This is a genomic window from Bacillus sp. AG4(2022) (assembly GCF_031844465.1).
Lineage (GTDB): Bacteria > Bacillota > Bacilli > Bacillales > Cytobacillaceae > Bacillus_AB > Bacillus_AB infantis.
Map to the genome: position 1 here is coordinate 166,571 of NZ_JAUZVH010000007.1, position 114,809 is coordinate 281,379.

The 114,809-nt window shown below is 46.0% G+C and carries 118 protein-coding genes, 1 other RNA gene, 3 pseudogenes and 2 other annotated features (2 of these 124 running past the window's edge); of the genes and pseudogenes, 24 read left to right on the forward strand and 98 right to left on the reverse strand.

The window, feature by feature from the left end:
* Positions 1-107: the beginning of an RNA polymerase sigma factor gene (locus Q9R36_RS19160; RefSeq protein ID WP_311225732.1), read on the reverse strand. It extends 427 nt beyond the left edge of the window; only the first 107 of its 534 coding nucleotides appear in the window; the start codon lies at positions 105-107; the stop codon falls past the left edge of the window.
* 187 nt (positions 108-294) lie between these two features.
* Between Q9R36_RS19160 and Q9R36_RS19165 the strand changes: the two genes are divergently transcribed.
* A complete protein-coding gene (locus Q9R36_RS19165) occupies positions 295-669 on the forward strand; it encodes a nucleotide excision repair endonuclease (protein WP_009793222.1) in 375 nt (124 codons plus the stop codon).
* A gap of 41 nt (positions 670-710) precedes the next feature.
* Here the strand turns inward: Q9R36_RS19165 and Q9R36_RS19170 are convergent, their stop codons facing one another.
* The 7 genes from Q9R36_RS19170 to Q9R36_RS19200 all read right to left on the reverse strand — a co-directional run bounded on the left by Q9R36_RS19170 (position 711) and on the right by Q9R36_RS19200 (position 8,252).
* The gene (locus Q9R36_RS19170) at positions 711-1,328 is read right to left on the reverse strand and encodes a hypothetical protein (RefSeq protein ID WP_311225733.1); all 618 of its coding nucleotides are present in this window, start codon (positions 1,326-1,328) and stop codon (positions 711-713) included.
* Between the two features lie 218 nt (positions 1,329-1,546).
* Positions 1,547-3,727 (reverse strand): malate synthase G, encoded by a 2,181-nt coding sequence (locus Q9R36_RS19175; RefSeq protein WP_311225734.1) that lies wholly within the window; start codon positions 3,725-3,727, stop codon positions 1,547-1,549.
* A gap of 148 nt (positions 3,728-3,875) precedes the next feature.
* Entirely contained in the window at positions 3,876-4,283 is a 408-nt protein-coding gene (locus Q9R36_RS19180; RefSeq protein WP_009793219.1) for a hypothetical protein, read from the reverse strand.
* Positions 4,284-4,323: 40 nt separating this feature from the next.
* A complete protein-coding gene (locus Q9R36_RS19185; protein WP_306009250.1) occupies positions 4,324-5,133 on the reverse strand; it encodes a PP2C family serine/threonine-protein phosphatase in 810 nt (269 codons plus the stop codon).
* Positions 5,126-5,578, reverse strand: a complete 453-nt coding sequence (locus Q9R36_RS19190) for an HIT family protein (RefSeq protein WP_148949266.1) — start codon at positions 5,576-5,578, stop codon at positions 5,126-5,128. Before Q9R36_RS19190 ends, Q9R36_RS19185 begins: the two co-directional genes overlap by 8 nt.
* An 819-nt stretch (positions 5,579-6,397) precedes the next feature.
* Entirely contained in the window at positions 6,398-7,351 is a 954-nt protein-coding gene (locus Q9R36_RS19195; protein WP_311225735.1) for an ABC transporter permease, read from the reverse strand.
* Entirely contained in the window at positions 7,344-8,252 is a 909-nt protein-coding gene (locus Q9R36_RS19200) for an ABC transporter ATP-binding protein (RefSeq protein WP_311225736.1), read from the reverse strand. Before Q9R36_RS19200 ends, Q9R36_RS19195 begins: the two co-directional genes overlap by 8 nt.
* 433 nt (positions 8,253-8,685) lie before the next feature.
* Here Q9R36_RS19200 and Q9R36_RS19205 point away from each other — a divergent pair, with 433 nt between their 5' ends.
* Positions 8,686-9,819 (forward strand): sensor histidine kinase, encoded by a 1,134-nt coding sequence (locus Q9R36_RS19205; RefSeq protein ID WP_009793213.1) that lies wholly within the window; start codon positions 8,686-8,688, stop codon positions 9,817-9,819.
* A gap of 39 nt (positions 9,820-9,858) precedes the next feature.
* On the opposite strand, the gene Q9R36_RS19210 is transcribed toward Q9R36_RS19205, so the two are convergent.
* The 3 genes from Q9R36_RS19210 to Q9R36_RS19220 all read right to left on the reverse strand — a co-directional run bounded on the left by Q9R36_RS19210 (position 9,859) and on the right by Q9R36_RS19220 (position 12,131).
* Positions 9,859-10,734 carry a DUF2785 domain-containing protein gene (locus Q9R36_RS19210; RefSeq protein ID WP_311225737.1) on the reverse strand — a complete coding sequence of 292 codons (876 nt, stop codon included), beginning with the start codon at positions 10,732-10,734 and terminating at the stop codon, positions 9,859-9,861.
* A 109-nt stretch (positions 10,735-10,843) separates the two neighbouring features.
* Complete coding sequence (locus Q9R36_RS19215; RefSeq protein WP_022544023.1) at positions 10,844-11,005, reverse strand: hypothetical protein; 162 nt, start codon at positions 11,003-11,005, stop codon at positions 10,844-10,846.
* Positions 11,006-11,069: 64 nt separating this feature from the next.
* The gene (locus tag Q9R36_RS19220; RefSeq protein WP_311225780.1) at positions 11,070-12,131 is read right to left on the reverse strand and encodes an AI-2E family transporter; all 1,062 of its coding nucleotides are present in this window, start codon (positions 12,129-12,131) and stop codon (positions 11,070-11,072) included.
* Between the two features lie 253 nt (positions 12,132-12,384).
* On the opposite strand from Q9R36_RS19220, the gene Q9R36_RS19225 reads away from it, so the two are divergent.
* Complete coding sequence (locus tag Q9R36_RS19225; RefSeq protein ID WP_009793208.1) at positions 12,385-12,963, forward strand: helix-turn-helix domain-containing protein; 579 nt, start codon at positions 12,385-12,387, stop codon at positions 12,961-12,963.
* Between the two features lie 47 nt (positions 12,964-13,010).
* Here Q9R36_RS19225 and Q9R36_RS19230 read toward each other — a convergent pair whose 3' ends face one another.
* A complete protein-coding gene (locus tag Q9R36_RS19230) occupies positions 13,011-13,832 on the reverse strand; it encodes an STAS domain-containing protein (protein ID WP_094768899.1) in 822 nt (273 codons plus the stop codon).
* 232 nt (positions 13,833-14,064) lie between these two features.
* On the opposite strand from Q9R36_RS19230, the gene Q9R36_RS19235 reads away from it, so the two are divergent.
* Complete coding sequence (locus Q9R36_RS19235) at positions 14,065-14,520, forward strand: YflT domain-containing protein (RefSeq protein WP_170939538.1); 456 nt, start codon at positions 14,065-14,067, stop codon at positions 14,518-14,520.
* Between the two features lie 120 nt (positions 14,521-14,640).
* On the opposite strand, the gene sigH is transcribed toward Q9R36_RS19235, so the two are convergent.
* The 6 genes from sigH to Q9R36_RS19265 form a co-directional block, all read right to left on the reverse strand.
* Positions 14,641-15,291, reverse strand: coding sequence for an RNA polymerase sporulation sigma factor SigH (gene sigH / locus Q9R36_RS19240; RefSeq protein WP_009793205.1), 651 nt, complete (start codon positions 15,289-15,291; stop codon positions 14,641-14,643).
* Positions 15,292-15,541: 250 nt separating this feature from the next.
* Positions 15,542-16,408, reverse strand: coding sequence for a PhzF family phenazine biosynthesis protein (locus tag Q9R36_RS19245; RefSeq protein WP_094768901.1), 867 nt, complete (start codon positions 16,406-16,408; stop codon positions 15,542-15,544).
* Positions 16,409-16,472: 64 nt separating this feature from the next.
* Entirely contained in the window at positions 16,473-18,062 is a 1,590-nt protein-coding gene (locus Q9R36_RS19250) for a M2 family metallopeptidase (protein WP_311225738.1), read from the reverse strand.
* Positions 18,063-18,158: 96 nt separating this feature from the next.
* Entirely contained in the window at positions 18,159-18,815 is a 657-nt protein-coding gene (modB, locus tag Q9R36_RS19255; RefSeq protein ID WP_009793202.1) for a molybdate ABC transporter permease subunit, read from the reverse strand.
* A gap of 208 nt (positions 18,816-19,023) precedes the next feature.
* Positions 19,024-19,509 carry a nitroreductase family protein gene (locus Q9R36_RS19260; protein WP_311225739.1) on the reverse strand — a complete coding sequence of 162 codons (486 nt, stop codon included), beginning with the start codon at positions 19,507-19,509 and terminating at the stop codon, positions 19,024-19,026.
* Positions 19,510-19,704: 195 nt separating this feature from the next.
* A complete protein-coding gene (locus tag Q9R36_RS19265; protein WP_009793200.1) occupies positions 19,705-19,935 on the reverse strand; it encodes a hypothetical protein in 231 nt (76 codons plus the stop codon).
* Positions 19,936-20,023: 88 nt separating this feature from the next.
* On the opposite strand from Q9R36_RS19265, the gene Q9R36_RS19270 reads away from it, so the two are divergent.
* Both Q9R36_RS19270 and Q9R36_RS19275 read left to right on the forward strand, forming a co-directional pair.
* Complete coding sequence (locus Q9R36_RS19270; RefSeq protein WP_009793199.1) at positions 20,024-20,275, forward strand: hypothetical protein; 252 nt, start codon at positions 20,024-20,026, stop codon at positions 20,273-20,275.
* A gap of 12 nt (positions 20,276-20,287) precedes the next feature.
* Positions 20,288-20,521: a hypothetical protein gene (locus tag Q9R36_RS19275; RefSeq protein ID WP_022544026.1), complete on the forward strand. Its 234-nt coding sequence runs from the start codon at positions 20,288-20,290 to the stop codon at positions 20,519-20,521.
* A 27-nt stretch (positions 20,522-20,548) separates the two neighbouring features.
* Here the strand turns inward: Q9R36_RS19275 and Q9R36_RS19280 are convergent, their stop codons facing one another.
* Positions 20,549-21,616 carry a hypothetical protein gene (locus Q9R36_RS19280; RefSeq protein WP_311225740.1) on the reverse strand — a complete coding sequence of 356 codons (1,068 nt, stop codon included), beginning with the start codon at positions 21,614-21,616 and terminating at the stop codon, positions 20,549-20,551.
* A gap of 113 nt (positions 21,617-21,729) precedes the next feature.
* The gene (locus Q9R36_RS19285; RefSeq protein WP_311225741.1) at positions 21,730-22,230 is read right to left on the reverse strand and encodes a GNAT family N-acetyltransferase; all 501 of its coding nucleotides are present in this window, start codon (positions 22,228-22,230) and stop codon (positions 21,730-21,732) included.
* Positions 22,231-22,417: 187 nt separating this feature from the next.
* Between Q9R36_RS19285 and Q9R36_RS19290 the strand changes: the two genes are divergently transcribed.
* Positions 22,418-22,897, forward strand: coding sequence for an Hsp20/alpha crystallin family protein (locus tag Q9R36_RS19290; protein ID WP_009793195.1), 480 nt, complete (start codon positions 22,418-22,420; stop codon positions 22,895-22,897).
* Between the two features lie 29 nt (positions 22,898-22,926).
* The gene (locus Q9R36_RS19295) at positions 22,927-23,598 is read left to right on the forward strand and encodes a hypothetical protein (RefSeq protein WP_129612593.1); all 672 of its coding nucleotides are present in this window, start codon (positions 22,927-22,929) and stop codon (positions 23,596-23,598) included.
* Positions 23,599-23,607: 9 nt separating this feature from the next.
* Here the strand turns inward: Q9R36_RS19295 and Q9R36_RS19300 are convergent, their stop codons facing one another.
* From Q9R36_RS19300 to Q9R36_RS19335, 8 genes are all read right to left on the reverse strand, one after another.
* Positions 23,608-24,183, reverse strand: a complete 576-nt coding sequence (locus Q9R36_RS19300; protein WP_129612592.1) for a ribonuclease FAU-1 family protein — start codon at positions 24,181-24,183, stop codon at positions 23,608-23,610.
* 150 nt (positions 24,184-24,333) lie between these two features.
* Complete coding sequence (locus Q9R36_RS19305) at positions 24,334-25,557, reverse strand: MFS transporter (RefSeq protein WP_306009260.1); 1,224 nt, start codon at positions 25,555-25,557, stop codon at positions 24,334-24,336.
* Positions 25,554-26,603 carry an ArsR/SmtB family transcription factor gene (locus Q9R36_RS19310; RefSeq protein WP_311225742.1) on the reverse strand — a complete coding sequence of 350 codons (1,050 nt, stop codon included), beginning with the start codon at positions 26,601-26,603 and terminating at the stop codon, positions 25,554-25,556. Before Q9R36_RS19310 ends, Q9R36_RS19305 begins: the two co-directional genes overlap by 4 nt.
* Before the next feature lie 178 nt (positions 26,604-26,781).
* Complete coding sequence (locus Q9R36_RS19315) at positions 26,782-28,245, reverse strand: esterase/lipase family protein (protein ID WP_311225743.1); 1,464 nt, start codon at positions 28,243-28,245, stop codon at positions 26,782-26,784.
* 83 nt (positions 28,246-28,328) lie between these two features.
* Positions 28,329-28,688 carry a VOC family protein gene (locus tag Q9R36_RS19320; RefSeq protein WP_311225744.1) on the reverse strand — a complete coding sequence of 120 codons (360 nt, stop codon included), beginning with the start codon at positions 28,686-28,688 and terminating at the stop codon, positions 28,329-28,331.
* A gap of 16 nt (positions 28,689-28,704) precedes the next feature.
* Positions 28,705-29,166, reverse strand: a complete 462-nt coding sequence (locus Q9R36_RS19325; RefSeq protein WP_009793188.1) for an SRPBCC family protein — start codon at positions 29,164-29,166, stop codon at positions 28,705-28,707.
* Positions 29,167-29,220: 54 nt separating this feature from the next.
* Positions 29,221-30,003: a helix-turn-helix domain-containing protein gene (locus Q9R36_RS19330; protein WP_311225745.1), complete on the reverse strand. Its 783-nt coding sequence runs from the start codon at positions 30,001-30,003 to the stop codon at positions 29,221-29,223.
* A gap of 168 nt (positions 30,004-30,171) precedes the next feature.
* Positions 30,172-31,407, reverse strand: coding sequence for a hemolysin family protein (locus tag Q9R36_RS19335; RefSeq protein ID WP_311225746.1), 1,236 nt, complete (start codon positions 31,405-31,407; stop codon positions 30,172-30,174).
* Positions 31,408-31,567: 160 nt separating this feature from the next.
* Here Q9R36_RS19335 and Q9R36_RS19340 point away from each other — a divergent pair, with 160 nt between their 5' ends.
* Entirely contained in the window at positions 31,568-31,885 is a 318-nt protein-coding gene (locus Q9R36_RS19340) for a hypothetical protein (RefSeq protein ID WP_009793185.1), read from the forward strand.
* A 133-nt stretch (positions 31,886-32,018) separates the two neighbouring features.
* Here the strand turns inward: Q9R36_RS19340 and Q9R36_RS26175 are convergent, their stop codons facing one another.
* The 7 genes and pseudogenes from Q9R36_RS26175 to Q9R36_RS19370 form a co-directional block, all read right to left on the reverse strand.
* On the reverse strand, positions 32,019-32,975 hold the full coding sequence (locus tag Q9R36_RS26175) for a methyl-accepting chemotaxis protein (RefSeq protein ID WP_374703148.1): 957 nt from the start codon (positions 32,973-32,975) through the stop codon (positions 32,019-32,021).
* Positions 32,961-33,734: pseudogene (locus Q9R36_RS26180) on the reverse strand (HAMP domain-containing protein); the annotation flags it as partial. The pseudogene Q9R36_RS26180 and the gene Q9R36_RS26175, both read right to left, overlap by 15 nt.
* 558 nt (positions 33,735-34,292) lie before the next feature.
* On the reverse strand, positions 34,293-35,594 hold the full coding sequence (locus tag Q9R36_RS19350) for a coiled-coil domain-containing protein (protein ID WP_311225748.1): 1,302 nt from the start codon (positions 35,592-35,594) through the stop codon (positions 34,293-34,295).
* A gap of 1,153 nt (positions 35,595-36,747) precedes the next feature.
* Positions 36,748-37,641, reverse strand: coding sequence for an SAM hydrolase/SAM-dependent halogenase family protein (locus Q9R36_RS19355; RefSeq protein ID WP_087944248.1), 894 nt, complete (start codon positions 37,639-37,641; stop codon positions 36,748-36,750).
* 89 nt (positions 37,642-37,730) lie between these two features.
* Positions 37,731-38,258 (reverse strand): competence protein ComK, encoded by a 528-nt coding sequence (locus Q9R36_RS19360; protein ID WP_311225749.1) that lies wholly within the window; start codon positions 38,256-38,258, stop codon positions 37,731-37,733.
* Positions 38,259-38,540: 282 nt separating this feature from the next.
* The gene (locus Q9R36_RS19365; protein WP_094768915.1) at positions 38,541-38,912 is read right to left on the reverse strand and encodes a DMT family transporter; all 372 of its coding nucleotides are present in this window, start codon (positions 38,910-38,912) and stop codon (positions 38,541-38,543) included.
* Positions 38,913-38,975: 63 nt separating this feature from the next.
* Positions 38,976-40,504 (reverse strand): annotated as a pseudogene (locus Q9R36_RS19370) (carboxypeptidase M32).
* 340 nt (positions 40,505-40,844) lie between these two features.
* Between Q9R36_RS19370 and Q9R36_RS19380 the strand changes: the two are divergent.
* On the forward strand, positions 40,845-41,801 hold the full coding sequence (locus tag Q9R36_RS19380) for a D-2-hydroxyacid dehydrogenase (RefSeq protein ID WP_094768916.1): 957 nt from the start codon (positions 40,845-40,847) through the stop codon (positions 41,799-41,801).
* A 99-nt stretch (positions 41,802-41,900) separates the two neighbouring features.
* Positions 41,901-42,182 carry a hypothetical protein gene (locus Q9R36_RS19385; protein WP_022544034.1) on the forward strand — a complete coding sequence of 94 codons (282 nt, stop codon included), beginning with the start codon at positions 41,901-41,903 and terminating at the stop codon, positions 42,180-42,182.
* A gap of 214 nt (positions 42,183-42,396) precedes the next feature.
* Here Q9R36_RS19385 and arfA read toward each other — a convergent pair whose 3' ends face one another.
* The 3 genes from arfA to Q9R36_RS19400 form a co-directional block, all read right to left on the reverse strand.
* The gene (gene arfA, locus Q9R36_RS19390) at positions 42,397-43,884 is read right to left on the reverse strand and encodes an arabinosylfuranosidase ArfA (protein ID WP_311225751.1); all 1,488 of its coding nucleotides are present in this window, start codon (positions 43,882-43,884) and stop codon (positions 42,397-42,399) included.
* Between the two features lie 220 nt (positions 43,885-44,104).
* A non-coding RNA gene (gene ssrS / locus Q9R36_RS19395) (6S RNA) lies at positions 44,105-44,301 on the reverse strand.
* A gap of 84 nt (positions 44,302-44,385) precedes the next feature.
* Positions 44,386-44,943: a glycerol-3-phosphate acyltransferase gene (locus tag Q9R36_RS19400; RefSeq protein WP_253617288.1), complete on the reverse strand. Its 558-nt coding sequence runs from the start codon at positions 44,941-44,943 to the stop codon at positions 44,386-44,388.
* 87 nt (positions 44,944-45,030) lie between these two features.
* Between Q9R36_RS19400 and Q9R36_RS19405 the strand changes: the two are divergent.
* A pseudogene (locus Q9R36_RS19405) lies at positions 45,031-45,302 on the forward strand (hypothetical protein).
* Here the strand turns inward: Q9R36_RS19405 and Q9R36_RS19410 are convergent.
* From Q9R36_RS19410 to Q9R36_RS19535, 26 genes are all read right to left on the reverse strand, one after another.
* Positions 45,299-47,092, reverse strand: coding sequence for a S9 family peptidase (locus tag Q9R36_RS19410; RefSeq protein WP_129612582.1), 1,794 nt, complete (start codon positions 47,090-47,092; stop codon positions 45,299-45,301). The pseudogene Q9R36_RS19405 and the gene Q9R36_RS19410 overlap by 4 nt on opposite strands.
* Complete coding sequence (locus Q9R36_RS19415; protein ID WP_253617290.1) at positions 47,092-48,351, reverse strand: M20/M25/M40 family metallo-hydrolase; 1,260 nt, start codon at positions 48,349-48,351, stop codon at positions 47,092-47,094. Before Q9R36_RS19415 ends, Q9R36_RS19410 begins: the two co-directional genes overlap by 1 nt.
* 179 nt (positions 48,352-48,530) lie before the next feature.
* Entirely contained in the window at positions 48,531-48,653 is a 123-nt protein-coding gene (locus tag Q9R36_RS19420; RefSeq protein ID WP_022544035.1) for a hypothetical protein, read from the reverse strand.
* A gap of 12 nt (positions 48,654-48,665) precedes the next feature.
* The gene (locus Q9R36_RS19425; RefSeq protein WP_306009269.1) at positions 48,666-51,080 is read right to left on the reverse strand and encodes a heavy metal translocating P-type ATPase; all 2,415 of its coding nucleotides are present in this window, start codon (positions 51,078-51,080) and stop codon (positions 48,666-48,668) included.
* Positions 51,081-51,165: 85 nt separating this feature from the next.
* The gene (gene copZ / locus Q9R36_RS19430) at positions 51,166-51,372 is read right to left on the reverse strand and encodes a copper chaperone CopZ (RefSeq protein ID WP_009793167.1); all 207 of its coding nucleotides are present in this window, start codon (positions 51,370-51,372) and stop codon (positions 51,166-51,168) included.
* 14 nt (positions 51,373-51,386) lie between these two features.
* Complete coding sequence (locus Q9R36_RS19435) at positions 51,387-51,731, reverse strand: metal-sensitive transcriptional regulator (RefSeq protein ID WP_009793166.1); 345 nt, start codon at positions 51,729-51,731, stop codon at positions 51,387-51,389.
* 107 nt (positions 51,732-51,838) lie between these two features.
* Positions 51,839-52,864, reverse strand: coding sequence for an ATP-grasp domain-containing protein (locus Q9R36_RS19440; protein WP_240684078.1), 1,026 nt, complete (start codon positions 52,862-52,864; stop codon positions 51,839-51,841).
* Positions 52,865-53,000: 136 nt separating this feature from the next.
* A complete protein-coding gene (locus Q9R36_RS19445) occupies positions 53,001-53,912 on the reverse strand; it encodes an AEC family transporter (protein WP_101548331.1) in 912 nt (303 codons plus the stop codon).
* A gap of 169 nt (positions 53,913-54,081) precedes the next feature.
* Entirely contained in the window at positions 54,082-54,378 is a 297-nt protein-coding gene (locus Q9R36_RS19450; protein WP_094768924.1) for a heme biosynthesis protein HemY, read from the reverse strand.
* A gap of 22 nt (positions 54,379-54,400) precedes the next feature.
* Entirely contained in the window at positions 54,401-55,522 is a 1,122-nt protein-coding gene (locus tag Q9R36_RS19455; protein WP_009793161.1) for an NADH-dependent flavin oxidoreductase, read from the reverse strand.
* A gap of 27 nt (positions 55,523-55,549) precedes the next feature.
* Positions 55,550-55,840: a putative quinol monooxygenase gene (locus Q9R36_RS19460; protein WP_022544037.1), complete on the reverse strand. Its 291-nt coding sequence runs from the start codon at positions 55,838-55,840 to the stop codon at positions 55,550-55,552.
* A gap of 235 nt (positions 55,841-56,075) precedes the next feature.
* Positions 56,076-57,089, reverse strand: coding sequence for a MupG family TIM beta-alpha barrel fold protein (locus Q9R36_RS19465; RefSeq protein ID WP_253617297.1), 1,014 nt, complete (start codon positions 57,087-57,089; stop codon positions 56,076-56,078).
* Entirely contained in the window at positions 57,086-58,447 is a 1,362-nt protein-coding gene (locus Q9R36_RS19470) for a PTS transporter subunit EIIC (RefSeq protein WP_311225752.1), read from the reverse strand. Before Q9R36_RS19470 ends, Q9R36_RS19465 begins: the two co-directional genes overlap by 4 nt.
* Before the next feature lie 220 nt (positions 58,448-58,667).
* A complete protein-coding gene (gene murQ / locus Q9R36_RS19475) occupies positions 58,668-59,576 on the reverse strand; it encodes an N-acetylmuramic acid 6-phosphate etherase (protein ID WP_311225753.1) in 909 nt (302 codons plus the stop codon).
* Between the two features lie 569 nt (positions 59,577-60,145).
* Positions 60,146-60,307 (reverse strand): hypothetical protein, encoded by a 162-nt coding sequence (locus tag Q9R36_RS19480; protein WP_311225754.1) that lies wholly within the window; start codon positions 60,305-60,307, stop codon positions 60,146-60,148.
* Between the two features lie 769 nt (positions 60,308-61,076).
* Positions 61,077-62,033 carry a nuclease-related domain-containing protein gene (locus tag Q9R36_RS19485; RefSeq protein WP_311225755.1) on the reverse strand — a complete coding sequence of 319 codons (957 nt, stop codon included), beginning with the start codon at positions 62,031-62,033 and terminating at the stop codon, positions 61,077-61,079.
* Between the two features lie 72 nt (positions 62,034-62,105).
* The gene (locus tag Q9R36_RS19490) at positions 62,106-62,861 is read right to left on the reverse strand and encodes a sulfite exporter TauE/SafE family protein (RefSeq protein WP_165352579.1); all 756 of its coding nucleotides are present in this window, start codon (positions 62,859-62,861) and stop codon (positions 62,106-62,108) included.
* Between the two features lie 99 nt (positions 62,862-62,960).
* Positions 62,961-63,329, reverse strand: a complete 369-nt coding sequence (locus Q9R36_RS19495; protein WP_157638556.1) for a DUF3899 domain-containing protein — start codon at positions 63,327-63,329, stop codon at positions 62,961-62,963.
* 74 nt (positions 63,330-63,403) lie between these two features.
* Complete coding sequence (locus Q9R36_RS19500; RefSeq protein WP_148949240.1) at positions 63,404-65,023, reverse strand: peptide ABC transporter substrate-binding protein; 1,620 nt, start codon at positions 65,021-65,023, stop codon at positions 63,404-63,406.
* 65 nt (positions 65,024-65,088) lie between these two features.
* On the reverse strand, positions 65,089-66,045 hold the full coding sequence (locus Q9R36_RS19505) for an ABC transporter ATP-binding protein (RefSeq protein WP_009795621.1): 957 nt from the start codon (positions 66,043-66,045) through the stop codon (positions 65,089-65,091).
* Positions 66,046-66,047: 2 nt separating this feature from the next.
* Entirely contained in the window at positions 66,048-67,061 is a 1,014-nt protein-coding gene (locus Q9R36_RS19510; RefSeq protein ID WP_009795620.1) for an ABC transporter ATP-binding protein, read from the reverse strand.
* Between the two features lie 12 nt (positions 67,062-67,073).
* Positions 67,074-68,018 (reverse strand): ABC transporter permease, encoded by a 945-nt coding sequence (locus Q9R36_RS19515; protein ID WP_009795619.1) that lies wholly within the window; start codon positions 68,016-68,018, stop codon positions 67,074-67,076.
* A gap of 2 nt (positions 68,019-68,020) precedes the next feature.
* A complete protein-coding gene (locus tag Q9R36_RS19520) occupies positions 68,021-68,947 on the reverse strand; it encodes an ABC transporter permease (RefSeq protein WP_022544046.1) in 927 nt (308 codons plus the stop codon).
* 48 nt (positions 68,948-68,995) lie between these two features.
* Positions 68,996-69,844: a M55 family metallopeptidase gene (locus Q9R36_RS19525; protein ID WP_022544047.1), complete on the reverse strand. Its 849-nt coding sequence runs from the start codon at positions 69,842-69,844 to the stop codon at positions 68,996-68,998.
* Positions 69,845-69,930: 86 nt separating this feature from the next.
* The gene (locus Q9R36_RS19530; RefSeq protein WP_311225756.1) at positions 69,931-70,992 is read right to left on the reverse strand and encodes a M42 family metallopeptidase; all 1,062 of its coding nucleotides are present in this window, start codon (positions 70,990-70,992) and stop codon (positions 69,931-69,933) included.
* A gap of 26 nt (positions 70,993-71,018) precedes the next feature.
* Positions 71,019-71,465, reverse strand: a complete 447-nt coding sequence (locus Q9R36_RS19535; protein ID WP_009795615.1) for an Lrp/AsnC family transcriptional regulator — start codon at positions 71,463-71,465, stop codon at positions 71,019-71,021.
* Positions 71,466-71,648: 183 nt separating this feature from the next.
* Here Q9R36_RS19535 and Q9R36_RS19540 point away from each other — a divergent pair, with 183 nt between their 5' ends.
* Positions 71,649-72,779 carry an amidohydrolase gene (locus Q9R36_RS19540; protein WP_009795614.1) on the forward strand — a complete coding sequence of 377 codons (1,131 nt, stop codon included), beginning with the start codon at positions 71,649-71,651 and terminating at the stop codon, positions 72,777-72,779.
* Positions 72,780-73,120: 341 nt separating this feature from the next.
* Here the strand turns inward: Q9R36_RS19540 and Q9R36_RS19545 are convergent, their stop codons facing one another.
* A complete protein-coding gene (locus Q9R36_RS19545) occupies positions 73,121-74,380 on the reverse strand; it encodes an L-lactate MFS transporter (RefSeq protein ID WP_311225757.1) in 1,260 nt (419 codons plus the stop codon).
* A 237-nt stretch (positions 74,381-74,617) separates the two neighbouring features.
* On the opposite strand from Q9R36_RS19545, the gene fdhD reads away from it, so the two are divergent.
* Genes fdhD through Q9R36_RS19560 form a run of 3 tightly spaced genes read left to right on the forward strand, consistent with a single transcriptional unit; the run spans position 74,618 to position 76,918 of the window.
* A complete protein-coding gene (fdhD, locus tag Q9R36_RS19550; RefSeq protein ID WP_009795611.1) occupies positions 74,618-75,403 on the forward strand; it encodes a formate dehydrogenase accessory sulfurtransferase FdhD in 786 nt (261 codons plus the stop codon).
* Between the two features lie 19 nt (positions 75,404-75,422).
* The gene (moaA, locus tag Q9R36_RS19555) at positions 75,423-76,436 is read left to right on the forward strand and encodes a GTP 3',8-cyclase MoaA (protein WP_022544048.1); all 1,014 of its coding nucleotides are present in this window, start codon (positions 75,423-75,425) and stop codon (positions 76,434-76,436) included.
* A gap of 32 nt (positions 76,437-76,468) precedes the next feature.
* Positions 76,469-76,918, forward strand: a complete 450-nt coding sequence (locus Q9R36_RS19560; protein ID WP_009795609.1) for an OsmC family protein — start codon at positions 76,469-76,471, stop codon at positions 76,916-76,918.
* Between the two features lie 101 nt (positions 76,919-77,019).
* Here the strand turns inward: Q9R36_RS19560 and Q9R36_RS19565 are convergent, their stop codons facing one another.
* Positions 77,020-77,784: a Cof-type HAD-IIB family hydrolase gene (locus Q9R36_RS19565; protein ID WP_311225758.1), complete on the reverse strand. Its 765-nt coding sequence runs from the start codon at positions 77,782-77,784 to the stop codon at positions 77,020-77,022.
* Positions 77,785-77,931: 147 nt separating this feature from the next.
* A complete protein-coding gene (locus Q9R36_RS19570) occupies positions 77,932-78,867 on the reverse strand; it encodes an MBL fold metallo-hydrolase (protein WP_311225759.1) in 936 nt (311 codons plus the stop codon).
* Between the two features lie 200 nt (positions 78,868-79,067).
* On the opposite strand from Q9R36_RS19570, the gene Q9R36_RS19575 reads away from it, so the two are divergent.
* A complete protein-coding gene (locus Q9R36_RS19575; protein ID WP_311225760.1) occupies positions 79,068-80,498 on the forward strand; it encodes an SLC13 family permease in 1,431 nt (476 codons plus the stop codon).
* Between the two features lie 89 nt (positions 80,499-80,587).
* On the opposite strand, the gene Q9R36_RS19580 is transcribed toward Q9R36_RS19575, so the two are convergent.
* Positions 80,588-81,466: a MurR/RpiR family transcriptional regulator gene (locus Q9R36_RS19580; protein WP_094768940.1), complete on the reverse strand. Its 879-nt coding sequence runs from the start codon at positions 81,464-81,466 to the stop codon at positions 80,588-80,590.
* 160 nt (positions 81,467-81,626) lie between these two features.
* Between Q9R36_RS19580 and Q9R36_RS19585 the strand changes: the two genes are divergently transcribed.
* On the forward strand, positions 81,627-81,932 hold the full coding sequence (locus Q9R36_RS19585) for an antibiotic biosynthesis monooxygenase family protein (RefSeq protein WP_009795603.1): 306 nt from the start codon (positions 81,627-81,629) through the stop codon (positions 81,930-81,932).
* 294 nt (positions 81,933-82,226) lie between these two features.
* Here the strand turns inward: Q9R36_RS19585 and Q9R36_RS19590 are convergent, their stop codons facing one another.
* Positions 82,227-82,550 carry a MerR family transcriptional regulator gene (locus tag Q9R36_RS19590; protein ID WP_009795602.1) on the reverse strand — a complete coding sequence of 108 codons (324 nt, stop codon included), beginning with the start codon at positions 82,548-82,550 and terminating at the stop codon, positions 82,227-82,229.
* 190 nt (positions 82,551-82,740) lie between these two features.
* Between Q9R36_RS19590 and Q9R36_RS19595 the strand changes: the two genes are divergently transcribed.
* Both Q9R36_RS19595 and Q9R36_RS19600 read left to right on the forward strand, forming a co-directional pair.
* A complete protein-coding gene (locus tag Q9R36_RS19595; RefSeq protein WP_022544051.1) occupies positions 82,741-82,902 on the forward strand; it encodes a hypothetical protein in 162 nt (53 codons plus the stop codon).
* A 16-nt stretch (positions 82,903-82,918) separates the two neighbouring features.
* The gene (locus tag Q9R36_RS19600; protein WP_022544052.1) at positions 82,919-83,053 is read left to right on the forward strand and encodes a hypothetical protein; all 135 of its coding nucleotides are present in this window, start codon (positions 82,919-82,921) and stop codon (positions 83,051-83,053) included.
* A gap of 147 nt (positions 83,054-83,200) precedes the next feature.
* On the opposite strand, the gene Q9R36_RS19605 is transcribed toward Q9R36_RS19600, so the two are convergent.
* The 3 genes from Q9R36_RS19605 to Q9R36_RS19615 are packed head-to-tail and all read right to left on the reverse strand — an operon-like array spanning position 83,201 to position 85,451.
* A complete protein-coding gene (locus Q9R36_RS19605; protein ID WP_311225761.1) occupies positions 83,201-83,872 on the reverse strand; it encodes a GNAT family N-acetyltransferase in 672 nt (223 codons plus the stop codon).
* A gap of 24 nt (positions 83,873-83,896) precedes the next feature.
* Positions 83,897-84,571 carry a GNAT family N-acetyltransferase gene (locus Q9R36_RS19610; protein WP_311225762.1) on the reverse strand — a complete coding sequence of 225 codons (675 nt, stop codon included), beginning with the start codon at positions 84,569-84,571 and terminating at the stop codon, positions 83,897-83,899.
* Between the two features lie 4 nt (positions 84,572-84,575).
* The gene (locus tag Q9R36_RS19615) at positions 84,576-85,451 is read right to left on the reverse strand and encodes a carbon-nitrogen hydrolase family protein (RefSeq protein WP_224898084.1); all 876 of its coding nucleotides are present in this window, start codon (positions 85,449-85,451) and stop codon (positions 84,576-84,578) included.
* Between the two features lie 273 nt (positions 85,452-85,724).
* Here Q9R36_RS19615 and Q9R36_RS19620 point away from each other — a divergent pair, with 273 nt between their 5' ends.
* Complete coding sequence (locus Q9R36_RS19620; RefSeq protein ID WP_311225763.1) at positions 85,725-88,106, forward strand: putative bifunctional diguanylate cyclase/phosphodiesterase; 2,382 nt, start codon at positions 85,725-85,727, stop codon at positions 88,104-88,106.
* 59 nt (positions 88,107-88,165) lie between these two features.
* Here the strand turns inward: Q9R36_RS19620 and Q9R36_RS19625 are convergent, their stop codons facing one another.
* From Q9R36_RS19625 to Q9R36_RS19660, 8 genes are all read right to left on the reverse strand, one after another.
* Positions 88,166-89,881, reverse strand: a complete 1,716-nt coding sequence (locus Q9R36_RS19625; RefSeq protein WP_009795596.1) for an ABC transporter ATP-binding protein — start codon at positions 89,879-89,881, stop codon at positions 88,166-88,168.
* Between the two features lie 87 nt (positions 89,882-89,968).
* Complete coding sequence (locus Q9R36_RS19630) at positions 89,969-91,492, reverse strand: gluzincin family metallopeptidase (protein WP_022544053.1); 1,524 nt, start codon at positions 91,490-91,492, stop codon at positions 89,969-89,971.
* A gap of 156 nt (positions 91,493-91,648) precedes the next feature.
* Positions 91,649-91,987 (reverse strand): nuclear transport factor 2 family protein, encoded by a 339-nt coding sequence (locus Q9R36_RS19635; RefSeq protein ID WP_129612564.1) that lies wholly within the window; start codon positions 91,985-91,987, stop codon positions 91,649-91,651.
* 20 nt (positions 91,988-92,007) lie between these two features.
* Positions 92,008-92,472, reverse strand: coding sequence for an STAS domain-containing protein (locus Q9R36_RS19640; protein WP_094768944.1), 465 nt, complete (start codon positions 92,470-92,472; stop codon positions 92,008-92,010).
* Between the two features lie 42 nt (positions 92,473-92,514).
* Positions 92,515-93,183, reverse strand: coding sequence for an SOS response-associated peptidase (locus Q9R36_RS19645; RefSeq protein ID WP_311225764.1), 669 nt, complete (start codon positions 93,181-93,183; stop codon positions 92,515-92,517).
* Positions 93,184-93,640: 457 nt separating this feature from the next.
* On the reverse strand, positions 93,641-94,504 hold the full coding sequence (locus Q9R36_RS19650; protein ID WP_009795588.1) for a manganese catalase: 864 nt from the start codon (positions 94,502-94,504) through the stop codon (positions 93,641-93,643).
* 150 nt (positions 94,505-94,654) lie between these two features.
* Positions 94,655-95,263, reverse strand: coding sequence for a sporulation-specific diadenylate cyclase CdaS (gene cdaS / locus Q9R36_RS19655; protein WP_009795587.1), 609 nt, complete (start codon positions 95,261-95,263; stop codon positions 94,655-94,657).
* A gap of 18 nt (positions 95,264-95,281) precedes the next feature.
* Positions 95,282-96,091, reverse strand: coding sequence for an MBL fold metallo-hydrolase (locus Q9R36_RS19660; protein WP_009795586.1), 810 nt, complete (start codon positions 96,089-96,091; stop codon positions 95,282-95,284).
* Positions 96,092-96,214: 123 nt separating this feature from the next.
* Here Q9R36_RS19660 and Q9R36_RS19665 point away from each other — a divergent pair, with 123 nt between their 5' ends.
* Positions 96,215-96,823, forward strand: coding sequence for a methyltransferase domain-containing protein (locus tag Q9R36_RS19665; protein ID WP_009795585.1), 609 nt, complete (start codon positions 96,215-96,217; stop codon positions 96,821-96,823).
* Between the two features lie 98 nt (positions 96,824-96,921).
* On the opposite strand, the gene Q9R36_RS19670 is transcribed toward Q9R36_RS19665, so the two are convergent.
* The 12 genes from Q9R36_RS19670 to Q9R36_RS19725 form a co-directional block, all read right to left on the reverse strand.
* The gene (locus tag Q9R36_RS19670; RefSeq protein ID WP_035403395.1) at positions 96,922-97,929 is read right to left on the reverse strand and encodes a YeiH family protein; all 1,008 of its coding nucleotides are present in this window, start codon (positions 97,927-97,929) and stop codon (positions 96,922-96,924) included.
* Positions 97,930-98,196: 267 nt separating this feature from the next.
* On the reverse strand, positions 98,197-99,192 hold the full coding sequence (locus tag Q9R36_RS19675) for an aliphatic sulfonate ABC transporter substrate-binding protein (RefSeq protein ID WP_009795583.1): 996 nt from the start codon (positions 99,190-99,192) through the stop codon (positions 98,197-98,199).
* A gap of 11 nt (positions 99,193-99,203) precedes the next feature.
* A complete protein-coding gene (locus Q9R36_RS19680; protein WP_094768947.1) occupies positions 99,204-99,965 on the reverse strand; it encodes an ABC transporter permease in 762 nt (253 codons plus the stop codon).
* Complete coding sequence (locus Q9R36_RS19685) at positions 99,949-100,737, reverse strand: ABC transporter ATP-binding protein (RefSeq protein ID WP_009795581.1); 789 nt, start codon at positions 100,735-100,737, stop codon at positions 99,949-99,951. The genes Q9R36_RS19680 and Q9R36_RS19685 overlap by 17 nt, the downstream gene beginning before the upstream one ends.
* A 203-nt stretch (positions 100,738-100,940) precedes the next feature.
* Positions 100,941-101,729: a tryptophan synthase subunit alpha gene (gene trpA / locus Q9R36_RS19690; protein WP_129612562.1), complete on the reverse strand. Its 789-nt coding sequence runs from the start codon at positions 101,727-101,729 to the stop codon at positions 100,941-100,943.
* Positions 101,722-102,930: a tryptophan synthase subunit beta gene (gene trpB, locus Q9R36_RS19695; RefSeq protein WP_129612561.1), complete on the reverse strand. Its 1,209-nt coding sequence runs from the start codon at positions 102,928-102,930 to the stop codon at positions 101,722-101,724. Before trpB ends, trpA begins: the two co-directional genes overlap by 8 nt.
* Positions 102,927-103,556: a phosphoribosylanthranilate isomerase gene (locus Q9R36_RS19700; RefSeq protein WP_009795578.1), complete on the reverse strand. Its 630-nt coding sequence runs from the start codon at positions 103,554-103,556 to the stop codon at positions 102,927-102,929. The genes trpB and Q9R36_RS19700 overlap by 4 nt, the downstream gene beginning before the upstream one ends.
* Positions 103,553-104,341 carry an indole-3-glycerol phosphate synthase TrpC gene (gene trpC / locus Q9R36_RS19705; protein WP_009795577.1) on the reverse strand — a complete coding sequence of 263 codons (789 nt, stop codon included), beginning with the start codon at positions 104,339-104,341 and terminating at the stop codon, positions 103,553-103,555. Before trpC ends, Q9R36_RS19700 begins: the two co-directional genes overlap by 4 nt.
* Position 104,342: 1 nt before the next feature.
* Positions 104,343-105,368: an anthranilate phosphoribosyltransferase gene (gene trpD, locus Q9R36_RS19710; protein ID WP_009795576.1), complete on the reverse strand. Its 1,026-nt coding sequence runs from the start codon at positions 105,366-105,368 to the stop codon at positions 104,343-104,345.
* A complete protein-coding gene (locus tag Q9R36_RS19715; RefSeq protein ID WP_009795575.1) occupies positions 105,340-105,951 on the reverse strand; it encodes an anthranilate synthase component II in 612 nt (203 codons plus the stop codon). Before Q9R36_RS19715 ends, trpD begins: the two co-directional genes overlap by 29 nt.
* Complete coding sequence (trpE, locus tag Q9R36_RS19720; protein WP_311225765.1) at positions 105,935-107,338, reverse strand: anthranilate synthase component I; 1,404 nt, start codon at positions 107,336-107,338, stop codon at positions 105,935-105,937. The genes Q9R36_RS19715 and trpE overlap by 17 nt, the downstream gene beginning before the upstream one ends.
* 73 nt (positions 107,339-107,411) lie before the next feature.
* Positions 107,412-107,660 (reverse strand) — a binding site (T-box leader).
* A 42-nt stretch (positions 107,661-107,702) separates the two neighbouring features.
* Positions 107,703-107,950, reverse strand: a binding site (T-box leader).
* A gap of 61 nt (positions 107,951-108,011) precedes the next feature.
* Positions 108,012-108,656 carry an MOSC domain-containing protein gene (locus Q9R36_RS19725; protein WP_022544055.1) on the reverse strand — a complete coding sequence of 215 codons (645 nt, stop codon included), beginning with the start codon at positions 108,654-108,656 and terminating at the stop codon, positions 108,012-108,014.
* Positions 108,657-108,824: 168 nt separating this feature from the next.
* Here Q9R36_RS19725 and bcbE point away from each other — a divergent pair, with 168 nt between their 5' ends.
* A complete protein-coding gene (gene bcbE / locus Q9R36_RS19730; protein ID WP_148949231.1) occupies positions 108,825-110,096 on the forward strand; it encodes a bacillibactin exporter BcbE in 1,272 nt (423 codons plus the stop codon).
* Between the two features lie 75 nt (positions 110,097-110,171).
* Here the strand turns inward: bcbE and Q9R36_RS19735 are convergent, their stop codons facing one another.
* The 6 genes from Q9R36_RS19735 to Q9R36_RS19760 form a co-directional block, all read right to left on the reverse strand.
* Entirely contained in the window at positions 110,172-111,638 is a 1,467-nt protein-coding gene (locus tag Q9R36_RS19735) for a methyl-accepting chemotaxis protein (RefSeq protein WP_396137125.1), read from the reverse strand.
* 104 nt (positions 111,639-111,742) lie between these two features.
* Entirely contained in the window at positions 111,743-112,507 is a 765-nt protein-coding gene (locus Q9R36_RS19740; RefSeq protein ID WP_129612559.1) for an alpha/beta fold hydrolase, read from the reverse strand.
* A gap of 2 nt (positions 112,508-112,509) precedes the next feature.
* On the reverse strand, positions 112,510-112,632 hold the full coding sequence (locus Q9R36_RS19745) for a hypothetical protein (RefSeq protein WP_009795568.1): 123 nt from the start codon (positions 112,630-112,632) through the stop codon (positions 112,510-112,512).
* A 146-nt stretch (positions 112,633-112,778) separates the two neighbouring features.
* Positions 112,779-113,015 (reverse strand): hypothetical protein, encoded by a 237-nt coding sequence (locus Q9R36_RS19750; RefSeq protein ID WP_009795567.1) that lies wholly within the window; start codon positions 113,013-113,015, stop codon positions 112,779-112,781.
* A gap of 102 nt (positions 113,016-113,117) precedes the next feature.
* Complete coding sequence (locus Q9R36_RS19755) at positions 113,118-113,468, reverse strand: hypothetical protein (RefSeq protein ID WP_009795566.1); 351 nt, start codon at positions 113,466-113,468, stop codon at positions 113,118-113,120.
* Positions 113,469-113,559: 91 nt separating this feature from the next.
* Entirely contained in the window at positions 113,560-114,357 is a 798-nt protein-coding gene (locus Q9R36_RS19760; protein WP_311225767.1) for a DUF2935 domain-containing protein, read from the reverse strand.
* Positions 114,358-114,514: 157 nt separating this feature from the next.
* On the opposite strand from Q9R36_RS19760, the gene Q9R36_RS19765 reads away from it, so the two are divergent.
* Positions 114,515-114,809, forward strand: partial view of a DJ-1/PfpI family protein gene (locus Q9R36_RS19765; protein WP_094768956.1) — the 5' portion only. The gene runs 239 nt beyond the window's last position; only the first 295 of its 534 coding nucleotides appear in the window; its start codon is at positions 114,515-114,517; the stop codon falls past the right edge of the window.

Sequence of the window (114,809 nt, forward strand, 5' to 3'; positions counted from 1 at the left end):
TCATCACATCCCTCTTTTGTTCCGAGCATAATCCAAACAAACCGGAACAGTTCTGTGCCGTATTGCTCATACCATTCAAGGATCAGCCTTTCCTTGTGATTCCCCACACACTCACCTGCTTTTCATATTCTATATACTTAGTCGCCTTTAAGACAAAACTGTGACACTTTAAAAAGAGAAAAATTGAAAAACCTTTTTTATCCTTGATATAAGGGTAAAATAATCAGGATATAGTGGATATCAGGCTTCCGGTATGATACCATTTACAAGTTAAAGAAAAGGAAGTGACTGAAGATGATAAAAATTGAAATTCCAAATCCGGATTTGACTCTGACTAAAAACAAGCATGCCGATGAACAGACCTCCTCCGTACTGAGCAATCTTTACGGCTTTACGGATTACCACCGAATCCCCCGTGATAAAGGAGGATTGATCCTGTTCCTTGATTCAAATGAGGACCTGATGTTTGTAGGAAAAGCCCGTAAACTGAGGCAGCGTGTGAAGAAGCATTTTGAAGACACTGTTTCACCGATCAAGGATGTCCGCCATGATGTATACAAAATTGCCTTGATTTATGTAGAAGACCCAATGGAGAGAGAAATTTATGAGACCTATATCATCAATACTCTCCAGGCCAAATATAATACAGATAAGGTTTTTTATAAATAACCTATGAAAGAAAAAACGAAGCATCGCTGCTTCGTTTTTTCTTATTTTCCCCAGTTCTTCAGATCATCTGTTGACATAATATTCAGCCAGGCGTCTTTTTCACTCTTATCTATTTCAGGGACCTTAATGGCATAGTGCAGGAACCAAATTTCCCCTCCCTCGCTTTCAATCCTGCCTGTTTCATACTGGTCAGGATGGACTGCATCGTCTGTCACCTCGAATTCGTAAAACAGATTCTTAGCATCTTCCGTTAAGATCTGAAAACGGAGATTTCCGGCTACAGACTTCTCAAGAGTAGCTTTAAATTGAGCAGCATAATCCTGTACACGAGCCCCATTCGGATTGCTGAAGCGCTGGACTGTGATCAGCTCAGACCAGTTGTCGACCGTTTCTCCCGCAAGGACATATTCTTTGAGCAGCCCGTTTTGAGAATCGGTAAATCCGAGCTGCCATTCCTTTCCGTTGGCGATAAAGCTTTCCTTCTCTGCCGCCTCTTCAGCATCCTTTTCCTCCCCTGCAGCATCCACTTCCTCTATTGCATTTTTTACAGGAGCTGCTGTCATTTTATCTGAAGCTGGCTCGCTTTCCGCTGCTCCGGAACAGGCAGCGCTCATCATGATCAGGCCAGTCAATACTAATACCAGTTTCATATGCTTCAATAAGACCCCCTCAATTTCTGTAAGAATATCTAAATTTTACCTGAGAGAATCCGAAACGGTCAATTTTCTTCAAGCGCTTGCCAAGACCATCCCGCAGAAGCAATCAGCAGCTGAGTGCGGCTGCACAAGGAATCACTCCATGTCACACTGACGAGCCGGATGAAAACGGCGGCGCTGCCTGCTGACTTACCATATTGGTTTTTAAAATCCGTTCTACCTTACTGCCGGACAGCCATTTTTGACTTTGCCTCCAGTCTCCTTTTATGCAAAATAGGCTCTGTATAGCCATTAGGCTGATTTCTCCCCTCAAAGATCAGCTCACAGGCCGCCTGGAATGCCACTGAAGTGCTGAAATCATCAGACATCCTCTTATAGCCCGGCTCATTCTCATTTTGTGCATCAACTATCTTCGCCATTTTCTTTAATGCATTCATGACCTGCTCTCTAGAAACAATTTTATGGTGGATCCAGTTGGCCAGATGCTGGCTTGATATCCTCAAAGTGGCACGGTCCTCCATCAGGCCGACATCATGAATATCCGGCACTTTTGAGCAGCCAATGCCCTGTTCCACCCAGCGGACCACATATCCAAGAATACCCTGGGCATTATTTTCGATTTCCACCTGGATTTCTTCAGATGACCAGGATCCGCAGGCTTCCACCGGTATTGACAGCATTTCATCTCTATACAGGGACGGGTTTTGACACTCTTTTTCCTGGATACCTTTTACATTAATCTGATGGTAATGCAATGCATGAAGGACGGCCGCTGACGGTGACGGCACCCAGGCAGTATTAGCCCCGGTCTTGAGCTGGGCACCCTTCTGCTCGAGCATCTCTTTCATTTTGTCAGGCATAGCCCACATGCCTTTGCCTATTTGAGCCTTGCCTGAAAAACCGGCTGACAGTCCTGTTGAAACATTGGATGTTTCGTATGCCTGCAGCCAATTGGACTTTTTCATTTCTCCTTTACGCTCCATCGGGCCCGCTTCCATGCTTGAATGGATTTCGTCCCCTGTCCGGTCAAGGAAGCCTGTATTGATGAACACGATGCGGTCTTTGACTTCTTTTATACAACTCTTTAAATTCAGTGAGGTTCTGCGCTCTTCATCCATCAGGCCGATCTTCAAGGTATTCCTATCAAGCCCGAGCAAATCCTCTGTTTTATCAAAAAGCTCCCCTGCAAACGCAACTTCCTCCGGCCCATGCATTTTAGGCTTAACGATATAAATAGACCCTTTCCTGGAGTTAGCCGGTTCCTCTGTGTTTAAAAGAGAATGCATCCCTGCCAGACTCGTAAAGACAGCATCAAGGATTCCTTCGTGCACTTCATTTCCTTCCTTATCCAGAACTGCCGGATTGGTCATCAGATGGCCGACATTGCGGACAAACAGAAGCGATCTGCCTGGCAGGGAAAAAAGATTGCCTTCAGGATCCCGATAGTGCCTGACACCGTTCAGTTTCCTAGATATGATCTTACCGCCCTTTGAGAAATCTGCGCTGAGCTCCCCTTTCATCAACCCTAGCCAATTCCTGTATACGAGCACCTTGTCCTCCGCATCAACAGCCGCAACTGAGTCCTCGCAATCCATGATCACTGTAACAGCTGCTTCCAAAAGAATATCTTTTATGCCTGCCGGATCACTTTTTCCAATATCAGATGCACGGTCAATCTGGATCTCAAAATGAAGTCCATGATGCTTCAGCAATACAGCCTCGGGATGATCCTTATCTCCCCTGTAACCGGCAAAAGCTTCCTGATCTTTTAATTTTGAGGATGACCCATCCTTCAAAGTAATGACCAAACTGCCTTCCTTCGCTGAATACCTGACAGCTTCCTTATGGGAGGCACCGTCAAGAGCGGCAGCCCGATCAAGAAATCCCTTTGCGAATTCAATTACTTTATTTCCGCGCACACGATTATACTCGATTGACCTTTCTGCTCCGCCTTCTTCACTGATCGCATCTGTCCCATATAAGGCGTCATACAAGCTCCCCCAGCGTGCATTGGCCGCATTGATGCTGTATCTGCTGTTATTGACCGGCACAACCAGCTGCGGACCTGCCTGCAGGGCAATCTCGTCATCCACATTTTCCGTGCGGATCTTGAATGCTCCCGGCTCCGGGAGCAGATAACCGAGATCGAGCAGGAACTGTTTATACGCCTCAAAGCTGAAGTCGTCGCGTTTTTCAGAATGGTAGCGGTCAAGCTCCCTTTGCAGCTCCTCCCTTTTGGCCAGCAGTCTTTTGTTCTCTGGTGTAAGCACTTCAATCAGCTTTTCAAAACCATTCCAGAATGCTTTTTCTTCCAGGCCGGTCCCGGGAAGCGCCTCCTTCTGTAAAAATTGATGCAGAGCCTCATCCACCTGCAAGCTTCCGATTTTCCGATAGTTTGCCATCCTTATCCTCCTTTGATTTATATTACACAACGCTGCTTCTCTAATCTGTTATAGTACAGAATAGCATAAAAAAAGAAGTCTTTACAATTATTTTTTTAAAATTAAAACTTTAATGAACAGAAATAAGACCGGCCCTATCCGGAACCGGTCATTCTTCTTCCTCTTCTTCATCTTCTTGTGCGGCTTCTTCTTTTACCTTATCAATTTTTTCGAATGCATTAGCAAGAAGAATGGCGGCGCTGATAATTTCGTCCAATATTTCGAGAAATTCGCCAAAGTCCACTTCGTTCTGCGAACATTCTCTGATCGCCCTCATAATATCTGTATAGAACCGCTTGTACTCCTTCTCATACCGGCTGTTGTCCATTTCCCTGATTGTTGTCCCGTCTATGCTGATGGCATGATAAATCAAGCTCGATAAAGTTTCAACAGCAGCCTCCAGCCGCTGCTCTTCCTTTTCCGATTCTCCGGGGAGATGATAAAAATAAACATCACATAAAGTTATATAGTAGCTTTCAATATTGGTATCCTGCTGTATATGCTTTAACTTGGCCATCGGCAGCCCTCCGCCTGTATGTTGCCCATCCTGCGGAATATTATCCCTTGCTTGAAAGGTTTCCCGGCATTAATGGCCTGCTGGAAGAACTCGCCTCCCAGGAGATGATCGTAGTACTGTCCCGGACTTGATGTGCCTTAATTACATCTAGCATTTCTTTCACACCCTGCCCATCTGAAGCATACTTCAATGCCGACATGATCTTTTCCGGGTTTTCATACGGCAATCCAGGGCATTCAAGGAGGCCATCGGTCGTAAGGAAGATGGTATTTATGCCTGCTCTGAGCTCCCTCCTTCCTGTTGTATAACAGGGAACAGACAAATCAAAAGCATTGGCCCTTCCTGTCCATTCAAAAAATTGCCGCTGGTTCAGCTGATGCTGCCCCATAGCCGCCAGTTCGGGGTGAAAGAGGAATAGCACACAATCACCGATAGACAGCCACCAAAGATACTGACCTTTCCGAAAAGCAAACAGGCAGGCCGTTTCTCCTTGTACCTTGCTGCATTCCAACCTGAACGCTTCAGAAGCCAGAAGGGCCAATATAAACTTTTCCACACCAGGTATTGCAGCATCAGCTGGAAGCATCAGTATTTCTAATATGTCTGCCTTTTTTGACTGAATATGCTGCAGAACCAGCTCTGCACTTTCTGCTGATTCATGGGCATCCAGTATTATGGCAAACTCCCATTCCCGATTTCCATCAGCCCAGACAAGGCAGCCATCCTCATTTTTATACTGGCCGGCCTCTGTATTTCCGCCAAACCGCCCTATCGTGATGTGGGCTTCCTGCCTGACATCTGGATCATCCAGGTAAGGTGCTTCCTTCCCGGTCCAGCAAATATCAATCATGTTTTTGCTCCTCGAGGTAAGACTTGATCCTGCGGCAGATTTCACTGACCTCCTCTTCATCTCCCATCGGAGCCTGCTCCCAGTCATACACACTCATCGGCCCCCAGTGTTTTTCCGGTGTGCCCGGGTAGCGCGGCACCAAATGCATATGCAGATGAGGAACGGCGTTACCTGATACAAGAGAATAAATATGCTCTGCTCCCTCGCTTTCCATTAAGGCCCGGCTAATCCTCGCCATAGATTTCCCAAAAGCCGATGCTTCCCCCATCGTTAAATCCGCCAGTGTCGGTGCATGCCTTTTCAAGTCAATCATCAAATGTCCAAGATAAACGGGCTTTCCGCCTCCGTCAATATGTCCAACATAAACAAACTCATCCTCATAGATTACACTTCCTGAAGTGTTGATTTTCCCCTGGTGCTTATTGCAAATAAAGCAATCACCCATACGATTTCCCTCCTTTGATAATTGGTATATTATAACTTCCGCTGGTTGTTGTCTATATTTTCTGATATTATAGCTTTTTTGATTGAAGGAGTGGATTCAGGCGTTAGAGCTGGCATCATCCCCTTTTTTTGGGGCTTAGTGGGCAGAAGTTCTTTTCAGAAGCACCGTCTATGACTCTTTTTCAGTTTAGAGGGCTCTAGTTTCTTGGACTAACACCCTCTAATTCTCTTTTTCCAATTTAGACGGTCCTAGTTCCCCCGACTAACACCCTCTAATTCTCTTTTTCCAATTTAGACGGTCCTAGTTCCCCCGACTAATACCCTCTATTTTTCTTTTTTCAATTTAGACGGTCTTAGTTCCCCCGACTAACACCCTCTGATTCTCTTTTTTCAATTTAGACGGTCTTAGTTCCCCCGACTAACACCCTCTGATTCCCTTTTTTCAATTTAGACGGTCTTAGTTCCCCTGACTAACACCCTCTGATTCTCTTTTTCCAATTTAGACGGTCCTAGTTCCCCCGACTAACACCCTCTGATTCCCTTTTTCCAATTTAGACGGTCCTAGTTCCCCCGACTAACACCCTCTAATTCTCTTTTTCCAATTTAGACGGTCCTAGTTCCCCCGACTAACACCCTCTGACTCTCTTTTTCCAATTTAGACGGTACTGCTTCCCCTCACTAACACCCTCTATTTCTCTTTTTCCGATTTAGACGGTCCTGGTTCCCCGCACTAGCACCCTCCAGCTTTGACCATTAAGATCTTAACTCATTCTTCTGCTAACTAAATAAGCCGGACAGAAAATGTCCGGCTTCCTCTTTTTTATGCTGATACATCCCTTTTATTGAACAGCCAGAAGGCAAGCGCATGGAAAATGGTGAAATACACAAGCAGGACGATGACCGAAAAGGTGAGCGTCATTCCTTCCACAGGTGGTACTCCGTCGAAATAAACAGTCAGATCCGTGTTGGCAAAAAGAATATATTTTGCCCAATCGAAAAGACCTGCCAGAATAAATGTTGCCGTCCCTCCTGTGAAAAGCAGAAACAGGGAAAGGCCGATGGCAAGTGAACTGTTGCGAAAAACCGCTGATATCATGAATGCCATCGTTGCGACAAGCAGCACATCAATACTTGCGAGCAGATAGGAAACTGCGAGATGTCCCGCTATGCCCCTTTCAACCACTTCTCCACCCGAATAGGCAAGATGAGGAATTTGTTCAGATGGAAGACCGAACAGAATCACACCGAGCAATGTGGCCAGCCCGTATATCAAAGCCAGCATGAAAAGCCCGAACAAAAAGACGGTTATGTATTTGGACAGCAGGATTTTCGATCTGCTGATTGGCCGGATCAGCAGGAGCTTGATTGTTCCCCATGAAAATTCAGAGGCGACGATGCCTGCAGCTACGATGATGGTAAAGAGGCCTGCAAAGGATATCAATGCCTGGGCTTTCTCTACGAAAGACCATACCGAATATCCGGTTTGGGGAGGGATATCATTCTCAACCTGGTATTCCTTGATGGCAATTTGCCGTTTATAGAACATATCCAGATTGGCGTTGAAATTTTCTTCCATCTCAGTTTTGTCAGTCTGGATGCTTTGTTCCATAGTCTGCTTCCAGTCAGCCTGCGGCTCCTCTCCGCCATTCTTTACTTGGTCATATTTCTCAAATCCGGCATAGACCATTGTAAAGAGTATAACAAGCCCGACCATAACAAGCGTACCTGTTCTGCGGAAAATTTTTATCCATTCATTCTTGATTAAACTACCCATGCTTGACACCCCCAGCCGTCACTTCAAGGAATCTGTCTTCCAATGTTTGCGAAGCCGCTCTCACCCCGTAGACCGCTATTCCGCGTTCAACAAGGCTTTCGACGATAACAGGCACTTCGTCTCTTGTGCAGCCCGCTGTAAAACCATCTGCTGTGCGGACAATGCCGAATTTGTCTTCTAAAAGAGACGATGCCTGGCTGAGATCGCCTGTTTCAAAAGCGTAAATCGACCCGGTCTGCACAAAATCATTTACCTGCTGCACTTCTGCCAGCCGGCCATCCTGGATGATGGCAATCCGGTCGCACATCATTTCCATTTCTGATAGCAAGTGGCTCGATACGATAACACTCATGCCTTTTTCCCTGGTGAGCATTTTCAGATGGTCCCTGATTTCCCTTATCCCGGCAGGATCCAGGCCGTTCGTCGGCTCATCCAGGATCAGGAGTTTCGGATCATGAAGCAGGCATTGCGCCAGTCCGAGCCGCTGCCGCATACCGAGCGAATAGGTGCGCACCTTGTCATGGATCCTATCCTGCAGACCGACCAGCCCAACTACTTCGTCAATCTTCTTTTTAGAGATATCTTTTTGCATCCGTGCATATTGCATAAGGTTCTGGTAGCCGGTCAGAAACTTGTACATTTCCGGGTTCTCCACAATTGCACCAATGTGGCTAACGGCACCGGCAAAGTCCTTGCGGATGCTTTTCCCGCAGACAACCACGTCACCTTCTGTAATCCCGATCAGGCCGACAATCATCCTGATCGTCGTCGTTTTACCGGCGCCATTGGGGCCGAGAAAGCCGAATACCTCTCCTTCGTTTACAGAAAAACTGAGTCCTTTGATGATTTCTTTTCCTTTGATCACTTTTTTTACATTGTCCAGCTTCAAAATGGGATCCAAAACTGTGCCTCCTATCATTCTCGTTCTAACCATAATACGGAAGAGGCTGGAAAAAGGTTCATTTTTTTAGCAGTTTTTAATATTTCCTCTCTTTTTCACCATTTGGATTGTTTGATAGACTAAGCAAACTGGCTTTCCCAGACAGGCATTCAATGCTTGCTGGCTTAAAAGCTGCCCCAGTCTTTATATGACTATTTTAGGGAAACTGTTAATATATTCGTCAAATTAAGCTAATTGTATTGTTTCTTTTGACAAAAAATTATAATATTTTTAATATACATACAAAAATGCGGTGAAATAAATGGAAATAACCAGGCACTTGTTTTTCAATTTGGCGTTGATTATCATTCTTCTTTTTTTCTCATTGGTTTGGTCAGAGAGAAGGCAAAGAATCTCTTTTTCCCGCGTGTCGTCCCTTATATGGCTATCACTGATGCTTTGGATGAGCCTGCAGTTTTCTTTTAAATCCTCGTCCGACTTCCAATTTGACCTGAGGCTCATCCCGGTTTTGATCGGCGGCTTGTATGCCGGCCTTGGCCCTTGGCTCAGCGTGATTGCCATTGTCTTCCGCTCGTTCTTTGGACTTGGTACCGGTTTCTGGCTCAATGTTCTTTTGTATGTGCCGCTCGGATTTTTACTGTGGCGCATTTATCCTAGATTCAAAATACAGCCTCCCCCAAAAAGGATTGCCTTTTCGGTCCTCTTGACTGTTATTTTAAGTGTAGTGACAGTCATTGCCATGGAGATATGGTCTTCACCTGAAAGCAGGCTTGATGCCTGGGCCGCTCATCTGGCGGTCCCAACTGTCGGGGTCGCAATGATTTCCTATATCATTGAATATGTCAGAAAGGATCTTGAGCTCAAGAAGAAACTGATAAAAACTGAAAAGCTGGAAGCTGTTGAGCAGATGGGTGCCGCGATTTCACATGAAATCCGCAACCCTTTGACAGCTGCGGCAGGCTTTGTACAGCTATTGATCGAGCACCCTCAGCCCCTTGAAAAAAGAAGGGAGTATCTGCATATCGTTAAAGGCGAGCTTGAATCAGCAGAAAGGGTTATAAAAGATTATTTAACTTTCACAAAACCTTCCCTCGACTATATAGAGGAAATTAACGTAAAAAAAGAAATCACGCAGGTAATCAACATTCTGACACCACTCGCTAATCAGAATTCTGTCAGGATTACAGCCAATTTTGCCATCCTTGGTTCCATTGAAGGAGACCGGCAGAAATTCCACCAGTCGATTCTCAATGTCCTGAAAAATGCCATTGAAGCGATGCCTAAAGGCGGCGACCTCCTTGTCGAGACCAATTATACGAAAAGCCATATTTCAATATCGGTCAAGGATACCGGCGTCGGTATGACTCCTGAACAGCTGCAGAAGCTCGGCGAGCCTTATTATTCTACGAAAGGCTCAAAAGGGACCGGCCTGGGGATGATGGTTGTATTCAGCATCGTCAAAGCTATGAAGGGAACAATCAAAGTCGAGAGCAAAGTCGGGGCAGGCACCACCTTTTACTTTTCTTTCCCTGTTTTCAGCCCTTCTGCCAAAAATGAAAGATTTTAGAGGAGAAGCAGATTCTTCTCCTCCTTTTGTATTCCCTTCTTAGAATTTCTCCCCATAGACTTCAATATGGAGTCTCCGGATATGCGCTTCAAGGAGATCCCTTCCAGCAGGAAATATATCAATCCATTTCAGTCTGAAATACAATGATTTATAAAACATCATCAAATTGGTCCTGAGATGATAATAGGCGTTTCCATCACTTTTGCTTTTTCTGGTGTCCTCCTCGTATAGAGACAGCTCATTCAATTTATTGGCCAAGGTGTTTTCATTTGATTTTTCAAAGATAGCCGTGAGCGGGAAAACGAGCCGTTCGGGTTCATCATCAGTATAAACGCCGTCGTTCCTTGATACACAATGAAAAATCACATCCATCCCCTGTAAGAGCAGCTGCTCGCTGCAGGAGATAACCGGGTGGCGGACGAGCTCATTTAAGAGGTCTGCTGCATGAGCCATGCTGTGTGCCCAGCCCTTTTCTTGCACATACCCCCGAAGGTCTTTTTCTTTCTTCATATATTCCAATGTTTTTCCATATGTATACTGAACTGTTTGATCGGAAAGAAATCTCTCTGCAGCATCTTTTTGAATAACCAATGCCAGCACCAGGGAAGAAAAACTGCGGGTAAACACGCTGTCATCTCCCTCTGCCCCGAGATGGTAAAATAAATGACTGACATCCTGGCAGACGGCAAGGATTTTTTCAAGCATTATATGTGAAAAGCTGCCTTCTCCAATAAGCCGGGCAAAGCTGGAGTAAATCAGATGATCCCGCAGATATGGATCAGCTGATCCAATTTCTTCAAGCATAGCTTTTGCCAAATTCATTAGTTCCGATTCTGTTAGTGCAGCATCATATAATTCTTCTAATCTCTCCTTAAGCTTATACGATTTCTCCGGCGCATTTTCTTTGAAAGCCATACTTCTTCCCCCCTCAATTTTTCATAACAGTAAAGATTCGACTCCAGGCCTTCCGCTTCCTGCTGATAAGCATGAAAAAGCAGCGCCGGCATTCAGCGCTGCTTTCTTTTCATTTTCTTTGTGCGTACATCATATTCTTTACTTCTACAATTTTGAATTTCCTCTCAAGATTTGTAAGCTGCGGAATCAGGTCTGTGATGCAGTCTGCATAAAATTCAGTGCTGATGAATTGGTCCTCACGGTTTTTATATACAATTTTATATCGGTTCATGCAGCTTCCTCCTGTTGTATGGGTTGTACTATTCTGTTCCCGTTTTTCTGCATGATTGAAACCATTAATCTTCAACCTGGATAATCTGGTCACGGTCAGCCTTCTTCAATGTATAAAGCCTGTAGGCATGGCTGATGATGACCTTGATGATTGCATAGGCAGGAACAGCGACGATCATCCCGATCAGACCAGCAAGATTGCCCGCAACCAACAGGATCAGGATAATGGTAAGCGGATGGACATCCAGCTTTCTCCCCATGATGAGCGGAGAAGATACATTTCCGTCTATTTGCTGGACCACTATCACCACGAGAATGACTTTCAGCGCCATAAAAGGCGACATAGTAAACCCTACGATGACTGCAGGGACGAGGGCAAGAAATGGCCCCAGGAAGGGAATGACATTTGTTAACATGGCCACAATAGCCAGAATAAGAGAATAATTGATTCCAATAATCAGATAGCCGATATACATCATGACACCCACAATGAAGCTGACGATTGCCTGGCCCTGTATATAGGAGCTGAGGGCTTCATCCATATCCTTTAGTATTTTCCTTGTCTCTGCAGCCTGGAAATACGGCAAATATCTGACCATGCCCTTTGAAGCCCCTTCGCTGTCCTTCAGGAGATAAAAGACAATGAAAGGCACTGTTACAATTACGGTTACAACACTCGTGACGATGCTGAACACACCCGTCAGGCGGGAGCTTAAATCCGAGAAGTTTGATTTGAAATATGAACTCATCTGTTCTGTAATATAGTCGAAGGTAATATAATCGTTTTCCTGGAAACGGGAAAACCATGCGCTGTTCTGAAGCTCATCCGCTTTGTTTCTAAGCCCCTCTATATATTGCGGGTAATTGTCCATCAGCTCTTTGAACTGGCGCTGCAGCTCGGGCCCCACAAAGTACACAAGTGCGGCTGTCCCTCCAATGACGATAAGGTAGATCAAGAGGATGGAAACAACCTTAGGAACCTTTTTCCTATTAAGGAAATAAACGATCGGGCGCAGCAGATAATAAATAACCCCCGATATCAGAAAAGGCATAAATAAAGTTTCAAAGAATATTTCAATCGGTGTAAAAATAAAATCGATTTTCGTTGCGAGGAAGATAATAACCATCACTATAATAATTCCATAGCCGATTTTAAACCATTTAGAGCCTGGCAAAGTATCACATCACTTTCATTATGTATAAAAGACTTATACCCTCTCTTTCATTTCATCATTCATCCGTACTTTAACTTCTGACCATTCATTAAATAAAGCCAGATTCTTTTAAGTAATTTATACATCTACCCTTTTCTCCATCAAATATGCAGCCTGTGTCTCAAAAGCCACGCCCATTATCAGTGATACATGATAACCTAGAGCCATGTATAAACAACATAAACGAGATTGGTTAATTAAAATAAGAAAAGCCAGAAAGCTGACCCAGGAGACCGTGGCTACAAAGGCGTTCATCGACAGGGCTTATTATGCACAAATTGAAAGCGGGGTGAGGAATCCCAGTGAGGAAATCAGGCAAAAGATTGCCCAGATCCTGAACTTCCACTCTTCTGCCTTTAATGCGGATGATGAAAGTCCTTTCCGTTATGCACTGGAGGCTGCACCCATGATCATCGCTCATTGTGACATGGATTTAAAATATACATGGATTTTCAATTACCATCCCTTATTCCCGCCTGAATCTCTCATAGGGAAACGGGACGATGAGCTTGGCCTTGGGATAGGGGGACAAATGTATGCACAAATGAAAAGAACTGTCATAGAAAAACAGATTTCGATCCGAAAAACAGTCTCCTTTTCACTTCCGGACAATTATCTTTATACATATATGATCTTTGCCCACCCACTCTTTGACAGCACAAAACAAATCATAGGTGCTGCCACCATACTAACAGAGCTGTCCAAAATAACACTGACAGAAGACACTGATGCACCATCCGGATAATTTCTGTACACAAAAAGGGCGAACCAGGACGGTTCACCCTTTTCTAATCATTCTTCCTCAAGGCTCTCAATGGCCTGCTTTACATTTGCAAAGGTCGGTACAGAGGTAAGATCGATTCCTTCTGTAACAGCCTGCTGCGCAAGATCCGGCCGGACCCCTGAAGCGATTGTATTCACCCCTACTAGACGGAGCACACTCCGGATATCAAATACATACTTTGCGATTTGGGCGTCTATATTGACAATGCCGGAAAAGTCCATGATCAGGCATTCTATCTGCAGTTTTTTAATTTCCGGCACCACTTTTTCCATAATCAGCTTGGCCCGGTCATAATCAATTGAGCCAATCAGCGGAAGAACGGCAATGCCATCTTGTATCGGAACAACAGGTGCAGTCAGTTCATTGACCTCATCCCGTGCTTTTTCCAAAAGTAATCCGGAAAATCGTTCAAAAGCAAATACAGTTTCATTGATGCTGATATCCAGAATCAAATTTACCTTTTTTATCAGAAGTACAACTTCGTCCATGCCTAAATCAAATTCTTTTCCTATCCTGGTCACTTTGTCGATAAACACTTGCCTGGAATCAGGATAGCGCATTACAATGTCCGAGATGCGGCCGCCTTTCTTTGCCTGCCGTTCTCCATTTTCCTTACTCCAATCCAGCAAGCCTTCAGGCATCTTCTCAGTTTCGGACACAATGGACTCCCCAATAAACTTCATAAAAGATTCATAAGTCTTTTTGGCATTCTGAATTTCTTCCTTTGGCACCTCAAAGTCAAATTCCTGAACGATGCTATCCACCAATTCATCTGCCAGTGATTGTGCATAGGTCTTGAAATATGAAGAAATTTTGTCAAATGGCTTCATGTGTCGATTCCTCCTAGTTACGATGTCTCTATTATATCGCATTATAAAGCACGGGACATCATTCAGAGATAATTAGTTAATGCAGGACCTGCAGAAATGTATCCCAATAAGCTTTAACAACAGGTTTTTCAAAAAATCCCCTGTATTGTGGGAAAAGCTTCCCAACGTTTCTTCCCAGGAAAACCAGGGAATGATAGAAGTAATTCTATTAATCTACTGGAGGAGAATATTCATGAATAATCAATTGATTGGCGGCTATGATTCGATCGAGGAGCTTACGGAAGCACTCTCTTCAGCTAAGGACAACGGCTATAACAGCAGAAAGCTGGTAATCGTTTCAAAGGACGGATCCAATATTGAAGCACTTGCTGAAACATACGGGGCCATTGCCAAAATCATCGGCTCACAGGAACTCGGAAACCAGCGCTTTCTGGATTCCGCTAAAGCCTTGTTTTTAGGTGCAGATCCGGGAACCAGCTCAGGTATCCACTCAAACGATGAGTACGCGAGCTATGGTGCAGCTGATAAAGATGCAGAAGAGTTTGCGCAGAGGGTATTTGACGGGCAATATGTCCTGTTTGTTGATAACACCATTGAAGAAGATGAACTGCTTCGCCCTTCCCATGAAGGGAACCAGCTTGGAGATACTCCAGGAGATGAACCATCTGCCAGAAGGGAAGAATATTGATCGGAAATCCCGGCGTTTGCCGGGATTTCATTTTTTATTGGATCCCCGTACGATAGGACAATTCACAACTCTGCTTCCAAAGAAAAAAGCCCCCTGTTTCCAAAGGGAGCTCCCCGTTCCTTAAATGACCAGCTCACGTCTTTCAAGATAGCGGTCAAGTTTTCGTTTAACGCGCTGGAGGGCGTTGTCGATTGATTTGACGTGAGTATCCAGTTCCTCAGAGATCTCAATATAAGAGTGGCCGGCAACGTATAGATCGAGAACCTTCCGTTCCAGATCGCTCAGCTTCTCGGCTATTTTCTCTTCGATGTCTGCAGTGTTCTCCTGGTTCACAATCAGAATGGCCGGATCTGTAACCATGGTTCCCGGGAGGATATCCATGAGTGTGTGCTTGGATTCATCTTCATATATCGGCTTGTCCAGTGAAATATAGGAATTAAGCGGCATTTGCTTCTGGCGGGTGGCCGTTTTTACAGCGGTGATGATCTGCCTTGTAATGCACAGCTCAGCAAACACTTTGAATGAAGCAAGCTTGTCCTCCTTGAAATCACGGATGGCTTTATATAGCCCGATCATGCCTTCCTGAAAAAGATCATCTTTGTCTCCGCCGATCAAAAAGAATTTGCTCGCCTTCGCCCTGACAAAGTGCCTGTATTTTTTCATAAGATATTCAGATGCCATACCATCCCCATTTTGAAAAAGGACCACCAGTGTTTCGTCTTCATAGTTTGAATAGTCTTCTATCAGTTTTACTGCGATGCTTGCACTCACTCATATCCCTCCATCTATCATTCTGAGTCTGAAGTTTGACTGACAATACCATTATTGTTTTTTCTAAAAAGTCCGTCTATTAACTTATTTCTATCTTAAACCATTTTCCGCCTAAAAGATATGAACAAATAGCGAGCTTTCTTTACAAACTATGACACTCAGTGAAGCACAGGCAGAAGATTGGACGTCTATTGCTGTGGATTTAAGCTGGGTGCATGGGATGCTGTCGAAAATTTTTATGTATACAGCATTAAATGTGCATCACCATCTTGTCTTTCACTTTCGCCGCACCGCCAATTTCCAGTCTTTCAATTTCCCCTGAATCATCTGCGGCTGATAGATTTGCCTTTATGATAGAGGGCAGCCTCATTGTTTCTCCCTGGTGAAAAAAATGCGGGCCGGCTGCAATTTTTTGATGATGATAAAGATAGCCGCATAGAGCGCCGCTGGCAGTTCCTGTCGCACTTTCCTCTGGTATGCCGGCTGCAGGAGCAAGATTGCGGCAGACTGCCGCAGGACTGCCTTTTTCATTGAAAGCAAACAGATGATACCCTATTGCCTGATACTTTCTGCTGATCTCAGCCACCCGCACGAAATCAGGCCGGATCGATTCCAGAACATCACGGGAACGGATAGGGACCATAATGTCCGGAAGTCCGGCAGAAACAATCTGGACCGGAAGACCTTCAGCAAGATCATCAAGGCTGATTCCCAAGGAAACTGCAGCCTCTTCTGGAGGAAGAGCTGTTCCCATTTTCGGAAGAGGCTGTTCAAGGAAGATCTCTCCCGTGTCACTCGCTCTTGCTTTAAGAAGGCCTGCATGACATTCAAATGTGTGCTCTCCAGGGGGAATCCTGCCTTCCTTGACAAGCAGATGGAAGGAGGCGACAGTAGCGTGTCCGCAAAGGTCGACTTCGTTCTCCGGTGTAAAGTACCTCAAGGATATTTCACCTGCTCTTGAACGGCTGATAAATGCCGTTTCAGAAAATCCCGCCATTGAGGCAACTTTCTGCATCTGGACGGTGCTCAGGCCATCTGTGTCGAGAACCACTCCTGCCGGGTTTCCTCCCTTATTGTCCCTGCAGAATGCATGTACTATATAGACGTTTACTTTCATATAAAAGTTTCCTTCCTTTCCATTATAAAAGCCGCTTCCTGTGAAGAAAGCGGCCTTTTTTCTGTTATGCCTGCTGCAGATCCCCTACGAATTGGTATATGAAATGCTGCGGGTTGAGTTTTTCGCCGGTTGCTTTTTCTATCTTTTCATTCCAGTGGAGGGCCGCTCCCGGCTTGAAAAATTCTTCTAGCAGATAGCTTCCTGCTTCTTTAGAAAGAATATCACCCTTCAGATTTTTCTTGATATGCTGTTCCAGCTGTGAGGTTGTAAGTTCTCCCAACAGATAATTTTGATAGTATACAGGCACAAGGGTAAAGTGGATCTTAGCTGCCCAGTGCGGGATATCCTGATTTTCCGGCGGATTCAGGAATTGGACCTCTTTGACGATTTTCCACCAGAGACGGTTCAGATCCTGGTCCGGATTTTCATATAGTTCTTTTTCAAACAGCGAAAAAGTGATGAACCAGCGGGCTGAAATGAGCATCTGCCTTCTGAGCGCCAATTTCAGCTCGCCAGCCAGTTCTTTTAATTCCTGCTCATTAATGCCGAGGAATTTCCCCAGCCACTCCGGATTCCGGCCCATCCGTCCGTAAAGCATCGCAATCGCTTCAGTCGTCAATGTATGTGCCGGTGCTCTGAGAAGGAAAGGAAGATCCCGGTCAATATATTTGAAATATACGGCATGCCCGAACTCATGCAGCATGGTGGTCGACCAGTAGTCACTGCTGCTGTTGTTGCACAGGACCCTAACGTCCCCTCCCCTGTCAATATCTGTACAGAATGCATGCTGATTTTTCTTTTCCCGCGGGTATAAATCGCTGTTTTCCAGCATATCCCCTATCTCCATTCCCATGGAAGCAAATGTAGCAGCTGTCAGCTCCTCCAGATTCTTCCCTTCATAGTAAGAATCCAAGTTCAGTGCTTTAGAAGGAGGCGCTTCCTGAAAGAATGGATCCGCATAATGCCAAGGCCTGATTTCATCTATTGATATGGAAAGGCGTTCTGCAATTTCCTCATCCATTTCCCGCTTCAGCTGATGGAATGGTTCATCCGAAATTTTCTTCAGCTCATCGAAGATAGCAAAAATAACGTCCCTGTCCAGCTCCTGGAGTTCAAAGCTCATTTCATAAAAATTTCTGTAGCCAAGCTTCATGGCTGTTTCGTTCCTTAATTTCACAAGGTCAATTAGCTTCTTTTCAACTTTGCTGCCAATTGTCTTGCTTGCATGCCAGGCCCTCTCACGCAGCTCGTTATCCTTGCTATCTGTAAGGATTTTCCTGATATCATTTTCCGACACTTCCCTTCCATCCAGAACGGCTCTGTATGTATTGAAGACACCTACTAACTCTGAGCTTCTTTCAGAAAGTTCCTTAAGTACATCTGCGTCAAGCTGATTTTTTACCATGCTGTTCTTCAGCAGCTGCAGCTGCCTTTGTTCAAGCTGGTTTAGTTCCCCGCTTTCGAGGAATTCCTTTACCTCTTGAAATCTTTCAGAATCTGATAAGTAGAGGATGACCTCCGTCTGTGCCTCAGCTGTCTTCCTGTTCCATTCATCTTCTCCAGTTGTAGAAGCTTTCCATGAAGCTTCAGCGCGCTTTTTCTGGAGCTTTTGCAAGGCTTCGTTTTGCTTTTGTAAAAACTGTTCTGCTGTCATGCTTTTTCCTCCTCTGGTTTTCGGACTTATTATATATTCTTGGCATGACAGCAAAAACCCTGTTTCTCTGCGTAAAAATTTCGTATACCGAAATTTTTATTTGCTGAAAGCATTGACTGCTGCAAGCATGATAAAGGAAATGCCGATCATGACTGCCGTCCAAAGCCAGGCCATCTCCATATTGCCCGAGTCAATGGCAAAATAAATGGCCGTCGGAATCGTTTGTGTTTTGCCGGGAATATTGCCGGCAAACATCAGTGTTGCCCCAAACTCCCCAAGTGCTCTGGCAAAGCTGAGTATGGCTCCGGCTGCCAGTGCTTTGGCCGACAGCGGCAGTGCTATATAGAGAAAAACCTTCACCTCTGAAGCTCCATCAACTCTTGAAGCATCCTCTATTTCCTTCTCGATCGTTTCAAAGCCTGTCTTTGCAGACTGGTACATCAGAGGAAAGGCGACAACACTGGACGCGATTACGGCTGCCAGCCATGTAAATATAACCGGCTGCCCAATAAAGATTTCTATCGCTCTCCCAAAGAATGACTGCTTTCCAAACACGATGATCAGCAGGAATCCGACCACTGATGGGGGGAGTACGAGAGGCAGGAGGAGGATGGTTTCTATAAGCGGCTTTCCTTTAAATTTTTTAAATGCAAGCAATCTTGCCAGAAGAATGCCTGCAGCAAAAACAATGGCCAATGAAATGGCAGCCACAGAAATCGACAGCCGGACGGGCGACCAGAAATCTTCCGTCATCCTACCCTTCTCCGGCTATATTCAACTAGTTTCATTATTTTAATGCCCCCTGTATTTTCTGCTAGATTCATTATAGCCGAAAAATGAAGGCGATAAAGGGATTTTGCTTTCTGTCTCTTAAGATTTAGAGGTATTCTTTTTATAGTTTTCAGCCGAATTTGCCAAAATAAAAAAGGACAGGCAATTGCCTTGTCCTTCTATCCATTATTTATGGAAGCTTTTTAATCTTATCTTCAATGCTGATGCGCTCTTTGATAGCCGGGATTTCTTCAGGGTAGCCAAAAGCGATGATGCCGACTACTTCGCTCCCTTCCTCAACTCCGAGCACTTCCCTCGCAGCCTTTGAAGCACCAAGAGAACACCAGAAAGTCCCAACTCCCTCATCCCATGCCTGCAGCATGAAATTCTGGATAAAGCATGCAACGGCAGCTGTATTTTCAACTGTCTCCAGATCAGTTTTTCCATGCTTGACTGTGACGGCCATCACTTCCGGCGCTCCGCCAAAATCTGTTTTATGCTTCAGCTTTCCGCGTGTCTCCGGGCCGGCAAAAATAATATCCCAAGGCTCAGTCATTTTATGGTTGGGAGCAAGGCTGGCCGCTTGAAGCCACTTCATGAACAGCGCCTCATCCACTGGATCTGCTTTAAACTTTTTAATTGTTCTTCTAGTGGTAACCAATTGTTCAATATTCATTACAGCAAGCACCTCATCAATAATGATAATCATTTTCGTCAAGTTTATTATAGCAAATAATTCCTCTGATTAGAACCATAAAGCAAAAGCCCCGTACTTTTAGCAGCAGGGCTTTTGCTTTCGGAGGTATATACTTTATAGGTATGCAGGGACTTGGACAGTTATTCTAAAATTCTGCGGACCTTTTTGGCCTAGCTAGATGTTGTTATTTTTCACACTTCTGCTGTCATCCTGCTCACCATCCCACACTACACCTGCCGGCATCGCCAGAAAAACCCCGTCAGCAGACTGCTGTCCAAATCCCTGATTTTTCTTTCCATTCACGGCTTTGTTCACCGTAATATTCTGGCCAAATACTATGCCATTACCATGATCAGAACTTCTTATTGATGTCTTGCCTATGGTTACACGCGCAGGATAGAACATGCTTTTCCCCCTTTTCTTCGCAACGCCCGTTTATCATAAATTATGCTGAGCTGAATATACTTAGAAGCAAACAAAGGGGGAGATATAATTGCCGGCTCCTGCGCCATTTATCAATATCAACATCTGCGCAATCAAGATCAATTCTTTCGAGAATGCTTCCGCTGTCAATATCGGCCAGAACCTTCTTGCCGAGTGGCATAATTCGGATAAAAAGAATCAGGGCTACGGACAGAATTTTGGGGATGCAAGCGGATTTATCGGTACAAAGGGAATCGTTGATGACCGTGATCAGCTTGACTCCAATTCGACCTTCGATTCTGCGAGAATTCCAAATCTGTAGGGAGTGATGCCAGTGATATTTGCCCCCATGGTGGTAAATCTTCTCGCCTTAAAGGTCAATGTGCTTGACCATGCATCTATTGTGAATATGGGGCCGAACCAATTTATCGACCAGTTCATCTCGTATAAGAGAAACCAGGGATTTGGCGAACAAAATGGAGACGTCTCGCCTGTGAATATCCCTATATCCTGGATTGCCGATCCTGACCTGAATGATTCCAACTCAGTGAAAAACAGTGTGATATAGAAAAAGCCCGCTGGAGCGGGCTTTTTCTTATGATTCTTTCTCCTGATGGCTGGCCAGGCTTCCAATATAGGCCAGCTCATCTGCCGAATAAACATCTGCACCGCCATCCAGGATTTTTCGGACGTCAGACAGGTTTTCCTGAAGAGACACCGATTGCCCTTTTTGGCCTGTAAATGCTTCTGCTGTATAAAAAGGCTGGGTCAGATAGGCTTCCAGCAATGCCCCGCGCTGATACCCCAGTGTTTCAGAAGATGGAAGCCTCTTTATTCCCCCGGCTTGGACAAGCGCCTTTAACTCCTTATATCGGCGAAGGAGCTTTTGCGCCTTCTGCTGGATGGTCAGATGGGCCTGATCCAGATATGCCCCCTCAAGGACAGATGAGGCAGAATAAATAGGATTCACGGCAGGATATAAATGCCTGGCAGCAAGGTCGGCATCAAACTGCCATAAGGTTTCCAGCGGCCCGTAAGGAAATTCTTCATCTACTGCCTCCCCTTTTAAATCGAGGAGGAAGGTCGTTACTGAGCCCAGACCGCCAGCATCCAGCCTGCCCTGCAAATCATGTATGGTTCCGTTTACCACATGTGCTCTGTCAGCAGCAAACAGAACATCTTGATTTTTTGAATGGTCAGTGAGAAGTTGGTATGCGTCCTCAATGGTTGCGGCAGAAAAATCGGTGTTGATCAGAATATCCTGGAGTTCTGGATACTCCCCTTCCGGAATGAGCAGGATTGTCTTGTAGCCTTCCTTCTTCAGCCGGAAAAATATCTCTGTCAGGAGGACAAGCTGCCCCATTCCCGGCCTTGCGACAAGACCGGCTGTCCCTCCTTTAGCCAGTGGTGCAAACAGATCGAGCGCCTTGATCTTCGTTTCAATCATCTCTGCCTTCTCCCCTCTAATGATCAAATCATCCAGGCTGCATTCTGCCAGTTCAGCAAGCGCAGCAATTGTCCTGACCTCTGCCCTTCCTACAGGGATCTTGCCGGTGCATAAATTGGAGACTGTAGCCGGACGAAGTCCGACTGACTTGGCGGCTGCAGTTAAATTCGGGACTTTTCTCCGAAGCAAGGCAACATTCAGGCTTAAATTTTCCAAATATTCCACCTCCTTCTTAAGAGTAATATAAATTACTCTATAAAGCAACACAAACTTACTTTTAAAGGTAATTATAATTACAACGAAAACAAAATAAGAAGGCTCTCGCCTCCTCAACTCAGATAAAGAATCATATGGTCTTCGTCATAATAGTTTTCACCAATTTTCAATGCCCTTTTTTCAACACCATATACAGTAAATCCAAATGATGCATACAGCCTTTTGGCAGGCTCATTTCCACTTTCAACTGAGAGGGTGACCTGTTCTATATTATGGTCACCAGAGGCTTCAGAAAGAGCAGCTTCAATCAGCTTCCTTGCAGCTCCCCTGCCCCTATATTCAGGCTTTACGTACACGGCTGCAATTATGGCCCGATGCTTAAGCTTTAATTTAGTCTCCTTGATCAAAGCTGCCGTTCCGGCCAAAGCTCCTTTCTCAAATATGCCAAACTCTGCAGAGAGACGTGAGGCAAAACGCTTGGCGTAGAAATCGGCAGGGTTTCCGCATTCTTCTTCATAACTGGAAGCAAATGCTTCCGGTTTATTTTGCAGTGCTTCAAGCCGCAGCTTTTTGTATTCTTCTGCGTCTTCTGCCAGCAGCTTCCTGATTATCATATTTACTCCTCCTCTTTAACTGATTCAATTATGGCACAGGAAGAAGAATACCAATAGCTATTAAAAAAATGTGTCTGATTTTCTTTGAAACAGCTAAACTTCCAATCATTTTGGCATGAATAGCATATCTGAAAATAAGATAAATAATAAACAATGATCCCTGGAAACTTATAAAGCAGGTGATAGGATGGACCTCGAAAAAATGAAGCAATGGATGGAGCTTGCCCAGAAGGTGCAGGGCGGGGATTTTTGGAACCAGGTATTTGAACAGGGGCCAGGAGGCCAATTCGGGGAATCTGCGGCTTTCAACAGCTTTGCCGGCGAGCCGGGGGAAGCCGGCTACCGGAAGTCAGCCGAATTTCCGCTAGTGGATATATACGAAACAGAAACACAAATCATCCTGCTGGCAGGTCTGCCAGGCATCCAAAGGGAGGATGTCCAGCTGTTCCTCCAGGGTGACAGGCTGATCATCAGGGGAACTATTTACGTACCATACAGCGGTATAAAGAATATTCAAAAAGAAAGATTCCATGGGAATTTTGAAAGAGCTGTAAAACTTCCTGCCATTCCCAATGATAATAAACTTTCAGCAAAATTTATCAACGGCCTCCTGGAGATCAGCTACGGGAAGATCTCCCAGCCAGAGGAACAGATACCGATTGAATGAAAAACAAGGACTTAATGGTGTGGTGAGATATGGCGTTTAAACATTTACTTGGCAAGGATCACGGTGACCGTCTGGCCGGGCTTGAATCTAGGATTGAATCTCTTGAAGAAGAGTCTAAAAAAATCAGGACATGCGATGTCCATATCAGGCGTTTCCTAACCATCGAGAAAGAATTGGGCAGCCTGGTCGCCCTGAAAAAGAAATTCACAGCCCGGACACCTGCCGCTGGCATAAAACAAACCCCCGGCCCTGCTCTAGAAAATAATCAGGTTGAAAAAATGATTGATGCAGCACTCGGCCGCTGTCTCCAACAGATAGGAAACCTGGAGCAGCGTCTCCGGAATACTGAAAATGCCCTTTCCCGCCTGGAGAAAGAGAATTCAGAACTGAGGCGGGAAATCTCTGCTTTATATGCTGTCACAAAAGAAAATCCCCATGTGGACATACCTTCTGCCCAGACTGACCCCAAGAGCTCTCCGCCTGTCATTTTTCAGGAATTCCATATTGACAGGTTCATAGTCGATAAATACGAATTGACCAATAATATCAATCAGCTGGGAGTAAAGGAACTCAGCGGCCAGATGAATATCGGCGCAACCTACGGAGGCGGCATCAGTCCACAGGACTTTTCCGGCAGCGAAGAAGAAAGCTCTGACTCATTAAAGGAAAAAGAAGGCGGTGAAGAACATTCTCCAGAGTGAGTGCTCTGTTCACCGTCTTTTGCTATCTGGTCTAACAGGCTCTGAAAAACCTTCTCTTTTCACGATTTCAGCATGCTCTTTTGCCAAATTTAATAGCGGGAAGCTGCCGGCCTGGATTGCAGCCATCAGTTCACTAGCCTGATTCCTTGCAAGATTATACATTTCTCTAGTTATTATGCCGGTATTATGGGCATCCTCCAGTTCTTCTTCATCCAGCAGATATACATTTCCTGCTGGCAGTACAACGATATCCAGGAACAGATCATCCATCCAGGGAATATTTTCTTCGAGTCCAATCTCATGACAGATATCGATATACCATTGGAGAATTTCTCCGTTCTCATCCATCATGGTCGTTACCGTATAAAATTTTCCCTCCGGAAAATGCTGAAGCCAGCTGTAGCCATCGGCAGCAATGCATATCTCTTTTTCTTCGTATTTGACTGTCAGTTTTTCCGTAACTTTGATCAACTCAATGAGAGCTAAGTGGCCCGTGAATTCTTTAGCATCGAGCCAGCATTGTGAATAAGCTCTGTCGGTTACACGCTTCCATGCGCCTCTCCTTCCGTCTACCCGTTTAAGCATAAAAATTTCCTCCTTGTAAATACAGCAAAAAACTAAGTCTATTTTTATATAAATATATTCACTTTTTTTATTCTTTTGACCAGCAATCCATTCCCCTTTTCAGCATAAAGCTAGTATCCTTATGGAGGCACATACGTCCCTCTACCCAGGTTATTCCGTTTCAGTTCGTTGTACCTGATGACCGGTCTGATTATTTAGAAATGCAAAATAAGGATGAAGGAGTCCTATTGCAGATGCTGTGATGATCAATATCCCAATAAGGAGGAACATGGGCCTGACTCCCCAAAGGCTTCCCAAAAGGGTTCCTGCAAGCACTCCCAAGGGCATCGCCCCCCTGATGATGAACAGCCTGGCCGAGAAAACTTTTCCTCTCAAATAGTCTGGTACCGTCTGCTGATAGATGACTGTACTTTGTATATTGAAAAATGCCATAAAAATTCCGGCAGCTGCTTCAATCGCTACCGCGGCTGCAAGACTGGCGTTAAACGCCAGCAGGATATAAGTCGATCCTCCTGCCATTAGCGCGCCAAGGATAGAAGTGCGGCGATTGCTTATTCGCACCTTCCCGACAAGAAGCGTGCCGGCAAGATAGCCCACCGGAAAGCCCGCCATAAAGAGGCCGTAGCTGCCGTAGCTCTCTGAAAGTTCGTCAGTTATATACGGAAGATTAAGGACCATGGCGGCTCCTACCCCAAACTGGACGAAAGCAAGGAAAATCCCAAGCCACAGCAGCAGAGGGTTCCTAATATAATAGAAGATTCCCTCCTTGAATTCTTCAAGCCATGTTTTTCTGATGGTCCTTTCTTCTTCTGGTTCTGCAATAAATAAAAGAAAGCTGCCGCTTATCAGCAGAAAAATTGTCACGAGCAGCAGACTCACCTCTGTCCCTGCTCTCTCAATAACAACCCCGCCCGTCATCGGGATGATCATGGACAGCAGTCTGACTGTACCGTCGAGTACAGCGTTGGCAGACTGCAGACTGTCTCCTTTTATCAGCGAAGGAAGTAAGGCCTGGCTTGCCGGGACATAAAATGGAGACACCAGCCCTACAGCGATCTGGGCAGCGTAAATATGCCAAACTTCAAGCTGGCTGGTACTGATCATCACAAAAGGAAGAAGAAAAAAAAGACTTCTTGTCCATTGTGAGACTACCATGATCCACTTGCGGCTCCATTTGTCGATAAATGGCCCTGAAATAAGCTGAAGGATGAGGGAGGGCAGATAATACAGCAGCCACATGCTGCCAAGAGCCAGCTTTGATCCTGTCAATTCATATACCATGATCGAATTACAGAAGGTGCCGAGTGCTCCCCCTGCTTCTGAAGCGGCTGCACCTGCCCATAAATAACGGAACGGCTTCAGTTTCCAGATCATTCACATCCACCCCTCAGATACCTCTCGAGCTCTCTTCCCAAAGAAAGGACCGCTTCTTTTTTCAGCCTGTATTTATGATTGTGCACTTCTGCAAGCTTGGCTGCCCTGAGAATCTTAAGATGATGGTGTACAGTCGATTTCCCGATATTCAGCTCCTCGGTAATATCCTGCAATGGCAGGTCCTCCTTGAAAAGGAGCTTGACAATTCGTAGCCTGAATTCATCACCGAGCGCCTTTTGCTTTTGAACCAGGAAATAATCCGGACTGTCCGGCACATCAGCCGGCAGGCTGCTGTTTGAAACCGGATAATAAAATACCTTTGTGCCTTCCAGATCTGCTTCAATGGTCCAGGGACGGTACACATATTGCGGAATCAGCCTGACAGTAAAAACACCAGGCTCTGGAAGGTAGGCAATTCCCCCTGTTGCCTGTTCAGCAAGGTCTTCAGGGGACGCCCTGGCAGCCAGCAGTTTTTTGTCATGAACATCTTTTTCCAGTATCGCTGAAAGCCTGTGTTTATCCGGTACAATGGCTGCCAGGTACCAGCCTTCCATACTGGCAATAAAATGCTTCTTCAGTTTCCCTGGCGATTCCTTAAAGATATAGGCGATATATGCCGGGAAAAATTTATGCCCTTCCACATGATGGATTAATTCTTCAAGGGATTCAGCATGCCCGGAGGCTGCACGCTTCCTCGCTTCTTCTTTTTCCTGGCCCAGAAAAGGCAGACAGATCTGCTTCAGCTCTTTTCCATCCATTTTCTCTACAGCTGAAATAAATTCCTGCAGGGTGCGGGCTTCCACATGATGCAGAAGCTGAAGCAGCGACTTCCATGTATTATTCTTTTCAATATGATCCAGCTGATCCTTAAGGCCGCGAGAGGCCCCCGACCTGATTCCTGAAAGTTTTGCTGAATGCTCAAGCGTGTCAATCAGCGCCCCGTTGGTCACTGCTGCTATGCCAAGGGCGCACTCCCATAAAAGGGAATGGCTGAACTCCAGCTTGTAGCTCTCTCTCTTTCTTCCGGATAGATTAATATGTTCCATAGACATCTCCCTTACAAAGATACGGCGTATTATTAAATATTTTAAATTATCCGAAACTTTTATTCAATATATTTAGAACCGATAGTTTCAAAAATACCGAATAGTTAAAAATCAAGGCACCAGCGTATGCCGATGCCTTGAATCATATCTTTTAATAAGAAGGCTATGATACTTTATCCTACTTATAAATTTTGCCTGCTCCATCTACATAGATGGATTTAACCATACTCCTTTCAAATGCTTTACCTTGGCCGGTTTTGCCGGTAATTTGGATGGTGAGGCTGTATATGCCTTCCTCTTTGAAATCTGAAGCATCAGGAAGCCCCGCTTTTAGGCCGCGGAAGGTTGAATAGCCGTCTCCCTTGCCTTTGGTATGAATCCATTCTGTTTTGTACTTCCTGCCTGCCTGCGCACTTTTCCAGCTGTTCAGCTCTTTGCTAATCCCTGGAATGCTACTATCTCTCTCGAGGCTGACCGTATACAGAAATCCGGTGCGTCCCGTTTTGCTGCTCACAGTCCATCTGCCTGGTACAGGATTTTTTATAGTAAATTCAGTAACATATGCCCCTGAAAAAAATCCTGAAGCATCTTTATAAGTTCTGCCGGCTGTATAACTGTTGCCCTGCTCATCCACTATCACCAGGTCAGGAAGGCGTTTGCTGCTCAACACAGACACTGAGGCTGCCTTTACTTCATTTTCAATAAGAAAGGAATCTTCAAACAGCTCATCTCCCATTCCACCGTGGATGATCATGCTGTCAGCCTGGGAAAAATCCGTATCAGTTAACAAGGGGGAATAATGATCTTTTTGGAAAGAAGTAGCAGTTAAAAAGGGATTCAGCTCTGGAAATATGACAGACCCTTGCTTTATGCTTGAATGATTCCAGGAATGCTCAGCTATGACAGGGGAGCCTGAAAGCCTCGAACTGATTAGGGGGACGACGCCATCATTCCTGCCATACTGGCTCAAATACAAGCCTCCCCAATATGTTGCCGATCCAAAGCTGCCCCAGCCGGTCCCACCGATTGTGTAAAAGGGAATCCGCTGTGCGTTCGAATGGGAGTCTGTCAAACTGCGGTAATAGCTCATATATCCTGTCTGAAGTGAGGCAGTTGCATCATTGCGGGTGCCGAGGAGTTCGGAAAGCCAGCCGGCGGCACTGCTATTGGCAAGGTCTGCGAGCTGTGTGCCGCTGTGGGGAGTAGATAGGGTGATTACTCGGGAGACATAAGGATATGCTTCATTATGGACGAGGGCTGTCTGACTATCCACACCGCCCTTGCTGTAGGCGACGACTGCCAGTTTTTTCTGCCCGAAATGATAATAGATTTCTTCAAGCATGCCTGCCAGCATCATTCCGTTTTCCCACATATCCCGATCCGGATAAAGATCGGCATATGCGGTCTGATATCCATATTCCCTTGCTATTTCAGGCATATCATTTTCCTCCAGCCAGACATTCGCAGAATTGCTGTAGCCGTGGATAAATACGAGCGGCGGAAGAGCTGGATCTACTATATTGGGACTTTCTCCGGGATACCATCGCCCCGGGCTCCCCCCGCTTCCTCCGCCCCCTCCGGCAGATGATACCAGCGGAGCAGTAAAGAAAAAGAGCAACAGCATTACTGGAAGCGATTTCATAAAACCCCTCCTCCTTTCAAATTTTTCAGCTCTAGTGTAAGTTTTCCAGGCAAACAAAAAAAGAGGAGAAAGTTGGATTCTCCTCAATCAAACTGCAAATATTCTAATATATTGCCGAACGGATCTCTGAAACTTATATATTTCCCCGGCGGACAAGCTGCCGGCTCTTCCATCAGTAAATCAGCACCTTTGGATTTCAGGCGATTGACTTCATTTTCAATGTTTTCCGTTTGAAGCACTAGCACCGGCCCTGTCGCTGCCTTTCTATCTATATAATCAGCACCTTCACTTTCTTCCAGGATAATTGGCAGTTCCCCGTGTGCAAGCGACACTATTTTCGGGCCATACTGTTTGTTTACTTCGAAATCGAGTACTTCTGTATAAAACCGGAGTGCTTTTGTTAAGTCTGGTACATAAATCCCTATTGCACATAATTGAGCCATTACTGTTACCCCTTCCTTATTGGCAGCAAAGTAATCCTTTGCCGGATTCAATACTCTGCTTCAGGCTCGCCAGCATTTGGTCCCAGGCCGCTATATGCCATTGTTTTGCCTGATCCCACTGCCCGCTCTCTCCCCAGCCATCATGCTGCAGCGAGATTTGTACACCTTCCGGAATATCCTCCAGAATTACGGTTACTTTAGTCAGATTATGATCACTATTCATTAGACCGGCAAAAGCATCAGGCCCTTTCCATTCAAACATAAGCTTCTCTTCTTCTAAGATACTGAGGATTTTGCATCCTTTCGTATTCATGCTGCTCTTATCTGAGGGATTGAAATATAATTCGAACCGCCCTCCTGCTGCCGGTTCGATCACTGCTTCCGGGGCAAACCACTCGGTTATTCTATCTGATTCGGTCCACGCTCTCCAAACTAAGCTTTTGTCAGCCTGAATGATGATATCAGTTTTAATAGGCACGGCATTCTCCTCCTTTTTCCTGATTATACTGCCTTACTTTTCCTAAAAATTCTTCTAGTTTGCTTTGTTGGTTATTTTTTCAAACAGCAAGAGAGGAAGATTGATTAAGATTGGCGGATCATGGGGAAGCGGCTCCCTCAGCTGAACGGTGGCCTTGCAGTCCGTGTTTTTCTTGATTTCCACCGTTCCTTCCCATTTCCCCCTAAGGAATGTTTCCGGCTGAAAATACCTGAGGGGATTCATGCTCCACTCCAGCCCTGCTGCCAGCAGATAATAAGTTCCTTCCGGGATGTCTGTGAAAATGCATTGAGGGCTGTTATGGCTGAAAGCAGTCCCTTTGACAGGCCTCTGATCGGGAATCGGCTCAGGAAACAGTCCTGCAAAAATAATTCCCCTGAATCCCGGGGGAACCTGGATAAGACAGCTTACTTTTGCCCGGCTTCCCGGTGCCTCTGATTCCATTCTCTCAGGGAGCAGCGTTTTCGTCTCATCCATCATTTTCTGCAGCATTTCCATACTGGCTTCGTATCGTTTAGGGCTGATTCCCACATGATTTTTAAAGCGGGTTTGAAACGTACCCGGGCTAAGATACCCTGAAGCCATCATTGCCTTAGTCAGTGAAGATTTCCTTGCCAGTTCTTCCTTCCCCATCTCGATTCTCAACGCACTAAGGAAATGCCTCGGAGAGATTCCTGTCGCCTTTTTAAAGATCCTCGTGAAATGAAAAAGGCTGTAGCCTGTTAATTCGGCAAGCTCTTTTGTGGTGATCTCTTCCTCAAGATGCTGCTTCATATAATCAATCGCCTTATCTGCAGCCTTCATCTGTTCTGGGTTCATATTTTCACCTTTTTCTTTTGGCTCTAGTTTCTATTTGCTCTCTGTCCTGCAAAACCCTTTTTATCAGAGAAAAAAGTAATGAGATTTTTTATCAAAATCACAATGTGTGCTTTCCAGCTCCCAATAAAAAAGATTCTGCCATTTTCCCGGCAGAATCTGATCTTTTATCTATTCAACTTTACCAGCCTGTTTTGTTATCTCGATCTGCTTGACTTTATTGTCTTCTATTTCCTTTACTGTAAAGCGCAGATGATGGTAGTCATAAGTCTCTCCTTCTTCAGGAAAATAGCCTAATTCCTTCAGCAGGAAACCGGACAAAACATCCTCTTCTTCCGGTATCTTCGTTTTGAAGGCCTCGTTAAGGCGATGGAGGGACAGCTTTCCGCTGCAGACAATATGAGAGTCGGTAAGTTCCTCTATCAGCACTTCTTCATCATCGGTTTCGTCATTGATTTCCTGTCCGATCATTGCCTCAATGATGTCTTCATGCGTAATGATCCCGCGTGTACCTCCGTATTCATCAAGGACGATAGCAATATGCTTGCGCTCTTTCATCATAAGCTTAAAGACCCTTTCTATTGAATGGAATTCGTATATGAATAAAGGGTCATTATCTGTATATTCATCCAGTGCATTTGAAAGGTCGAGGGACCAGGACAGGAGCTGTTTGCTGTGAAAAACCCCGACAATATTGTCCATATTCTCTTTGTACACAGGATACCGTGTATAATGGCTGTGCAATACGATATCCCTCGCCTCTTCATATGAAGAGTCAGCAGGAATGCCGATGATCTCAGTCCGCGGTGTTTTCAGGGCATCTCGCACATCAAGTTCAAAGAAATCAATGACTCCTTTGATCCTCGTTGTTTCTTCATTATTAAATGTCCCTTCTGTTGTAGCAATATCCACCATTGTGATCAGTTCTTCCTTGGAAAAGCTGACTTCTGCTTCGCTGTCCTTCGAAAGCAGACGGATGACTCCCCTTGTGAATCTTGACAGCAAAAATGTTAATGGCTTCAGAATCATCATCAGAAAACGGATAACCGGGAACACGATGAAAGCAATTTTATCTGCAAAAGTTGCAGCAATGGATTTAGGAAGCACTTCTGCGAAAATGATCAGGACGACTGTCAATATACCGGTCGCAATCCCTACATTAATTCCATAATTGATTGCCACGATGGTGACCAATGTAGGAAGCATGATATTGGCTATATTATTGCCAATCAGGATAGCGGTGATCAGTTCATCCGGCTTTGCTACAGTATCAAGAAGCTTTTGGGCTTTATGATCAGCATTTTCAGCTCTTGTCTTCAGCTTCATTTTATTAACGGCAGTCAGCGCCGTTTCACTCCCCGACAAGAAAAAGGACATAAACAAAAAGAAAATTATTGCAATAAACACAGTTTGCCTCCAAGAGTTTTTTCTTCCATCATACCCAATATTAGAAAAATATACAAAGCATAAACCTATTCAACATTATTCTCCCTTTTCACCGTATAAAAATTCTTTTTCCGTGAAAGCTATAATTGCTGTCATCCTTAATGCATAAGGAGTGTTTGAAATGTCTGTCTTTGTCTACCAAACCTTTGAACTTAAGCAGGACAAGTTTGAAGAAGCTATTGAAAATATAAAAGCAATCCAGCAGCACAGAAATGAAATGTACGATCACAAAGTAGAAATCCTGACTCCTGTCACAGGGCCGGACCATACATATGCATTTCTGTGCACCTATGAAGGCCTGGCAGAAATGGAGCTTCAGAATAAAAGGCTTTTTGACGATGAAGACTATGTTAAGCTGATAGGCGATTTTTTCATCCAAAACATTGTACAGGGAAGCATTAGAACACAGATATTCCGTTCATTAGCTAATAAAGCATAAAAGGAGCTTTGCCCGTACAAGGTGTGCCTGCAAAAGATTTTCATCCGGCAACAGAGCACATGTGACAGGTGCTGCCCCGCCGCTGCTGCAGAGCAAATATAAGAAATGGCCCGCTGGATCCGCGGGCCATTTCTTATATTTTAAATCGGCTGACAAGCTGATTGAGCTGCTTTGCCAAGTCTGCCAGACTGTTGGCATTTTGTTCAACATCGGTCATCACTGAATTGGATTGGATGATGGTTGCAGCTGTTTCTTCTACACCTGCTGCAGCTTCTTCGGACACCGATGCTATCGTTTCAACCGACTGGCTGATGGCAGATGTATTCGTATTAGCCTCCTCAAGGGTGCTGCTCATTTTGGAAATTGTCTCTCCCAGAGAAAGGATGGATCCTTTCAGGGTGCTGAAAGTCTCTTCAGTATCCTTCAGGCTTCCGGTGCCCCGCTGAACCTGTAAGTAGCTGTTCTTCAAAGCAACGGCAATTTGCTTTGATTCTCTCTGAATGCTGGCTACGATATCTGTAATATGAACAAGTGATGAGGTTACCTGCTGGGCAAGTACTTTCACTTCCTTGGCAACGACGGCAAACCCTTTTCCGCTGTCTCCTGCTCTCGCCGCCTCAATCGCAGCGTTCAGCGCCAGCAGATTCGTCTGGTCTGCAATACCCTGGATCACTTCAACAAGGGAAGCAATCTCCCCTGACTGCTTTTCAAGATCGCCAACTTTGGAAACAGAGGCCTCGACGGTGTCATGAATCTGTGTCATATCCTTTCCCGCCTGCTCCATTCTCTCCATGCCAATGGAAGCTTCCTTTAATACATTCCCGGCAGTATCCGACATAGATATTCCAAAATTATGTGCAGCCTTGATGCTCTGTGAGAATCTGGCCATTGTTTCAGAAAGATCAGATGCGGCCAGTGCCTGCTGGTCAGTCCCGGAAGCCAGTTCCTCCATTGTTGCCGATATTTGCCGGCCTCCTGCGGCTACCTCGTTGGCAGACTTTGTCAGGATACTGCTTTGGGTCTGTACCGAACCTGCAGCTTCCTGAATGGAGCCTACCATCTGGAGGAGATTTTCTTTCATATCGTCCATGGCACTCGCCAGGATACCGATTTCATCTTTACCCTTCCAAGCGAGCGGGGTTCCTGAAAGATTACCTGATGACACCCGCCTGGCACTATCCACTACTGCCCTGAGATTTTTCTTGACTGTCCTGTTAATTAGAATGATGAATGCAAAACCAGAAGCAGAAGAAACAAGGATAGAAGCAATTAAAATGATGATGCTTGCCTGAAGCCTTTCTTCAGTACTGGCAATTGACTGGTTTTTCCCGGCCTCCACACTTTCTCTTAATTCATTCAAGCGTGCGATAACAGTATCCCTCTTGGTGCGGATATCATTCAGGACGGTCAAAACCTTGGCATTGCTTTCGATATTTGGTATAAGCTGTTTTTTAAACTGTTCATTAAGCCTCTCATCGCTTTCAATGAACTTAGCATAGAGCTCCTGCTCCTCCTTCGTTCTCATGCTTTCTTTCAATGCCTCATGCAGCTGAAGGAATTCGCCCGACTGCTTATCATAGTTTTCAACGATTCTCTGTGAGCGTACCTGAACATAATCCAGCACCATGATCGTCTTTGAGCGGTAAATGGAGCCCATCTCTGTCAGCTGAACAGCGCGCATGCTGTTCTCATCAATGGAAGCAACATCACTCTTAATCAAAGAAAACTGATTGAAAACGACTGCTGCTGATAAAATGAATAAGCAAATAGTAACAGCGAAGACAGCTATGTATTTCTTTCCCAAATTCCAATTTCTTAAAATAGTAATCATTATAGCCCCCTGAATCATCCTTTTTTACTATTATCGGCAGAGAATAAAGGATATTCAATAGAATAAACAGAAAATATTCATTTTTCAAAAATAATAATAGGTAAATAGAACTATCATATGGAGAGCAGGGGGTAACAAGGTAGTTTACCAGTTTACCAGTTAGAAGCTGCCATTAAACCAACTCTGCCCACTAATACATCTATATACTATGCAAAAAAAGCCGCCTGAAAGTTTATACGTGATTTATGGCCTCTGAGAGCAGCTGCTGGCCGGTAACCAAAATCTCAAAAAAAATCTTAACTGAACATAGCGCAAGCACCTTGCACCTTAAGGAACGCAGACTAAGAACACACATCCTGCGGAAACGTCTTGAGACCCACATCCTGGGGGCCTTAAGACGAACCTCCCAGAAAGGCGTTCTTTGCCTTATTGGGAGGTTTGACTTGTGATCTCGGCGCAGCTGCTGAAAGTTGATCAAAAATTGAAAATAATCCACAAGACATACAATTTATAATATCCTGAACAACAAAAAAGGAGAGGGCTTGAATGCCCTCTCCTTTTTTCAAGAATATTTTATTAACGGACCCTTACTACACGCCCGTTGAATTTCTGTGCCCAATAGCCGCTTGACATATTGGCAATTGCTACGCCTGTCGAGCTTTGTGATCCGATGAATTTACCGCCGCCAATATATATTCCAACATGTCCATCTGTTTTATAAGTGTTGAAGAATACAAGGTCTCCTGGCTGCATTTCGCTTGTGGAAACGCGGGTGCCTGAGTTTTTAAGAGAATCAGTGCTTGAACCGACACTAATGCCAGCCTGTGCGAAAGCCCAGTGTACGAAGCCTGAGCAGTCAAAACGGCCGTTGGCAACATCAGATGCAGTTCTTCCTCCACCGAAAACATAGACAGAGTTTCCGATATATTTATAACCTGCGGTGATGGCAGTATTGATATTGCCGTTTGCCTTCGGAGCAGGCGCGAACGACTGAGCACTGCTGCTTCCGCCATTATTGCTTGTTCCACTATTGCTGCTTGATCCGCTGTTAGAAGATGCTGCTGTATTAGAGCTGTAGCTCCTTTGCACTGCTTTTGCAGCTTCGGCAGCCTGGCGCTTTCTTTCCTGCGCAATCGCGTTGTCAATTGAAGTCAGTTCCGATGCCAGTGAAGCATCTTTTTGAAGCAAGTCCGCTTTCAGGGCAGTAGCCTGCTTTTCCTTTTGCTGGACCTCAGCCTTCAGTACATCAATCTGGGCCTTCTGTTCAAGAATCTGAGCCTGCATGCCTTCAAGTTCTGTCTTCATTTCATTGAGGCCTGCCAGTTTTTGCTCAACAGAAGCCTTCTTTTCTTCGAGCTCCTTCTTATCCGCTTCATGCTCTTCCATCAAACCTCTGTCAGCCTCGACAATCTTAGCTACCGCTCCTACGCGGTCAATGAAATCACTGAAGCTTGTGGAACCCATCAGCACTTCAAGATAGCCTACTGAAGCACCGCTTTCCTGGAATGACTTGGCCCTTTCCTTCAGGACTTCGTTCCTCTTCTCAATGCGTTCCTGAATGACAGCTACTTCTTTCTTCAGTTCTTCAATCTCAGCATTTGTAGCAGCAATTTGTTCTTTTGTTGTCGCAATCTTGCTGTTATTATCCTTGATTGCCTGATTGACGCGTGCAATTTGTGCATTCAATTTTTCCAATTCATTCTGAGCTTTTGCAATCTCTTGAGCTGCCTTTGAAATATTGGCCTGGATTCCAGAACGCTGTTCCTGGATTTGAGCTTTTTTGCTGTGTAATGTATCCGCATTAACTGCCGGGATGGAAAATGCACTTCCCAGGCCAAGCATAATTGTCGTGTTCAGCACTACTAATTTCTTTTTCATCGCTCTCTTCCCCCTGCTTCCCTTTGCCAAGCTATAAGACTCTCTCTTTATCTAATTGCAAAAGCCAACGGCAAACTATATGTATTTTAAATTTTAAATTCGATTGTTCTGTGACAAAATTCTATTAAATTAACCAATTTAAACCTTTTTTTCACAATTAGAAGTATAACACCCAAATCTTTCAAACAGGTAATAATTATATTACAGTTATATTTCAATCATGACATTAAACCACTTTTCTCCTAGTTTTTATGCTTTATATACCTTTATTTTACAGAAAAACAGCGAAAATCTATCTAAACGTGCCATTTAGACATTTTTTTCTCCATACATTCATCCGGGTAAAATAGCATATAGTAAGCAGGAAGTTTTCTTTTGTATAATATTGGTTACAGTAACTCATTATTCCAATTTGCGACAACCACACTAAGGCTGGTGAAACTATGGCGAATAGAAAAAGAAGGAAAAAAGGCAAGCAGGCGGCCGGAAAACAAAAAGACTCGATTTTGAAGGAAATTCTATCAGAGGGACTCAGCCAATTATTAAACCCGTTTTTATGGTTAGGAAGGCTGATTTCACGTTTGTGGGATTGAACGGAGATATAAAGTGAATATGATATTTTTTAGTCCTATATATACATGTTAACATCAGCATGGGCGTGCAGATTGTGCTCGTATAGGGGAGTCAGAACAATGTTGACCCTTTCTCCAGTAAGCCATCTGCCCCTTTGCCCGCTTGAGGAACTCAGATCGGTGCATCCACTCTCTTGAGTACCTCACTTGTCCTGTATGGGGCACTCTGATCGGCATATCTGCTTTCTTGAGTACCTCATATGTGCTGTATGAGGTACTCCGGTCGGTGCATCCACTCTCTTGAGTACCTCATTTGTCCTGCATGGGGAATTCTGATCGGCGCATCAGACTTTTGAGTACCTCATTCCGCTTCAAGCACTCAGACCAGTGTTAACCTTCCTGGCTGCCTCTTCTCCTCCAAAGGTTTCTCCTATTCATTCGGTTTTCAAATAAAACCTGCCCAAAAGAAAAAAGACCCTTCCAGGTCTTTCTCATTGCTTATGGAATTGGCTGTTATCACCTTGGCGTGCCAAAGGCCGTCAAAAAGAGCAAGCTGCTTTCCCGCACTCCCTTATCCTCTCTCATGTAGCAGCAATCCCACTTGCAAGGTTTTTCTGCAGCATCTCCCGGAATTCTGACTTTTCAACTGATATGGTCCAATCTTGCCCTGCCCCTATCGAAAATATTTCGGCAAAAGAACCTTGGTTCACAGCCAGCCCGAGATTCCCAAGTGAGTTTATATAGGCAACAGGTTCTCCCCCAGGTACATCTGCAAAAGATTTACCAAAAGTGACCAGCCCTCTAAAGGCAAGTGATTGGCCTGCCCTAATTTCCGCTATCAGTCTGTCTCCGTGTGCCACTCCCATCTCGATCAGCAGAGTTCTCCCAATATTCGTCCACAGATTCCCGAAGCGGACATCCATGATTTCAATACACCCTGCAGATTTGCCGTTATTGAGTGAAGCGCATGGAGCCTGCAAAATACAAATAACGCCGGGATCTACATGTTCCCCCAGTTCTTCAAAGCTGACTGCGCCGCTGGCCAGCCTGGCTCCTGTATACGCGTAAATATCCCTGCCGTGGAATGTGTGAGATTCCAGGGATCCTGGAAGCCTGTTCATCGTCTCATTAATGACCCTCGCTTCAGCAATCCCTGCATTCATGCTGACATGTGTCAATGTGCCGTTATCCGGCGTGATGACCACCTGTCCTGTTGCTGTTTTGACTGCGAGGCTCCTCCTCTCAGAACCGACACCAGGATCGACCACAGAAACAAAGACTGTCCCCTCAGGCCAATATGGAAGAGTCTGATTAAGCCTGCAGGATGCCTCCCATACGGAAAAAGCAGGGATGTTATGCGTCAAATTGAAAATTGGAATGGCAGGGCTGACGGAAAAAGCAACACCGTGCATCGCACTGACCGCCCCATCTGCTAATCCGAAATCCGATTGAAATACTAAAGCTTTTCCCATCACTTTCACCCTTTCAAAATTTGTGTATAAAAAGAGTTATGCCGGGAAAGACTCAAAGATTCTCATTTTTTCTCTGCATGAATATGTTTGGCTCACTCACTTATTTTGAAGCCAGCCGGCGGGTTATAAAGATATGTCAGTGTTCTGCCTGTTGCCTTTTCAATCCGGTATTTATAGCTCTCAGCCCTTGCCATCCTATTTTTGAAAAGTTTTTCCGAAATATCAAGATGTACTGTTTTTCCGTTTATAAGCAGGACAGCACATTTATTCACCCCAATGGCTGCCACATCTTCTATCCCGTGAAGCGAAAACCATACGGTGTCTTCATGAAAGGGAGCTTTGTGAGGAAACCAAAACAGATCCTGCAGGCCGCAGAGCCGTACCGGCGGCATGCTGACTTTGCCTAAAACTTTCTTAGTGCCCTTCATAGCGCCCTTTAAATTGCTTCCCAGCTGCTGAAGGGAATCATTCATCACCTCATGCGGGGGGCCTTTAACCAAAACAGATTCATCTTCCAGACCTACAATTTCAGCATGCCGCTCCCCAAACAGATTACTGAATGGCATGATGCAAAGCGTTTCTCTCCTTATAAGGAATTTTTCTATATATAGCTGATCCAAAGTTTCCCCTCCCCTGGTTTAATCCATAATAAATAGGCTTGTGCAAATTCTTCTATAATATTGGATTTTTTATAATATTGTCAGTGGTGTATTCACATAAGAAACACCTCCAGAATGGAATAGGTTTATGGAATATATGTGTAAGTGTTTGTTTATGTGATGGGTTCGAAGAAGAGAAAAATGCGGAGTTTTATTAGAAGAAAATGGCTTCCAGTTTAGCTGCCAGAAGCCTTTCAATCTATCTATCAGGATAATTATACAATTAATAGAATATTTTGTAAATTAATTTCCTTTTACTGTTTCTGTATAAGCCTCTTCCCCGCCGGCATGACTCGATGGAGAAGCCATATTAAGGAGAACAACGCCAAGAATAATAAGGATGATTCCTGCAGCGCTCAGCATGTTCAGCTTTTCTTTCCAAATCAATATGCCGATTACTGCAGTTGCAGCAGTGCCGATTCCGGACCAGATAGCATATGCGATGCTCAATGGGATTGTTTTTAACGAAAGAGATAAAGCAAAAAAAGCCACTCCAAAACCGAGGAGCACTCCTAGGGCCGGCCATATTTTCGTAAAACCTTCAGAGGCCTTCAGCATAGAAGTTCCGAATAATTCTGCTGCAATGGCAATGAACAGAAATAAATACGCCTTCAAACAAATCACCTTCTATCTATTATTCTTTCAAGAAAAAAGCCCTCCTCGAGGGAGAGCCTTTATTCAGCAATTATATAATTTCCCATATTTATCTTCAAGGTATTGAATAAGATACTCAGCATTCAGCTCTTCACCTGTCACCTTTTGGATTAAAACATCCGGAGTGAAGGTTTTTCCATACTGATGAATATTGTCTTTCAGCCATTGCATGATAGTGCTGAAATCGCCTTCTGCTATCTTTTCCCCGAAATCCGTGATTTGTTTTTTTATTGTTTCCAGGATTTGCGCTGCATACAGATTGCCCAAAGCATACGAAGGAAAATAGCCAAATCCGCCGAATGACCAGTGTACATCCTGAAGCACTCCTGCTGAATCTGTTTCAGGTCTAATTCCCAGGTAATCCTCCATTTTTTTGTTCCATGCTTCCGGAAGATCTTTTGCAGAAAGCGTCCCTTTGAACAAGCTTTTTTCAATCTCATAGCGGAGCATGATATGGAGATTATAGGTCAGTTCATCAGCTTCCACCCTGATAAATGAAGGATTGACCGCATTTATCGCCTGGTAAAACTGATCTTCGGTTACATCTGCAAGCTGTTCGGAAAAGGTTTTCTGGAATTCAGGATAAAAGCGGCTCCAGAACTGTCTGCTTCTGCCAACCATATTTTCAAGGAATCTCGATTGTGATTCATGAATGCCGAAAGATGCCCCTTCCCTGAGGCAAGTGCCTTCAAGAGCAGGATCGATCTGCTGTTCATAAATTCCGTGACCCGCTTCATGGATCGTGCCGAAAAGGGCGGTCAATACATTATATTCAGCATATCTGGTTGTAATCCTGACATCTCTCGTATTGATTGGCTGAGCAAAAGGATGGACAGTTTCATCCAGCCGGCCTGCATCCAGGTCAAAGCCGATCTCAGGAAGAATTGCCCTGTTGAAATCCTTCTGTTTGCCAACAGGGAAAGACTGTCTGACAATTTCAACCGGCAGCACTGCACCAGAGTTTTGTATTTTCTTCAGCAGTTCCACACTGCTTTTGCGCAGAGATGAAAAAAGAGGATCCAGCTTTTTTACTGTCAGCCCTGGTTCGAAATCTTCCAGGAGTGCGTCATAAGGATGGTCATATTCGCCATAAAGCTTAATGAATTGTTTTTTGTAATCTATGATTTTTTGAGGTAAGGAAGGTAATGCAGAAAATCATTCTTTTCCCGGGCTTCTTCCCAGGCATTGTTGGCCTCTGCAGTCAGAATACTATATTCATTGTACAAGTCAGCAGGGATGCTTTTTGATTTGTCATAAAACATTTTTCTTTCCCTGATCCTTGCCTGCATTCTTTCATCCAGATGAACAGCTTTTTCTTCATCATCCAGAATGGCAAGCACCTCTCCGAGTTCCCCGCTCACCTGAAGCTTGAAGATTTCCGTTTCAAGCGTCCCGATTGACTTGGAGAAAAATCCTCTTCCTTTTTTCGGAGCCATCACCTTCTGATCCCAGCCCAAAAGGCTTGAAATGCTTGTTAAATGAGTTATTTTCTCATCGATTTTTTCAAATTTCTTCAGGGCAGCTTCATATGAAAGCACAGCGGCAGTTTGCATTAGGTTTCCCCCCAGATATAAGTTTTTCTCAAAATAGAATATTCGGTCTATTTTATTATAAAAAGAATGGCTTTCTTTTTCAAGAAGCTTTAATGGTATTCTGCATATATTCCAGGCTCTCGCGTGATACAAAGCTCAGACAGCCTATCAATAAAAAAACCATGTCATCGCGGATAGGCACCAAAGCCTTCCTAAAGTATTTCCATTCCATTTTTCCCAGTCCATATAGGTTTCAACGTTTTTAGCTATTCAAAGCATTTCTTTTCTTATTATTTTCCAAAGATGTTAGAATGATATTATTCGAAATTTCTGTCATCTCTTAAGAAAGAAGGTAACTTATTTGTCCACAAAAACAATGATACTAACACAAGATCTGCGTGAAGATCTGCTAAAAAATGTTAAAAACGTTATGCCGGGCTGGAATATTATCTCAGGGAAAGATCCCGAAATCTGGAAAAGCCATCTGATGGATGCTGAAATTATTGCAGGGTGGAAAAAAGATACAGTCCAAGCGGCGGACAGCAATAACCTCCGCTGGATTCAAACCTGGAGTGCAGGCGTCAATAATCTTCCGCTTGAAGAGCTGGAAAAAAACAATGTCTTCCTGACAAGCGCGAACGGTGTCCATGCTTATCCGATTTCTGAGACTATTTTTGGCCTGATGCTCGCACTCACCCGGAAAATACATACCTATGTGAGAAACCAGGAAGAGAAGAAGTGGCATCACAGCCATATGAACCAGGAAATCCACAAAAAGACCATCGGTATCATCGGTGCGGGTGCAATTGGCTGCGAAACAGCCAAAATTGCTAAAGCCTTTGGCATGAAAGTGATTGGAGTAAGGCACTCCGGAAAAGAAGAGCAGCATTTTGACGAAATGCACACTGCCGAAAAGCTGGATGATATTCTGCCTCACTGTGATTATATTGTCATCACACTCCCTCTAACAGATGAAACACACTCTCTGTTTTCCGCATCACAGTTTAAAAGAATGAAGAACACCGCATTCTTAATCAATATTGGCAGAGGTGAAATCCTGGTCGAACAGGATCTGATCAGTGCCCTTAAAGAGGGCGAGATTGCCGGAGCAGGTCTGGATGTTTTTGAAAAAGAACCTCTCCAGGAGAGCAGCCCTCTCTGGGAAATGGAAAATGTAATTATCACACCACACACTTCCGGCTCAACCGAATATTACGATGAAAGGGTCATCAACGATATTCTGGTTCCCAACCTGAAGGAATATCTAGAAGGTAAGAAGCCTGCCCGCAATCTTGTTGATTACAGGAAAGGCTACTGACATATTCCAGTACCCTTCTGACCGCAGATGACGAACGTATTCTATAAACCAGGAGATATGCATAGTTTGTAAAGGGGAGAATAAAAAGGGGGAATGAAAATGAGCGTGATCCATGATCAGTTCGATGCCATTTCTATCCGGAATGTCCATCGGCAGCTTAAAGAAATACAAATGATCGCTACCACAAACAGATGCATAGACTGGGAGCTTGCTTCGGCCCTGGACCATGTTACTAGGGCGGCCGGAATGCTCTGCAATGTTATAGAAGAACATCTGGATGGGACCCGGAGTGATGTCGATGCCCTCTATTATATAGAGGAAAAGCTGTCTGCCGCCCTTTCCATGGCAAAGAAAATCGATAACCGCAGAGAGCCTGTATAAGAACAGCGCAATAAAGCTGCACAACAAAAATCCAGGGGAGAGAAACATATAATTCTCTCCCCTGGATTTTTGTTGTTTAATGCAGTGTACGGCTTAGTCTTTTGATTCATATATCTTTGGAAAGGACCTCAAAAGAGAGTGAACATGCTGCCTTGGAACTTTATTACCTAACGTTCTGATATCAAACTTCCAGCTTCTTAAGCCTGAACATATTTCATGACATTTTTGGCAATACAGCAGTAAGAGTTCCATTTTCAATATATGAGTCATTGCCCTTCTCTGGTTTAACTTGCTCATCATTAATGGAATTTACCGCTTTGGGATTTTCATTTTTTAGTACTATCTGTTCGGATAATTTATACCCTTCGAACGACCGGATATCAACATCAACCAGCAATTGAGTATCCAGACTGCGATTCACAGCAAAGATAACCAGTTCTTCACTTTCTTCATTATAGACCACTGACTGGTCTAAGAATGGCACATCAGTAAAATCTTTACTGTCATACTTGGGTGAATCAACAATCGAATGAAGTGCTGTACCACGTCCATATACAGAAGTATAGTAGAATGGATAGAAAATGGATTGCTTCCAAATACCGCCTCCTGTTTCTGTCATAATTGGTGCAATGACATTTACCAGCTGGGCCATACAAGCGATCTTTACCCGATCTGAATGCTTTAGCAGGGTATTCAGCATGCTGCCTACAAGTAAAGCATCCTCAAATGTGTAAATATCCTCCAATAACGGAGGCGACAAAGACCAAGGTTCAATGGCCTTGTCCTGATCATTGGAATGAAACCAAACATTCCATTCGTCAAAACTTAAGTTCATTGTTTTTTTACTGCGTTTCTTTGCCTTCATATAATCACATGCTGCAGTAACAGTTTTAATGAAACTATCCATGTCCAGTGTACTTGCCAAATAGTTTGCCGAGTTATTATCTCTATTCCCATAATATTGATGAAGAGATATATAATCAGCAGCTTCATATGTATGTTCGAGTGTTTCTGCTTCCCATTCAGGAAATGTTGGCATGCCTGAGCCGGAGCTTCCGCAGCTGACCAGTTCAATCGAAGGATCGACCAATTTCATCGCCTTGGCAGTTTCAGCAGCTAGCCTTCCATATTCATATGCCGTTTTCATGCCAATTTGCCAGGGTCCATCCATTTCATTTCCTAAACACCAGACCTTTATATTGTGAGGGTCAGTATAGCCATGTTCTTTTCTTAAATCAGTCCAATAAGTACCGCCGGGATGATTACAGTATTCTACTAAATTTCGTGCAGCATCAATGCCCCTGGTACCTAAGTTAACAGCCATCATGACTTCTGCATTGACTTTCTTCGCCCAGGCTGCAAATTCGTTAGTCCCAACTTCGTTTGTCTCCAGTGAATTCCAGGCTAAATCCAGGCGTTTTGGCCTCAATTCTTTTGGTCCGATTCCATCTCCCCAGTTGTAAGCTGAAACCATATTCCCCCCGGGATAGCGGATAATCGGCACCCTCAGCTCTTTTACCAGTTCTATAACATCTTGTCGGAATCCATCCTCATCAGCACTGGAATGCGAAAGTTCGTATATTCCCCCATATACGGCACGGCCCAGCTGCTCTATGAAAGAACCATATATCCTAGGGTCAATATCGGATATTCTAAACGACTTGTCTATCAGCATTTTTGCTTTATGTGTATTCAAAGTCATTATTCTCACCTTTCTATCTAAAATTTGTTAACTGCAAACTTTTTATATGCATTGAATTGAAGTAAACTTATCTATATTGTTTAGTGGATATACAAAGTATTGGCTATTCAGCATTTGAACACCTTTATTTTTCTTGAAATTTGGCATCATTTTTTAGTCTAGAGAGGTCCTTATAAAAGCAAAAAACCAGCTCCTGAAAGGAACTGGTTTCTAAATGCTTATGTAAGCCACTTTTGCCGTAATAAATATAAGAAAGTTTTAAACCACCACTCCTCAAAGTGGGTGTTTGCAGAAACCTTCCTGCATGTCCTCCTTGTCACATGTGACAGAGGCTTGTCATTCCAGCTTCGATATAAAACTCCCTATTACAGCTTAAAGGTTAAAACTTTATTATGGTTACGGGCAAAGCAGCTTGTATTTATATATTACCTCATTTGCGCTCCCAGCTCAACTGTTTTGTCTGGAAATGGAGGAGCCTTCTGGCTGGAAAGTGCTTTTCGGCTAGGCCACTTTCTTATAAAAATAGTCGTTATGTGCTGCTATCACAATCAGGAGCATAATCACAAATGCAACGGCTGCTGGAACGTCTCCTGCTAATAAATAGATGGAAACAGGCATTGCCGCCATTGCGATAAGCCCTGGAACCGTAAAGCGCCGTGTGACGCTCCATCCGGCAAGCAGTACAATAAAGGCAGCCAGCAGGCTCGCGGGGGCTAAATAAAGAGCCGATGCCAGATATACGACAACCCCCTTGCCTCCCCTGAATCCAAGGGGGGCCGGCCAGATATGCCCGCATAGTACAGCGAAAGCACAGACCAACAGTGCGGAATGCCCCAGAAAAGCATCAGCTGCAGCTAAAGCAGCCACTGTCTTCCCTGCATCAATCAAAATCGTATAAAAGAAACCTCTTTTTCCAAGTTCACGGCCAGCATTCCTTGCACCTGCGTTCCCGCTGCCCATCTGCCTGATATCTTTTCCCTGCCACTTTCTGGCCAGAAGATAAGCCCCGTTGATGCAGCCGGCTAAATAGCAGAAAATGAAAGCTGCTGCTGTATACATAGACCTTCCCCCCGTATAATTCTCTGGCTGCCGGCAAAAATAGACTGAAACAGTCAGTCCTGACTTGGAAGAAAGGTGATAGGCCCAATGTTCCCTGTTATACACAACTTTTGGGATGCTGTTTTTGCCGTGCCTGCGGTCTTATTGTAACACAGCTGCTGAAGCTGTATTTCAATATCCCTGCAAAAATAGTCCCGTCAGTTGCCTTGCTTTGCGGACTGCCCGTTTCGGTCCTGATCAGCCATAAGCATGACTTCGTGGCCGGCCTCTTTATGGGATGGTTTTATGGATATGCAGCGATAGGTTCATACAGCAGCCTGAAAGCTTCTATAAAATCTTTCAGGAACAGCAGCTCCTAATGTTTGATCCTTCCGGAATATTCCTTGAGGAAATCCCATGAAGCTGTATAAGCTTTAATATTATTCTCCCTTTTTACAAAGAAATGGCCTTCATCCTCAAAACGGATATACTCTACAGGATGCTTACGATTCTTCAGATCCTCCACAATCTGCTCTGTTTCCTCAATCGGCACTCTCGGATCATTGGCACCGTGAAGAACAAGGAGCGGACATTGAATCCTGTCTGTTTTATGAAGCGGATCAATTTCATCGAAGAAGGCCCCGTCATTCTCTATGCTCCCATATTCAGCTTCCCTCATTTTCCTCCTCCACGGGCTGGTATTCTGCAGGAACGTCCGGAAGCTCGAAATTCCAACAATATCAATGGCAGAAGACCAGATGTCAGGGTAGTGGGTGATGGCTGCCAGGACCATAAAGCCCCCGTAGCTTCTTCCCATAATGCTGATCTGATCTTCGGCAGCTCCTCCCTCTGTTTTCAGCCAATCGACCAGATGGACTAAATCACGTACAGAGTCCATCCGCTTCCTGACATCATCCAGATGGGTAAAGCTTTTACCATAGCCTGTACTGCCCCTGACATTCGGCGTACATACTGCAAATCCATTATCAAGGAAAAACTGCAGGAACGGATTAAAAACAGCCCTTATCTGGCTTTCCGGCCCTCCGTGGACAAACACAACCACCGGAAGCTTTCCGTCAGCCTCTTTAGGCTTATAGTAGAATGCTGGAATCTCAAGGCCATCAAAGGAAGCAAAAGAAATCAGTTCAGGAGCACACAGCTTTTCCTCTACCAGAGGATCATGCGAAATGAACGTGGCCCTTTTAGCTTTACGAGATCTGAGATCGAGTTCCCAAATGTCTGAAGGATGCTGCGGCCCATTCAGGATAAAGGCAAGCCTGCTGTTATCAGGAGAGAAAGAAAAGTCAGTAATGACGCCTGCAGGGGATTCCCACTCTGTCACTTCATTCGATTCAAAATCCAATAATGCGCCTTTTGAGACCCCTCCTTCATTGATGGAAAAAGCGATCTTCTTTTTATCAGTGCTGAGCTTCAGCTCTTCCAAGTCCCACTCCTTCTCGACCAGCCACTTTGTTTCCAGTGTTTCAAGATTAAGTCTGGCAAGATTCATGAATTCCCGATCCCTGTTGGACAGCATATAAATCATTTTTCCATCTGAGCTGAACGCAGGGCTGGCAAAAGCCGCTTCCCCCTCATGCTTTGTGAGCCACTGCACTGTTCCCCCTGAAAGATCCAGCAGTCCAAGGTCATTATCAAGATTTGTGTTCACCTGCTCTATCAGCAGGGAGTTTCCTTCCGGATGCCATTGAAGCGGAGAAAAATGACCATCTCCCTGGAACACCATTTTAACTTCAAAACTTTCAAGACTTTGAATATATATATCAAAATAGGTGTTATGACGGCGGTTGCTGGCCCAGGAAATCCACTTTCCATCAGGAGATACCCCTCCATACTTGTGTATATGTTCTGGCGAGTCGGTCAGCCGGATGACCTCCCCAGTTTCGGTTAAAAGGAAAAGCTGCTGCTTTTCATTCACACCCTCATCCATGCCAAAAATCCTTTTACCGGTTCCTTGGATAAAGGAAACAAACATAATCCTTTCAGCGGTTTCCAGTACCTGATTAGGGTTGCCGCCTTCAGCGTGTATTTCCCATATTTGCGGAATCCCGGAAGCATCTGAGATGAAATTCAGCATTTTCCCCTGCGGTCCATAAGCAGGATTCTTCACGTTTCTGATGTTCATGAAATTTTCAATCGTCAATGTTTCCATTATTGGCCCCCTTCTGCATTATTTTTGCGCCGGCTGTCCAGGACCGGACTGGAAATGCCTTTGATTCCCGTCAATCCCAGAATACATAGGAAAATGGCCTGTGGCCCATAATAGGCATCCTGCGGATCAAAGTACTCTTCAAGTGTATGTATGCCCCCAAAGCTTCCGCCTCCGCCAAGTGTTACAGCCGGAATTCCAAGAGCAATCGGCACATTGGAGTCGGTGCTGCTGGCTTTCTCAAACGAAGGTATGAATCCTAGCTGCCTTGAAGCCTCTGCAGCCGTTTGGACAATGGCTGATTCCATATCCTGGCTGCCTGCCGGGCGGTCGCCTACCTGCTTGATTTCAACTGTAATTCCGGAATCAGCACCGCCGGCAGCTTCCTTGATGATGGAGAGCGCTTCAGATTCAACCCTTGCCAGCTCATCTGCGGAAACCGAACGAAGATCGATGATCAATCTGGCTTCCGCTGCAATCGTATTGACCGAGGTCCCTCCGGATACTATCCCTACATTAAAAGTTGTTTTTGGATCTTCCGGCACCTTAAGATCTGCTATGCCGGCAATGGCTTTTCCTGCAGCATGAATGGCGCTCGGCGTCCCGAAATCCCCAAAGCTGTGGCCGCCTGAGCCCTTATAGGTAATCTCATATCTTTTACTGCCTGCAGCCAGATATGTAATTCGCTCAGGGCTGCCTGGTTCTATGGAAATGAAACCGTCTATCCCATGATCTTGTCCAAACAGCGCCTTAACGCCATTTAAATCCCCAAGTCCTTCTTCTCCAACCGTCGCTCCAAACAGAATATCCCCTTCCGTTTCGATTCCCGTTTCGTTGAACGCACGGATTATAGTCAGTACGGCAGCCAGCCCCCTTCCGTCATCAGCGATGCCGGGAGCATAAATTTTTCCGTCTTTTACTTTTGGGACTGTGTCAGTGCCTGCTGGAAAAACAGTATCAAGATGGGCACAAACCGCAATCCTTGGTCCATTCCCCGTTCCCTTTCTCAGGCCGAATATATTGCCTGCATCATCTTTCGAAATATCTTCAATACCCAGCTCTTCCAGCCTTCGTCTATAATACTCCCCCCGTTCCCCCTCTTCAAAGGTAGGTGCAGGGATGCTCGTCAGCTCCTTTTGATCAGCCGATGTCCGGTCATTATCATTTTTTAAAAAGGATAGTCCCTTTTGGACAGCTGAAATGCCCGCTATTTTTTCTAATGCTTCCGCCACGCTATTCTTCAGTTCAATATTTTCCGCCAATTTTCTTCCCCCTTTGTAAGTCTATTATTATTATATTCCAAAAATTAAATTTATTGTTGCTGGAAGGCTTCAGAAGATTTCCTCCTAAATAAAAAAGGAAAAAGCCCCAGATGCATGGAGCTTTTTCCTCTTGTTCTGTTTCTCTGCTTTAAAAACAAATAGCTTTATGCCATTCCTTCCTAATCGCTTTGATGACCGTGCTCTGGTTCCGCAGGGGGTTCAGCGATTAATGTATCATACAAATAATAGCCGCAAATCACCAACAGCAGGTATACTGCGGCTGATATGGCCCACTTTTTCATCAGAAGCCCTCCTTATAATTTGACCCGCTGCAGCCTCAGCGCATTAAGGACAACCGAGACTGAACTGAATGCCATTGCTGCCCCTGCCAGCCATGGCGCAAGCAGACCAAGTGCTGCAAAGGGGATGCCGAGCGTATTATATCCAAAAGCCCAGAAGAGGTTTTGCCGGATGTTCGAGATTGTTTTCCTGCTCATGTAAATGGCATCGGAAATGCTTCTTAAGTCGCCGCGGATCAGGGTAATATCTGCCGCCTCCATCGCTACATCAGTGCCTGTTCCGATTGCCATTCCGATGTCGGCAACAGCCAGTGCCGGCGCATCATTGATTCCGTCTCCCACCATGGCCACAATTTTCCCTTGCTTCTGCAGCCTTTTCACTTCTTCTGCCTTTCCTTCCGGGAGGACTTCAGATATTACCGCATCAACACCAGCTTCCCTGCCGATTGCCTCGGCTGTAGCCTTGTTGTCACCTGTCATCATGATTACTTCAAGACCCATCTCCTTAAGGCGTGCGATTGCCTCGGCAGATGTATCTTTGATTGTGTCTGCAACCGCGATGATGCCTGCAAAATGACCGTCAATGGCTGCAAGCATGGCAGTTTTACCCTGGCTTTCAAGCGTTTCAAGATCAGCTTCAGCAGGGCTGAAATCAATAGAATCCGCACCGAGCAGCCTTCTGGTTCCTATCAGGAGCTTCTTTCCAGCCACAACAGCTTTAATGCCATATCCGGGAATTGCTTCAAATTCTTCCGCTTCTTTCATTATAATATTGCGTGCTTTGATTCCGGCTGTTATAGCTTCGGCAAGAGGATGCTCAGACTGTTTTTCTGCCGCACCTGCCATAGCCAGGAACTCCGTCTCATCCATTTCCGTCAGCACATCTGTCAATACCGGCTTCCCGTTGGTGATTGTACCAGTCTTATCAAGAACAACCGTCGTAATGCGGTGTGTCCGTTCAAGATGCTCCCCGCCCTTAAAAAGGATACCGTATTCTGCAGCCCGCCCTGAGCCGGCCATGATGGAGGTCGGTGTCGCCAAACCCAATGCACAGGGACATGCTATCACAAGAACAGCAATCAATTTTTCAAGAGCTTCTGCAAAATTGCCTGGATCTGCCCACAGGTACCAGATGAGGAATACAACGGCAGCGATCCCCACAACAATCGGTACAAATATCCCGGAAATCTTGTCAGCAAGGCGCTGGATTGGTGCCTTTGAACCTTGTGCATCCTCAACAACCTTGATGATTTGTGCGAGGGCTGTATCTTTACCCACTTTTGCTGCCTGCACTTTTATGAAACCATTTTTGTTGATGGTTGCCCCAATGACTGAATCGCCGGGCTCCTTATCGGCAGGTACGCTTTCTCCTGTTATCATGCTTTCATCCACGGCGGTTCTTCCCTCAAGGATCATTCCGTCAGCAGGAATTTTCTCTCCTGGCTTCACGGCAAGGATATCACCGGGCATGACGCTTTCCAGGGGAATTTCAATTTCCTCGCCATTCCTGATGACGCGCGCCGTTTTAGCCTGCAGATTCATCAGCTTTTTAATGGCCTCAGAAGACCGTCCTTTTGCTTTGGCTTCAAACAGTTTCCCCAGAATAATCAGCGTTATCAGGACTGCACTGGTCTCAAAATAAAGATTTACTGAGTGGCCCCCTGAACCTATCGATTTTATTGATAAATATAAGCTGTAGAAAAAGGCAGCAGAGGTGCCGAGGGCAACCAGTACATCCATATTGGCGCTGCCGTTTCTAAGAGCTTTGTAGGCGCCTGTATAAAACTGGCGGCCGATGAAAAACTGGACTGGAGCAGCAAGGGCCAGCTGCACCCAGGGATTCATGAACATCTCCGGCACATACAGGAAGCTGGTAAAGCTGAAATGTCCGGCCATTGCCCATAATAATGGCAGAGAAAGAATAAGAGCAAAAGTGAATTTTCCTTTCTGTCTCTCTATTTCTCTTTCACGGTGGTCCTGCTCTTCACCTGCCACCTCCTCAGTTCTCAGGGCAGCACCATAGCCAAGTTTTTCAACTCTTTTAATAAGGTCAGCCGGCGATACTGCAGAAGGATTATAGACCACATCTGCCCTTTCCAGCGCCAGGTTGACGTTTGCATCACTGATTCCGTCCATTTTCTTTAGCCCTTTTTCAATGCGTGCGGAGCAGGCTGCACAGGTCATGCCTGTAATGGCGAGCTCTGCCTTTTCAATCACAACCTTGTAGCCCAGATTTTCTACCTTTTGAAAAATATCTTCCTGCTTCACTTTTTCAGGGTCAAATTGAACAGCCGCTTTTTCAAGAGCCAGATTGACTGAAGCATTTTCCACACCTTCAACCTTTTTGAGTCCTTTTTCTATTCTTACGGCACAGGCTGAACAGGTCATCCCGCTTATTTCAAACTGAGTTTCTTTTGCTTGCTCGCTCATCGCTCACATCTCCTTATACCTATACGGGGTATATTTTGATGAAAAAGAGAACGTGCCTCAGCACGGTCCCGCAGGCTATTTGCTGTTAGACAACATCATAGCCCTGATCATCGATTGTTTCTTTAATTTCGCCTAGATTTACTTTGGATGAATCATATTCGACATTGACTTTGCCATTCTCTAGATCAACCTTTACAGCAGATACGCCTTCAAGCTTCCCTACGCTTCCTTCTACAGCTTTTACGCAATGGCCGCAGCTCATGCCTTTTACTTCTAATGTGATTGTTTCCATTCTGAATCTCTCCTTTATTTCTTCATTAGTCTTTGTACAGTTACCAGCAGCTCATCAACCACCTCAAGATCGTTCTCCTGGATCCTCTCGACAACACAGCTCTTCAGGTGTCCCTCGAGCAGAATTTTGGCAACGCTGTTCAAAGCAGACTGAGTGGCTGAAATCTGGGTAATAACATCATCACAATACGTATCCTTTTCAATCAGGCCTTTGATTCCCCGGATCTGGCCTTCAATCCGGTTGAGCCTGGTGACAAGGTTTTTCTTTGTCACTTCTGAGTGATGGCTCTTCCGCCCGCTCACATGATCGCAGCTTTCACCCTCAGGGACTAACGGCAATTCATTTAATTCCTTTTCCATTAAATTCCCTCCCCTTATCTGTATTGTAGTATACCCTGGTATGGTATGTAAAGCAATTCTTCTCAGATTAGAAAAAAAAATAAAAAAGGAGAATCTCAGCTCCTTTTTCAGCTTAGGATAACCTCTTTTTCAAGATAGCTTGCCCTTATCCCGAAATTCGGGGGAGCAGGATCAATCTTTTCATTTAAGAGGAGTTTAATGGCAAGATAAGGGAAGTTAATGCCGGACAGGCAGCTGATATGAAGCCCACCGCTCATTCTCGGGTTGATTTCCAGCAGCTTCGGTACACCTTGTCCATATTTGACCTGGACATTGAATACATAAGGAACCGGGTATTCCCGATGAAGGTTTTCGGCTATCCCGCTGAGCAGCAGGTTTTCCTCCAGCTCCCTCACCCTGCCATGCCCTTTTTTCCTTGGAATGCTGGTGTACAGCTTGCCGCCGTCGGCCAGGCAGTCGATACTGTACTCAGGGCCATCCAGATATTCGAGCACCATCAGGTCTGGAAAACTTTCCTGCTGCGATAAAATCCCGCAGGCATTCGCAAAGGAAATCCGGTGTCCAACCCCTTGCCCGAACAGCTCCGCTATTGAATCTTCACGATCCTTTACCACTCTGAATCCATATGCCCCTTCTCCAATAACAGGCTTGAAGCAGACTTTATGGCCCGCTGCCCTAAGCTTATGATAGGCTTCCTTGAAGCCTGCCGCTGTATTGACGACTTCGTAGTCAGGGATGCTTACCAGCTGCTTGCCGGCTGAATTCTTTTCCTCAATTGACCGGTAGATGGCCGCCTTATTGTCCATGAAGGACATAAGCATTGGGTCCGGGCAGACAAGCACCTTGACGCCTATTGCTTCAAAACGGGGAAGATTCCGTGAAATCAGGACATTTTCCTTGCGGGGAATAAAAATATCAATCTCGTTCCGGGCACAGAAATCCAGGCAGAACAAAATATATTCCTCACCGGATATATCAGGCTCAGTCCCTTTGAAATCGCATACCTGCAAATAGAGTGCATCCTTATCCGGATGGGTCCCATATATGGTAAAGCTTCTATTGTCAGGATTGTTCTTAATCATTGTGATATAATGGCTCACCGTCGTGAACCAGCGGTTAAACCAGATTTTCATGCCAGCCCTCATTCCCCTGTCAGTAAAATATGAACTCCTGAGAACTCCTTTGCCATAACAGGCTGAAAAAAAGGAATACTCTGATAGATCTATTATCTCACATTTTCGACAGAGGTAAACAGATTCTGCTAATCTTCTACTGCATAAAAGTCACACTGTACAGGATGATCGGCAGGGTGATGAGGCTCAGGCAAGTGCTGGCAAGCGTCGCGCTTGAAACAAGCTCCGGATCTGTACCATATTGAACGGCATACATGGTCGTATTAGCAGCAGAAGGCATGGCCGCCATGACAATCATAATCTGCTTCAGAAGAGTATCCGCAGGCAGGAAAAATGTAAAAGCCAGCGCGATCAAAGGAGATACAACCATTCTCAAGGTAAGGGAGACAGAGAGCGGGCCTATTTCCAGGTTTTTTACTGATATATTGGCGAGCGTGATGCCAAGGATGATCATGACCGTTGGTATGGCTGCATCTCCTACCATCCGGACTGCTTCCATCAGCGTCCCGCTGACAGGTATGTTCATAAACTGCAATGCCGCTCCCAGCAAGGCGCCATAAACAATCGGCACCCTCACAACCTCTTTCAGGGCTGTTTTGAAACTGGCATTTTCGATAGACCCTTTAGCTGCATAGTATACCCCCAGGGTGCACATCAGCAGCTGCTGGATGACCATCAGCACAATCGCGTATTTTATTCCTTCCTGGCCAAATGCAAAAAGAACTAGCGGAGTTCCATAATTGCCGTTATTCATGAATGCAGAGGATAAAATGATAGCGCAAGTGCGCTTTCTGCTGTATCCTGCAAAATAAGCCGCAGCATACACGATCGCAATAATTGCCAGGGCCAGCCCTATAGTGTAAATGGCCATGACTGCATAATCAAGATTGAACTCCGTTTCGTAGAAAGTCCTGAAGGCAAGAAAGGGAGTCATTAAGTAAATAGCCACGATGGACAGTGATTTCGTTTCCAGCCTGAAGATTTTCTGGCCGGCATAGCCAAGGCCAAAGATAAGAAAAATCGGAATTAAAATTGCTATAAAGGACATTTCATCAGCTTCCATTCAAAATATTTCGGATTTCGTAAAAACCATTTCCATTATACAAGAATCTGTACTTCTCTGCTCAGGAAAAGCATTAAAGTTAGCGCTACACCAAAAATTGGAATGAAAACCAAAAAAAGCATGATGCTGCAGCTGCAGCAATCATGCCTTCTTTTTAATGATGATGCTTTTCTTTTAAGGGATTGTAGATGACAAATTCCTCTTTTGGAACAAAGAAGTATTGGATCCATACACCATCGAGGAAATCTTCCCGTGCATCGAGCAGAATGTCGATATCCTTGTCGGTTGATACAATTTCATCATGCTCTGCAGGTGTATCGAGCTTGATGTCATAATGGGCGTGGTTTCCGTGATGCTCTGTCACAAAAACGCGGATATACTGGCCTTCTTCTGCTGTTTCCAGCATCTTTTTCAGCACTTTAGCCGCATTGCGGTTGATTTTCACTTTCATTTATCCGAACTCCTTTTAAGTGTTATACGCCAGGGAACCAGCCAGGGGTATTAATGATGGCCTGCCAGAGCGGATCTGGAACAGTCAGTTCCTGCTGGGCATCCTTATCGATTTTGGTTTTGATTTCGTCTTCCCTGCCCTCTTCGACTTTTTGCACCCACTCAGGATCAATGATCAGCTCACGGCCCAGCGCGATAAGAGGGACGCCTGTTCCAAACGCTTTTTCTACTTCTTCCGGCGTATAAAGAGAACCAACGCCGATAACAGGGACAAGGCTGCCGACTCTTTCCTGGATGATCTCGATTCTTGACCTAGTGTCCTCGACTCCGCGGCGCGGCGCTGACCAGAAGTCCTGGAGTGAAACGTGGAGATAGTCGAGATCTTTTTTTGCCAGCTCATCGATCAGGACCAGCGTATCCGCCATCGTGATACCCGGTGTTTCCGGTTCTTCAGGAGAAAATCTGTAGCCTACAGCAAACGGCTTTTTAGCGTGTGCCGCAACAGTCTTCTTGACTTCATCAACTACAGCGAGCGGGAAAGTAAGCCTCTTTTCCAGGCTGCCTCCCCATTGATCATCCCTGCGGTTTGAATGAGGGGAGAAGAATTGCTGCAGCAGATAGCCGTTGGCTCCATGGATTTCCACCCCGTCATACCCTGCTTCAATTGCACGTCTTGCGGCTTCGCCGAAATCTTTAATAATGCTTTCAACTTCCTCGCCGCTGAGCGCGCGCGGTTCCTTTTTTCCTTCACCTGAGCCTGCAACTGCACTGGCGCTTACAATATCTCCATTCGGGACGAGCTCAGGAGGGCATTCCCTTCCTCCGTGGAAAATCTGCAGGATCGCTTTTGCGCCGCCTGCCTGGATGTCTTCCGCTAGGCGCTTCAAGCTTGGGACATATTCATCTTTATGGCCGGCAAACTCCCCAGGGAAGCCTTTTCCATTCTCGGTCACATATGTACAAGCCGTAATCACCATGCCAGGTCCCTTTGACCGGCGGGCATAATATGCAGCCTCAGCATCAGAAACAGTATCATCTTCATTGGAAGAGAAATTTGTCATTGGTGCCATGACCAGTCTGTTTTTAACTTCAATCCCACTTTTAAAAGTAAATGACTCAAAAAATTGCTTGTATTGTTCTTTCATAAACCTGATGTCCTCCTTTGGTGTTTTTTAAAGTTCTTCCGCTTCAAAGCGTTCTGCCTTCAGGGGTGCTGCCAATACTTCTTTCATTTCCTGCATATAGTTCTGGAAGTGGGCAGTTTCCCCGTGCAGCCTTACCGCTTCCTTGTCCTTCCATTTCTCAAGCATCACAAATGAATTTTCATTCCCGGCACTCTCAAATAAATCATAGCTGATATTTCCTTCCTCAGCCTGTGACCCTTTGACTACCTCTTTCGTTTTCTCAAGGAAAACATCACGCTTTGCCGGATCCACCGTAATATGGGCATGGATAATAATCATGGACAGCTCCTCCTTCATTTTTTACAAAGTTTAGTATTGGTTAAAAATCAAATATCTTCCCGATTATTAAACTGTAACAAAAAAAGTTACATTAACGATATAAGGAAGGATTAAAGATATCATATTCTACCGGGAGGTTTTTTTCAAAGGAAATGCCTGATTGAAATGCGTAAGAGGCTTGCTCAATTAAAGAAAGCAGTAAAAAAGCACACTCCGTTATGAGTGTGCTTCTGCTTTAAATATGGATAATGCGGATTTTTTGTCCGGGCTTTATAAATGAAAGAAGCGGCCTGTCTTCTTCTATTATTCTGCCTGCTATATTGACTCTTTCATCTGCCGGAAGGTCGGACAGTGTTATTTGCACTTCACCTTTGTAACGGCCGTAATGCTCATTATCAACAGTAATCGTTCCTGCATCACGCTTCCCGCAATTTAATGGGGGCACAGGGACTGTTGTCCGGGTATTCATGAACCTGACAGCATCCCTCGCCTGATCAGGACGTGTTGCATATATTCCCTCAGGCAGTGTACAATTCTCAGCCCTCAGCGGCATAACTGAGTCCTCTTCGTAAGCCAGGAGATCCTCCAGCAGCCCTGCCCCAATATCCGGATCGCCGATATAAATATCATCAATTCCCGCAGCCTTCAACTCCGCATAAGCAGCAAAGGGTTCAGCATGACGGTGCTTTTCAAGCGTCGGCAGGCCTTCATAAAGCGGTCCCCGTTTTTCTCCCCGGGACGGTATATACGCAGCAAGAGGAATACCCAGGCTTTTAAACAGCTTGTTCTGATCATGAAAAAAAGATTCACCCAGCCCGGTTTCCCGTCTCGGATAAAAATTATGCCATCCGATCAGCCTATCAGGTTTAAGCCCCAGACCGAGAAGGTTTTTAAGATCTTCTTCAAAAAGAATGCTGGAGTTGACAGCTATTTTGAATTCCTCTGCAAGGGAGACTATCAGATGATGGTCGAAAAAGTCATCCAGCCTAAGGCCGGCTACCCCAAGATCTTTTAATGCAAAAAGGTCTGCCACTCCCAGATGGGCTGGTGTTTTCATGGAAACATCCGCATAGACATCAATGCCGCTTTCCTTTGCAGCAGAAAGCAGCCTCTTGGCCGCTGCGGCCAGCTCACCTTTTTCTTCAGGGATATGAAGCGAGGTGAAGCCCCGCTTCACCCCCTTGCTTCCTGCATCCCTGATCCGCTCTTCAGCAGAAGGATCGTTCAGATAGAAGGAAATGCCGATCAATCAAACTCACCAGCCATTTCATCTTTAAAGCCGAACAGATACGTGAAGGCAAATCCTGCTGCATAAGCAATTACTAGTCCTACAAGGTACAGAAGGATTTCGCCTGCGTTAACAATGAAGGCAAGCGGCAGGCCGGATACTCCGATTGCAACAGTGGCAATATCGAAATGGGCCTGGAATGCGCCCCCAACACCTGCGCCAAGGCAGGCCGTAATGAATGGCCTTCCAAGAGGAAGCGTTACACCAAAGATCAGCGGTTCGCCGATACCAAGCATACCGGAAGGCAGAGCACCGCCAATTGCCCTTTTGAGACGCTTCTTCTTGGTTTTGAAATAGATGGCAAATGCTGCACCAACCTGGCCGGCGCCGCCCATCGCAAGGATTGGCAATAATGGATCATCGCCGATTGAATTAATCAGTTCCAGGTGGACAGGCGTCAGACCCTGGTGAAGCCCGGTTACTACAAGCGGCAGGAAGGTAGCGCCCAGGACGAATCCGGCAACCACGCCGCCAATATCAAGAACAGAAAGCAAACCTTTTGTGATTCCTTCGGAGATAAAGCCGCCAACAGGCATGAATACTACATAAGTGACGATCCCTGTAATCAGCAGCGAAACGGTTGGCGTAATGATAATATCCAGTGACTGCGGTACAAATTTTCTGACCCGCTGCTCAACCAGCGCAATAAAGATGGCAGCAAGGAGTACTCCTATCAAGCCGCCGCGGCCAGGAACGAGTGCTTCACCAAAAAGCGTAATGCCGGCGACTGAAGGATTGATAATCAATATCCCTGCAAGTCCGCCCAGTGCAGGTGATCCCCCAAATTCTTTTGCAGCATTAATACCGACCAGGATGCCGAGATATGCGAAAAGCCCCCCGCCAATTACAGTCAGGATCATGGCAAGCTGTGATTCCCCGTCAAGCCAGCCTGCCTGAATGACAGCTTTCGAAATACCAGTGATCAGACCGGAAGCAACAAGTGCCGGAATGAGCGGAATAAAGATGCTCGCTATCTTGCGAAGGAACAGTTTGAAAGGAGTTGCGTTTTTCTTATTGATTTCTGACTTTTTGCTTGCTGCCCGATCATTAAGATTAAGTTCGCCCGATGCTTCAAGCAGTTTGCCAAACTCTTTTGTAACCTTATTGACCTTGCCTGGCCCCAGAATAATCTGCAGTGTTTCTTCTTCTACAAGTCCCAGGACGCCATCTATTTTTTTCAGTTCTGCTTTGTCTACCAATGACTCATCAAGCGGCGTTACTCTAAGACGGGTCATGCAATGCGTATAGGATCCGATATTGGAAGCCCCGCCCAGCTTTTCGAGTATTTTCTCTGCAAGAATTGTATTTTCGCCAGCCATTTGAATTTCCCCCATTTCTAACATTGATGTCAGTACAAATTTTCAAACTATTGGAATCGTTTTCATCCAAGGCATAAAAAATAGCTTAAGAGAATAATAGGATAAAGTATCAGTGCAAGCCTATATTATGAAAAACCCCTGTCAGCTGTTTTTTGATGACCACCCCCAAAAAAGGATATGCAGAGGGCAGGCCCGCACATGGCGCCTTCCCCTGATAGTTTTAGTTGCCTGCTTTCTCCACTGCCCTACGCACATATCCACCGGCTTGATCGAGCAGCTTCTCAGCTTCAACTTTGCTTTTACCTGTTTTGATCATGACGATCGCAGATTTAGCCTGAAGCCCGCTGTCTTCAAGAGCTTTTCTGGAAATGTTATAATCAGCGCCGGTTATCTTGCTGATGATCCCGATCGCACGCTCCTTGAGCTTATGATTGCTGACATGAACATCCACCATGAGGTTTTCATAAACCTTGCCGAACAGGATCATGCTGGCAGTTGAAATCATGTTCAAAATCATTTTATGGGCAGTTGCCGCCTTCAGCCTTGTAGAGCCTGTCAGCGCCTCAGGGCCGACAATCACTTCGATGCTGTGGTCAGCTTCTTTGCTGATGACGGCGCCGGTGTTGCAGGAAAGTGCTACCGTCCTGGCTCCGATGCCCCTCGCATACTTAAGCGCTCCTGCCACATAAGGGGTGCGCCCGCTCGCTGCTATCCCGATCACAGTATCATCTTGTGTCAGGCCAATCTCCTTTAAATCGCGTTCGCCCCATTCCGGCTTATCCTCTGCCCCCTCAACAGCCTTGACAAAAGCATCCTTGCCCCCGGCCATGATTCCCTGGACAGTTTCAGGATCCGTACTGAAAGTAGGCGGGCATTCGACTGCATCCAAAACACCGAGCCTTCCGCTTGTACCAGCCCCGATATAGATGAGCCTGCCGCCCTTTTTCAGGGATTCGAATACAAACCCGACTGCTACCTCGACATCCGGGAGAACCTGCTCAACCGCTAATGCCACCTTCTTGTCTTCCTCATTCATCATCGTGATGATCTCCAAAGGCGAAGCTGTATCAATCTTCATCGTCCGCTCATTCCGGGTTTCTGTTGTTAACGAGGTTAAGTTCTCTTTCATTCCTATGGCCCTCCTGTCACTGATGTACTAGTTCTAATTTCATTATAGAGGGTTTGAAATATTAGTTCAATAACATATTTACTTTTATGAAATATAATTTTAACACTAGTGGAGTTTGAGCTTGTTTTTACTATTATATATATGAGCCTGGTTGGGTTGTATTCTTTTTTTAGATGGACGGAGGGGGCGGGTGAAAAAATGTTTTAGTTTGGGGCTGGGAAAGGGCATTTAGGTTTTGGGCAGGGGGGTATACTTTGTTATTCTCTCAAACTTTGGATACATAACTCCGTCGTTTTGCACTCAGTTATGTATCCCGCACTCTTCCTCGGATACATGACTGCTCCTTTTTCATCTCACTCATGTATCCCGCACTCCCCCCAGGATACATGACTGCTCCTTTTTCATCTCACTCATGTATCCCGCACTCCTCCCGGGATACATGACTGCTCCTTTTTCGACACACTCATGTATCCCGCACTCCCCCCGGGATACATGACTGCTCCTTTTTCGACTCACTCATATATCCCGCACTCCTCCCGGGATACATGACTGCTCCTTTTTTGATCCAATCATGTATCCCGCACTCCTCCCGGAATACATGACTGCTCCTTTTCCATCCCAATCATGTATCCCGCACTCCTCCCGGGATACATGACTACTCCTTTTTTGATCCACTCATGTATCCCACACTCCCCCGGGATACATGACTGCTCCTTTTCCATCCCACTCATGTATCCCGCACTCCTCCCGGAATACATGACTGCTCCTTTTTTGATCCAATCATGTATTCCACACTCCTCACGGGATACATGACTGCTCCTTTTTCGACCCACTCATGTATCACGCACTTTTCGACCCACTCATGTATCACGCACTCCCCCTGGGATACATGACAGCCCTTTTTTTGATCCACTCATGTATCACGCACTCCTCACGGGATACATGACTGCTCCTTTTTCGACACAATCATGTATCCCGCACTCCTCCCGGGATACATGACTGCTCCTTTTTTGATCCAATCATGTATCCCGCACTCCTCCCGGGATACATGACTGCTCCTTTTCCATCCCAATCATGTATCCCGCACTCCTCCCGGGATACATGACTGCTCCTTTTTCATCCCACTCATGCACCCCGCACTCCCCCCGGAATACATGACTGCTCCTTTTTCTTCTCACTCATGTATCCCGCACTCCTCCCGGGACACATGACTGCTCCTTTTCCATCCCAATCATGTATCCCGCACTCCTCCCGGGATACATGACTGCTCCTTTTTTGATCCAATCATGTATCCTGCACTCCTCCCGGGATACATGACTGCTCCTTTTTTGATCCAATCATGTATCCCGCACTCCTCCCGGGATACATGACTGCTCCTTTTTAATCTCACTCATGTATCCCGCACTCCCCCTCGGATACATGACTCCTCCTATTCATCCTCACTCATGTATCCCGCACTCCCCTTCAGATACAAATCAGGCCAAATTCCAGCCTGATCTGCTAGACTTTCAAAGGGGTTGGCTGCCCGCCGGGACTCTGAGTATTGCCGCGATTCGTATATCTCGCATACTTCCCTCTCCCTTTGAAATCATAATGTTTCTTGAGCACCCGCTGAATCGTTCTTCTATCTTTAATAATCCTGCACCAATCAATAAGCAAAGGAGTGGTGATCGTCCTCCGAGGAAAAAGCATCCTAATTTCCTCCACAGCCCCTACCACTGCATCTTCAAGAGTTTCCCTTCCCCCGCAAAGTTCACAGACCACTAATGAATGTTTAACAGTATGATAAAACTCCTTGCATTGCGGGCAAACCAAACCTTTTTCTAATTGTTCATAGGGGTATTCATAGTTTCTCGGAAAAGGGTCTTCCTTCATATGAAGGGATACAAGCTTCTTGGCTAAATTAGAGTGTGAATGTTTTATAGGGGAGGTTTGATTCAGCATTTTTTCCCGAAAACGCGGCATTTGGCCGGGCAGGATGATGGGGAGATTTCTGGGGGCTTGAAAGAGGCAGAATTCCGGATTAACATAAATTAAATTTGCTTCAATTCTTATGTCAAAAGCATGTTCCTTCAAAAGCTGCCTCATAAGATTTTCTGTGCGCTTCAGCTGAAGAATCGGATTCTTGATTTCATTGCCGGAAAAAGTGTACCAGGCATCGCCTTGAATATAGTAGTCACCCTGGTAGTTTTTAATTTCAAACAGGTAAAGCGTTGTTCCGGAGAAAATTAAAGAGTCGACTTGAAAAATTGTTCCTTGATGGTTCAGCAAGAGATCATTTAAAATATGCCACTCCTCATCAATGGTATTAACCCACCGGTCAAACTCCTCTTCCCCCTTCCAGCCCTTCAGCAGTATATCGAGCTGCTTTGCGTCCGGGACATCAAGTTGAACCCGGGCACCAAGGGACTTCAAAATCTTCAATTCAGTTGACTCCACACGCTCTTTTCTCAACATCTCCTCCTCCTTTCCATTCCATTTTATTACAGCACCATTCCAGAAAAAAGCCATAAAAAACACACCTGGCCGCTACTGCGGAAAGAGCAGCAGCAGCCCGGCAGCGGCTGGCGTCAATATCATTGATGCCTTCAGTACGTTTTTTGGGGCATAGCCTGTGAATTTTGCACCGATATAAGCGCCTGTCATGGTGCCGAGAAGCACTTGCAGAAGCAACAGATAGTCGAGATAGCCTTCGGACTGATACCCGAGTCCTCCTCCTGCCGCAATAGGCAGTATAACAAGCATCGTTGTACCTATCGACTGCCTGATTGTAAGGCCGAGCATGATCAGCAGGCCAAGCTGGATGAAGGGTGTTGAACCGATCCCGAAGGTCCCCGATAATACGCCAGTTATAAGCCCCAGGATGACCGCTTTTACAGCCAGCTGAACAGACAGCTTGTCCCTTCCTGCTTCCTGGTCAGTGAGATTCTTGGTTATGTACAATCTGACCATGAGCAATATGGAGGACAGGAACAGCATGCCTGCCGTCAGCCAATGGAGTGATTCCACAGGTATTCCTGCAGCGAGCTGTGAGCCCCCGTATGCACCAAAAGCACCTGCGATCCCTGTCACAAGCCCTGCTTTGACCGCCATATTCCCTTCTCTGTAATGGCTGTAGGCTCCTGACAAACTTGTGAAAATCATTGCCGTTAGTGATGTTCCTAAAGCGATATGGATCGGCACATCAAACACCAGCGTCAGGATAGCGATGATAAAGCCGGCCCCGCCGGCCCCGATAAATCCCAGCAGCATGCCCATCAGCAGCATCGTTAAAGTTATGGCCATAATACTCTTCCTTCCTTTTTCCATCCTTTATTATACATATATCTCTTTGAAAAAATAAGAAAAGAAGGCCCCGGCCAGGAGCCTCCTTCTAATCTTTTCCTAATAAAAGAACAATCCCACAAGCGATACGGCCATCGAACTCAATCCAGCAACCAAAAAGGCATAAAGCAGTACTGTTGAAGCGCCAGCCTTAAATTCCTGCCATTTATAGTCACTGCTTACCATGCTGTCAGTTCGTTCCATGGCGTTGGAACGGGGAAATAGGCTTGTCCCGATTGCGCGGAATCCGCTGAAGAACAGTGATAGAAATCCAGTTTTAAAGATGATGATGATGACGGCTGCAGAAAGCCCCGCTATACCTGCGATGAATGATAGATTGATCCAGTCAAGCAGGGGCAGGATTCCCGTCACCCGAATACTGATCCAAATGCAGGCTATCAGCAGAAAACCTGTTATCTTCCATTTCATAAGATGTCCCCCAGACTGTTTTTCTATCATTATAGCAGGAACTTGCAGAAGCTGGCAGCTTTCGCCTTCCCTCTTTATTCTGAAACTTTCTTTGTCCACTTGAGAGCCGGATAACGGTTGAAGGGATATACGACTCCTTCAAATTTAGGTGATGTCAGGTACGTATTTGTGTAATGATATACCGGCATGAATGGCATTTCTTCCATCAGGATTTTTTCAGCATCATGCAGTAGCTGATAGCGCTTGGCTTCATCCTGCTCCACTTTTGCCTGGGCAATCAGTGAATCGTATTCTTCGTTGACCCATTGTGTACGGTTGTTAGGGCTGTCTCCCAGGTAATAGTCGAGGATGACAACAGGATCAAGAAGGACACCGATCCAGCCCATGCGGGCCATTTGGAAATTATGCTGCTTTGTTGTATCAAGGTATGTCTTCCATTCCTGGTTGGCCAGCTTGATGTTAACGCCGAGATTCTTTTTGACCATTTCCTGAACGGCTTCACCGATTTTCTTATGGTTTTCGGCTGTGTTGTAAAGAAGAGTGACTTCAGGAAGGGTTGTCCAGCCTTCTTCTTTCATTCCTTCTTCAAGAAGCTTTTTCGCTTCATCTGCATTTTCGTCGAAATATTCTCCGCCGGCTTCACGGAAATCTCCGTCAGGTGTTTCAACACCAGGCGGCACGAAAGCAAAGGCTGGAGTCTCGCCTGCTTTTGTGATATTCTCCGAGATAGCTTCACGGTTTATGGCCATGGCAAACGCACGGCGGACTTTAGCATTGGTGAATGGCTCTTTTTCTACATTGAACATATACATATATGTTCCGAAATAAGGGACTTCCTGATATTCCTCGTTTTCTTTTTCCTGGGCAAGTGCATCTGTCGGAAGTGTCTGGATCAGATCAAGTTCACCAGTTTTATACATCTGATAGTATGTGGTTGCATCATTGACCATTTTCCAGGTAACCTTCTCAAGACTTACCGTCTTGTTATCCCAATAGTTCTCGTTCTTTTCTGCGACGGCTTCGCTGTCATGCTTCCATGAAGTAAATTTGAACGGTCCGTTGCTCACATATCCTTCAGCATCGGCAGCCCAATTTTTGTTTCCTTCAGCAAGCTCTTGCTTAACCGGATAGAAAGTCCACATTGTCAGGAGCTCATCGAAATATCCCAGCGGCGCATTCAGCTCTACAACAAGTGTTTTGTCATCCTTAGCTGTGACGCCGACTTCTTCTGCGCTTCCATTTCCTTTGTTATAGTCCTCTGCACCTTTAAGATAATAAAGATAAAATGCAAAGGAACTGCCTGTGTCAGGATTCAGAACGCGTTTCCATGCGTATTCGAAATCACCGGCTGTGACTGGTGTCCCGTCTGACCATTTCGCATCATCACGCAGGGTGAAAGTGTATGTTTTTCCATCATCAGATACTTGGGCGTCCTTCGCTGTGCCAAGTACCGGCTTGCCATCCTTGTCCTTTGTATAAAGGCCTTCAAAAATATGATCCAGAATCCAGCCTGATGTTGTATCTGTTGCAAGAGCCGGATCCAAATCTGGCGGCTCGCTCATTGCATTCAGCACAATCTCCTGTTTAACATCTTCCCCGCTTCCGCTGCCGGAAGCTCCTTCACCGCCGCTGCAGCCCGCTAAAGCTGAAGAGACAAAAAGGGCTGCGGCAATGCCTGATAGCCATTTCTTCATATTCCATTCCCCTCTCATCTAATTTATTTATCTTATCCTCTCTCAATCCTGCAAAGAGGTGAAGATCAAATGTTGTACAAGTGGCAGGCTGTCCAGTGGCCAGGCTTTACTTCCTTCCATTCCGGCACTTTCTGGGCACAGATGTCCATTGCGTGCGGACAGCGCGTCCGGAAACGGCAGCCGCTCGGCGGATTAACCGGACTTGGAGGATCACCCTGAAGTGTGATGCGCTCCCTCTTTGCAGCGGCAGGGTTTGCCACCGGGATTGCCGAAAGAAGAGCCTGTGTGTATGGATGGAGCGGTTCGGCAAAAAGCTCGCGGCTCTCGGCCAGCTCCATCATCTTCCCAAGATACATGACACCGATCCGGTCGCTGATATGCTTGACCATCCCCAGGTCATGGGCGATGAATAAATATGTCAGCCCCTGCTCCTTTTTCAGGTCCTCCAGAAGATTGATAACCTGTGCCTGGATACTGACATCAAGCGCCGAGATCGGCTCATCGGCAACAATGAATTTCGGGTCGACAGCAAGCGCCCTGGCAATGCCGATGCGCTGGCGCTGCCCGCCGCTGAACTCATGGGGATAACGTTTGGCATGTTCCGGGCGCAGGCCAACCCTTTCAAGAAGGTCATAAATCCTTTCCTGACGCTCTTTTCCCTTGGCCAGTTTGTGGGCATCCATGCCTTCGGCGATAATATCGCCGACTCTCATACGCGGATTAAGGGAAGCATGGGGATCCTGGAAAATGATCTGCATTTCCCTGTTGACCGCCTGCATCGCCTTTTTATCAAGCGACTCTACGTCCCTGCCGTTATAAATGATTTTCCCCTCTGTTGGCTTCTGAAGTCCGACGATGGTTTTGCCTAGCGTTGATTTTCCGCTTCCGCTTTCACCGACAAGGCCGAAGGTTTCGCCTTTTTTTATGGAAATCGTGATATCATCGACTGACTTTACCGTCTGGTCTTTTTTAATTTTGAAATATTTTTTCATAGCTTCTATTTCTAAAAGTGTTTCAGCCATTTTCATTCCCTCCCTGCTGCAACGAAGTCTTCGGCCTTAGGGGCCCTTGGGTCATTCAGCCAGCATTTGGCCTGATGCCCATTTTCCTCTCCAAATGCTGGCGGCATTTGCTGCAGGCAGATTTCCATTGCATATTTGCATCTTGGTGCAAAAGGACATCCCTTTGGAGGCGAAAATAAATCCGGCGGAGAGCCTTCAATCGGCACGAGCCTTTTCTTATCAGGAGAGTCTGTGTCCGGAATCGACTCAAGAAGTCCCCAGGTGTAGGGATGCTTAGGATTCTCGAAAATTTCAGCGACAGTCCCGCTCTCGATCATCATCCCTGCATACATGACAATCACACGCTGGGCCGTTTCAGCGACCACTCCCAAATCATGCGTGATTAATATAATAGAAGTATTTGTTTTTTTCTGCAGATCCTTCATCAGATCCAGCACCTGGGCCTGGATCGTTACATCAAGTGCAGTGGTAGGCTCATCTGCGATCAGAAGCTCCGGATTGCAGGCAAGGGCAATGGCTATCATGGCACGCTGCCTCATCCCCCCGCTGAATTCGTGCGGATACTGGCTGTACCGCTCTTCAGGATTTGGGATGCCGACGAGTTTGATCATCTCGATTGCCTTTTCTTTTGCTTCTGTTTTTCCCAGCTTTTGATGGATGAGAAGGCCTTCTTCTATCTGCTTGCCTATTTTCATTGTCGGATTTAAGGAAGTCATTGGATCCTGGAAGACCATGCTGATCTTCGAGCCTTTGATTTTTTGCATTTCCCTTTTGGAGATTTTCAGCAAATCCTTATCCTGAAAAAGTACTTGCCCGTTCTTTACTTTTCCGGGAGGAGTGGGTATCAGCCCCATGATCGTCTGGACAGTCACGCTTTTTCCGCTTCCGCTTTCTCCTACGATTGCCAGTACCTCGCCTTTATCGATATGAAAGGAAACGTCCCGGACTGCCTTTACCTCTCCTCCGTATGTCTTGAAATTAACTTCGAGGTTTTTCACTTCCAGTAAATGGCTCATCTGTCATGCCTCCTATTTCCGTACTCTTGGATCCAGCGCGTCCTGAAGTCCGTCACCGAATGCATTGAATGCAAACATTGTCAGGGAAATCATCAGCCCCGGGAAAAACAGCCTCCACCATTGTCCGCTCAGGATGACACCCAATGCATCATTGGCCATCGTCCCCCAGCTTGCAAATGGGGCTTGAACACCCAATCCAAGGAAGCTGAGAAAAGATTCGGCAAAGATGGCCTGCGGGATTGTAAATGTCAGATTGACGATTATGATGCCCATCGTATTTGGCAGCAGATGGCGCATGATGATTTTCCCGTGGGAGGTCCCCAATTTTTCTGCTGCCATGACATATTCCTGTGACTTCAGCTGAAGGATCTGACCCCTGATGATCCTGGCCATCCCGACCCAGCCTGTGACAGACAGGGCAATGATAATGGTTGTGACGCCAGGTTCCATGATGACCATAAGCAGGATGACGACGAGCAGATAAGGGATGCCGTAAAGAATCTCAACAAGCCTCATAAGCAGGCTGTCCACCCGGTCTCCGAACTTCCCTCTCCCGGCCATATAGCCGCTGATCCCGCCTACCGCTACACCGAGGATCAGGTCGATGATGGCTGCGGCAAAACCGATAGTCAAGGACACCCTTGCTCCGTACCAGGTACGCGTCCACATATCCCTCCCCAGATCATCTGTCCCGAACCAATGCTCTGAAGATGGGGCAAGATTGCCTTTAGTCAGATCCTGGTCAGAAGGGCTGTACGGGACAAATGATGGTCCGAAAGCCGCAAGGAGGATGATAACCAAAAGGAGGCTGAAGCCAAGCAATGCCAATTTATTTCTTACAATATTCAGTGCCGTTTCCTTCCAGACGCTCAAGGACGGCCTCTGGATTTCATCATGGCTCTTTTTATCGGGCGATACAGGCCTGAACAGGAGCTCTTCTGATTGTTTCGGCTGCATGTTTATTCCCCTCCGCTCGATAGTTTTATTCGTGGGTCGATCAGCCTGTAGGAAATATCAATTAAAAACAGGGTGATGACAAGAATGGCGCTGAAGAAAATCGTTGTCCCCAGGATAACGGGATAATCCCTGTTGAAGATACTGTCAACGAAATAGCGGCCGATTCCAGGTATGGCAAAGATTTTTTCAATAACAAAGGTACCGGTGATCAGCGCAACAAATAGTGGGCCGATAAAGGAAACGACCGGCATGATGGCATTCCGGATACCGTGCTTAAGTACAAGCTGGAACGTGGAAAGCCCCTTTGCATTGGCGGTCTTTATATAGTTCTGGTTCATGACCTCAAGCATGCTCGAACGCATGAATCTTGCGATGACTGCAAGCGGGGTCGCAGCCAGTGCGAGTGACGGGAGGATTGTATGCTGCCATGTTCCCCATGAAGCAACAGGCAGCAGCCTCCAATCCACCGCAAAATATTTAATCAGGAGCGGCGCCAGGATGAAGCTTGGGACAGAGATGCCGATGATGGCAACCATCATGCTCGCATAATCAATGAACCTGTTATGATTTAGTGCCGCTATGATCCCAAGCGACAGCCCGAATATCAAAGCGATTGTGATGGACTGAATACCCAGGAGTGCTGAAGCCGGCGCTCCTTCTGCGATGATTGAATTGACGCTCCTCGTTTCCGACTGGATGGACGGTCCAAGGTCACCTATCGCAAGATTTTTCATAAACAGAGCATATTGTACAGGCAGCGGTTCATCCAAATTGTATTTGGCCCTGATATTCTGGAGAACTTCCTCAGGCAGCACATCGCCGTCTGAAGCAAATGGATCCCCGGGTATGAATTTCATTATGACGAATGTCAGTGTAGCGATTACCCAAATCGTTAAGAGCATGATGAGGAATCGTTTGACTATGTACATTTGCTCACCTCCACAGCATTGAAGGAGCAGTAGAGCTCCTTTTTCTTTTTACGCATTTACCTGGCCCAGGACTCCATTGGTAGCAGTCATTGCTATGATGACGCAGCCCCACATATGCTTATAGGCAGTGACCATATCATCGCAAGTAAACTTGATTCTCTTTGGCCCTATCAATTCAACTGTCGGGAGGGTTGTTGTCATTTTTGCCTGCTGCGGCCCCTTCATTTCGATTTCAAATGTTACCGGCCCTTCCGTCTCGACGGCCTGCTGGTCCTTTGCCTTTTTAACGGCTGCCTCAGCCTTGGCCCTGATTTCTTCTCTTGCTTTCTCAGGATGGATCAGTTCGGCCGCGAACCTGTCAACAGCCCTCTTCGTCACGGCCCCTTCTACATGTGGAAGTGTTTCCTGCACTTCTTTTACATAAGCGTCATCACCGGAAACAAAGATTGCCGGGACGCCGAATGCTCCTGCCACCATTGTGTTCATTTCTGTTTCACCGACAATTTTTCCGTTGATTTTCATTTCGTTCACACAAATGCCTGCAAGTGTATGAGAAATGACTGTCAGATCAGAACCGCCTTCCCTGCCATGGTGGCCGACGAACATGATTCCGCTGAACGTCCCATCCAGGCCTTCCAGCTGGCACATGACCCGGTTGTTCCCTGAAACAAGGCGGGCACGCGGATCCATTTCTTCAATAATGATATTAGACATATTGCCATGGCCGTCTGCCACGACCACTTCCTCTGCCCCTCCATTGAAAGCTCCTTCAATTGCTGCGTTCACATCGGCTGTCATAAGCTTCCTGAACCGCTGGTATTCTGAGTTTGTTTTTAGCTGCTGGTTTGTCGCTACTCCTGAGATGCCTTCCATGTCTGCCGAGATAAATATCTTCATTAAATATCCTCCTAAATGAATAATCATTCATTATTTTAATTTTTCAGTCTTTTTAAACTGCGTTTTAGGCAAGTCAGCCTTCCCTCTTAAAAAGGGAAGGTCTGATCTTCAGTCAGATTCCTGATAAATGCTGTGACAAGATCTTTAGTTGCAATCAGGTCGCCGATATCTGCAACCTCAACAGGTGAGTGTGCATAGCGGGAGGGAATGGAAAGGACGCCAGTCGGGATTCCCTTATTGGCATAATTGACCGCTCCTCCATCTGTTCCTATGCCCGGAAATACTTCAAGCTGGTACGGAATCTTGTTTTCTTCAGCCAGTCTTACTAACAGGTCTTTCACCGTCTTATGTACAATCAGGCTGAAATCCATGACCTTGATGCCAGTGCCTCTTCCAAGTCCGAGGCTTCCATCCATTGTTTCTTCCGGCGTATCACTGACTGCGGTAGTATCAACTGCTATAGCCGCGTCAGCCTGCAGATGCTCAGAAGCAGTTTTTGCCCCCCTGAGCCCGACTTCCTCCTGGACAGCAAAAAGGAAAATAAGCTCACCGGCAAAGGAACCATCCTTGACCTCTTCCAGAGATTCAAGCAATACAGCGCAGCCTGCCCTGTCATCCAGTGCCTTGGAGCGCACCCGCTGCTTTTTTTCCGGCCCAAACACCTGGAATTCTGTTCCCCAGGTTACCGGTGTGCCGATCCCGACTCCTATTTCTGCTGCTTCCTCAGGTGAAGAAGCGCCAATGTCAATGTACATCTGCGTATGCTTCCTTACCTTCCCAGGGTCGTCAAATTTTGCATAGTGAGCAGAAATCGTGCCGATCACACCGCTCACTTCCCCTTTGCTTCCCATCACCCGGACAGGCTGGGCAAGCATGATGCGGTCATCATTGCCGCCAAGCTTCTCGAAGCGGAGAAGGCCGTTTTGTTCAATTTTTTTGACGATGAATCCCACTTCATCGATATGGGCTGTCAAAACAATTGTTGGACCCGGTTTGTCCCCTTTTTTCCTGGCAATCACATTGCCGATCGGATCAATGGTGACGGAATCCGTTTTATCTTCAAGGTATTCTTTTAAAAAATAGGACACAGAGTGCTCGTACCCGCATGGACCGGATAGTGACGTCAAACTTTTTAAAATCTCCAGCATAATATCTCTCCTAATCTATTTGGCTTTCAAATGAATTCAAAGGTATTTTTAAACACTTCAAGCTGGACAATGCTGTTCACTTCTGTGATATCCTCCAGGCCATTCAGCCTGAGCAGCAGATCTGTTATCTCATCCTGGCTCGGCACCGCAATCTGGACTAGAAGCGAATATTGTCCGGATGTCAAGGTAACATACCTGATTTCCCGGAAGGTTTTCAGTTCGTCAATCACTTTATGTATGCTCTGCGGCCTAACTTTCAGCTGAATGATCGCGCCTGCCTTTAATCCAAGGGCGATTGGGTTCACTACCCCGACCACTTCAAGGATGTGATTGTCAATCAGATTCTTATAGCGCAGCCTGACTGTTTTTTCGGTCACATTCATTTTGCCGGCGATCTCTGTAAATGACATTCTTCCGTCTTTGGAGAGCAGCTTGATAATACCCCTGTCCAGCTCATCAATTTCGTATTTCATAAATTACCTCCTTTCGGTATGAGATTTTAATATAAGTAAGAAAAACGGAAATGCAAATTCAATATATGTACCATTTACAATATTTAAAAAATATTTTATTATCGAAAAAAGGAATTAAGGGTAATTATAGAAAAAGAATTTTCAGAAATCAACATTTTTTATTAAAAAAGGAGCGAAAAAATCATGTTAGCGATTACAAACGCAAAAATTTTTGATGGAACAGGGAAAAAATATGAAAATGCCAATCTTCTTATTCAGGACGGGAAAATTCAAAGATTAGGAGAAGATCTTGAAATCGGGGAAGAATATACAGTCATTGATGCAGCAGGCAAAATTGTCACTCCAGGTTTGATTGACGTACATACTCATCTGGGGGTGCATGAAGAAGGTGTGGGTAAAGAGGGGCAGGATTTCAATGAAACAAGTGCTGCTGCCACTGCCCAGGTAAGAGCCATCGATGGGATCAACCCGATGGAGAAAGGCTTTGAGGATGCAAGGCGCTTTGGGATCACTACGGTTCAGGTAATGCCGGGCAGCGCCAATGTCATTGGCGGAGAGATGATCGTCCTGAAAACTGCCGGGCAAATCATTGATGATATGGTTATCAGAAACCCTTCCGGCCTGAAAGCGGCAACCGGAGAAAACCCGAAAAGATTCCATGGCGGAAAAGGCATCATGCCGACTACCAGGATGGGAGTGGCCGCGATTCTGCGCGAAAAATTCATTGAGGCACAAAGCTACATCGAAAACCGCAAAGCCGGAAAAGCAGACAGGAAACTAGAACTTGAGAACATTGCTAAGGTGCTTAATAAAGAAATCCCGCTTCGCGTCCATGCGCACCGGGCCGATGACATTATTACCATCTTAAGGCTTAAAAGGGAATTCGGCTTTGACCTGACCATCGAGCATTGCACAGAAGGCCACCTGATTGCCCCATTCATTGCCAAACATGATGTCCGGGTTTCCGTTGGCCCGACCATGTCCTCCCGATCCAAAGTTGAGCTTGCGGATAAAGGCTGGCATACACTTCCTGCCCTTGCAGAAGAGGGAATAGCATTTTCCCTTACCACTGACCACCCTGTCGTAGGAATCGAGCACCTGATGACCAGCGCCATTCTGGCTGTCAAAAACGGCCTGAGTGAAGAGCAGGCACTAGAAGCGATTACGATTAATGCGGCAAGGCATCTCGGAGTCGAGGATCGTGTCGGATCGCTCGAACCTGGCAAGGACGCCGACTTTGTCATCTGGAGCGGGGATCCATTTGACTTGCGTTCCTCCGTTGAGGAAACTTATATCAACGGGGAGAGAGTCTGAACCAGGCGGTTAGTCTTTTTTGCCGGCAATTCTGCTGTAGGGTGATTGGCAGGCTGACTGTCCAGAAATGGTATCTTCGTATCCAGGAATCTCACAGGCAAATTGGGCGGCGCTGCCAAAGGCCCCCCACTAACAGCATTTATTAAGCCGATGAATAGAAAACATCGGCTTTTTTGCTGGTTCACAATCGGTTCTTTGCCAAAGGTTATGCCGGCCACAAGATTATTTCCCCTTTTGAAAAGCATGCTGTTTTTGTTTCAGCTAACGTCAAATAGCCGCCATACACAGCGATCAACTGTTATGGCGGCCAGCCTGTCTTCCGTAAAACGCCCTTTTTATAACTAGACGGCTACTGACTTTTTATCTGCTTTCTTCTCTCTGAGCCTTTTAATATCAAGGCGGATCAATAATGAAACAGTAAGTGCAACGGCAAAGAGTCCTGTGAAAACATAGAGGCTTTGAGAATAGCTCCCTGTCGTTTCCCTTACCCAAGAAGCGAACATCGGTCCGGCCAGGCCGGCCGCAGCCCACGCTGTTAAAATATATCCGTGGATGGCGCCCAGCTGTTTTGTCCCAAACAAATCCCCGATGTATGCCGGGATGGAGGCAAAGCCTCCGCCATAGCATGTGTAGATGATGGCAAGGATGATCTGAAACAGCAGCGGATTATCAACCATGGTGACAAGCGGAAAAGCAATGATCTGGATCAGGAAAAAGAGCGTATAGGTATTGGGCCTGCCGATATAATCGGAGATTGAAGCCCACCCGATCCTTCCTAATCCATTAAAAGCGCCCAGAACACCGACAAGGGCTGCTGCCGCTGCTGCTGTAAGTCCGATGCTTTCCTGTGCGAGAGGAGAAGCAGCAGAAATAATGGCTATGCCGCAGGTGACATTGATGAAAAGCATGATCCAGAGAAAGTAGAATCTTTTCGTTTTCACTGCCTCATTGGCTGTGAGCTGTGATAAATCTTCCCTTCCCCCACCCTTGCCATCCCCTTTTCCTTCAAACCCTTCCGGCACCCAGCCTTCTTTTGGAGGAGCCAAATAGAGAGAGGCAGCGATCATAATAATAAAGTAGGAGATCCCAAGGATATAGAAGGTGCTTGCAATCCCCACGGAATTGATGAGGCTCTGCATGATCGGGCTGCTGATAAGGGCAGCAAAACCGAATCCCATGATAGCAAGCCCCGTCGCAAGTCCGCGGCGGTCAGGGAACCACTTTACGAGAGTTGAAACAGGAGCAATATAGCCCACACCCAGACCAATGCCTCCAAGTACTCCATAAAAGATGTATAATAGCATTAAAGATTCCATTTGGATCGCAAGCCCTGATCCGGTTATTCCTGCGCCGAAAAAAACGGCAGCCAATATCCCCGCTTTGCGCGGACCATATCTTTCTACAAAGTGGCCCAGGAATGCAGCTGATAGGCCCAGGAATAAAATTGCCAGGCTGAAAGTAAAGCTGACCTCTGTCAAATCCCAGCCAAACTCGCTGACAATCGGCTTGGTGAAGACACTCCAGGCATATACAGACCCGATCGATATATGGATTCCCACTGCCGAGGCCGCGATCAGCCACCTGTTTTTGGTTTTTTCCATCACTCCATCTCCCTCCTCTAATTAGAAAACCCTTTCATAACAAGCATTGCTATATTCCCTTAAAAGCTTCACTCCAAACAGAATAGTCATAATATTTAGATGTTTTTTAGAGAATGGCAAGGCGATGCCCTGTATTCGGCGCTGGATAAACAGCAGCAATATACCACGGCTTAAATTCTTGCTTTCTCTCATATATGTGCTAATATTTGTGGTAATTCAAGAGAACGGGTGAAAAGAATGAATATAAGCAAAGAAAGAAAAATAGTCCAATTTCAGGATGGAAAGCTTAAAGAGGGTGCAGACCTGATAGCAGAGGAATTCCCTCTCACCATCTTTATAAATGGCGAGGAATTCGCTACAATGGTTTGTTCCCCGGACGGACTGGAAGAGCTTGCGGTCGGATTCCTTGCTTCTGAAGGAGTCATCCGCAGCAGCAGAGAGCTGACAAGCCTCCAGGTAGACAGCAGCAAGGGCTTCGCTTATGCCGAGGTAAGCAGTTACACCCCAGCCTTAAAACCGGCCCATTCCAAAAGATTCATCGGCTCCTGCTGCGGCAAAAGCCGGCAGTTTTATCTCCTCAGTGATGTGAAGACAGCAAAGACCTCCACTTCAACAGCTTCATTAACAGCCCAAGAATGCCTATCAGCGATGAAGCAGCTGCAGGAAGCCAGTGTTGATTTCCGGCAGACCGGCGGTGTCCACAATGCAGCTTTATTCCATGGCGACAGGATGATCATCAGCCGTACAGATATTGGCAGGCATAATGCTTTAGATAAAATTCTGGGATACTGTATAATAAATAAGATACCTGTACGGGATAAAGCGATTGCGTTCAGCGGAAGGATTTCCTCTGAAGTGCTTCTGAAGGCCGCCAAAATCGGGGTCGGCATCTTATTGTCCAAGTCTGCCCCGACCGGCCTTGCGATTGATCTTGCGGAAGATTTGAACATTACTGCAGCAGGATTTATCAGGGGAAATTCCTTTAACGTTTACTCCTGCCCGGAACGGATAACAGAAATTTAAATTTAAAGGAGGCCATCCCATGCTCATAGATAAACTAGACAGAAATCTGCGGGATCTGCGCATCTCCGTTACCGATAAATGCAATCTGCGCTGCACCTACTGCATGCCGGCGGAAATTTTTGGCCCCGGATATGCCTTCCTGCCGAAGGACCAGCTCCTTTCGTTTGAGGAAATAGAGAAGCTTGCGTCCGTTTTTGCGAAGGCATTTGGAATCCAAAAATTCAGGCTCACCGGGGGTGAGCCTTTAATGCGCAAAGATCTCCCCCAGCTTGTTGAGAAATTGTCCAGCATCCCCGGGGTTGATGATATAGCCATGACCACTAATGGAATACTGCTGCCCCGCTATGCAAAAGAACTGAAATCTGCAGGATTGCGCAGGGTTTCCATCAGCCTCGATTCACTGGATGATGAGCTGTTCGGAAAAATAAACGGCCGCGGAATCAAAGTTGATCAAGTGCTGAAAGGAATTGACGCAGCAGCTGAAGCCGGCTTGAAAGTAAAAATTAACATGGTTGTCCAGAAAGGCGTAAATGATCATCATGTTATCCCAATGGCCAAATTTTTCAAAGAAAAAGGCCATGCTCTTAGATTCATTGAATTCATGGATGTCGGGAACACAAACCAGTGGAATATGGATACCGTTTATACAAAGAAAGATATCCTCCGCGATATAGCGGAAGTCTTGCCCTTCCAGCCTGCCCCGCCGAATTATCCGGGGGAAGTTGCAAAAAGATATGTATATGAAGGCTCAGAATCTGAATTTGGGATTATTTCTTCCGTCACTGATGCTTTTTGCTCATCATGCAACAGAGCAAGGCTTTCTGCTGAAGGCAAACTGTATACATGCCTGTTTTCTTCTGCCGGGCATAACCTCAAAGAGCCGCTCCGTGCAGGAAAAACCGATGATGAACTTGAAAGCATCATCACTGGTATCTGGAATGCCAGGGATGACCGGTATTCAGAGACGAGGGATGAGCTGAAAAGCAGCGGCACTTCCCGGAAAAAAGTTGAAATGTCCCATATTGGAGGCTGATCTGGTCTCTTTTATTGTCAGGAGGATGCATAATGGCGGAACACCGATTTGAACTAAAAGCCCACTGGCCAGGATTGCGCAATGATTCTGGAACACTGGAAACAAAGGGGCTCTCTACGAAAATATCCATCCCGCCGGAAATGGACGGGCCTGGCGTCGGCACTAATCCGGATGAAATGCTCCTCGGTGCAGCCGCGACATGCTATATCATTACACTGGCTGCCATGATGGAGAGAAGCAGGCTCGAAAAAGAGGACTTAACGATAGAATCGACAGGAATAGTCGATGTTACTAACGGAGTCATAACCTATAAAGAAATTATCCACCGCCCTCAGATTATTTTGAAATCGGACGCGTCAGACCGGGACCTCCAGCTTGCCGAACGGCTTGCCCAAAAAGCGGAGGGATCCTGTATGATTTCAAGGGCTGTAAAAGGAAATGTGGAAATTTCACTTTATACGGATATAAAAAAAGCTGAATAACAAAAAAATGCCCAGGAAACTGAACGATACCACATAATGTGGCCGCCTCAGATATCCCGGGCATTTTTTGAACATAAAGAGTGCCTTATTTCTCAATTCAACTAGCTTAGCTGCTTTTTGAGGGCAAACTTTCTGATAGCTGCTGCTACTCCATCTTCAGTGTTGGCAGCGGTCACTGCGTCGGCTGCTTCCTTTACTGTCTCCTGGGCATTTCCCATCGCCACACCCCAGCCGCATTCCCTGATCATTGAAATATCATTCAGGCTGTCCCCGACAGCCATCACCTGATCCATCGTTAAGCCAAGAAGTTCGCAGACCCTCTTAATGCCATTAGCCTTATTGACTCCCAGTGCATTGACTTCGATATTGGTCAGGGCGCTGTTCGTTATTTCCAACTCTCCCCGTTCTGCCAATGTCTGCAGAACCGTTTCCCTTGCGGCATCGTCCTCGATGTTAAAACCGAACTTCAGCCATTCGTTTGACAGCAGATCTTCCGGCATCTCATCTCGGAACACCTTCTCGCTGTTAACTGCCCAGAAGCCGGCTTTATGCTCTTTTGACAAATCCCACATCCAGCTGATCAGCTCTGCAGAAACCGGATTCCTTTCCACAAGGCTCCCGTCCGGTCCCCATATCTCCCCTCCGTTGATTGTCAAAAGATAGGAGTCAAGCTTCAGAGAATCTGCGTGATCCCTGCAGGTAAGCCTTGTCCTGCCAGTGCTTAACACCACTTTGATGCCTGCTTCAATGGCTTCCTTTACAGCTTTACGGTTCCCATCCGATACTTCGCCTTTTTCATTCAATAATGTTCCGTCCATGTCCAATGCAATCAGTTTAATTTCTGGACTTTCTTCTCTGTTTTGCAACGCGGCTCAGTCCTCTCTCGAATTATGTCTATTTTATTATAATAAAAAAATGGCATGTCTATCCAATGATAGACTTCCCCGCTCTTTTTTATCCTATATATTTTCTGCACCGGGAAGAAGCTCTGACAGCCAATCTTAGCATAAACTTTACAATTGCCCTCCAGGCCAGAATGTCCCGCCGAGCTTCAGGACCTTTAGCTGTTCCTTGGGCAATGCAAGCCTGTCCCATTCTTTTTCCAGCCTCTCCAAGGCTTCAGGCCCTGTATCATCTGCAAGGCGGTATGCACCATAATGCATGGGAATGAACCGCTCTCCTTTAAGCTCCAGAAAGGCTTTTATTGCATCCTCGGGATTGATATGGGAAACAGACATAAACCATTCGGGTTCATACGCTCCAATCGGCATCAGGACAATATCTAGCTTGTGCTTTTCCGCTATCTCCTTGAATCCCCTGAAATAGCCCGTATCCCCTGCAAAATAAACTGATTGTTCATCTTCAGGATTCTCTATGATCCAGCCTCCCCAATGGGAAGTATTGGTGTCATTCAGGCCCCGCCTTGTCCAATGCTGGGCAGGGACAAAGCTAAGCTTAAGGGTGCCCGCTTCAAAACTGTCCCACCAGTCTGCCTCGTGGATATTCTTATAGCCCCTCTTTGTAAAAACTCCCTTCAAGCCTGCCGGCACATAGAAAGCCGGATCTCCCCCAAGCTTTTTGATTGAAGGAAAGTCAAGATGATCATAATGGCCATGCGAAATCAGGACCAAATCAATGGGAGGAAGGGAAGTGATTGGCAGTCCAGGCTCCGTCAGTCTCTTTTGCACCCCCATCCTTAAAGCCCACACAGGGTCAGTGATCATATTCAATCCGCCCATCTGTATAAGAAAGGTCGAATGCCCTATCCAAGTCACTGACATGGACTCCCGGTTTTTCTTAAGCTTCTCTGCTTCCTTCTCTTCAGCCTGAGCTATCTGCACATTAAGATCTTTCTTATTCCTCCGCCTCTCCCTCGACCAGCGCAGCATATCCATGAACCCATGTTCGTTTTTCACACCATCATAATTTTCATATCTGGAGCCTTTCATACCATTACCTTCCTTAACCGCCATATATGGCTTTGATTCTTATATTTTACTAGGGCGGCCGGGAAGCGGCAAAAGATTCATCCAGAAATACGCAGCCCAAAATCTTGAAAGCGGTTTACCTTGTCGGTGTTGCAGGGTAGATATTTTCTATCCATTACATAATATTCCATCGAAAAACACAGACATTAAAGGAGGCACACATGCAAACCGAAAAGAAAAATACTTATTCAAAGGCAAAAATTATTGGTCTGATTCTTGGACCTTTAAGTTTTGCAGCTATTATGTTTATTATGGATATGGATCCTCAACCAAAAGCAGTACTGGCTTCAACAGCCTGGATCTCCATATGGTGGATTACTGAGACTCTTCCGATACCTGCCACTTCTCTTCTCCCGCTGATCCTCCTCCCGATATCCGGAGGGCTTGATAGCGGAAAAGCCGCTTCTGCATACGGCAATCCGATAGTCTTTATGTATATGGGGGGTTTTATAATAGCCATCGCTATCGAAAAGTGGAATCTACACAAAAGAATCGCCTTAACAATTCTTAGTGTTATCGGAACAAGCTCAAACCGTATTATCCTTGGAGTCATGCTGGCTACTTCACTTTTATCCATGTGGATCAACAACACAGCAACAGCACTCATGATGTTCCCTATAGCACTCGCTCTGACGAAACAAATAAAAGCAGACACTGTACTGGATAACAAGAGCTTTGATTCTTTCAGCAAAAGCATTATGCTGTCAGTCGCATATTCAGCCACGATTGGCGGGCTGGCAACACTGGTAGGGTCAATACCAAATGCTGCATTCGCAGCCATTTCTGCAGAAATGCTTGGCAGAACTATAACATTCTCAGATTGGCTGATATTCGCACTGCCACTTACAGTGATTCTTCTTATTTTGACCTACTTGTATATCACCAGAGTTCAGTTTCCAGTCAAAGTCAGCATTGGTGACAATCAGCAATACATAAAAAAAGAACTTCAGGAGCTGGGTCCTGTTACTTATGAAGAAAAGATGGTTGCCGGTGTGTTTTTCCTTACCGGCCTGCTGTGGGTTCTTGGGGGTCTGCTTCCCGAGACTATCAATGACTCTATGATTGGTATCTTTGGAGCACTCCTGCTGTTTTTTATCCCCGCAAAGAACAAAAAAGAAAGGATGCTTGAATGGGAAGATGCCTCAAAACTGCCTTGGGGGCTGCTTTTGCTATTTGGAGGCGGGCTTTCCCTGGCAGCCGCCTTTACAGAATCAAAACTGACAAACTGGATAGGGACTCAACTGGAAACCTTAATCGGTTATCCCTATTTTTTCATAGTACTGACCCTCTCAGCGATCATTTTATTTCTGACTGAAATTATGTCGAATACTGCAGTATCAAATATGGTTATCCCAATAACAGTCGGAATGGCTTATGGCATTGGAATCGAGCCATATGGATTAATGGCAGCGGCCGCACTCGCTTCTTCTTGTGCATTTATGCTGCCGATCTCCACAGCACCCAACGCTATTGTTTTCGGTTCTGATTATATCAAAATTAATGATATGATCAAAAGCGGTTTTTGGCTGAACTTAATCAGCCTATTTATCATCGTGTTGGCAGTCTATTACTGGCTGCCGCGTATTTTTTAAGAAAATAAGAGCAGACTGTTTTCCGAAAAATGGCTTGATTTACTCCCCTTGTTTGAAAAAAAAAGAACCGGAATCTGGTCCGGTTCTTTTCACTTCAAATGCTTCGACTTAACATTCTCGCGCAAAAAATCAATGGCACTCCTCGTTTCATCAAGATAGGCAACGCTTTCATCATACTGTCTGGAAGCGGCGCACATGAAAAGAATATCAATAACATGAAGCTGTGCGATCCTCGAGGAAGTTGCACCGCTCCTGAATGTTGGCTCTTTTGTGGAAGATGTGAACAGCCTGATATCCGCTTGATCTGAAACGAGGGAGCTTCCGTACTTTGTAAGAGAGATTGTTACAGCGCCCCGCTTATTGGCAAGCTCAAGTATCTTGGCGACCTCAAATGTCTTGCCTGAAAAAGATATCCCGAAAACCACATCATCCGGCTTAACATTCGCGACCAGTGTAGCAGTCATATGGATATCAGCAAAGGCTGTAGCATGCTTATTGATGCGGAGGAATTTCTGCTGGGCGTCCTGGGCGATGATGCTGGAGGCGCCTACCCCAAAGAAATGCACTGTTTCCGCCTTCTGGATGGCTTCGACAGCTTTGGAAAGCTCTTCTGTGCTCAGCAGATCGGCAGTTTCCCTGATTGTCTGGATGCTGTTGCTCGACATTTTCTCAATGATGGAATGCTGTGATTCATTCGGTTCAATATCACGGAATCCGGGGTGGTCAGTTTTTTGCAGATCACCGGCAATCCTAAGCTTCAATTCCTGGTAGCCTTTCAGCCCAAGTGATTTGCAGAGCCTGATTACGGCCGCACTGCTTGTGGAGCTCCGCTTGCCCAGTTCACTGGCTGTCAATGCGATCGCTTCCTTTGGATTTTCCAGGATGAAGGATGCTATTTTTTTCTCTGAAGGAGGCAGCTTTCCCAGCATTTCGGAAAGCATGACAAGCCCGCCATTAATAAAAGACATGGAATACCTCACTTGCGATATATTTATTATTTATATTATAACGCCTTTTCCCTGTTCTATCATTTTTGAGCAGTGCAGAAGGTGAAAGATGCTTTGCTGCTTCATTGTAAGCAGGACTCCTCCATGTTATGATAGACAAAAAAGTGTTGGAGTGCTTACTATGTATATTGTCCATTCTACCTTTACCGTGCCGGCTGAAAAGGCTGCAGAGGTAATAGAAATCTACCATAACCGCTCACGGAAAGTAGATCAGTCCGAAGGCTTCAAAAAATTCCTTCTGCTCCAGAACAGCAAACGACCAGGGGACATTACCGTCCATATGGAATGGGATACGAAGGAAAGCTATTTAAATTGGGTAAAAAGCGCCCAATTCAAGGAAATCCATGATCTTGAAAAGAAATACCCAGACCAGGAGCTCGCCTCTGTCATTCCAAAGGTAACTCAATTCGAGGTTGTTGGAGACTAGCATATCATTTTATCAGACTACTAAATGCCCGGGACCCCCGCTCCAGTTTTGAGCGGGGGTCCTTTTTGCATGGCATTTTTGGCCCTTTAATTGATACAGGATCAAAAAAGCCCTCCATAGAGGAGAACTCTTTTCATTATTTTTCACAAGCCCAATGGTCTTTCTCACTGTAACACTTTGAAGCATAGGCAGGATGTGTGGATGGGACGCCATTTGGATGAAATCATGTTGTATTCTCTTAGGCCAGTATATCTTTCAAAGGCGGAAAAATTTATAAAATTCAGTGAATAACTATTATTTCCTCCGGATCCCAAAGCGGGCATTAATCTGCCCTTTTAGCATCTGCTCGCGGAGTTTCTCATCTTTGGTATTATTTTTTTTCAGATAATCGCTCCTGATTTCGTCTGTTCTGACCCCTTCTTCTCTTTTGTTGGCAATATCAATGAGCTGTTCAACATCTGAGAAGGAATATTTCCTGCTCCCCTTTTCAGTTCTTTCGGGAAAAATGAGGCTTCTTTCTTCATAATATCTAATCTGCCTTTCACTCAATCCTGTCAGCTCGCTTACCACCCCAATGGAAATGACTTTTCTGTTCTTGTACGAAGGTTCTTCTTTCATACACTCACCCCGATGGCTTTATCTTTGTTCCATTATATATATGCAGAAACAGATTTTCACAGAGTTATGTAAGAAAATCTGACATTAATTAACCCTTTTATGAAAAAACAGGAAGATTTTCTTACAAAGCAAATGAAATTTCTCATGTTTTTTTCTACACTATAAAAAACGAAAGAAAGGATGAGGGCCGGTGCCATTTCTTCGCGAGGCAGTTGAGAAAAAGAAGAAGTATTTCATTCAGTTGCTCGTTAAAGGCGGTTTGCTCGATTCTTATGTAAAATCATTGACGCTGACAGAACTTGAGGGAGAATATAAGAAACTGCAAAGAGAAAAGGGTCTGGACAAAAGTTGAACCGGAGGGGAAATGGATGGAAAGAGAAGCAGCCGAACTTGCGAAGAAAATCATAGAACTGGATCTGCTCCGTGATGAGATCTGGGAAGTGCTCGCCGAACTTGCAGGTGAACGTGCCCATGAATTGCTCCGAATGGCTCAGAACAGCTGAGGAAACCTAATATCTGATTGAAAATGGATGTTAAGGTAAGTGCAGAAATCTTCTTGGAAGTGGTATAGGAGTGGTATAGGTGCCTGTCACCCGCAATTGAAAAAAAAGCCCGCTGCCGCGGGCTTTCTCTATTTTTTAGTGCTGCTTTTACAATGGCAGCAGTTCGATTGTTTCTTTATTCTTCAATCCTTCAACCATTGCGAGCCATTCGGCAGGCTTGTTGGAAAGGACGCTGTAGTAGGTTTCAAGGAAATCTGCCGCAAGGGAAGCAGGTATTTCCTGCGCTTCTTCATTTGCGGGCATGAAGCACAGATCAAGACCTTTGACTGCTTCACCGTCATTCTTCCAGGATGGGTGGACATATTCAAAATTCAGGCGTCTGTAGCCCAGATGTGAAAGCACTTCCCGGCGGACAAACGGATTCATCGCCTTCACCCCGCCAAACTCATGGCTGCCGGCCTGATAAGGGTCATAAATCTCTGCAAACATTCCATAAAGCTCTTTGCCGTTTTCCCTGGCAAGCCTTTCAAGGTCTTTCTGCCTGTTAACTGCAAGGAAGCGCCCGATGCTCAAGCCCGGCTTGCCGATGATAGTAAAATCGGTCATGGCGATATTCCAGTCAGGATAATAGCGGTATTCTGTTGCGCCTGCCGCTTCGCCGTCCTCTAGGGCAATAAACACCCTGATGCCGGGATCCTCAAGCGGTTCTTTCCACAATTCATATTCCAGCACCTCTTCCGGAGGGAAAACGTCCTTCATTAAATCATGCATCTTTACAAATAATGGATCCTCAATGCTTGTAATGCGGATATACTCCATCTGGCACACTCCAAAAATAGTTTATTAATTTTCCTGTTTAAAAGGATTTCTCCATTCCATCAGGCAGGCATAATCCAGGGATTCCTCATCCTCCAGGTATCCGGCCGCCACAGCAAGCGGGACCCTGCCGCATCCCAGCAGAAATGAAAGGACCGGGTCCTTCAGTTCTCCAGCTGTAACCTTCCGGACATATTCTTCAGGGCTCATGAGCGCTGCATGCTTATGATAGCCCGGCATGCGCCCTCCCCCTAGCAGCCGCTCCAGCCCAAGGCCGATGACCGTATGATACATAGACTGCATCAGAATCTTTCCCAGGCCCAGTTTGCGGTATTTTGGCCGGATGCTGATATCCACAATATATAAAGTATTTCCATTCGGGTCATGATTGCGGATATACCCTCCGTCTGTCACTTCTTCCCAAGTGTGGGAAGGTGAAGAAGGGTCGAACTGGACGAGCAGCCCTGTCATTGAGCCGGCAAGCTCCCCATCAACCTCTATGCATAGCGCACCTTCCGGAAAGAGCGAAATATGGTTTTCCAGCTGCTCCCTGTTCCACCAGAGTTCTTCTGGAAAAGGCGGCGGAAAGCATTCCGCCTGGATGCTGATCAGCTCTGGAAAATCTTTTCTTAGATAATTCCTGACTGCCGCCTGCAGCACCTTTTCACCATCCCGAACATAGAAACGGCTGTCGTATCCCATCTTCTCAGCCTTCTATCCCGGTATTTTCCCAGTCTGTATACAGGTCATTGCGCCTGTCGCGCCAGGTCGTCACTGAACCTCTTTCCCTCACTTCATACAGCAGGCTAAGATCAAGGTCAGCAGTTACGAGCATATCATTATTAAGCTCTCCTTCGGCCATGATGCCCTTTGGCGGAAACGGAATATCATTTGGCGTCAGGACTGCGGCCTGCCCGAAGTTGGCACGCATGAAGTCAACTGTTGGAAGAGATCCGACAGTGCCGGTCACAACCACATATACCTGGTTTTCAATCGCCCTTGCATGGCTGGTATAGCGGACGCGGTGGAAGCCGTGGCGGTCATCTGTGCAGGAAGGACAGAAAATCACATCCGCACCTTTCGCTTTTGCCATCCTGACAATCTCGGGAAACTCAATATCGTAGCAGGTAAGGACTGCAATGCGTCCCTTATCTGTGTCAAATACACTTAGGCCGTCTCCCTGGGACATATTCCATTCATGCACCTCTGTCGGCGTGATATGGAGCTTTGCCTGCTCCCCTATCCTGCCGTCCGGATAGAACAGGTGGGCCACATTGTACAATTTTCCATTTCGGCTGACAACATGGGTGCCTCCGATGATATGCATCCCTGTTTCAATTGCAAAACGGGAAAACAGCTCCCTGTACTGGTCTGTAAACCCTGGGAGTTCATTTATGGTCAGTCTTGTTCCCTGCTCACTCCCGATCGACAGAAGCTGCGTTGTGAAAAACTCTGGAAACAGGACGAACTCTGATCCATATTCCTGTGCTGTTTTTATATAATGTTCACACTGGTCAGCAAAGTCCTGGAATGAACGAATAGTATGCAGGTGGTATTGCACTGCAGAAACTCTTAATTTCATAAAAAAAACCCCCTAAAAATTGATGGGCCAGCCTATCATGCACTATCTTTTTGATTATGGAATATTTTTTGCTTTTTAACAAGTACTCACTTTCAAGTAAGATGGTTACTTCCCTGTAACTATCCTCTTCAGCATACGATGGCAACTGGACTGCTGCAAAAAACAAACTGGTTTGATTTTGTTAAAACTTCTGAGTCTATCATCCCGGAAGGATTTTTCCTGATATAATAAAATATACCTAATTTTAGTTACGTTAGCTGGAGGAGGAGCATCTTGGTCTCGCTTGAAAACTTACAATATTTTTATGCTCTGTTCGGAATTATTTTTTCCATCATTAATTGTTCTCTTTTACTTCGTTCAGTCAGGAGGTCATCTGATCCAAAGGGAAAGACATCAGATCATCTTCTGAGAGATGCTTCTATCATTGGCATTACCTTTTTCCTGACGAATCTGTTTGTTGTCCTTGCTTTGAATGCCCAAGTCAATGCAATTGATTTTGTCATTTATTTTCTATATTTCCTTTTCAGCTGCATCGGAGGCAGCTTCCTGGCCATTAAGATGGGCATTAAGAAGCAGCTGGGGACGGGTCTGTATCTGCTCACCGGCTTTATGATTACCGTCATCATACTGCTCGCTGACTATTCGGCCGTTTTTATTTTATTTAACCATAATTTAAATTTGAATCTGCCGCTCGTTTTAATGACCGGCCTGATCACTCTTGGGATATCCTTTTCATCCCTCCGCTTCCTCCTGCAGCTGAGCAAGGAGCCTGAAAACAGCAATAGCAGGCGGTGGGAGGTGATCGGGAGTCTGGCAGCAGGTCTGGCCCTGTCAGGCATCCCATACCTGACTGCCATTTCGGCTGTTGGCATCCAGAGCGCCTATTTTAATGAGCTGTTCCTGTTCCCATATGCAGTAGAGATCCTGGCAATGACTACCCTTGCCATCGTACCGGACCTGTTCGGGGAATACCGCAATACCGTGAACCAAACGAGGCTTGAGACAAGCGAGCAGCATTTCAGCTCGCTGTTTGATTCCAATCCCGATTCAGTATTCTCCATCAATCTGGACGGCCGCTTTATATCAGTTAATAAAATGGCGGAAAAGCTGACCGGCTATACAGAAGCGGAGCTGCTCCAGATGACTTTCATTCCATTGATTGAGGAGAAGGATATTCCCAAGACACTGGATTATTTTTTGAAAGCTAAGGAGGGAATACCTTCTGAGTTTGAGGTCACTATGCAGCGGAAAGATGGAATTTCCGCCATTGCAAGGATCATTGCAGTTCCTATCATTGTGCAAAAAGAAGTCATGGGGGTATATGGAATTGCTAAGGATATTACGGAATTTATACAAAACCAGGAAAAAATCCGGCATCTTGTCAATCATGATGAATTGACAGGCCACTATAATTCCAGGAAGTTCATTTATGAAGCAGATAAGGTCATTGCAGAAGGCAGTCCTGTCTCTATACTCAGCATTGAAATCGGCCGGATCAAGAGTATCAGGGAGGTTTTTGGGATAAAAGAGGGCGACGGGCTTCTAAGAGAGGCCTCTTCAAGGCTGAAGTATGCCTTTGGCGGGAGCGCCCTGTTCGGCAGGCTGAATGGCGATGAATTCGCTCTCCTGATCAGGAATGATCTGGACCTCGACAAAGCAGCACGGCAAATTGGAAAAGCCTTAGCCGAACCCTTCACTGTGGATGATCATGAAATCTTCCTTGAGTGCTCGATTGGCGCTGCCATTTTTCCGGATCATGGCAAAGAAGCATCCGAATTGCTGCGGAATGCCGAAAATGCCAAAAGGACGGTAAGCAAAAATGATCATGCTTTTTTTGCGATCTATGAAAGAAAACAGAACCAGCACAGCCTGGAAAAGATCATCATCGAGAACGAGCTGAAAAAAGCTATCGAAAATGATGAGCTGTTGCTTTACTACCAGCCGAAATATAATATATCAAAAGAATGCCTTACCGGATTTGAAGCGCTGGTACGCTGGAAGCATCCGGAAAAGGGCATTCTCCCTCCAGGTGTTTTCATACCGGTTGCCGAGCAGTCAGGACTGATTGCGGCGCTTGAACTCTGGGTGCTGAAAGAAGCCTGCTTTCAGCTGAAGCGATGGAACAGCACAGAACTCGGGGGGCTCCCCGTTTCTATCAATCTCTCACAAAAATCTTTTTCGAACCCTGGATTGGTTAAAAGCATCACCCGCTGTACTGAGCAGGCAGGCATTGACCCTTCCCTCCTTGAAATCGAGATCACTGAGAGCCTTACCATGTTCAACGAGAAGGAAACGATTGAAAAGCTCCATTTCCTTAAAGAATATGGAATGAAGATCAGCCTTGATGATTTTGGGACCGGCTACAGCTCTTTAAGCTATATTGATAAACTCCCCATCGATACGATTAAAATCGACAAGTCTTTCATAGACAGGCTTGGCGATAATGGAAACGGGCATGCTATGGTGTCCGCAATCATTTCCATGTCATCCTTTTTAAAGCTCCATATCATTGCTGAGGGTGTAGAAACGAAAGAGCAGGCCGATATGCTGTCCAGGATGGATTGCCATGAAATCCAGGGCTATTATTTCAGCCCGCCGAAGCCTGCCGCAGAAATCGAAAGAGAGTTTGGAGGAAAGAAAGCGCGGATAATATAGAAAACGAAAAAGAAGCAGCCGGCTATGCGCTTGGCTGCTTCTTTTTTATGAAGATCTGATTACTGCTGGTACTGAACCTGATGAAGGCCGGCGAAAATGCCGCCTTTCGCGAGCAGTTCATCGTGCCCTCCCTGCTCCGCAATCCCGTCTTCTGTCACAACAACGATCCGGTCTGCATTGCGGATGGTTGCCAAACGGTGTGCGATTACGAGCGTCGTCCGATTTTGTGCAAGCTCTGAAAGGGCCTTCTGAATGATCATTTCCGTTTCAGTATCAAGGGCCGATGTGGCTTCGTCCAAAATCAGGATTGGCGGATTCTTCAGGAACATCCTTGCTATCGCAATCCTTTGCTTTTGCCCGCCGGATAATTTGAGTCCCCGTTCGCCGATCTGAGTTTCATACCCGTCAGGCAGGGAATGGATAAATCCTTCCAGATGGGCACGCTTGGCGGCTGACCGGATCTGCTCCTCAGATGCATCCAGCATGCCATAAGCGATATTCTCCTTTAAAGTTCCGGTGAAGAGAAATACATCCTGCTGGACGATCCCGATCTGCTTCCGCAAGGATGATTGGGTCATATCCCGGATATCCATGCCGTCAATGGTGATGCTTCCTCCATTCACATCATAAAATCTCGGGATCAGCGAGCAAATGGTTGTTTTCCCCGCCCCTGAAGGCCCGACAAAAGCCACCGTTTCCCCTGCCCTAATGGTAAGGTCGATGTCTTTCAGCACCTGTTTGCTGTCATCATAGCTGAACGAAACATTGTCCAAAGCGATATTCCCCTTAAGGGAAGCCACTTCAATAGCGTCGGGAGCATCCTTTATTTCCGGTTCTGTATCCAGGAGTTCCATGAACCGCTTGAATCCTGCCATCCCTTTCGGATAAAGCTCCATCAGGGCACTGATTTTATCAATCGGCTTGAAAAGGACATTCACATACAGAACAAATCCGACGAGCTCGCCATATGACAGCTGGTTTTGGTAGCTAAGCCATGCCCCGAGAACAAGGACGATAAGCACCATCATCCTTGTCATCATATAAATGCCTGATGAGCTGTAGGACATGATTTTATATGCGGCAAGCTTTGCTTTACGGAATTTCCGGTTATTGACAGAGAAGCGGGAGATTTCAAAGTCTTCGTTGGTGAATGACTGGACAACGCGGACTCCGGAGACACTGTCCTCTACCCTGGCATTGACATCAGCTATGTCGCTGTACATCTGCTTCCAGGCTTTGTTCATCCTGATATTGCAGAAAGTGATCAGCCATACGAGGAATGGCACGATCAGGATCGTTACGAGAGCAAGCTTCACATTGATGGTCAGCATGATCCAGAAGGCCCCGACAAAGGTCATGATGGCAATGAACAGATCCTCCGGCCCATGATGGGCAAGCTCGCCGATATCGAAAAGGTCATTCGTTATCCGGCTCATAATATGCCCTGTTTTGGTGTTGTCAAAAAATCGGAAAGACTGCCTTTGGACATGTGTGAACAGCTGATGGCGCATATCTGTTTCAATGTTGATGCCCAGCTTATGGCCCCAGTAATTGACGATATACTGCAGGAAAGTGCTCGCTATATATAAAGCCAGCAGACCTGCACTGACTGAAACTATCATCGACCAGTTGCCGCTTGGCAGGAGCTTATCGATAAACCATTGTACAGCAAGGGGGAAGGCAAGCTCCAGAAGGGCGACTATGACGGCCGAACTGAAATCGAGCGTAAATAGTTTTTTATGAGGTATATAATATGAAAAAAAGCGTTTTAGCATCTTTCTTTTTCTCCTTTTCGTGGTGCATCTTCAAATACAGCATGCTGCGGAGCAGGATCTGCCAGCGCCGCAGCATTGCGCAATCTATTATGATCTCATGAATTTCAAAGAAAATTCTTCCCCGCTTATCCTTTTGAACAGTTCCCCGAACTTCAGACTGCCTGAGGGCCTGATGACTTCATTCAGAAGGAAGCTGCCGAAAGCTTCAGGGTCTGCGAGCAGGCCATTTCCATGCTTCTTTTCAAAAACCCCCTTAAGCATTTCACAAGTCACATCGCCCATGAAATAATTGTGAAGATAAATCGGATGGGTAGTGTAATGAATCGTGAAAGCCCATGGCGGCTCATCACCAAACGGCTCCTCCTGCAGCACTTCCCTGTGGTTCTTCCAGTAAAGCTGATACACGTCATCCAGTGAAGAGGCTTCATTGAGATAAAAGCTGTGATCAAAAAAGATCCGGCTGATGGCTCGCAGCGAGTTTGTCTTCCGGTATTCCTTCAGCCTGGAAAATTGCTCTGCCGCGCCATCAGACCCGCTGAAAAAGCTCCCGGAAAACTGCGGGCTGTAAAGAAATCCCTGAAATAGGTTGGCAATCCCTTCACTGATGATCCCGCTCACGCCTGTATTCAATATCAATTCCTCCGGATCCAGCAGAAAGGAATGGACGGCATGGCCTGTTTCATGGAGAAGCACACCATACTCATGAAATTTATTTTTCACATTAGCCAGTATCCGTGAATCCTTTGCCGTTTCAATCGGGAAGTTATAGCCCCATTCCGATTTGTTTTTTCTCGGAAAAATGTCATACGTAATATTATAGCTGCTAATATCAAACCCGAATAGAGAAAATAATTTATTGATATTCCCGAAATAATCGGACATATCCACTTCCTGATTCAGCAGAGGGGCAATCTTTGCATCGATATACTGCTCATCCCAGGGCAGGATCCTGTCTTCATGGAGGAACTGCTCTGCAAATCCGGCCCTCGCCTTCTCCATGGCAGGCAGGGACTGATGGAGCTCAGGGAGCCAATTGCTGAAGATGTCTTCGTCCAATTCATTCATCTCAAGCTGATGCGCTATGTAATTGGCTGATCCATATTCTTTGGCATACGTTTTCCTCAGGCTGATAAGATCGAGGAATCCTGCATCAATCATGGGCTGGTTGATCTGATTTTTGGCAAAGAAAGCCTCCCTTCTCCTGTTCTTATCCTCATCCCGGCTCATTACCTGGCCAAGTTCAACAGAGGAAACCTCCTTGCCCTGAAAGGTGTATCGAAACTGGTTCAACAACTTGGACAGGTCACTGACTTTCCCCTGGATTTCCTCATCCAGTTCATTCAGCGACTGTGACAAATGGTAAGGTTTGAATAGATTGTCAACCAGCTGCAGTTTTCTTTTGTTCAGTGGGTCCTGCTCTGTTTCCAGTGCTTCCCTCACCAATTCATAGCTTTTCTCATTCTTCAGAAGGCTGGTTATTTTCTGGTACTGGTCTTTTAGGCCGAAATCGTATCCGGCAGTATATTGTGTCCAAAGGAGACGCCCGTACTGCGTCTGTGCATCATGCACTTCACTGTATATTCCTTCAATCTCTTCCATATGCTGTCCCAAGCTGATTCCCCCATTTTTTATTTCTATAATCGAAATACATTGAATCTATTATATAAAAAGAATATTCTGCCAGCAAGAAGGATTTTTGCAGCTTGGAGCTTTTATTGTGCCTTTCACAGGAAAAGCGGCGTGGTTCCACGCCGCTTTACAAGGTGATCATAAAACAAACCATACCTTTTTGATCCTGCCAGCTTCCGCCTCGTACATGGCAACTGCTTCTGTTTCTTCTCCGCTTGCCCTTCCCTTCACACTCTCATGGTCGATGCAGATGCTGCCTTTTATTATTCTGGATAAAAGGACTGCCTTCTGGCGGGGATTGCTTTCAAACAATCTCTTATACACTTTGCGCATTTCCTCTTTTCCTGCATAAAGCAGTTCCTGTGAAGGAAAGCTGCGGATTTCAACATCTTCACTATACACTTCAAGGAATTCTTCAAGATTCTGGCGATTATAGGCTTCAAGCTGCCTTTTTGCTAATTGCTCCACTATAGCCATCCTTACTCCCCCATTTTCTATCAGTTATCAGATGCTGAGAAGGAAAGTCCCTTTTTTTTCATCAGATATTTCAGAGCTGCCTGGAAATCAGAAAAAGTTTCTGCCTGAAGATTGATGCCAGTCAGAACAACCTCACGGATAAGAACCGGGGAAAGTCCGACAAAGTAAGGTTCAACCCCCATGAGGCGCACCGACTTTGTCAGCTGATCGATTTCAATGCCCAGCTCTGACAGGCTCATCTGCTCGATCCGGTCGATTGTAATATCCGTAAAATCGATAATAGCCGTTTCCACTTCATTTTTCTGGATATACTGCATGATCTTCCCCCGGATTTTCTCAAACCTTTCAGCAACCAGCAAACCTGTTATCGGAACAAGGATTGTACTGGGAATAATGGATGGAATGATCGGTGCAGACATCAGCGATATTACTTCTTCATATTCCTTTACCTTTTCTTCAAGCATTCTTATGTATTCTTTCGTCATTGTTACTCTTCACCAATCCTCAATTTATTTAAAGTTGCACTTTTATTGGCTGTTGAGCGGCGATATCAGCTCAGCCAGCTCATTCTTGGGTGAATTCACAAGCGTTGATACCGGATAAGATTCCATTTCCTCCGCAGGATAAGGTACAAGAAGCTCTTTGAGTTTCCCAAGGTCTTTTTCTCTGGGATTCAGCCATGTATCATAATCACTGCTTTTCAGGATGACAGGCATCCGGTCATGAACTTCTTCTGTTACGCTGTTTGGTTCGGTTGTAATGATCGTGCAGGAGAAAACAGGTGCATCCGGCCCTTCCCATCTTTCCCACAGCCCGGCAAAGGCAAAAGGCTTGCCCTCCTTCAAAATGAAACGGTAAGGCTGCTTCCCATCCGCCGTTTTCTTCCATTCGTAAAATCCATCAGCCAGAATCAGGCAGCGCCTTTGTTTGAATGCATCCCTGAAGCTTGGTTTGCTTTCAATCCCTTCTGAACGGGCATTGATCATTTTATAGCCGATTTTCGGATCTTTCGCCCGGAATGGTATAAGCCCCCATCGCAATTCAGCAGCTTTCCTTCCGCCTTTTCCAGCAGCTACTGCCAGGATATTTTGGCTTGGAGCAATATTGTATCTTGGTGATATTTCCCCTTCGAAGGAAAAATTGAATTGTGACTGAAGCTCATGTATTCCTTCTGTTAAAGTAAACCTGCCGCACAAAAAGATCATCCCGCTTTCTGTCTGGATTTCCTTCTGCCCAGGAAACTGCTCAAGGGCAAGCAAAAGCAGCGGAGGAAGATCCCCCGCTGAAAAGGAAGGTGTTAATGGGTACTAGTGGTTAGTGGTTACTGTATCATATGCTCGTATGCTTTGTCCGTATAGACAGGTTGTCTGGTTTATATGCACATTTTTAATGTGTACCTAATATCTATTTAACCAGATATAAGGCAGTTAGTCCTAATATTTTGTTTATAAAGCTGCCAAATATTCAAAAATAGCCCTTCCAGGCCTCTTGGAGATTTGGCAGCAGCAATCGGATCGGCAAAGAGTCTTTCTATCATACCAGTGTTATGTAAGCCCTTCTTTGTAAAGCAGCTTGCTTTACTAAGAAGGACCATTATTTATATTGAGGCATTGGGCCTTATTTTAATCGCATTCGAAGGTTCTCCGGTGTCCTTCAGCACATGCTTGGTGGAATATTTGCTGGATTCGCTTTAAGCGCAGCCGGCGGTGTGTCGTGTATATATGGAGGTGCCGGCTTCAGCTTCGGCGCCTTGCCAAACGGCTGAGGGTTTTCCACATAATTAAAGGTTCCCTGGCAATCCATGCTGACACCCTGCGCCCAGCGGCCTTCAGCGCTCTGATTTCCTTGGGAGAAATTAAACAGCGTATAGCTGACCTGGCGCTTTTCCAATTCTTTCGGGAAAGAAACAGGAACTACGATTCCGCCTTCAGCAGCTTCTAATTCCTTAATAGCTGCTATCCATTGGTTCTGGTGCATCGTATCCCTGGCAATCAGGAATGACAGCATATCCTTTACGCCTCTGTCGTTTGTAGTCTCATACAGCCTTACAGCCTGAAGACGTCCCTGCGACTCCGCATTCAGGTTGGCCCTGAAATCGGCGAGAAGATTTCCGCTCGCTATGATATAATCTGCTGTCCACCTGTTGCCTACACTGTCTGCCGGCATTGCCCCCAAGCCTGAGACGATGGCATGCTGAGGATTCATTCCGCCAAGGATGGCCGCCATGATTGGATCCTTGGCTGCATCTTCCAGATCACCAACAGGAGCACCATCAAGCAAACGGGCAATCATCGTTGCGAGCATTTCAATATGGGCTAGTTCTTCTGTGCCCGTATCCATTAGCAAGTCTTTATATTTTCCATTTCCTCTCACACTCCAGCCTTGAAAGAGATATTGAAGTGCTACAGAAATTTCACCGAATTGCCCCCCCAATACTTCCTGAAGCTTTTTAGCAAATAGGGGATCCGGCCGATCCGGCTTTGCCTGATACTGAAGCTCTTTAATATGATAAAACATAAATACCCTCCTCAAATTCCCTCTATATATCTGGAATTGTACATTCCGTGATATCAGCCCTTATATATTTATGGAATAATCAGCCAATATTGCACGTACAATGGTAATTACCCATCAAATTGGGCTGAAAAAAACTGACCCCTATTGGAATCAGTTTTTTATACTGTATAATTTTCCTTTCACCGAGAAGGAAATCCGGCCGGTTTCCTCAGAAACAACAATGACCAAAGCGTCTGTCTGTGCAGACAGCCCCATGGCAGCACGGTGCCTCGTTCCGACCTTCTTGCCTTGAAGCTCCGTATCCGCCACAGGAAGGATATTGCCTGCTGAAATGATCTTATCCTTTTCAATCAGCATGGCACCGTCATGAAGCGGGTTGCCCGGATAGAAGATCGTTTCAATCAAAATCGGGCTGACATTGGCCGTAACCGGGACGCCATTATGGAGGAATGCTGCAAGCGATTCTTCCCGCTGCACGACAATAAGGGCTCCATGCCTTTTCTCTGACAGCCTTTGGGCAGCAAGCGAAATGCCGGCATACTCTTTGCTGAACGGAGAGAGGAAGGTCTGGAGATAATAGGTTGAAGCCAGGTTCTGGGCATCTGCTACGAGCTTTTGCAGCTTTTCGAACTCTGTCAGTATACAGCAGTCCAGCTCTTTCATCGTAGTCTCGACCGTCCCCAGCTGTCCTTCTATATCGCGGAAATAGCGGGCAAGGTCACTTCTATAATGCTTTTCGCTATATTTCACGCTATCCATCCTTTTAACAGTTCTGTGTTAATGAACATATTTCCCCTGCTTGGGCACCACAAACGTTTCATGACCTTTTGTAAGCTTTTCCAGCCCTTCCGTGAGTTCTTTTCCATAAAATGGCTGACCGTGCCCCGTTAATGCCGCTTTCGGATTAAGAGCAGCCAGCTTGCGGATCGATTGTCCTGCGGTGTCCCAATCAGGTGTAAAATATGCCGGCGGCCCATGTATCTCCTTAGCCTGGCTCATTACAGCCATCAGTGACTCCTGCTTAACAGTAATAAAGGCATCGCCTGCAAGCAGAACACCGTCGTCATCCCGGAAAAAAGATACATGCCCGGGAGTATGGCCCGGGGTATGTATCCACCTCCATCCCGGGAGACCGGGCAGGGAAGCATCCTCAGGGAGTTCCTTAGCGCTCTCCCCGATATCGATCGGCCTTCTGGGATATAAAGGCGATATCAGGGCCATTAATCCTCTCCCGACAGCAGGGTCTGCCGGCGGATAGGTTTCTTTTCCTGTCAGATACGGAAGCTCAGCTCTGTGTGCATAGACGGGAACATCCCATTTAGAAAGTATTGCCCTCAACCCGCCTATATGATCAAAATGAGCGTGTGTCATCAGGACGGCAAGAGGCCTGGATTCCCTCCCGAACATCTTCTCTGCAAACCTGATGATGAAACCGCCGGATAAAGGCACGCCTGCATCGACAAGAATCCAATCTCTCCCTTTAGGGCCCAGCCCTGTTAAAAAAGCGATATTCGCAATTGCCGTTCTATAAACGTATACATTTTCTGCAATCCTGTGTTTCTCGACATATGTTTTTTGCTGTTCCATTTCGTGCCTCCTACTGAAGAATTATTCTTACTATCCCCGTTTTTTTGTTTTTTTTCGATAGAAAGGTTTAACAGGCAGCCGGATGTGGTTTATATATAAATATTCTTTCTAGAGGTGAACCCCATGTTCAATATACTTGCAAGACAATTTGAAAACCCTAAGGGAATGCTCGGCAAGCTGGCAGGCAAAATTATGTACAGCGAAAATCGGACCATCAACAGCTGGACGGCCAAGAAGCTTAATATTAAGAACAAGGACCGCATCCTTGAAGTCGGATACGGTCCCGGTTATTGCATAAAATATATTATGAACCGATTCCGCTGTGTCTATATCGATGGAGTTGATCTCTCACCAGACATGGCAGCATCTGCGGAAAAGAGGAATAATGAATGGATAGATGAAGGAAGGGTCAGGCTGTTTACAGGAGATATACACAGCATTGCATCAGACCTGGACACCTATCATAAAATTGTTTCAATAAACAATTATCCCCTTTGGACTAAACCAAGGGAAACCCTGGGCATGCTTTATGAAATTACGGAGGCCGGCGGAGAAATTGCCATAACTGTACAGCCGCGCGAGAAAGATGCTGACACCCTTATTACAAAAAATCTGGCAAAAGTCATTGAAGCAGATCTGGCCTCTGCAGGCTACGAAGAAATACAGGCATCCTTTAAGGATGTGCAGCCTGTACTGGCTGTATGTGTGACCGCCAAAAAAGGCAGGCAATAAAAACGGCTGAAATCAAACTTCGATCGCAAGAATAAGCATACTGAAAAATGGAGCTCCTTCAGTGAAGGGCTCCATTTTTTCATTTCTTATATTTAGAATCACAGAATCAGCCAATAGACCAGCCCAAAGCTGATGAGCGATACCGCAGCCGATGCAAATAGTCCTGTAAGCAGCGGCATTACGCCGAGTTTGGCAAACTGTTTAAGGTCTGTCTGCAGGCCGACAGCCGCCATGACCATTATAATGACAAACTTTGAAATGCTGCTCAGCAGATCTTGGACTGCAGCTGGAAATGCTCCGAATGAATTGAGCATGCTGACAGCCAGAAACCAGACGATGAACCAGGGAAAGGCTTTTTTGAAAGAACCTGCCCGGCTGCTTTTATCTGCCGTTCCCATCAGGATAGGGAGGATGAGTATCAGCGGCAGAAGGAATATTGTCCTTCCCAGCTTGACCGTGGTCGCAACTTCCCCTGCTTCATTTCCATAAACATATCCGACTGCAATTGCAGAGGAGGTATCATGGACTGCCGTACCTGCCCATATTCCGAAAGCCTGCTCGTTCATATGAAATACATGACCGATGATCGGATATAGAAAAAAGGCAATCAGGTTGAAAAAAACGATTGTCGAGATGGCGTATGCGGTTTCATCGTCCTTTGCCCCCAGGAGACCTTTTACAGCTGAAATGGCCGTTGCTCCGCAAATGCTTGCCCCCACCCCGATCAATAGTGATAAGGTCTTACCAAGCTTCAGAAAATGCCCGAACCAAAGTGTCAGAAGTATGCCTGAGCAAACAGATACAAAAATAATGAGCAGGGATTGCCTCCCTATTTCAAAAATATCAAAAATATTCAGCCCGGCCCCGAGCAATACGACTGCGGCTTTGAGAAGCCTTTTAACCGTCAGTGTAAGCCCCTGTTCAAAAACCGGGTTTATGCCTGCTGTGTTGCGAAGGGCAGCCCCTATCAGGATGGCAAATAATATTCCGCCGACCAAAGGAAAAATGCCGCCCAGAAATTTTGCCGCTGCTGCAATCGCAATAGCCAAAATGACCCCCGGCAACCATTGCGGAAGCCTGGCGGCCGCTTGCTGTAGCCGTTCCATCTTTCTCTCACTACTCCCTGATGATAAGGCAAATTTATAGCTTCTATAAAACTGCTCTTCTCTTATTTTGTTAAAATCCACAAATAATCTTAACATAAAAGGACTCTTAGTAAAATCTGCAGGAATAGCAAGAAAATTCCGATAAAAAAGCATCAGGCCCGAAAGCCTGATGCTCCTTTTATCGGTAAATATTTTTCCGGGTTTCAAGCATACTTCGTCGATATCCAAGTCGCGTCCTTGGCGCTCGATAATCTCCCTCAGCTTTTCTTAGTTGATAAATTCCTTATCAATAAAGTTCGAGAAATCAGGTTTCTCTTTCAGGAACTTTAATGCATAAGAAGAGTCTGCAAATGCCTGGACTGTATCCTCATCCACTTCATAAGTAAAGCCAATGCGTTCCCAGGCTTTGTCTACAACTGACTTTTCCAGCTCCTGGCCAGTAACCTCTTTAATATCCTTGATTGTGATTTCCTTTGCCTGCTCTGGATTCTCTGTAATATATTTCACAGCATCCTTGTGGGCTTCGACAATCTTTTGGATAACTTCAGGATTATCTTCAATTGCTTTTCCTGATGTTACCATGACAGACGCCGGCAGGGTTTCCCCGAAAGCAACTTCATCCCAGCCGATGACAACATTAGCATCGGTTTCTTCTTCAATTACTGCAGCCCATGGTTCAGGAGCAACCGCTACATCAATCTTGCCGGATTTCAGCATATTGGCATATTGTGCCGGATTTCCAGTCAGGTGTTTCATTGTTCCGCCGATCCTTTCGGATGTGATGCCGGACTCTTCCAGGTAAGTTTCGTATTGAACATCATGTGTACATCCGACTGCAGGCGTAATATACGTTTTCCCCGCAAAATCAGCTGCTGTCTTGATGCCGCTGTCTTTACTTGCCAGAACAACTGTGCCGCCTGTAGAAGCTCCGGCAATCAGCTTAACATCTGCTCCAGTAGAATAATTATTCATCGCAGGTCCGGGACCGACCAGACCGGCATCCAAATCACCTGTTTTGAGCGCAGTCATAAACTGGCCACCATCCGCAAAAGTCTTATATTCGATCGTTGTTCCATCTCCAAGGCGCTTCTGGAAGAAGCCCTGGTCCTTTGCAACCATCGCAGGCACATGGTTGATATTCGGGAAGTAGCCGATAACGATTTTTTCTTTAGAGCCCGAGCTGTTTTCTGAGGATCCGCAGCCTGAGAGGATCCCAGCAGCTGTCAATAATGACGCCATGAAGATAAAGGCTTTCTTTTTCATTTTATTTCCCCCTATTTGTTATTTTCAAGTCCCCATCTTTCAAGTACCGATTTTTCAATACGCTGGAAAATCAGCTGGTCCACAATGGAACCAATGACCCCGATAATAATCATGACGGCGATTACAAGGCTCATGTCCCCGAAATCAGAAGCATATCTCAGCGTATACCCGAGTCCCGGACCCGTGCTGAGCAGTTCCCCTGCCATCAATGCACGCCATGCGAATGCCCATGCAAGCCTTGCCCCTGTCACGACATATGGGATTGAGGCTGGGAAGATGACTCTTGTGAACAAGTCGATCCCTGAGGAGCCCATTGTCTGTGCCGCACGAATGAACAATGGTGAAACATTCTTGATTCCGACCCTCATATTCAGGGTCATGACAAAAGTGCCGCCAAGAATGACAACAAAGATGACAGACACTTCATTTAAGCCGAACCACATGATCGCAAGCGGCAGCCAGACGATGCTCGGTACGCTTTGGAGCGCAAGGATGACGGTGCCCAGTGTTTCATCGGCCGTCTTTGATTTGGCAAGCAGAATCCCGAGGGCCGAGCCCAGCACTAGACTGATGCCAAGGCCAATAAGCAGTCTCCTGAAGCTGGCCGCAAGATCATAAAGAAGTGTTTTATCACTGATTCCTGTCACGAGTGATTGGAACACATCAGTCGGCGATGGAAGGATGGTCGGCAGCCACAGGCCCATCCTTGAGCCCAGCTCCCATAAGCCAATGACGATTGCAAAGAAGATGATTCGTTTAATTGCTGGTTTCATTGGCTAATTCCTCGCTTACGACTTTATCGATTTCCTTTTTTAGATAGCTCATAATATGATCTTCTATTTCAAGCATTTCCTTTTTATATTGGTCTCTTGGCCGGGGGAGATCCACCGTGATGTCCTGGAGGATCGTTCCCGGCTTGGTGCCCATCACTATGATGCGGTCAGAGAGCTTAATAGATTCGGAGATGCTGTGGGTCACAAAGAGAATCGTTTTCTTTGTCTCCATCCAGATCTTTTCAAGCTGCTGGTGAAGCCTTGATCTTGTTTGTTCATCTAGGGCCCCAAAGGGTTCATCCATGAGCAGGATCTCAGGATTCATGGCCAGGGCCCGCGCAATTGAGACCCTTTGCTGCATGCCGCCGGACAGTTCATGCGGATAATGGCCGGGATATTTGCCGAGCTGAACCATCTGCAGATATCTGAGTGCTGTCTCCTTAGCCGCACTCTTTGACATTTCCTTTTTCAACGGGAATGTCACATTTTCCAGTACATTCAGCCATGGAAATAATGCGGCCTGCTGGAAAACCATCCCCCTGTCCCTGCCCGGCTTTGTCACCTTCTGCTGATCGATCAGGACACTGCCGCTCGTCGCTGAGGTAAGGCCTGCCACAATATTCAGAAGTGTTGATTTACCGCAGCCGGAAGGACCGAGGATCGATATAAACTGGCCTTTTTCAATGCTCAGGTTTATATCCTTCAGCACATCTGCGGCCATGCCGTTTTTATCAAAATACTGTTTATTTACAGATTGAACATCAATAAACACAGAAAACCACCTATTCTAAGAAATCTTATTATAATACTCGGATATAGTATGTAATTATAATGTATTCACCGGGCATGTCAAGCTTTCAGAATAAATTTAAAACCCATAATAAATTAACGGCATAAACCAAGCATGGCAGAGTATTTCAGCAGCTGGAGAATGGAAAAAAATAAGCCTCCCCCTTAATCGGGAGAGGCTTTTCATTATGGCTGAAAGGCATTTTCCTTTTTGGAAGCTTTAATGAGCTTCTCGATTTCTTCAAGATTATTTTCTTCAAAAAGCTGGACGATTTTGCTTCCGACGATCACACCGTCGCAGATTTGATTCATAGCCTTGACATGTTCGGGGGTCGAGATGCCGAATCCAGCGAGCACGGGCAGCCTGCTTACACTCTTTACCTTTTGCAAATGCTCCTGAAGCTCTCCGGAAAAATCTCTCCTTGCACCCGTTGTCCCTTTGACTGTGACCGCATATAAAAAGCCATTCCCCTTTTCCGAAATTTGCTGTATCCGCTCAATCGGGCTTGTCAATGTAGCAAGCCTGATGATTTCAAGGCCGTCCCTTTCTGCATGGGGTGCAATCAGATCTTCTTCTTCAGGAGGGAGATCTGGAAGGATCAGGCCGTCTACACCAGCCTTGCTTGCTTCCATTGTAAACCGTTCGATTCCATAAGCCATGACAGGATTTACATAAGTCATGATAATGATAGGGATATGGACGATCGGCCTGATCGTTTTCAAGGTTTCAAGGACTTTTTTAAGCGTAGTCCCTTCTTTCAGCGAGCGGATTCCCGCCTTTTCGATGACCGGGCCGTCCGCTACCGGGTCCGAAAAGGGAATGCCCACTTCTACAGCTGTGGCACCGCATTTTTCAAGAAACGTGATTTTGTCCCCCAGTGTGGCAAGCCCGCCATCTCCTGCCATAATATAAGGGATAAAGGCCTTTTCCTCTTTTTCTTTCAAAAGGCGGAACACTTTTTCAATTCTATTCATCCTTCTTCCCTCCTAATCTGGCTTTCACCGTTTCTACGTCCTTGTCCCCCCGCCCTGACAGGCAGACGGCAATTCCTTCACTATTATTCATCGTCCCTGCAAGCTTTAAGGCAAAAGCTACAGCATGGGCGCTTTCGAGTGCCGGAATGATTCCTTCTAGCCTGCACAGCAGCTTAAGCGCTTCAAGAGCTTCCTCATCTGTGATAGATTCATAGACTGCCCTGCCAGTATCCTTAAGATAGCTGTGCTCAGGTCCTACTCCCGGATAATCGAGGCCTGCCGAGAGGGAATGTGCTTCCTGGATCTGGCCGTCCTCATCCTGCAGCAGATACATAAGGGCTCCGTGGAGCACACCAGGTTTTCCTTTAGTCAATGATGCCGCATGGTTTCCGGTATCTACCCCAAGGCCTGCTGCTTCCACACCATACATGCGGACACTCTTGTCTTTTATGAAAGGATAAAACATCCCCATGGAATTGCTTCCCCCTCCGATGCAGGCTACAACCGCATCCGGGAGCTTTCCTTCTTTTTCAAGATACTGCTGCTTCGTTTCAGCCCCAATCACGCTTTGGAAGTCCCTAACAATCATCGGGAATGGATGGGGCCCCATCACAGAGCCGAGTATATAGTGTGTGTCTGATACATTGGCTACCCAGTAGCGCAGCGCTTCATTGACTGCGTCTTTCAATGTGCTGCTGCCTGAGCTGACACCGACGACCTTCGCTCCCAGTAGTTCCATCCTGAATACATTCAGTGCCTGCCTTCTGATATCCTCTTCCCCCATATAAATGACGCATTCAAGATTCAGCAGGGCACAGACGGTTGCAGTGGCTACGCCATGCTGCCCTGCCCCAGTTTCTGCAACGATTTTCTTCTTCCCCATGCGGACTGCCAATAAAGCCTGGCCGATCGTATTATTGATTTTATGAGCGCCGGTATGGTTTAAATCCTCCCTTTTCAGGAAAATCTTAGCCCCTCCTGCATGCTTCGTCAGGTTTTCGGCAAAATAAAGCGGCGTTTCCCGGCCAACATAGTCTTTCAGAAGACTGTTCAGTTCCTTTGTAAAGCTTTCATCCTGGAGGGCCTTTTTATATTCTTCCTCCAGTTCTGTAACTGCCTGCATAAGTGTTTCGGGCACATATCTTCCACCGTATATGCCGAAATGCCCTTTTTCATCTGGCATCGTATAGACTGCTGTCATTTTAATTCCTCCTCATTTTTGAGCGCATTTTTTGCTTCTGCTATAAATTCCGCAATCAGGGCGGGATCTTTTTTTCCGTCCTTTTCCACGCCGCTGCTGACATCAGCCATAAAAGGCGCTGCCTTACGGATTGCTTCTCTTGCATTTTCTGGATTCAAACCGCCTGCAAGGATTACTTTTTTACCGCCAAAATCCCTGCCTTCAAGAATACTCCAGTCAAAGGCGATTCCGTTCCCGCCCCTGTATTTTCCCTTTGGGCTGTCCAGGAGGATATAATCACAAGGATATTCCGCAATCCGGGCAAGATCTTCCTCGCCTTGCACACTCAGGGCTTTAATGACTGGTAGATTGATGCCTGCACAGAATTCCGGAGTCTCATCACCATGAAGCTGGACCATATCCAATCCGGCAATTTCCGCCGTTTTTTCAATTATTTCTTTGGATTCATTAACAAAGACGCCAATCTTCAGGGGCCCGCCGGGAAGCTTTGCTATTATTTCGGCCGCTTCCTCAGGCGCGATGCGGCGCCTGCTTTCGGCAAAAACAAATCCTAATGCATCGGCCCCGCTTTTGGCTGCATAAAGACCGTTCTCCAGATCAGTGATGCCGCAGATTTTCACCTTCATGGGATCCGCACCTCCTTTAAAGGAAGCTTCATGCCGCTGAGCGATGATTCAAGATCAGAGGCTTTCATGAAGGTTTCCCCGACAAGGATGCCTCCTGCCCCTGCAGAGACTGCTCTTTTAGCATCCTCGACCGTTTTCATGCCGCTTTCGCTGATCAGAAATGCACCTGATTCTCTAATTGCCGGAGCGAGGCTTTCTGTAACAGAGAGATTTACATTAAATGTCCGCAAATCACGGTTGTTAACCCCTATCAGCCTGCTGCCTGCTGCGATCGCTCTTTCTGCTTCCCCCTCATTGTGAACCTCTACCAGTACCTCAAGATCCAAACTGGAAGCATACTGGTACAGCTCATTCATCTGCCCTTCCCCAAGCGCTGCCGCGATCAACAGAATGATATCGGCCCCTGCACTTTTTGCTTTGGCAATTTGAATATTATCAATCATAAAATCCTTGCAGAGAATCGGGACATCGACAGCGCCTCTGACTGCTGCCAGGTCCTCAAAACTTCCTTTAAAAAAGGACGTGTCAGTTAATACGGAAATAGCATCGGCACCATATTCAACATATTTGGCAGCCTGTTCGGCCGGTGATGCATCCATGCTAATATCGCCTTTTGAAGGCGAAGCCCGCTTGAATTCGGCAATGATGCTCAAATGTTCGGCTGCTTCAAGTCTGGAAATGAGAGACCGTTTTGGTGTTTCAGGGATCTCAGGCAGCCCAAAAGCTTTCAGCCTTGCAACTTCCCGTTTTTTTTCTTCGATAATTTTATCTAAAATGGTCGCCATCTTATATCACCTCTTGTTTGAACTTGCTGCCGGCGTTAACCAGGAGTTCAAGCTTCTCCAGTGCAGCACCGCTGTCAATGCTTACTGCAGCAAGCTTGATTCCCTCCTGGATGGTATCCGCTTTTCCGCCGGCGAAAATGCCAATCCCGCTGTTCAGCAGGACAGTATCACGATATGCCCCTTTTTCGCCGCTGAGCACCTTCCGCAGGATTTCCGCATTTTCCTTTGAATCTCCGCCACGTATTTCTTCATTATTATATATGCCAAGCCCAGTCTCTTCAGGCCGGAGGATTTGCTGTGTAATCTTCCCGTTGTCAAGGATAGCCAAATGGTTCTCTCCCTGGAGGGAAGCTTCGTCCATGTATCCGGCACCGTTCAATACAACCGCTCTTTTACGCCCCAGTTCATTGAGTACCTCTGCAAACATGGAAAGCAAATCCCTTCTGTAGATCCCCAGAAGCTGTGAATCAAGCTCCATCGGATTGGTGAGAGGCCCAATCAGGTTGAAAATCGTCGGAATCCTTAAATCCTTCCTTACCTTCATGATCCTTTTGATCTGAGGATGAACATGCGGTGCATAAAGAAAGGCAATGCCAATTTCCTGGAGGATTTCTTCAAGACGCTCCGGCGCCAGGTTCAGGTTGATCCCCAAGTGCTCCAGGACATCAGCGCTCCCAGTCTTACTGGACACGCTCCTGTTTCCATGCTTGGCAACAGGGATTCCCGCTCCTGCGATGACAAATGCACTGGTTGAGCTGATATTGAAGCTTTTTGATCCATCCCCGCCAGTCCCGCAATTGTCCAGGGCTCCGGGAATTTTCTTTTCAAACCTAAGGCTTCTGCCCCTTAAGCCTTTCACCAGCGCTGCGATTTCAGCAACCGTTTCTCCCTTTGTTTTCAGCCCGACCAGGAAAGCCGCAATTTCACTGTCTGTCACCTCTTCGGACAGCAGGTGGGCCATCGCCTCCATCATCTCTGATTCCGTCAGTTCCGTCCGTTCAGATAAGCGTTCCAGTATGTGCCTCATAGCTATTCTCCTTCCTGATTTCCGATAAAAAGTTTGCCAGCATCCTTTTTCCGTTTATCGTCCCGACTGATTCCGGGTGAAACTGAAGGCCGAAGAGCGGGTAGTCTTCATGTTTGATGGCCATGATTTCCTGATCATCCATCGATCTCGCCAGCACCTTGAATTGTGCCGGAAGCGTTCCGGTCTGGATGACAAGTGAGTGATATCTCATGATATCGATGGGCTGCTCCATGTATTGAAACAAATAAGAGCCGGTATGCTTAAGCTTTGATGTTTTTCCATGCATAATTCTGGAAGCCTTCTCGATACTGGCACCGAATGCCTGGCCAATGGCCTGATGTCCCAGGCAAATCCCGAGGATCGGGATTCTGCTGCAGAATTCCTGGATCAGATTTATGCAAATGCCTGCGTTTTCCGGCCGGCCGGGACCCGGAGACAATACAATGGCTTCAGGTTTCATGCTGCCTATTTCATCAAGGCTGATCTTGTCGTTCCGGACAACCTTTATTTCTTCGCCAAGCTCTCCCAAATACTGATACAGGTTATACGTAAATGAATCGTAGTTATCAATTAATAAAATCATCTTGATCCTCCAAAAATGCCCTTAATTTATGAATGGTTTCTTCATACTCTTTTTCGGGCACCGAGTCATGTACGATGCCTGCCCCAGCCTGGATGTAGGCCTTATTCCCCTTTATCAGCATGGTGCGGATCGCAAGCGCGAAGTCCATACTGCCTCCCGCAGAAAAATAGCCGATCGCCCCTGAATAAACACCCCGCTTGTATTCCTCCAGTTCATTAATAATTTCCATCGCCCTTATTTTCGGTGCGCCTGATACTGTCCCTGCCGGCAGGCAGGCAGCAAGTGAATCTGCGGGTGAATAATCCGGCTTCAGCTTTCCGGATACCTCAGAAACCAAATGGATGACATGCCTGAATTTCTCGGCTTGCATGTATTTCTCTATCTTTACTGAACCGAATTCGCAAACCCTGCCAAGGTCATTTCTGCCAAGGTCCAGGAGCATCCGGTGCTCGGCAAGCTCTTTTTCATCGTTCAAAAGGTCGGCTGACAGCCTCTCATCTTCTTCCTCGTCCTTTCCCCTAGGCCTTGTTCCGGCAATGGGGTTCGTGGTTACTTTGTCAGAATCTGCCTTGATCAGGCTTTCCGGAGATGCACCGGCGACTGCATATTCACCAAAATTCAGAAAATACATATATGGTGAAGGATTCTGAATACGGAGCCTGCGGTAGAACGAGAACGGATCTCCTTCAATGTCTGCCTGCATACGCTGTGAAAGCACCACCTGGAAGATATCTCCCTGGATGATATACTCTTTGGCTTTCTTTACCTTTTCAACAAAAGACTCTTTCGTTTCTGAAGCCGAGTACCTTGATATCTTTATACCGCTGTCAGAAGGACCGGCAGAGCCTTCTTCTATTTCCTTTCTCCGTCCGGCAATCCTGTGCCTTAGGCTCTCTTCTGTCGTATCGGGTGTCAGAGAGGTGCCGATCAGGTAAGCTTTCTGTTCAGCATGGTCATAGACAGCCATGATTTCAAAGAACATCAGATGCACATCCGGAACTCCCAATTCATCTTTTGGGATACTTCCGATATCCTCATACTGCCTGATGCTGTCGTACCCGACATAGCCCACCGCTCCTCCTGCTAGGGGAAAGGGTGCATGCATGGGTATTTCAGGAAGCAGTTTTTTTACCATTTCAAGGGCAGGCTCCTCCAATTCGGTTTCTTCTCCTCCCTTGATCAGAATGCTTTTGCCGCCATTCCCCTTTAATTCAAATACAGGATCTGCACCGATAAACGAATATCTTCCTGAGCGCTCATGCTTCAGCGAACTTTCAAGCAGGAATTTTTTTTCCCCGCTGATCCGCTGATAAATGCTGATGGGCGTCAGTATATCACCTTCCAGTTCTTCAATCAGAATGCCTGGTACTGCCTCTGCTCTGCTCATTATTTTTCCTCCTATGCTTTTCTCGGCTCGGCTCCTATAAAAAAAGTCCCCTATACGCACAGGTATTGTGCATATAGAGGACGATATTCCGGACCGCGGTGCCACCTCTGGTTAGAGCAAGAAATGCTCTCTCTTTTCGGGTGCGCAAGACTTTCAGCCCTGCAGACCCTATCCTGATAACGGCGGAATCCCGTGCATCCCTACTTTTTTTCAGGATGCCTCTCACAAGTCCATTCACAATGCTGTTCGTGCCGGCTTCCACCACACCCGGCTCTCTGTAACGAACGAATGCTCTGCTACTCCTCTTGTTCAGCGATTTTTATATTCTTTTTTGTATAACACAAAAAGGGTCCCTCATCCTTATAAAAAGGACGAGAAACCCGTGGTGCCACCTTCATTAGCTGATCAATCAGCTCACTTTACAGACAGCAGGACAATATTCCTGCCATCTGTCTCTTGTAACGATGAGACTGTTCGCCAAAGCCTACTGCTCAAAAGGGTTCGGTTTGGAGGCTCGGAAGTCCATTCACGATTGCATCTGCACTGATTCCCACCATTCATCAGCTCTCTAAAGCATCTGCAAAAGTTACTACTCTTCGTCATTGCCGTGCGATATATTGATTATTATGATAAATCGGATATATCCGTTTGTCAAATCATTTTTTATATAAATTTATGTAATATTATACAAAGCCTTTTGGAGCTTCGTTTTCCAGACATCCGCCAGCGCCTCTATACTGAGCATCTTCTCCATTGCTCTGGCATCTTTCCGCCCCCGGAAAAAGATTTCATTTCCCTCCAAGACCGAAATATCCTCCTGCTTCCGTTCAAGAAGGATCATTGGTGAATCTTTCCGGACAACGCCTGGTTCGATCACCCTGAAAAAATATCCTGTAAATCCTGTCTCCACGATTCTTGCCAGCAGCTTATCTGCTTCATTGAACTTAGAGATGGTCGAGCACGGCACCCGCCCCTGGGTGATTTGGATGACCGCATCGCCCAGTGTGAAAATATCCCCGATGAAAACATCTTCTTCCTTCATATTTTCTGCACAGATATTCTCTCCGAATGCCGGGGGCTGAAATACTTTTCCAAATTCTTTTTCCCACATGCTGTAATGCTCGTAAGGATACAAACATACTGCCCTGTCAGGGCCGCCATGGAAATCAGGATTGGCGACACCGTCGCCGGCAAAACCCTCTGGCACCAGTCTGGCTTCCTCCAGTGGAGTTTTCCCTATTGCAGAAGTTTCTTTTTTTCCTTTCCAGTCAAATTGCTTTGGTTTGCCTATGCTGAATTCAATAATCCGGCCTTTCATTGCTTTTTTCCCCTCCATGAACCCAATTAGTCTGCCCGCTGGCATTATTCCCTATTCTATCTCTTTTGGCGGAATGTTCCAACCCTTCTCTTTGCCAAAAAATAGCAGGGAAAGAAGTCAGCCTGTTTGCTAATAGTAATAGTATCAACACAGGAGGCAGGTTTTCAAATGGAGCATGTGGAGAAAGTCGTTTTAAAGAAATCCAAGAAAAAAGCAAAGGAAAAGAAAAGCCAGAAGAATAATGACACGCATAATCAAAAATGGGCTGTCCTTTCTATTTCCTCAATCCCTCTAGTTATGACACTGGGGAATTCCATGCTTATTCCAGTTCTGCCTGTCATGGAGCGGGAGCTTGGCATTTCTTCCTTCCAGTCCAGTATGATCATTACGGTGTACAGCATTGTGGCCATTATTCTGATACCGCTTGCCGGATACCTTTCAGACCATATCGGAAGGAAAAAGGTTATCATTCCCAGTCTCCTGATTGCTGCTGTCGGCGGTCTTATATCCGGCTGGGCATCCTGGAAGATGGCTGATCCCTACTGGCTTATCCTTATTGGAAGATCACTGCAGGGGATTGGCGCAGCTGGAGGGGCGCCTATTGTCATGCCTTTGGTGGGGGATATGTTCAAGAACGAGGAAGAAGTCAGCAGTTCTCTTGGAGTGATAGAAACTTCAAACACCTTTGGCAAGGTATTAAGCCCGATTCTTGGCGCCTTTTTGGCAGGTTTCCTATGGTTTTTGCCTTTTTTTGCTTTTCCGGTATTTTGTGCCATCTCTATCCTTCTGATGGTCTTGCTGGTAAAAACACCTGAGAAGCGGACAGAGCCTATTCCCTTTAAAGCTTTTTTCAAAAAAATCAAGGAAATCTTCAAAAATAATGGCAAATGGCTTTATGCCATTTTTGTGGCAGGCATCATATTAATGTTCGTATTATTCGGAGTGCTGTTTCACCTCTCTGATATCCTTGAAAAGCAGTATGATATCAAAGATGTGAAAAAAGGGCTGTTTCTTGCCATTCCATTAGGCGCCCTATGTTTATCGTCCTATATTACCGGAAAGCTGATCAAAGAGAATAAGTCGCTGATGAAGTGGATTACTTTTTCCGGCAGCATCCTGCTGGCTGCCTCAGTCGGAATCCTTGGATTCTCAACCAATCTCTGGTTTCTCATGGCCATGTTTGCTGTAGGGGGAATCGGAATCGGTGTCAGCCTGCCCTGCCTGGATGCCCTGATCACTGAGGGCATTGAGAAGGAAGAAAGAGGGACGATCAGCTCACTGTACAGCTCGATGAGGTTCATCGGCGTAGCAGCAGGCCCGCCAGCTGTCGCAATCATCGTTAAGCAGTCAGATCAGCTCTTGTTTTATATATTATGCGGAGTTTCCATTCTCGCTGCACTGGCAGTCCTGTTTGCCATAAAGCCGGATAAAAAGGGGTAGGGGAGCATACAGCGGGTCTTCCGGAAAAGAATGAATCGGCAAACCAAAAGCCCGGCAAAATAGCCGGGCTTTAAGTCATTTTATCGCTTTCTCCAGGCTTCCTGTCATTTCGTTCAGCTCGCGGATGTTTTCAACAATTCCCATTACCCGCTGTTCCTGCACTTCTGCGCTTGCCAGCACTTCTTCAACGGAAGCTGCCGACTGCTCGGTGATGGCTGCAACAGCAGTCATTTCTTCCCGGACGCTGGCTGCAGCCTCCTGGAGCTGCTCATTGAGTGACCTTAGATATTCCGCCTGTCCCAAGACAGCAGAAGACTGTTCCTGGATAGATGAGAACAGGTTCTCCGCCTCTTCCGCTGACTGCCTTCCATCAGAGACCTCTGCCATACCGTTCCCGATCAGCTCCGCTGCCTCCTTGAATGTGCCTTGAATCCCTTCCAGAATCCCTGTTATCCGGCCGGAAGCATCATGAGCCTGCTGGGCAAGCTTTCTGACCTCCTCGGCCACAACGGCAAACCCCTTGCCATGCTCGCCTGCCCGGGCTGCTTCAATTGCGGCGTTCAGTGATAATAGATTGGTTTGATCTGCAATGCCGGCAATCAGTTTGACAATGCCCTTAATCTGTTTGTTTTCCTCATTGACCTTCGCCATGACAGAATTGGTCGTTTCAACCATCATTCCAATCCTGTTCATTTTTTCATAGAGCCTGTCCATCTTTTCTTTACCCTGCAGCGTCATTTCAGCCGAAGCAGTTGAAGAGGCTTCCATGATGCCTGATGCCTCATTTGCCTTCAGAACTCCATCATACACATCCTGAATAGCGGAATTAACATCTGTAATACTTGCAGCCTGAGATTCAATCCCTCCTGCAAGCTCCTGGAAAGCGAGGACCACCTCACCTGTAATTTTTCCCGTTACCTCTGCATTTTCATTCAATCCTCGGTTTGACTTTCCCAATACCTCGATTGTTCTTTGAACTTCCTGCAGGACCACTTCCGTTTTCTGCTTTTGGAGCTCTGACTGCTTTCTGCCTGATTCAACTTTTTTCAGCATCCCGCTCCCCAGCACGCTTTGGGCGGTAAGAGCCGAAAGCACCAAAATGAAAAATGCATTAACAGCCAGTTTATCAACCTCGCCATAATCCGGTTTAACAGCCAGGAAATAGTTCATCATCACCAGTGCGATCAGTCCATTCAAGAGAAGCGGCCGGTAATTATGATACAGGGATATGATCCCAAGCGCTAAAAAGAAAATAAGCAAATTTGTGAATTCAGCAGTCGATTGGACAAAAAAGAAAGAAACGACTGCCAATCCTATTGATATAAAATACATGATAAGAGGGATGGCCTTTTTCCTCCAAATCATAAAGCTGCAAAACAGGGAGAATGGCCCTCCCGCTGCCAATATGGTCACTACTGTTTTGGGTGTATCCGATGCTACTGCAACCCCAAGTATCACGCATGCCCATAAAAGATAGACAAGCAATAGATTCCGTTTATGCAGGTCAGCCAAGTAATCTGTCATATATATTCTCCTGATCATCTATTCCTAAATTTACTCAGCATAAATTCAGTAACTTTATTATAATGGGAAATAATACCTAAGAAAAGCTTTTTTACGCTAAAAAGAACAGCACTCTGGCTGTTCTAAATTTTTGCCTCCGAAAAAAGGAATCCAAGTATAACCTGGTTAAAAGCTTGCCATTTTTTTGTAGGCAGCTGATGGGCCACTTTTTTAATGACAGCTGATTGACAATCAATGTGCTTTTTGTATGATCTGATATGCTGATTGGCAAAATCGCGGGAACCGTACATCAGAAGCAGCGGAGCCTTGAGCTCTTTCAGCCTGTCTGTGCAACTATAATGCAGTGACTGGCCGTAGAACTGGAACCATATCTGTTTGTCTGCAAGCTCCATATGCTCCGCCAGCCTGGCCCGGTAAGCATGATCTCGCGTATGGCTTGCCGCAAGCAGCGGGATCAGGATATCCGGATGATGCTTGATCATATACATGCCTGCAAGATGTTCATACTTAAATGCAGCTGACTGGACCTCCGGGTAGCCGCTTGCCAGGATGAGCGCGGCAGCCCTCTCCGGATAAGTGAGGGCAAATTCCTGTGCGATCAGCCCCCCGGCAGAATATCCAAGAACTGCTGCTCTTTCAATCTTCAGGGAATCCAGCAGAGCGGCTATTTCATTAGCATACCCGCCAATAGATATGTTTGTCTGACAGACAGGTGATCTGCCGTGCCCGCTGAGATCTGGAAGAATAACCCTGAACCATCCAGAAAGGGGCTTTTGGCATTCAAAAACCGCGCTTCCCATACCAGGCGGGTGAATGAAGACTAACGGAATCCCGCTCCCCATCTCTTCATAAAAAATCCTCCCGCCCCGATATTCAAAACTGGCCAAAGTCAGTGAGGCCTCTGTTTCTCAGCTTTCTTTTCTGAAGCTGTCATATCCTTTGAAAACTCCATATCGTTTATGCTCTTGGCGCTTTGCAGGCCGGATTTCGTTTTTCTATTGCGCTTAGTCATGAAATTTAGTCTCCTTCTGAAGCATAATTGGACAGCCATTACTGGTGCGTAATGTCTCCAGCCATATCCCTGGCTGCCTTAATAGTATGGCTCGCATTAGAGAACTGCCATGCACCTGAAACGGATTGCCTTGATTTACCGGCTGGCTAGATCCTGCCGCCTCTTTCCTTGTAATTTCCCAGCAGTCCCAGCTCATTATTCAGAAGGATTTCCATCTGTTCTATATCACTTCGATCCACAACGCCGTCTTTCTCATTCCATCCGATGCTGTAAACAAGGAAATACCCCCTGACCCGGCGGAAAATAACAGTGGTATTCGGGTACTTATCAAAGACTGCTTTTCTTTGCCCCCTCCGCATATAGCCCCATTTTAAAATGTCCATACAATCCCTGCAATCTGATTAGTTTTTTACCCTTTACCCTAATCCATGGGGATTATCACATAAACAGAAAAAGCCGCATTTCTGCGGCTGTGCTTTTTCCTTTTATCTTTCACCAGACAAATTTCCGCCAAGATCCGGTTTGTCTTCAGTCTTCGGCGTCTCGTCGTTTCGCATTCCCCGGTCGCTCCAGTCTTCGCTGCTTTCATTTTGCTCTTCAATTTGTTCATCAAGCTGCCTCATGTCAGCCGGATCAACATAGCGGGAAGGAATAACTCTGTTGCTGTCATTATTAGGCTGATTGACCTGGTCGTTATCAAAACCATCGCCATTATTGCGCATTGGTGTATAATTCATCTCTTCCGGCTCATTCATTTGATTGTTGTTTGTGCCGCAGGCTGACAAAGGCAGGACAATGGACAATATCGCCAGAATGGATGCTGCTCTTTTTTTCACTAAGAATTCCTCCTCAAAATGTGATCTTTTTTAGTATGTTCACATTAGAGAAGGTTAAAATGCGTAATATTATCAGCCCGGGAAATGCTTGCTAATACTGAAGCCGGGGTTTCGCTGGATCACAGTCCGGCTTTCCTTCTGACTGTGCCTCGGCTAGCTTAGACAAATAATAGCATTCTTCCCTGAACATATGGTCGGCCATCAGGGGAGCAAACGTTCCGAGGGCCTGGTTTGAGAGTTCAAGCTCTTCAATTTCATCCAGGAAATTCATAAATAACTTCATCTCGAGCTTGACGTTTTTGTTAAACCGGTCCAGTGCCGGAAAGCTTTGGATATTCGTCCTCAAAAATCCGGTAAGCTCTACAGCCTTTAAGTAAAAGCCCTCAAAATGTTTTGTATAATCATCGCTTTTTTCTTTAATCATCTTCTCGATCCGGTCCATATTGTCTGATATCGCACCAGCATGACCCGCAGCATCAAGCAGCCAGATCAGATGATGATGAAGCTCATGAAATACTGGCGGAGCTTCACCTTTTTTTAAGTAACTAAGCACAAGCAGGTATTCCTCAAGCTCGTTCACCATATGGTTGATGAAGGTCGGGCCAAGATGTATTTTGATTTTGCCGGTCAGATGCTCTTCAATCAGCTTCAGCTTAAAGCCTCGCAGCTTTTCAGCCTCTCCTTCTGCCAGTATGCCTAATTGTATAGGATCTGCGCTTCCTGACTGTGCGAGCAATTCATCGAAGACCGTTATAAAATATTCCGCTGTCCGGATATTTTCCTTTTCAGACGGCGCCAGGGCATCATGGATGAACCGCGCATGATCCCCGAGGATCTGCAGCCAGAATCCGTTTTCTTCCTTTGCTGCTTCTTCGAATGTTTTGGCCATATGTTTCCCTCCCTGTTAAAACTTCTTCTCTCATTCATATTAAACTTGACTGAGAATATGCCTGGCCCAAGAAGCAGGATTAAGCACGGACTGAAAAGGGTTTACTGCAGAAGCGGCGAATAGTATTGTAAATTCCCTTGAATTGGAGATATGAAAGATGACTACAGCCATTATTCTGTATCCCGGATTCAGCGAGTACGAATTATCAGCCGTCATTTCTGTATTGACGCAGGCAAATCATCCAAAGGTCTTCATCGGCCTTGATGATGAACCTGTAATAGGAGAAGCAGGGCTTTCGTGCAATCCCGATATTTCTCTTAATGAGGCAGAGATTTCCCAATACCAGAGTCTGATACTTCCAGGTGTTGATGATTTCAAGCACCTGCTGGCGGAAGATGACTTGTTCAGCTTTATCCGGAGCGGATATAAACAAGATGCCGTCATTGCCGCAA

Bases quoted from the DNA above. Each gene is read 5' to 3' on its own strand.
- Q9R36_RS19165 (WP_009793222.1), top strand. From the start codon at position 295: ATGATAAAAATTGAAATTCCAAATCCGGATTTGACTCTGACTAAAAAC.
- Q9R36_RS19175 (WP_311225734.1), bottom strand. From the start codon at position 3,727: ATGGCAAACTATCGGAAAATCGGAAGCTTGCAGGTGGATGAGGCTCTG.
- Q9R36_RS19180 (WP_009793219.1), bottom strand. From the start codon at position 4,283: ATGGCCAAGTTAAAGCATATACAGCAGGATACCAATATTGAAAGCTAC.
- Q9R36_RS19185 (WP_306009250.1), bottom strand. From the start codon at position 5,133: ATGATTGATATTTGCTGGACCGGGAAGGAAGCACCTTACCTGGATGAT.
- Q9R36_RS19190 (WP_148949266.1), bottom strand. From the start codon at position 5,578: ATGGGTGATTGCTTTATTTGCAATAAGCACCAGGGGAAAATCAACACT.
- Q9R36_RS19195 (WP_311225735.1), bottom strand. From the start codon at position 7,351: ATGGGTAGTTTAATCAAGAATGAATGGATAAAAATTTTCCGCAGAACA.
- Q9R36_RS19205 (WP_009793213.1), top strand. From the start codon at position 8,686: ATGCTTTGGATGAGCCTGCAGTTTTCTTTTAAATCCTCGTCCGACTTC.
- Q9R36_RS19210 (WP_311225737.1), bottom strand. From the start codon at position 10,734: ATGGCTTTCAAAGAAAATGCGCCGGAGAAATCGTATAAGCTTAAGGAG.
- Q9R36_RS19215 (WP_022544023.1), bottom strand. From the start codon at position 11,005: ATGAACCGATATAAAATTGTATATAAAAACCGTGAGGACCAATTCATC.
- Q9R36_RS19220 (WP_311225780.1), bottom strand. From the start codon at position 12,131: ATGGTTATTATCTTCCTCGCAACGAAAATCGATTTTATTTTTACACCG.
- Q9R36_RS19225 (WP_009793208.1), top strand. From the start codon at position 12,385: ATGTATAAACAACATAAACGAGATTGGTTAATTAAAATAAGAAAAGCC.
- Q9R36_RS19230 (WP_094768899.1), bottom strand. From the start codon at position 13,832: ATGAAGCCATTTGACAAAATTTCTTCATATTTCAAGACCTATGCACAA.
- Q9R36_RS19235 (WP_170939538.1), top strand. From the start codon at position 14,065: ATGAATAATCAATTGATTGGCGGCTATGATTCGATCGAGGAGCTTACG.
- Q9R36_RS19245 (WP_094768901.1), bottom strand. From the start codon at position 16,408: ATGAAAGTAAACGTCTATATAGTACATGCATTCTGCAGGGACAATAAG.
- Q9R36_RS19250 (WP_311225738.1), bottom strand. From the start codon at position 18,062: ATGACAGCAGAACAGTTTTTACAAAAGCAAAACGAAGCCTTGCAAAAG.
- modB (WP_009793202.1), bottom strand. From the start codon at position 18,815: ATGACGGAAGATTTCTGGTCGCCCGTCCGGCTGTCGATTTCTGTGGCT.
- Q9R36_RS19260 (WP_311225739.1), bottom strand. From the start codon at position 19,509: ATGAATATTGAACAATTGGTTACCACTAGAAGAACAATTAAAAAGTTT.
- Q9R36_RS19265 (WP_009793200.1), bottom strand. From the start codon at position 19,935: ATGTTCTATCCTGCGCGTGTAACCATAGGCAAGACATCAATAAGAAGT.
- Q9R36_RS19285 (WP_311225741.1), bottom strand. From the start codon at position 22,230: ATGATAATCAGGAAGCTGCTGGCAGAAGACGCAGAAGAATACAAAAAG.
- Q9R36_RS19290 (WP_009793195.1), top strand. From the start codon at position 22,418: ATGGACCTCGAAAAAATGAAGCAATGGATGGAGCTTGCCCAGAAGGTG.
- Q9R36_RS19295 (WP_129612593.1), top strand. From the start codon at position 22,927: ATGGCGTTTAAACATTTACTTGGCAAGGATCACGGTGACCGTCTGGCC.
- Q9R36_RS19300 (WP_129612592.1), bottom strand. From the start codon at position 24,183: ATGCTTAAACGGGTAGACGGAAGGAGAGGCGCATGGAAGCGTGTAACC.
- Q9R36_RS19305 (WP_306009260.1), bottom strand. From the start codon at position 25,557: ATGATCTGGAAACTGAAGCCGTTCCGTTATTTATGGGCAGGTGCAGCC.
- Q9R36_RS19310 (WP_311225742.1), bottom strand. From the start codon at position 26,603: ATGGAACATATTAATCTATCCGGAAGAAAGAGAGAGAGCTACAAGCTG.
- Q9R36_RS19315 (WP_311225743.1), bottom strand. From the start codon at position 28,245: ATGAAATCGCTTCCAGTAATGCTGTTGCTCTTTTTCTTTACTGCTCCG.
- Q9R36_RS19320 (WP_311225744.1), bottom strand. From the start codon at position 28,688: ATGGCTCAATTATGTGCAATAGGGATTTATGTACCAGACTTAACAAAA.
- Q9R36_RS19330 (WP_311225745.1), bottom strand. From the start codon at position 30,003: ATGAACCCAGAACAGATGAAGGCTGCAGATAAGGCGATTGATTATATG.
- Q9R36_RS19340 (WP_009793185.1), top strand. From the start codon at position 31,568: ATGTCTGTCTTTGTCTACCAAACCTTTGAACTTAAGCAGGACAAGTTT.
- Q9R36_RS26175 (WP_374703148.1), bottom strand. From the start codon at position 32,975: ATGGACGATATGAAAGAAAATCTCCTCCAGATGGTAGGCTCCATTCAG.
- Q9R36_RS19350 (WP_311225748.1), bottom strand. From the start codon at position 35,594: ATGAAAAAGAAATTAGTAGTGCTGAACACGACAATTATGCTTGGCCTG.
- Q9R36_RS19385 (WP_022544034.1), top strand. From the start codon at position 41,901: ATGAGCGTGATCCATGATCAGTTCGATGCCATTTCTATCCGGAATGTC.
- arfA (WP_311225751.1), bottom strand. From the start codon at position 43,884: ATGACTTTGAATACACATAAAGCAAAAATGCTGATAGACAAGTCGTTT.
- Q9R36_RS19400 (WP_253617288.1), bottom strand. From the start codon at position 44,943: ATGTATACAGCAGCAGCTTTCATTTTCTGCTATTTAGCCGGCTGCATC.
- Q9R36_RS19410 (WP_129612582.1), bottom strand. From the start codon at position 47,092: ATGGAAACATTGACGATTGAAAATTTCATGAACATCAGAAACGTGAAG.
- Q9R36_RS19420 (WP_022544035.1), bottom strand. From the start codon at position 48,653: ATGAAAAAGTGGGCCATATCAGCCGCAGTATACCTGCTGTTGGTGATT.
- Q9R36_RS19425 (WP_306009269.1), bottom strand. From the start codon at position 51,080: ATGAGCGAGCAAGCAAAAGAAACTCAGTTTGAAATAAGCGGGATGACC.
- copZ (WP_009793167.1), bottom strand. From the start codon at position 51,372: ATGGAAACAATCACATTAGAAGTAAAAGGCATGAGCTGCGGCCATTGC.
- Q9R36_RS19435 (WP_009793166.1), bottom strand. From the start codon at position 51,731: ATGGAAAAGGAATTAAATGAATTGCCGTTAGTCCCTGAGGGTGAAAGC.
- Q9R36_RS19440 (WP_240684078.1), bottom strand. From the start codon at position 52,864: ATGAAAATCTGGTTTAACCGCTGGTTCACGACGGTGAGCCATTATATC.
- Q9R36_RS19445 (WP_101548331.1), bottom strand. From the start codon at position 53,912: ATGTCCTTTATAGCAATTTTAATTCCGATTTTTCTTATCTTTGGCCTT.
- Q9R36_RS19450 (WP_094768924.1), bottom strand. From the start codon at position 54,378: ATGAAAGTGAAAATCAACCGCAATGCGGCTAAAGTGCTGAAAAAGATG.
- Q9R36_RS19455 (WP_009793161.1), bottom strand. From the start codon at position 55,522: ATGAAAGAACAATACAAGCAATTTTTTGAGTCATTTACTTTTAAAAGT.
- Q9R36_RS19460 (WP_022544037.1), bottom strand. From the start codon at position 55,840: ATGATTATTATCCATGCCCATATTACGGTGGATCCGGCAAAGCGTGAT.
- Q9R36_RS19470 (WP_311225752.1), bottom strand. From the start codon at position 58,447: ATGGCTGGCGAAAATACAATTCTTGCAGAGAAAATACTCGAAAAGCTG.
- murQ (WP_311225753.1), bottom strand. From the start codon at position 59,576: ATGAAAGAGAACTTAACCTCGTTAACAACAGAAACCCGGAATGAGCGG.
- Q9R36_RS19480 (WP_311225754.1), bottom strand. From the start codon at position 60,307: ATGAGTGGGATGGAAAAGGAGCAGTCATGTATCCCGGGGGAGTGTGGG.
- Q9R36_RS19485 (WP_311225755.1), bottom strand. From the start codon at position 62,033: ATGTTGAGAAAAGAGCGTGTGGAGTCAACTGAATTGAAGATTTTGAAG.
- Q9R36_RS19490 (WP_165352579.1), bottom strand. From the start codon at position 62,861: ATGGCCATAACTTTAACGATGCTGCTGATGGGCATGCTGCTGGGATTT.
- Q9R36_RS19495 (WP_157638556.1), bottom strand. From the start codon at position 63,329: ATGAAATGGAAGATAACAGGTTTTCTGCTGATAGCCTGCATTTGGATC.
- Q9R36_RS19500 (WP_148949240.1), bottom strand. From the start codon at position 65,023: ATGAAGAAATGGCTATCAGGCATTGCCGCAGCCCTTTTTGTCTCTTCA.
- Q9R36_RS19505 (WP_009795621.1), bottom strand. From the start codon at position 66,045: ATGGCTGAAACACTTTTAGAAATAGAAGCTATGAAAAAATATTTCAAA.
- Q9R36_RS19510 (WP_009795620.1), bottom strand. From the start codon at position 67,061: ATGAGCCATTTACTGGAAGTGAAAAACCTCGAAGTTAATTTCAAGACA.
- Q9R36_RS19515 (WP_009795619.1), bottom strand. From the start codon at position 68,018: ATGCAGCCGAAACAATCAGAAGAGCTCCTGTTCAGGCCTGTATCGCCC.
- Q9R36_RS19520 (WP_022544046.1), bottom strand. From the start codon at position 68,947: ATGTACATAGTCAAACGATTCCTCATCATGCTCTTAACGATTTGGGTA.
- Q9R36_RS19525 (WP_022544047.1), bottom strand. From the start codon at position 69,844: ATGAAGATATTTATCTCGGCAGACATGGAAGGCATCTCAGGAGTAGCG.
- Q9R36_RS19530 (WP_311225756.1), bottom strand. From the start codon at position 70,992: ATGCTGGAGATTTTAAAAAGTTTGACGTCACTATCCGGTCCATGCGGG.
- Q9R36_RS19535 (WP_009795615.1), bottom strand. From the start codon at position 71,465: ATGAAATACGAAATTGATGAGCTGGACAGGGGTATTATCAAGCTGCTC.
- Q9R36_RS19540 (WP_009795614.1), top strand. From the start codon at position 71,649: ATGTTAGCGATTACAAACGCAAAAATTTTTGATGGAACAGGGAAAAAA.
- Q9R36_RS19545 (WP_311225757.1), bottom strand. From the start codon at position 74,380: ATGGAAAAAACCAAAAACAGGTGGCTGATCGCGGCCTCGGCAGTGGGA.
- fdhD (WP_009795611.1), top strand. From the start codon at position 74,618: ATGAATATAAGCAAAGAAAGAAAAATAGTCCAATTTCAGGATGGAAAG.
- moaA (WP_022544048.1), top strand. From the start codon at position 75,423: ATGCTCATAGATAAACTAGACAGAAATCTGCGGGATCTGCGCATCTCC.
- Q9R36_RS19560 (WP_009795609.1), top strand. From the start codon at position 76,469: ATGGCGGAACACCGATTTGAACTAAAAGCCCACTGGCCAGGATTGCGC.
- Q9R36_RS19570 (WP_311225759.1), bottom strand. From the start codon at position 78,867: ATGAAAGGCTCCAGATATGAAAATTATGATGGTGTGAAAAACGAACAT.
- Q9R36_RS19575 (WP_311225760.1), top strand. From the start codon at position 79,068: ATGCAAACCGAAAAGAAAAATACTTATTCAAAGGCAAAAATTATTGGT.
- Q9R36_RS19580 (WP_094768940.1), bottom strand. From the start codon at position 81,466: ATGTCTTTTATTAATGGCGGGCTTGTCATGCTTTCCGAAATGCTGGGA.
- Q9R36_RS19585 (WP_009795603.1), top strand. From the start codon at position 81,627: ATGTATATTGTCCATTCTACCTTTACCGTGCCGGCTGAAAAGGCTGCA.
- Q9R36_RS19590 (WP_009795602.1), bottom strand. From the start codon at position 82,550: ATGAAAGAAGAACCTTCGTACAAGAACAGAAAAGTCATTTCCATTGGG.
- Q9R36_RS19600 (WP_022544052.1), top strand. From the start codon at position 82,919: ATGGAAAGAGAAGCAGCCGAACTTGCGAAGAAAATCATAGAACTGGAT.
- Q9R36_RS19605 (WP_311225761.1), bottom strand. From the start codon at position 83,872: ATGGAGTATATCCGCATTACAAGCATTGAGGATCCATTATTTGTAAAG.
- Q9R36_RS19610 (WP_311225762.1), bottom strand. From the start codon at position 84,571: ATGGGATACGACAGCCGTTTCTATGTTCGGGATGGTGAAAAGGTGCTG.
- Q9R36_RS19615 (WP_224898084.1), bottom strand. From the start codon at position 85,451: ATGAAATTAAGAGTTTCTGCAGTGCAATACCACCTGCATACTATTCGT.
- Q9R36_RS19625 (WP_009795596.1), bottom strand. From the start codon at position 89,881: ATGCTAAAACGCTTTTTTTCATATTATATACCTCATAAAAAACTATTT.
- Q9R36_RS19635 (WP_129612564.1), bottom strand. From the start codon at position 91,987: ATGGCTATAGTGGAGCAATTAGCAAAAAGGCAGCTTGAAGCCTATAAT.
- Q9R36_RS19640 (WP_094768944.1), bottom strand. From the start codon at position 92,472: ATGACGAAAGAATACATAAGAATGCTTGAAGAAAAGGTAAAGGAATAT.
- Q9R36_RS19650 (WP_009795588.1), bottom strand. From the start codon at position 94,504: ATGTTTTATCATATTAAAGAGCTTCAGTATCAGGCAAAGCCGGATCGG.
- cdaS (WP_009795587.1), bottom strand. From the start codon at position 95,263: ATGGATAGCGTGAAATATAGCGAAAAGCATTATAGAAGTGACCTTGCC.
- Q9R36_RS19660 (WP_009795586.1), bottom strand. From the start codon at position 96,091: ATGGAACAGCAAAAAACATATGTCGAGAAACACAGGATTGCAGAAAAT.
- Q9R36_RS19665 (WP_009795585.1), top strand. From the start codon at position 96,215: ATGTTCAATATACTTGCAAGACAATTTGAAAACCCTAAGGGAATGCTC.
- Q9R36_RS19670 (WP_035403395.1), bottom strand. From the start codon at position 97,929: ATGGAACGGCTACAGCAAGCGGCCGCCAGGCTTCCGCAATGGTTGCCG.
- Q9R36_RS19675 (WP_009795583.1), bottom strand. From the start codon at position 99,192: ATGAAAAAGAAAGCCTTTATCTTCATGGCGTCATTATTGACAGCTGCT.
- Q9R36_RS19680 (WP_094768947.1), bottom strand. From the start codon at position 99,965: ATGAAACCAGCAATTAAACGAATCATCTTCTTTGCAATCGTCATTGGC.
- trpA (WP_129612562.1), bottom strand. From the start codon at position 101,729: ATGAATAGAATTGAAAAAGTGTTCCGCCTTTTGAAAGAAAAAGAGGAA.
- trpB (WP_129612561.1), bottom strand. From the start codon at position 102,930: ATGACAGCAGTCTATACGATGCCAGATGAAAAAGGGCATTTCGGCATA.
- Q9R36_RS19700 (WP_009795578.1), bottom strand. From the start codon at position 103,556: ATGAAGGTGAAAATCTGCGGCATCACTGATCTGGAGAACGGTCTTTAT.
- trpC (WP_009795577.1), bottom strand. From the start codon at position 104,341: ATGGCGACCATTTTAGATAAAATTATCGAAGAAAAAAAACGGGAAGTT.
- trpD (WP_009795576.1), bottom strand. From the start codon at position 105,368: ATGAGGCACATACTGGAACGCTTATCTGAACGGACGGAACTGACGGAA.
- Q9R36_RS19715 (WP_009795575.1), bottom strand. From the start codon at position 105,951: ATGATTTTATTAATTGATAACTACGATTCATTTACGTATAACCTGTAT.
- trpE (WP_311225765.1), bottom strand. From the start codon at position 107,338: ATGAGCAGAGCAGAGGCAGTACCAGGCATTCTGATTGAAGAACTGGAA.
- Q9R36_RS19725 (WP_022544055.1), bottom strand. From the start codon at position 108,656: ATGAAAGGCCGGATTATTGAATTCAGCATAGGCAAACCAAAGCAATTT.
- bcbE (WP_148949231.1), top strand. From the start codon at position 108,825: ATGGAGCATGTGGAGAAAGTCGTTTTAAAGAAATCCAAGAAAAAAGCA.
- Q9R36_RS19735 (WP_396137125.1), bottom strand. From the start codon at position 111,638: ATGATCAGGAGAATATATATGACAGATTACTTGGCTGACCTGCATAAA.
- Q9R36_RS19745 (WP_009795568.1), bottom strand. From the start codon at position 112,632: ATGACTAAGCGCAATAGAAAAACGAAATCCGGCCTGCAAAGCGCCAAG.
- Q9R36_RS19750 (WP_009795567.1), bottom strand. From the start codon at position 113,015: ATGGACATTTTAAAATGGGGCTATATGCGGAGGGGGCAAAGAAAAGCA.
- Q9R36_RS19760 (WP_311225767.1), bottom strand. From the start codon at position 114,357: ATGGCCAAAACATTCGAAGAAGCAGCAAAGGAAGAAAACGGATTCTGG.